The sequence below is a fragment of the Hymenobacter cyanobacteriorum genome, assembly GCF_022631375.1.
GTDB classification, from domain to species: domain Bacteria; phylum Bacteroidota; class Bacteroidia; order Cytophagales; family Hymenobacteraceae; genus Hymenobacter; species Hymenobacter cyanobacteriorum.
Window position 1 is genome coordinate 629,786 of the sequence record NZ_JALBGC010000003.1, and the last position, 115,343, is coordinate 745,128.

84 protein-coding genes (2 of these 84 running past the window's edge) are annotated in these 115,343 nt (G+C 62.5%); 28 read left to right on the top strand and 56 right to left on the bottom strand.

Going from position 1 to position 115,343, the window contains the following annotated elements:
* The 7 genes from MON38_RS12390 to MON38_RS12420 form a co-directional block, all read right to left on the bottom strand.
* A protein-coding gene (locus MON38_RS12390) for an alpha-ketoglutarate-dependent dioxygenase AlkB family protein (RefSeq protein ID WP_241936485.1) crosses the window boundary here: on the bottom strand, window positions 1-62 show its 5' end (the start). The gene continues 541 nt to the left of window position 1, outside the view; the window shows 62 of its 603 coding nt (coding positions 1-62); it begins with the start codon at window positions 60-62; the stop codon falls past the left edge of the window.
* A 69-nt stretch (window positions 63-131) separates the two neighbouring features.
* Complete coding sequence (locus tag MON38_RS12395) at window positions 132-833, bottom strand: hypothetical protein (RefSeq protein ID WP_241936486.1); 702 nt, start codon at window positions 831-833, stop codon at window positions 132-134.
* A 117-nt stretch (window positions 834-950) separates the two neighbouring features.
* Window positions 951-2,210, bottom strand: a complete 1,260-nt coding sequence (gene kynU, locus MON38_RS12400; RefSeq protein ID WP_241936487.1) for a kynureninase — start codon at window positions 2,208-2,210, stop codon at window positions 951-953.
* A 113-nt stretch (window positions 2,211-2,323) separates the two neighbouring features.
* Window positions 2,324-3,616: a hypothetical protein gene (locus MON38_RS12405; RefSeq protein ID WP_241936488.1), complete on the bottom strand. Its 1,293-nt coding sequence runs from the start codon at window positions 3,614-3,616 to the stop codon at window positions 2,324-2,326.
* A gap of 32 nt (window positions 3,617-3,648) precedes the next feature.
* Window positions 3,649-4,197, bottom strand: coding sequence for a hypothetical protein (locus MON38_RS12410; RefSeq protein WP_241936489.1), 549 nt, complete (start codon window positions 4,195-4,197; stop codon window positions 3,649-3,651).
* 75 nt (window positions 4,198-4,272) lie between these two features.
* A complete protein-coding gene (locus MON38_RS12415) occupies window positions 4,273-5,325 on the bottom strand; it encodes an amidohydrolase family protein (protein ID WP_241936490.1) in 1,053 nt (350 codons plus the stop codon).
* 99 nt (window positions 5,326-5,424) lie between these two features.
* Window positions 5,425-5,952, bottom strand: a complete 528-nt coding sequence (locus MON38_RS12420) for a 3-hydroxyanthranilate 3,4-dioxygenase (protein WP_241936491.1) — start codon at window positions 5,950-5,952, stop codon at window positions 5,425-5,427.
* Window positions 5,953-6,107: 155 nt separating this feature from the next.
* On the opposite strand from MON38_RS12420, the gene MON38_RS12425 reads away from it, so the two are divergent.
* The 5 genes from MON38_RS12425 to MON38_RS12445 all read left to right on the top strand — a co-directional run bounded on the left by MON38_RS12425 (window position 6,108) and on the right by MON38_RS12445 (window position 12,723).
* The gene (locus MON38_RS12425; protein ID WP_241936492.1) at window positions 6,108-6,839 is read left to right on the top strand and encodes a glycosyltransferase; all 732 of its coding nucleotides are present in this window, start codon (window positions 6,108-6,110) and stop codon (window positions 6,837-6,839) included.
* A complete protein-coding gene (locus tag MON38_RS12430; protein WP_241936493.1) occupies window positions 6,836-9,211 on the top strand; it encodes a DUF6311 domain-containing protein in 2,376 nt (791 codons plus the stop codon). Before MON38_RS12425 ends, MON38_RS12430 begins: the two co-directional genes overlap by 4 nt.
* An 81-nt stretch (window positions 9,212-9,292) precedes the next feature.
* Window positions 9,293-11,044: a DUF6311 domain-containing protein gene (locus MON38_RS12435; RefSeq protein ID WP_241936494.1), complete on the top strand. Its 1,752-nt coding sequence runs from the start codon at window positions 9,293-9,295 to the stop codon at window positions 11,042-11,044.
* A 43-nt stretch (window positions 11,045-11,087) separates the two neighbouring features.
* On the top strand, window positions 11,088-11,879 hold the full coding sequence (locus MON38_RS12440; protein WP_422388743.1) for an SDR family oxidoreductase: 792 nt from the start codon (window positions 11,088-11,090) through the stop codon (window positions 11,877-11,879).
* 118 nt (window positions 11,880-11,997) lie between these two features.
* On the top strand, window positions 11,998-12,723 hold the full coding sequence (locus tag MON38_RS12445; protein ID WP_241936496.1) for a glycosyltransferase family 2 protein: 726 nt from the start codon (window positions 11,998-12,000) through the stop codon (window positions 12,721-12,723).
* Window positions 12,724-12,834: 111 nt separating this feature from the next.
* Here MON38_RS12445 and MON38_RS12450 read toward each other — a convergent pair whose 3' ends face one another.
* The 3 genes from MON38_RS12450 to MON38_RS12460 all read right to left on the bottom strand — a co-directional run bounded on the left by MON38_RS12450 (window position 12,835) and on the right by MON38_RS12460 (window position 16,831).
* On the bottom strand, window positions 12,835-14,688 hold the full coding sequence (locus MON38_RS12450; protein ID WP_241936497.1) for a hypothetical protein: 1,854 nt from the start codon (window positions 14,686-14,688) through the stop codon (window positions 12,835-12,837).
* 81 nt (window positions 14,689-14,769) lie between these two features.
* Window positions 14,770-16,134 carry a glycoside hydrolase family 16 protein gene (locus MON38_RS12455; protein WP_241936498.1) on the bottom strand — a complete coding sequence of 455 codons (1,365 nt, stop codon included), beginning with the start codon at window positions 16,132-16,134 and terminating at the stop codon, window positions 14,770-14,772.
* 151 nt (window positions 16,135-16,285) lie between these two features.
* Window positions 16,286-16,831 (bottom strand): hypothetical protein, encoded by a 546-nt coding sequence (locus MON38_RS12460; RefSeq protein WP_241936499.1) that lies wholly within the window; start codon window positions 16,829-16,831, stop codon window positions 16,286-16,288.
* Between the two features lie 203 nt (window positions 16,832-17,034).
* Here MON38_RS12460 and MON38_RS12465 point away from each other — a divergent pair, with 203 nt between their 5' ends.
* On the top strand, window positions 17,035-19,491 hold the full coding sequence (locus MON38_RS12465; RefSeq protein WP_241936500.1) for a DUF6311 domain-containing protein: 2,457 nt from the start codon (window positions 17,035-17,037) through the stop codon (window positions 19,489-19,491).
* Here MON38_RS12465 and MON38_RS12470 read toward each other — a convergent pair.
* Window positions 19,379-20,980 (bottom strand): hypothetical protein, encoded by a 1,602-nt coding sequence (locus MON38_RS12470; RefSeq protein WP_241936501.1) that lies wholly within the window; start codon window positions 20,978-20,980, stop codon window positions 19,379-19,381. The two genes, MON38_RS12465 and MON38_RS12470, sit on opposite strands and share 113 nt — an antisense overlap.
* 28 nt (window positions 20,981-21,008) lie before the next feature.
* The gene (locus MON38_RS12475) at window positions 21,009-21,812 is read right to left on the bottom strand and encodes a dolichyl-phosphate beta-glucosyltransferase (RefSeq protein ID WP_241936502.1); all 804 of its coding nucleotides are present in this window, start codon (window positions 21,810-21,812) and stop codon (window positions 21,009-21,011) included.
* A gap of 180 nt (window positions 21,813-21,992) precedes the next feature.
* Here MON38_RS12475 and MON38_RS12480 point away from each other — a divergent pair, with 180 nt between their 5' ends.
* Both MON38_RS12480 and MON38_RS12485 read left to right on the top strand, forming a co-directional pair.
* Entirely contained in the window at window positions 21,993-23,435 is a 1,443-nt protein-coding gene (locus MON38_RS12480; RefSeq protein WP_241936503.1) for an aldehyde dehydrogenase, read from the top strand.
* A 12-nt stretch (window positions 23,436-23,447) separates the two neighbouring features.
* A complete protein-coding gene (locus MON38_RS12485; protein WP_241936504.1) occupies window positions 23,448-23,819 on the top strand; it encodes a hypothetical protein in 372 nt (123 codons plus the stop codon).
* Window positions 23,820-23,828: 9 nt separating this feature from the next.
* Here MON38_RS12485 and MON38_RS12490 read toward each other — a convergent pair whose 3' ends face one another.
* On the bottom strand, window positions 23,829-24,413 hold the full coding sequence (locus MON38_RS12490) for a Uma2 family endonuclease (protein WP_241936505.1): 585 nt from the start codon (window positions 24,411-24,413) through the stop codon (window positions 23,829-23,831).
* Window positions 24,414-24,504: 91 nt separating this feature from the next.
* Here MON38_RS12490 and MON38_RS12495 point away from each other — a divergent pair, with 91 nt between their 5' ends.
* From MON38_RS12495 to MON38_RS12515, 5 genes are all read left to right on the top strand, one after another.
* The gene (locus MON38_RS12495; protein ID WP_241936506.1) at window positions 24,505-25,137 is read left to right on the top strand and encodes an acyltransferase; all 633 of its coding nucleotides are present in this window, start codon (window positions 24,505-24,507) and stop codon (window positions 25,135-25,137) included.
* A gap of 35 nt (window positions 25,138-25,172) precedes the next feature.
* Window positions 25,173-26,468 (top strand): nucleotide sugar dehydrogenase, encoded by a 1,296-nt coding sequence (locus MON38_RS12500; protein WP_241936507.1) that lies wholly within the window; start codon window positions 25,173-25,175, stop codon window positions 26,466-26,468.
* A gap of 120 nt (window positions 26,469-26,588) precedes the next feature.
* The gene (galE, locus tag MON38_RS12505; RefSeq protein ID WP_241936508.1) at window positions 26,589-27,617 is read left to right on the top strand and encodes a UDP-glucose 4-epimerase GalE; all 1,029 of its coding nucleotides are present in this window, start codon (window positions 26,589-26,591) and stop codon (window positions 27,615-27,617) included.
* Window positions 27,618-27,695: 78 nt separating this feature from the next.
* The gene (gene rfbB / locus MON38_RS12510; protein WP_241936509.1) at window positions 27,696-28,751 is read left to right on the top strand and encodes a dTDP-glucose 4,6-dehydratase; all 1,056 of its coding nucleotides are present in this window, start codon (window positions 27,696-27,698) and stop codon (window positions 28,749-28,751) included.
* A 108-nt stretch (window positions 28,752-28,859) separates the two neighbouring features.
* Window positions 28,860-29,867: an SDR family oxidoreductase gene (locus MON38_RS12515; protein ID WP_241936510.1), complete on the top strand. Its 1,008-nt coding sequence runs from the start codon at window positions 28,860-28,862 to the stop codon at window positions 29,865-29,867.
* Between the two features lie 59 nt (window positions 29,868-29,926).
* On the opposite strand, the gene MON38_RS12520 is transcribed toward MON38_RS12515, so the two are convergent.
* The 4 genes from MON38_RS12520 to MON38_RS12535 form a co-directional block, all read right to left on the bottom strand.
* Window positions 29,927-31,252, bottom strand: coding sequence for an alpha/beta fold hydrolase (locus MON38_RS12520; protein WP_241936511.1), 1,326 nt, complete (start codon window positions 31,250-31,252; stop codon window positions 29,927-29,929).
* A gap of 98 nt (window positions 31,253-31,350) precedes the next feature.
* Window positions 31,351-32,391 carry a M28 family peptidase gene (locus MON38_RS12525; protein WP_241936512.1) on the bottom strand — a complete coding sequence of 347 codons (1,041 nt, stop codon included), beginning with the start codon at window positions 32,389-32,391 and terminating at the stop codon, window positions 31,351-31,353.
* A gap of 130 nt (window positions 32,392-32,521) precedes the next feature.
* On the bottom strand, window positions 32,522-34,057 hold the full coding sequence (gene cysS / locus MON38_RS12530) for a cysteine--tRNA ligase (RefSeq protein WP_241936513.1): 1,536 nt from the start codon (window positions 34,055-34,057) through the stop codon (window positions 32,522-32,524).
* Window positions 34,058-34,196: 139 nt separating this feature from the next.
* Window positions 34,197-35,351 (bottom strand): endonuclease/exonuclease/phosphatase family protein, encoded by a 1,155-nt coding sequence (locus MON38_RS12535; RefSeq protein ID WP_241936514.1) that lies wholly within the window; start codon window positions 35,349-35,351, stop codon window positions 34,197-34,199.
* Window positions 35,352-35,507: 156 nt separating this feature from the next.
* Between MON38_RS12535 and MON38_RS12540 the strand changes: the two genes are divergently transcribed.
* From MON38_RS12540 to MON38_RS12550, 3 genes are all read left to right on the top strand, one after another.
* A complete protein-coding gene (locus MON38_RS12540; RefSeq protein WP_241936515.1) occupies window positions 35,508-39,014 on the top strand; it encodes a DUF7948 domain-containing protein in 3,507 nt (1,168 codons plus the stop codon).
* Window positions 39,015-39,160: 146 nt separating this feature from the next.
* Window positions 39,161-42,751, top strand: a complete 3,591-nt coding sequence (locus tag MON38_RS12545) for a DUF7948 domain-containing protein (RefSeq protein ID WP_241936516.1) — start codon at window positions 39,161-39,163, stop codon at window positions 42,749-42,751.
* Between the two features lie 181 nt (window positions 42,752-42,932).
* A complete protein-coding gene (locus MON38_RS12550; protein ID WP_241936517.1) occupies window positions 42,933-44,882 on the top strand; it encodes a T9SS type B sorting domain-containing protein in 1,950 nt (649 codons plus the stop codon).
* Between the two features lie 24 nt (window positions 44,883-44,906).
* On the opposite strand, the gene MON38_RS12555 is transcribed toward MON38_RS12550, so the two are convergent.
* From MON38_RS12555 to MON38_RS12565, 3 genes are all read right to left on the bottom strand, one after another.
* The gene (locus MON38_RS12555) at window positions 44,907-46,172 is read right to left on the bottom strand and encodes a lipopolysaccharide biosynthesis protein (RefSeq protein ID WP_241936518.1); all 1,266 of its coding nucleotides are present in this window, start codon (window positions 46,170-46,172) and stop codon (window positions 44,907-44,909) included.
* 142 nt (window positions 46,173-46,314) lie between these two features.
* The gene (locus tag MON38_RS12560; protein ID WP_241936519.1) at window positions 46,315-47,520 is read right to left on the bottom strand and encodes a glycosyltransferase; all 1,206 of its coding nucleotides are present in this window, start codon (window positions 47,518-47,520) and stop codon (window positions 46,315-46,317) included.
* Between the two features lie 164 nt (window positions 47,521-47,684).
* Window positions 47,685-51,068 (bottom strand): TonB-dependent receptor, encoded by a 3,384-nt coding sequence (locus MON38_RS12565; RefSeq protein WP_241936520.1) that lies wholly within the window; start codon window positions 51,066-51,068, stop codon window positions 47,685-47,687.
* 333 nt (window positions 51,069-51,401) lie between these two features.
* Between MON38_RS12565 and MON38_RS12570 the strand changes: the two genes are divergently transcribed.
* Window positions 51,402-51,995, top strand: a complete 594-nt coding sequence (locus MON38_RS12570) for a GNAT family N-acetyltransferase (protein ID WP_241936521.1) — start codon at window positions 51,402-51,404, stop codon at window positions 51,993-51,995.
* Here MON38_RS12570 and MON38_RS12575 read toward each other — a convergent pair.
* The 3 genes from MON38_RS12575 to MON38_RS12585 all read right to left on the bottom strand — a co-directional run bounded on the left by MON38_RS12575 (window position 51,944) and on the right by MON38_RS12585 (window position 57,506).
* Window positions 51,944-52,402 carry an energy transducer TonB gene (locus MON38_RS12575; protein WP_241936522.1) on the bottom strand — a complete coding sequence of 153 codons (459 nt, stop codon included), beginning with the start codon at window positions 52,400-52,402 and terminating at the stop codon, window positions 51,944-51,946. The two genes, MON38_RS12570 and MON38_RS12575, sit on opposite strands and share 52 nt — an antisense overlap.
* A gap of 267 nt (window positions 52,403-52,669) precedes the next feature.
* Window positions 52,670-54,418 (bottom strand): T9SS type A sorting domain-containing protein, encoded by a 1,749-nt coding sequence (locus tag MON38_RS12580; protein ID WP_241936523.1) that lies wholly within the window; start codon window positions 54,416-54,418, stop codon window positions 52,670-52,672.
* A 238-nt stretch (window positions 54,419-54,656) separates the two neighbouring features.
* The gene (locus MON38_RS12585; RefSeq protein ID WP_241936524.1) at window positions 54,657-57,506 is read right to left on the bottom strand and encodes a TonB-dependent receptor; all 2,850 of its coding nucleotides are present in this window, start codon (window positions 57,504-57,506) and stop codon (window positions 54,657-54,659) included.
* 216 nt (window positions 57,507-57,722) lie between these two features.
* Between MON38_RS12585 and MON38_RS12590 the strand changes: the two genes are divergently transcribed.
* Both MON38_RS12590 and MON38_RS12595 read left to right on the top strand, forming a co-directional pair.
* The gene (locus MON38_RS12590) at window positions 57,723-58,622 is read left to right on the top strand and encodes a YicC/YloC family endoribonuclease (RefSeq protein WP_241936525.1); all 900 of its coding nucleotides are present in this window, start codon (window positions 57,723-57,725) and stop codon (window positions 58,620-58,622) included.
* A gap of 338 nt (window positions 58,623-58,960) precedes the next feature.
* Window positions 58,961-59,497, top strand: coding sequence for a hypothetical protein (locus tag MON38_RS12595; RefSeq protein ID WP_241936526.1), 537 nt, complete (start codon window positions 58,961-58,963; stop codon window positions 59,495-59,497).
* Window positions 59,498-59,736: 239 nt separating this feature from the next.
* Here the strand turns inward: MON38_RS12595 and MON38_RS12600 are convergent, their stop codons facing one another.
* The 6 genes from MON38_RS12600 to MON38_RS12625 all read right to left on the bottom strand — a co-directional run bounded on the left by MON38_RS12600 (window position 59,737) and on the right by MON38_RS12625 (window position 75,341).
* The gene (locus MON38_RS12600; protein WP_241936527.1) at window positions 59,737-61,521 is read right to left on the bottom strand and encodes a VanZ family protein; all 1,785 of its coding nucleotides are present in this window, start codon (window positions 61,519-61,521) and stop codon (window positions 59,737-59,739) included.
* A gap of 37 nt (window positions 61,522-61,558) precedes the next feature.
* On the bottom strand, window positions 61,559-61,939 hold the full coding sequence (gcvH, locus tag MON38_RS12605) for a glycine cleavage system protein GcvH (protein WP_241936528.1): 381 nt from the start codon (window positions 61,937-61,939) through the stop codon (window positions 61,559-61,561).
* Window positions 61,940-62,094: 155 nt separating this feature from the next.
* Window positions 62,095-69,681 carry a T9SS outer membrane translocon Sov/SprA gene (gene sov / locus MON38_RS12610; protein ID WP_241936529.1) on the bottom strand — a complete coding sequence of 2,529 codons (7,587 nt, stop codon included), beginning with the start codon at window positions 69,679-69,681 and terminating at the stop codon, window positions 62,095-62,097.
* A gap of 125 nt (window positions 69,682-69,806) precedes the next feature.
* Window positions 69,807-70,412 (bottom strand): Holliday junction branch migration protein RuvA, encoded by a 606-nt coding sequence (gene ruvA / locus MON38_RS12615; protein ID WP_241936530.1) that lies wholly within the window; start codon window positions 70,410-70,412, stop codon window positions 69,807-69,809.
* A gap of 266 nt (window positions 70,413-70,678) precedes the next feature.
* A complete protein-coding gene (locus tag MON38_RS12620; protein ID WP_241936834.1) occupies window positions 70,679-72,949 on the bottom strand; it encodes an NADP-dependent malic enzyme in 2,271 nt (756 codons plus the stop codon).
* A 121-nt stretch (window positions 72,950-73,070) separates the two neighbouring features.
* The gene (locus tag MON38_RS12625) at window positions 73,071-75,341 is read right to left on the bottom strand and encodes a LysM peptidoglycan-binding domain-containing protein (RefSeq protein WP_241936531.1); all 2,271 of its coding nucleotides are present in this window, start codon (window positions 75,339-75,341) and stop codon (window positions 73,071-73,073) included.
* Window positions 75,342-75,357: 16 nt separating this feature from the next.
* Between MON38_RS12625 and MON38_RS12630 the strand changes: the two genes are divergently transcribed.
* Window positions 75,358-75,720, top strand: coding sequence for a hypothetical protein (locus MON38_RS12630; RefSeq protein WP_241936532.1), 363 nt, complete (start codon window positions 75,358-75,360; stop codon window positions 75,718-75,720).
* A gap of 42 nt (window positions 75,721-75,762) precedes the next feature.
* On the opposite strand, the gene MON38_RS12635 is transcribed toward MON38_RS12630, so the two are convergent.
* The gene (locus MON38_RS12635) at window positions 75,763-76,953 is read right to left on the bottom strand and encodes a PQQ-dependent sugar dehydrogenase (protein WP_241936533.1); all 1,191 of its coding nucleotides are present in this window, start codon (window positions 76,951-76,953) and stop codon (window positions 75,763-75,765) included.
* A gap of 156 nt (window positions 76,954-77,109) precedes the next feature.
* Window positions 77,110-79,233, bottom strand: coding sequence for a sigma-54-dependent Fis family transcriptional regulator (locus tag MON38_RS12640; RefSeq protein WP_241936534.1), 2,124 nt, complete (start codon window positions 79,231-79,233; stop codon window positions 77,110-77,112).
* Window positions 79,234-79,455: 222 nt separating this feature from the next.
* Here MON38_RS12640 and MON38_RS12645 point away from each other — a divergent pair, with 222 nt between their 5' ends.
* From MON38_RS12645 to MON38_RS12665, 5 genes are all read left to right on the top strand, one after another.
* Window positions 79,456-80,820: a TolC family protein gene (locus MON38_RS12645; RefSeq protein ID WP_241936535.1), complete on the top strand. Its 1,365-nt coding sequence runs from the start codon at window positions 79,456-79,458 to the stop codon at window positions 80,818-80,820.
* Between the two features lie 113 nt (window positions 80,821-80,933).
* The gene (locus MON38_RS12650; RefSeq protein ID WP_241936536.1) at window positions 80,934-81,383 is read left to right on the top strand and encodes a universal stress protein; all 450 of its coding nucleotides are present in this window, start codon (window positions 80,934-80,936) and stop codon (window positions 81,381-81,383) included.
* Between the two features lie 54 nt (window positions 81,384-81,437).
* Window positions 81,438-82,547 (top strand): HlyD family secretion protein, encoded by a 1,110-nt coding sequence (locus tag MON38_RS12655; protein ID WP_241936537.1) that lies wholly within the window; start codon window positions 81,438-81,440, stop codon window positions 82,545-82,547.
* 142 nt (window positions 82,548-82,689) lie between these two features.
* On the top strand, window positions 82,690-84,261 hold the full coding sequence (locus tag MON38_RS12660) for a DHA2 family efflux MFS transporter permease subunit (RefSeq protein WP_241936538.1): 1,572 nt from the start codon (window positions 82,690-82,692) through the stop codon (window positions 84,259-84,261).
* A gap of 91 nt (window positions 84,262-84,352) precedes the next feature.
* A complete protein-coding gene (locus MON38_RS12665) occupies window positions 84,353-84,727 on the top strand; it encodes a DoxX family protein (RefSeq protein WP_241936539.1) in 375 nt (124 codons plus the stop codon).
* A gap of 64 nt (window positions 84,728-84,791) precedes the next feature.
* On the opposite strand, the gene recJ is transcribed toward MON38_RS12665, so the two are convergent.
* The 12 genes from recJ to pdhA all read right to left on the bottom strand — a co-directional run bounded on the left by recJ (window position 84,792) and on the right by pdhA (window position 99,553).
* Entirely contained in the window at window positions 84,792-86,531 is a 1,740-nt protein-coding gene (gene recJ, locus MON38_RS12670) for a single-stranded-DNA-specific exonuclease RecJ (RefSeq protein WP_241936540.1), read from the bottom strand.
* Between the two features lie 204 nt (window positions 86,532-86,735).
* The gene (locus tag MON38_RS12675; protein WP_241936541.1) at window positions 86,736-88,568 is read right to left on the bottom strand and encodes a tetratricopeptide repeat protein; all 1,833 of its coding nucleotides are present in this window, start codon (window positions 88,566-88,568) and stop codon (window positions 86,736-86,738) included.
* 214 nt (window positions 88,569-88,782) lie between these two features.
* Window positions 88,783-90,906: a peptidylprolyl isomerase gene (locus MON38_RS12680; RefSeq protein ID WP_241936542.1), complete on the bottom strand. Its 2,124-nt coding sequence runs from the start codon at window positions 90,904-90,906 to the stop codon at window positions 88,783-88,785.
* Window positions 90,907-91,146: 240 nt separating this feature from the next.
* Window positions 91,147-91,410: a hypothetical protein gene (locus MON38_RS12685; RefSeq protein ID WP_241936543.1), complete on the bottom strand. Its 264-nt coding sequence runs from the start codon at window positions 91,408-91,410 to the stop codon at window positions 91,147-91,149.
* A 24-nt stretch (window positions 91,411-91,434) separates the two neighbouring features.
* Window positions 91,435-91,998: an LPS export ABC transporter periplasmic protein LptC gene (lptC, locus tag MON38_RS12690; RefSeq protein WP_241936544.1), complete on the bottom strand. Its 564-nt coding sequence runs from the start codon at window positions 91,996-91,998 to the stop codon at window positions 91,435-91,437.
* 25 nt (window positions 91,999-92,023) lie between these two features.
* Window positions 92,024-93,352 (bottom strand): BamG family beta-barrel-assembly machinery protein, encoded by a 1,329-nt coding sequence (gene bamG / locus MON38_RS12695; protein ID WP_241936545.1) that lies wholly within the window; start codon window positions 93,350-93,352, stop codon window positions 92,024-92,026.
* A complete protein-coding gene (locus MON38_RS12700) occupies window positions 93,339-94,079 on the bottom strand; it encodes a type III pantothenate kinase (RefSeq protein ID WP_241936546.1) in 741 nt (246 codons plus the stop codon). Before MON38_RS12700 ends, bamG begins: the two co-directional genes overlap by 14 nt.
* Window positions 94,080-94,225: 146 nt before the next feature.
* The gene (locus MON38_RS12705; RefSeq protein WP_241936547.1) at window positions 94,226-96,241 is read right to left on the bottom strand and encodes a pseudouridine synthase; all 2,016 of its coding nucleotides are present in this window, start codon (window positions 96,239-96,241) and stop codon (window positions 94,226-94,228) included.
* Between the two features lie 155 nt (window positions 96,242-96,396).
* Window positions 96,397-96,780 (bottom strand): TraR/DksA family transcriptional regulator, encoded by a 384-nt coding sequence (locus MON38_RS12710; protein ID WP_208173963.1) that lies wholly within the window; start codon window positions 96,778-96,780, stop codon window positions 96,397-96,399.
* Window positions 96,781-96,955: 175 nt separating this feature from the next.
* On the bottom strand, window positions 96,956-97,432 hold the full coding sequence (ribH, locus tag MON38_RS12715; RefSeq protein WP_241936548.1) for a 6,7-dimethyl-8-ribityllumazine synthase: 477 nt from the start codon (window positions 97,430-97,432) through the stop codon (window positions 96,956-96,958).
* 183 nt (window positions 97,433-97,615) lie between these two features.
* Entirely contained in the window at window positions 97,616-98,389 is a 774-nt protein-coding gene (locus MON38_RS12720; protein ID WP_241936549.1) for a tetratricopeptide repeat protein, read from the bottom strand.
* Window positions 98,390-98,503: 114 nt separating this feature from the next.
* On the bottom strand, window positions 98,504-99,553 hold the full coding sequence (gene pdhA, locus MON38_RS12725) for a pyruvate dehydrogenase (acetyl-transferring) E1 component subunit alpha (RefSeq protein ID WP_422388744.1): 1,050 nt from the start codon (window positions 99,551-99,553) through the stop codon (window positions 98,504-98,506).
* Window positions 99,554-99,759: 206 nt separating this feature from the next.
* Between pdhA and recF the strand changes: the two genes are divergently transcribed.
* On the top strand, window positions 99,760-100,869 hold the full coding sequence (gene recF / locus MON38_RS12730; RefSeq protein ID WP_241936551.1) for a DNA replication/repair protein RecF: 1,110 nt from the start codon (window positions 99,760-99,762) through the stop codon (window positions 100,867-100,869).
* 93 nt (window positions 100,870-100,962) lie between these two features.
* Window positions 100,963-101,274 carry a DciA family protein gene (locus tag MON38_RS12735; RefSeq protein WP_241936552.1) on the top strand — a complete coding sequence of 104 codons (312 nt, stop codon included), beginning with the start codon at window positions 100,963-100,965 and terminating at the stop codon, window positions 101,272-101,274.
* A 439-nt stretch (window positions 101,275-101,713) separates the two neighbouring features.
* Here the strand turns inward: MON38_RS12735 and MON38_RS12740 are convergent, their stop codons facing one another.
* Window positions 101,714-102,100, bottom strand: coding sequence for a helix-turn-helix domain-containing protein (locus MON38_RS12740; RefSeq protein ID WP_241936553.1), 387 nt, complete (start codon window positions 102,098-102,100; stop codon window positions 101,714-101,716).
* 243 nt (window positions 102,101-102,343) lie between these two features.
* Window positions 102,344-103,201, bottom strand: coding sequence for a glycerophosphodiester phosphodiesterase family protein (locus MON38_RS12745; protein ID WP_241936554.1), 858 nt, complete (start codon window positions 103,199-103,201; stop codon window positions 102,344-102,346).
* A 236-nt stretch (window positions 103,202-103,437) separates the two neighbouring features.
* Here MON38_RS12745 and MON38_RS12750 point away from each other — a divergent pair, with 236 nt between their 5' ends.
* Window positions 103,438-104,058: a hypothetical protein gene (locus tag MON38_RS12750; protein ID WP_241936555.1), complete on the top strand. Its 621-nt coding sequence runs from the start codon at window positions 103,438-103,440 to the stop codon at window positions 104,056-104,058.
* A gap of 89 nt (window positions 104,059-104,147) precedes the next feature.
* Here MON38_RS12750 and MON38_RS12755 read toward each other — a convergent pair whose 3' ends face one another.
* From MON38_RS12755 to ileS, 11 genes are all read right to left on the bottom strand, one after another.
* Entirely contained in the window at window positions 104,148-104,426 is a 279-nt protein-coding gene (locus MON38_RS12755) for a PLD nuclease N-terminal domain-containing protein (protein ID WP_241936556.1), read from the bottom strand.
* 95 nt (window positions 104,427-104,521) lie between these two features.
* On the bottom strand, window positions 104,522-105,169 hold the full coding sequence (locus MON38_RS12760) for a rhomboid family intramembrane serine protease (protein ID WP_338423772.1): 648 nt from the start codon (window positions 105,167-105,169) through the stop codon (window positions 104,522-104,524).
* 7 nt (window positions 105,170-105,176) lie between these two features.
* Window positions 105,177-106,148, bottom strand: a complete 972-nt coding sequence (locus MON38_RS12765; protein ID WP_241936557.1) for a polyprenyl synthetase family protein — start codon at window positions 106,146-106,148, stop codon at window positions 105,177-105,179.
* Window positions 106,149-106,306: 158 nt separating this feature from the next.
* The gene (locus MON38_RS12770; protein ID WP_241936558.1) at window positions 106,307-106,708 is read right to left on the bottom strand and encodes a hypothetical protein; all 402 of its coding nucleotides are present in this window, start codon (window positions 106,706-106,708) and stop codon (window positions 106,307-106,309) included.
* Between the two features lie 55 nt (window positions 106,709-106,763).
* A complete protein-coding gene (gene rnr / locus MON38_RS12775; protein WP_241936559.1) occupies window positions 106,764-109,247 on the bottom strand; it encodes a ribonuclease R in 2,484 nt (827 codons plus the stop codon).
* Between the two features lie 351 nt (window positions 109,248-109,598).
* The gene (locus MON38_RS12780) at window positions 109,599-111,503 is read right to left on the bottom strand and encodes an ABC transporter ATP-binding protein (protein ID WP_241936560.1); all 1,905 of its coding nucleotides are present in this window, start codon (window positions 111,501-111,503) and stop codon (window positions 109,599-109,601) included.
* A 109-nt stretch (window positions 111,504-111,612) separates the two neighbouring features.
* Window positions 111,613-111,903 (bottom strand): GIY-YIG nuclease family protein, encoded by a 291-nt coding sequence (locus tag MON38_RS12785; protein ID WP_241936561.1) that lies wholly within the window; start codon window positions 111,901-111,903, stop codon window positions 111,613-111,615.
* Between the two features lie 16 nt (window positions 111,904-111,919).
* A complete protein-coding gene (locus MON38_RS12790) occupies window positions 111,920-112,246 on the bottom strand; it encodes a hypothetical protein (RefSeq protein WP_241936562.1) in 327 nt (108 codons plus the stop codon).
* 123 nt (window positions 112,247-112,369) lie between these two features.
* The gene (locus MON38_RS12795; RefSeq protein WP_241936563.1) at window positions 112,370-113,038 is read right to left on the bottom strand and encodes a lipoprotein signal peptidase; all 669 of its coding nucleotides are present in this window, start codon (window positions 113,036-113,038) and stop codon (window positions 112,370-112,372) included.
* 208 nt (window positions 113,039-113,246) lie between these two features.
* Window positions 113,247-113,918, bottom strand: coding sequence for a lipoprotein signal peptidase (locus tag MON38_RS12800; protein WP_241936564.1), 672 nt, complete (start codon window positions 113,916-113,918; stop codon window positions 113,247-113,249).
* A gap of 167 nt (window positions 113,919-114,085) precedes the next feature.
* Window positions 114,086-115,343: the end of an isoleucine--tRNA ligase gene (gene ileS / locus MON38_RS12805; RefSeq protein ID WP_241936565.1), read on the bottom strand. Its footprint extends 2,324 nt past the window's final position; only the last 1,258 of its 3,582 coding nucleotides appear in the window; its start codon lies beyond the right edge, outside the window — the gene reads right to left on this strand; its stop codon occupies window positions 114,086-114,088.

Consider the following 115,343-nt stretch of genomic DNA (forward strand, 5'->3'; position numbering starts at 1 on the left):
GGCAGGAAGGCAGGGTCGAACAGGAGGTCGGCCCCGGGCAGCGGCAGGTTCTGGAGCGGCATGGCGGCGAATAAAAAGGCCCGGCGACTCGTCTGCTTAACGAGCCACCGGGCTACTTCGGTGTAGCTAAATTACTTCGGCATCATGCGCTCGAACTGCTCCTGCACCGCTTTCGGCTGCTTTTTCATCAGGTAGGCATTGAATTTCTGCATGCCGTAGAGGAAGGCGAAACACACCAGCAGCGGCGGCAGCCAGCTGCGGCTGCGGTAGCTCACGCCGCCCATGTTGCGCGGCCAGAACCAAAGCACGTAGGCCAGAATGGGCGGCAGGTTGATGAGGGGGCCGTACCAGGAACTCAGCCCGTAGATGGGCAACGCCCACTGCAAAGCCACTGCCACCACGATGATATAAGCCACCAGAAACAACACCAGCCCCAGCAGCGCCCGCTTGCGGTCGAGCCGCCACAGGTTCAGGCCCAGCAGCGCGCCGCCGGCGATAAAGGTGAACGGTATCGAAAACAGCACGATGGTGACGGGCGAATACAGCGCCGGGTCCTTCTCGTCGGCGGCGGCTTCCTCGGCCGGCACGGCAGCGGCCGAGGGCCGGATGGCCTCCTGGCGGGCGGCTTCGGCTTCGTCGCGGGTGCGCTGGGCGGCGGCACCGGCTTCGAGGGCGGGGCGCAGGGCGGCTTCTTCGGGGGCAGGCTGGCCGCGGCGGCGCAGCTCGTCGAGGGCAGCCAGCACGGCGGCCTCGCGGTATTGCACATGGCCGGTCACGTACTCGCGCAGGGCCGCGTCGGTCTTCAGCAGCATCTTGGCGGCGTAATCTTCCATTTTTTTAGTTAAGAGTTATGAGTTAAAAGTTAAGAGTTGGCAATTGAAGTTGGCGGATAAAAACAGGGCTTGGCAGTCACCAGCGGCAAGACGATTTTAACTCCTAACTCTGAACTCCTAACTGAAGAAGCGCGTCAGCGCTTCGCCCACGCGGTCGACGTCGGCAAACGAATTATAGAGCGGTACGGGCGCGAGGCGGATGACGTTGGGCTCGCGCCAGTCGGCGATGACGCCCTGGTCGGCCAGGAAATCGAACAGCTCGCGGCCGCGCTCGTGCACCAGCACCGAGAGCTGGCAGCCGCGCTGGGCGGGGTCCGTCGGCGTGATGATTTCGAGCTTGGCCGCTGGCAGATTGAGGGCGCGGATGTGGCTTTCGAGGCGGGCGGTGAGCTGTTCGCTTTTGCGACGCAGGGCGGGCATGCCGCCGGCGCGCTCCACGATGTCGAGGCTGGCGGCGTGAATGGCCATCGGGAAAATCTGGGCGTTGGAGAGCTGCCAGCCGGCCGCGCCGGGCATGGGCCGGAAGCCTTTTTTCATTTTGAACCGCTCCGAGGCATCGTGGCCCCACCAGCCGGCGAGGCGCACGAGGTCGGGCCGTTCGGCAAACCGCTCGTGCACGAATACGCCCGAGGTGCCGCCAGGGCCCGAGTTGAGGTACTTGTAGGTGCACCAGCAGGCAAAGTCCACGTCCCAGTCGTGCAGGTGCAGCTCCAAGTTGCCGGCTGCGTGGGCCAAATCGAAACCGACAAATGCACCCACGGCGTGGCCGGCCTTGGTAATGGCAGCCATGTCGAAGGCCTGTCCGGTGTAGTAGTTCACGCCCCCGATGATGACGGTGGCCAGCGAGTCGCCGAGCTCGGCAATTTTGGTTTCGATGTCGGCGGTGCGCAGGGTGTGCTCGCCGGGGCGGGGCACCAGCTCCACAATCACGTCGTCGGGGTTGAGGCCGTGCAGGCGGGCCTGGCTTTCGAGGGCGTACTGGTCGGACGGAAACGCGCCGCCTTCCATCAATACCTTATAGCGGGTGGCGGTGGGGCGGTAGAACGAGACGAGCAGCAGGTGCAGGTTCACGGTCAGGTTGTTCATTACCACCACTTCTAAGGGCCGCGCGCCCACCAGGCGGGCGGTGGCTTCGGCCAGCGTGCTGTGGTAGTGCATCCAGGGCGAGGCGCCGAGGAAGTGGCCTTCTACGCCGCGCTCTTCCCAGGAGGCAAACTCGCGCTCGACGGCGGCGCGGGCGGCGCGGGGCAGCAGGCCCAGCGAGTTGCCGCAGAAGTAGGCGCAGGGCTGCCCGTCGGGGCCGGGCGGCAGGTGAAATTCCTGGCGGAAGGAAGCCAGCGGGTCGGTGGCGTCGAGGGTGGCGGCGGTGTCGTTCATATCGGGCCGCAAAGGTCGGGGCAAAGCGGGCGCGGTGCTAACAAAAGGTTTTGGCCTTGCGCGGGTAGTCGGGTGGCCGACCGATTCAACCGGCTGCCAGATTCCCGGCCGAGCTACTGAATCACGTAGCCTTGCAGCAACGCATCCATAAGGTGCAGCTGCATAACCAGGTTGAAAACGTAGAGCAGCATGATGATTTCGCGCCGCCAGGGCAGCTGCCGCAGCATCAGATACGCAAACAAGTAGACGCTGAGCAGGCCGAAATACCACGCCGACTGGCCCCAGGTGAAATTATCGAACTCCTGGCTGAAGGCCCCGAACAGCTGCCACACCGCCAGCGCCGGCAGCAGCAGCCAGGCATAGGTGCGGCCGGGCCACGCCGGCAGGGTATACAGGTACCACACCAGCACCACGAAAAACGGGCTGGCCAGCATGTAGCGGCTCAGGTTCCAGACGCTGCCGCCCTGGTGCGAGGCGATGTACACGACCAGCAGCGCGTAATAGCCCACCGCAAACAGCACCATGGGCGGCACCACCGGCAGCGGGCGGCGGCGCTGCTGCAGCCAGCGCACGGCCAGCCAGCCGCACACGCCCACGGCCCCGCAGCCCAGGCACAGCGCCAGCGCATCGAGCCAGAGCATGTCGATGCCGGCGGGCGTGACGAAGGGGTAGTCGGGCCAGCGCAGGTGGTTGTTCCAGAACTTCTGCACCTTGGTAAAGGCCAGCGGGTCGCCCACCTGCTGCCACTGCATGTAGGCCACAATGCCCACCGCCGCCCCGATGGCCAGCAGCCCCACGCCGCCCCAACGCAGCGCCCGCCGGGCCTGCCCCGGCTGGGCGGCCCACAGCAGCACCGTGAATACCAGCACCGGCACAAACATGAGGCTGGCCGTGCGCGTGAGCCCGCAGCCAAACAGCCCAATGGCCCACCAGCCCAACTGGCCGCGGTGCAGGCCCAGCAGCAGGCAGGTGCCAAACAGAAAAAACAGCGCCTCGGTGTACGGAATGGCCATAAACACCAGCACCGGCGTCGAGAGCAGCAGCAGGCTCAGCCGGGCTGGTAGCCGCAATTGGTGCGCCAGCCAGGCGAAGGCTGCCAGAAACATACTGAAATTCAGCACGCTCATGCCCGCCATGGTCAGGCCGGTGGCGCGCCACAGGTAGGGCAGCAGCGGAAAAAAGGCCACGCTGCTCGTGGTGGTGGTCGAATACGAGTAGCCCTCCTGCCTAATCTTGTCGTACCAATACACGTCCAGGTGCATCAGGTTGTCATTCCCGGGCAGGTAGCGGATGATGCCGAAGGCATACAGGGCCGAAGTGATGGCAGCCAGCAGCAGCAGGTGGCCGGCCACCACAGTAAGCGTTGGATAACGCTTGGCGAATACGAGCAGAGGAGCAAAAGGCACGGCGAGGAGGAGCAGAAATGAAAGGGCCGCTACTACCGCCAGGCCACCAGTTTGAGGTCGTCGAAATACTTGACGGCCCCGCGCTCGGGGCACCAGACGTAGAGTTTTATTTCGTCGCTGGGCAGCAGGTCGTCGGGCATGCGGTAGGTTTTGGTGAAGTGTTCCCACTTATCGTAGCGTTTCACCACCTGGTCGATGTTGATGCCCTTCCACACGTCGGGCCGGCGGCCGTGGCAGTGCACTTCCAGCACCAGAATGGTCGAGCCGATGGGCACGTTGGGCAGGTAGGTCCAGCCGTCCAGGCGCATCATCGTGGGCGGCTCGGGGCAGTCCGACAGCGAGGTATGGTAGTTGCCGGCAAAGTCGTCGCCCTGCTTCACGCAGTAGGAATAGCGCCCCGAGTGGGCCTTTTCGGTCGATAGCATAGCCGGAGCAGGCTGCGACCACCGCTCAAATTCCTCAAAGTCAGCGTTCAGCAGCACGGTTTCCTTTTCGACTGCCGAGCGGCAGCCCGCCAGCAGGCTCAGCAGCAAAACCGCCCGCAGGCCGCGCGAAACCCCGCGCAAAAAACCAATAGCCATGTAAGCAGAAAGCAAAAGCCCGGGATGTGGCCCCCGGACAGCGGCACAAGATATGCCGGGCAGCCGAAATGGTGCTCACAGCCGAAACCGCGCAGCTTCCAGCCCCAGCCAGTCCAGCGCGTTCTGGCCCAGCATCTGCGCCTTGATGTCGGCCGAAAACGGCATGGAGTTGATGAGCTGGCCCGGCTCCAGCTCGCCCAGCGGGAAGGGGTAGTCGGTGCCGAGCGTGATTTTATCCGGTCCCAGGGTTTTCACCAGATAGTCGAGCATCAGTGGGTCGTGCACCAGCGAGTCGACCCAGAACTTGCCGAGGTATTTGCGCGGGTTGTGCGGGTTGTCGATGGCGCAGAGGTCGGGCCGCACCTGCCAGCCGTGCTCGATGCGCCCAATGGTGCTGGCAAACGAGCCCCCGCCGTGGGCCACGGCCACGCGCAGGTTGGGCAAGCGCTCCAGCACGCCACCGAAGATGAGCGAGCACAGCGCCAGGGTGCTTTCGGCGGGCATGCCCACCAGCCAGGGCAGCCAGTATTTGGGCATTTTCCCTTGGGCCATCATGTCCCAGGGGTGCACAAATACGCAGGCGCCCAACTGCTCGGCGGCGGCGAAGACTTCGAACAGCTCCGGCGCGTCGAGGTTCCAGTCGTTCACGTGCGAGCCAATCTGCACACCGGCCAGGCCGATTTTCATGCAGCGCTCCAACTCGCGGATGGCCAGGTCGGGGGCCTGCATCGGCAGGGTGCCCAGGCCTACGTAGCGCGTGGGGTAGCGGCGCACCACGTCGGCAATGTGGTCGTTTAGCAGCTGGCTTAAATCCAGACAATCAAGCGGTTGCGCCCAGTAGCTGAACATGACGGGCACGGTGCTGAGCACCTGCACCTGCACCCCAAACTGGTCGTACTCGCGCAGGCGTACGGCGGGGTCCCAGCAATTGTCCTGCACTTCGCGGAAGAACTTGTCGTCCTGCATCATGCGGGCGCAGCAGGGCTTGTGGTGGTCGAGCCGGATGAACCCCCCGTAGCCGTAGCGGGCCGCCAAATCGGGCCACCGCTCGGGCAGAATGTGGGTGTGGATGTCGATGGAAAGCAAACGCGGGGTGGGTGGGATGTGGATAGAAGAATCGGCTGTCATCCTGAGCGGAGCGAAGGACCTTATCAAGGTTGGGCAATATGCAGCTGACGTGATAAGGTCCTTCGCTCCGCTCAGGATGACAGTTGATAAGCTAAAACGCTACGCCACCGGCGCGGGCGCTTCCATGTAAGTACCGCACACGGTGCAGGTGCGCTTGGCATCATCCTGCCAGAAGGCATTCATGATGGGCGGCAGCTGGGTTACGATGTCGGTAATCTCGGCAAACTCCTCGTAGAGCTTGTGGCCGCAATTCTCACAATACCATTGAAAACCATCAACTTCGCCGGCCGTGCGGTAGCGCTCGATGACGAGGCCGATGGTGCCGGCCGGGCGGCGCGGCGAGTGCGGCACGTTGGGTGGCAGCAGGAACATTTCGCCGGGGCCAATGACGATGTCGACGGGCTGGCCGTCTTCGATGATTTTGACGGTCATCGTGCCCTCCACCTGCCAGAACAGCTCCTCGCCGGCGTCGACGTGGTAGTCTTTGCGGGCGTTGGGGCCGCCCACCACCATCACAATAAAATCTTTGTTATCCTTGAAAACCTGCTGGTTACCCACCGGGGGCTTGAGCAGGTGGCGGTGGTCATCAATCCACTGCTGAACGTTGAAGGCGCGGGCGACGGGCATGGCGGGCGGGGCTGGAAGTGAGTAAAACGAAGCTTGCCGGGGGCCGGGTAAAGGTAATGCGGTTTTCGGACGTGCTACGCGGCGGCAGGGCGGCTGGCGGCCCCAAATGTTTATTCGGATATTTGCCCGGCATTCACCTTCTTTCGCCCGTTCCGTTGCCCGATTCTTCGCCCGCCGCTTTTGCCCTGGTGTTGCCCTGCTACAACCCGCCCGCCGGCTGGGCGGCCAACATTGTGGCCAGCCTGGGGCGCTTGCGGGCGCTGTTGCCGCCCGCCACGGCTGTGCACCTCTACCTCGTGAACGACGGCACGGCTAGCGTGAACGAAGCCGATTTGACGCTGCTGCGGGCTGAAATTCCGCAGTTCACTTACCTGGCCTACCCCGAAAACCACGGCAAGGGTTACGCCCTGCGCACCGGCGTGGAGCAAGTGCGGGAGGAAATCTGCCTGTTCACCGACATCGACTTTCCGTATGAGGAAGCCAGCGTGGCGGCCGTGTACGAAGGCCTGCGCACGGCGACCGGCGACGTGGTGGTGGGCGTGCGCGACGAAACCTACTACGCCCACGTGCCACAGGGCCGGGTGTTCATTTCCAAGGCCTTGCGGCGCATCAACCGGCTGCTACTGGGGTTGGCCGTGTCGGACACGCAGTGCGGGCTGAAGGGGTTTAATCAGCGGGGGCGCGAGGTGTTTCTGCACGGGCAGATTGACCGCTACCTCTTCGATTTGGAGTTTATTTTTCTGGCCTCGCGCCCCGGCGCCGGCCTGCGGGTGGTGCCCGTACCGGTGCGGCTCAAGCCGGGCATCGTGTTTTCGCAGATGAGCCCGCGCATTCTGCTGGCCGAGAGCGGCAGCTTTCTCAAAATCCTTTTCGGCCGGCTGGTGTGAGCACACGTTCTTCTTCTTCCCGAATTCCCGCCGGGCTGCTGGCCCTGGGCGTGATGGCGGCCGTGGCCGCGGTGCTGGCCCTGTTGTTCGGGCCGGTATTCTGGCACCCGGGCCACTATCTGTTCAGCACCGTCGAGGACGGGATTAAGAACTACTACACCGCACTCTGGTACACACAGCACGACACCGGCTGGCGCTTCACGGGCATGAACTACCCGTTTGGCGAGCACGTGGTGTTTACCGACGACCAACCGCTGCTGTCCTTCGCCCTGGCCTGGTTGCACCGGCACGGCCTGGCATTCGATGGGGTGGCCGTGCTCAACAGCGCCATGCTGCTGGCCCAGGTGCTGAGTGTGCCGCCGCTGCTGGCGCTGCTGCGGCGCTGCCGCCTGCCGGCCTGGTACGCCAGCATTATCACGGTGCTCATGGTGCTGCTGGCCCCGCAGCTCGACCGCCTGCTGGGCCACTACGCCCTCTCCTACGCCTGCGTGATTCCAACGCTGTGGTACCTGGCCGTGCGCGCCGCCGAAAGCCGCCGGCCACTGGCCTGGTACGCGGCCTACGCGGCAGCTACGCTGGTTTTTGGCGGCCTCCACCCCTACTACCTGCCCATGAGCGCGCTGCTGCTGCTGGCGCTGGGCGCGGTGAGCTGGTGGCAGCAGCCGGGCCGGGCCAGTTGGCCCGCCCGCCTGCGCTACTGGCTGCCGCTGGTGTTGGCAGTGGCCGTGCCCATCGGCATTTTCCAGGGCGCGCTGGCGCTTACCGACCCTTATGCGGCCGACCGGCCGGCCACGCCCTATGGCTTTTTCGCCTACAGCTCGTCGGTGTGGAGCGTGTTTTTTCCGGTCGAGCTGCCCGTGCGCGGGTGGTGGCAGGCTATTTTTCACACCCCCGACCCCGAGTGGGAAGGCCAGGCCTACGTGGGCCTGGCCGGCACGCTGGTGGCGCTGGCTACGCTGTGGCGGCTGGCCGGCTACCTGCGGGCGCGGCGCTGGGCACGGCTGCGGTGGCCGGCGCTGCCGCCGGTGCTGCGCACCAGCCTGTGGGCGGGCCTGCTGATACTGCTTTTTGCCATGGGCTGGCCTTTCCGCTGGGGGCTGGAAGGGCTAATTCCGTACCTGGGACCCATCAAGCAATTCCGCTCCATTGGCCGCTTCGCCTGGATTTTCTACTACTTCTACTCCGTGTACGCGGCTTACGCGCTGTACCAGGGTTTCCGGTGGCTGCGGCAGCGGGGGCGGCCGCAGCTGGCCGCCGGGGCACTAGCAGTCCTACTGCTGCTGTGGGCGGCCGAAGGCGTTTTCAATACCGCCCACAAGGCTTACCTGATTCAACATCCGCGCGCGGCGGGCCGCAGCCTGACGGCGGCGGACGCGCCGGCAGCCCGCTACGCGGCGCGGCTGGCCACGGCTGGCGTTTCGGCCGCGGCGTTTCAGGCCGTTGTGCCCATTCCATACTATTCGCTCGGCAGCGAGGTGTTCGATGTGTTCGGCAGCGATTTGAGCTCTTATGAATCGATGCGGGCGTCGCTCGAAACCGGCCTGCCCATTGCCACGGCCATGCTTTCGCGTACGGCGCTGTATCAGGCGCAGGCGCTTAATCAGCTACGCAGCCACCCGGCCATCGACAAAACGTTGCTGAACTACCTGCCCGACCAGCGGCCGTTTTTGGTGGTGGTAGCCGCCCGGGCCCCGCGCGACTCGGCCGATGCGGCCCTGCTAGCCCGGGCGCGCATCATCTACCGCGACTCGACGGTGTGGCTGGCCGAGCTACCGCTAAATAAGCTGGAAGGCCGGCCGGCGCTGGAAGCCGAATTCCGGGCACAGGCGGGCGCGCTGCACGCCTACCCGGGCTATTGGTCAAACAACGAAAACCCGCAGGTAGCCTACCGCAGCTTCGACGTGCCCGACCCAGCCGTGACGGCCTACGATGCGGGCAAAACCCCGCTGCTGGGCGCGGGCGCGCAGGCCGTGCGGAAAGGCGGCCTGTTTTTGCTGGATACCAAGCTGGCCCGAGCCGGTTGGTACGAGGCCTCGGTATGGGCCAACGTGCGCACGCCCGAGCTGCCCAACTTGCACTGGAGCCTCACCGATGCCCGCGGCGTGGTGCAGGACAGCGCCATCATCGAAACCAAAGCCTCTTCCGACCTGCTCGGCGACTGGGCCCGCCTCACGGCCCGCATCCAGGCCCCGCAGCCGGGCCTGAAGCTGCGCCTGTGGATGCGGGGCCGCCGCTACGTGGCCGACGAATTTGAGCTGCGCCCGGCCGGGGCCACCATCTGGCGGCGCACGGCGGGCGGCGGGCTGGTGCGCAACAACTACCCGCTACTGCCCGCGCCGCCCGTGGCCACGCCGTTGGCCCGCCGCCGCTAGGGCCGCGGCGCGGCGGGCTACTTTTGCCGGACGCGCGGCGGAAATGTCCGCGCCGGTTTGCTGTTGTTTTTGCTTCTGCCTATGCGCCCCTGGCTTCGTACTACCCTGCTGCTGCTGTTCTATGGGCTGTGGTTTTTCATTTTCAGCTGGCCGCTGGGCGCGCATTTCGCGGCGGCCATGCTGGCCGAGCCGGGCAGCGACGCCGGCCTGTTCGCCTGGAACGTGTGGCATTTCGACCAGGCCGTAGCAACGGGCCACAACCCGTTTTTCACCACCTGGATGTTCTTTCCGCAGGGTACCAGCCTGGTGCTGCATACCTACACGCCCATCCTGGGGCTGCTGGGCCTGGCGACGGGCAACCCCATTCTAGCCGTAAACCTGGGCCTGCTGCTGAGCGCGGCGCTGTCGGGCACGGGTGCTTACCTGCTGGCCCGGCGCTGGGTGCACAGCCCGGTGCTGGCGCTGCTGGCGGGCTTTGTGTTCGCGTACTCGCCCTACAAGCTGCAGCGGCTCTCGCAGCACGTCAACCTGGAGCTCACGGCCACGGTGCCGTTCTACGTGCTGGCTTTTCTGCGGGCTTTTGAATTTACCGAAGGGCGCTGGCTGCCGCGGGTGCGCAGCTGGGGCGCGGTGGCGGCCTGCGCCGGGCTGGGCATCCTCACGCTGTTGAGCGACTATTACGTGCTGTTTGGGCTGCTGTACTTTTCGGCGGCCTACGCGGCGTGGTTCGGGCTGCGGCTGGGCCGCATCCGGTGGCGGAACTGGCGCACCTGGGCCTGGCTGGTGGGCATTCTGGTGGTCAGCCACATCGTAATCAGGCTGCTGCGCATGTCGGGCCTGCCCGAGAAAAGCATCTGGTGGGGCGGCGATTTGGTGGCGTTCCTGCTGCCACCGGCCAGCAGCCTCTGGGTGTACTGGGACTGGGCGGCCCGGCTGCTGCACAACCCCAAAGTATTCAACTCGCCGGGCTCGATTGAAAATACCGTCTTCATCGGCTACGCGCTGCCGCTGCTGGCCCTGGCGCTGGGAATATTGCGCTGGTGGCACCGCCGGCCGGCCTCGGCCCGCTTCGCCGATGCGGGCGGGCGGCCGCTGGCCTGGGTGCTGGTGGTTTTCCTGCTGTTCACCATCCCCTCGGTGCGGGTGCTGGGCCACGAGCGGCTGAACCTGCCTACGGCCGTGCTGCACTTCGTGCCGCTGCTTAGCAACCTGCGTTGCCCCACCCGCTGGATAATGATGGCCGGACTGCTGCTGCCCATCGTCTCCTTCAGCGCCCTCGAAGCGGCCTGGGCCGGCCGCCTGAAACCGGCCGGCCAACTGGCTTTCAGCCTGCTGCTATTTGCCGTGGTGCTGGTCGAATTCTGGCCGCGCCCGTTCCCGCTGCTGAGCCCCGGCGATGTGCCGCGCGCTTACCAGCAAGTGGCGCAACTACCCGGTAGCTCGCTCATTACCATTCCGCTCGGCATTGTCGATGGCTCGCGGCAGGTGGGCGAGTTCAAAGCCGCGCAGCTCTTCTACCAAACCCAGCACCACAAGAAGCTGCCCACCGGCTACATCTCGCGGGTGAGCCCCGAGCAATTTGCCTCACTCGATGCCGAGCCCGTGCTCCACGCCCTGCTGCTGGCCCAAACGCGGCCCGACTCGATAGGCGCCGGCCCCACGCCCGGGCAGATGCAGGACTTTCTGCGCCGCTACCAGCCGGCCGCGTTCGTCGTCGAGCCCCGCTTCCGCGACCAGCCCGCCCACCAGCGCCTGCGCCAGCTGCTGTTGCCCCTCGGCTACCGCGAGCAGCCCGTCGACAGCCTGGTGCTTTTCTCGCCGCCTAAACCCTAAATTTTCGGCCCGTTTCGTCATTTTCTTTTCTCATTCCCGAATAATTATGAGTGACCTTCTCCCCTACCGCGCCCTCGTGGGCGGCAGCACCCAGGGCATTGGCCGGGCCGTGGCCCAGCTCCTGGCCGAGCGTGGCTGCGGCCTCACGCTGCTGGCCCGCAACGAAGACCGCCTGCGCGAAACCGTGGCCGCCCTGCCCACGCCCACCGGCCACACGCACGACTACCTGGTGGCCGATTTCGACGACCCCAGCCACCTCGCCGAAGTGGTGCAGGGCTACCTGGCCGAGCACCCTGGCGGCTTTCATATTCTGGTGAACAACACCGGCGGGCCGGCCGGCGGGCCGCTGCTCGACGCACCGGTTGATGCCCTACGTTTGGCGTTCAATCAGCACGTTATCTGCAACCACTTGCTGGCGCAGGCGCTGGTGCCGGCCATGCGGGCGGCTGGCTTCGGGCGCATCATCAACATCATCAGCACCTCGGTGAAGGTGCCACTGCCGGGGCTGGGCGTGAGCAACACCATCCGGGGAGCGGTGGCCAGCTGGGCCAAAACCCTGGCCAACGAGCTGGGGCCGCACGGCATCACCGTCAACAACGTGCTGCCCGGGGCCACGCTCACGCAGCGCCACCACTCGCTCATCGAAAAGAAAGTGGCCCAGACCGGGCAGTCGGCCGAATCCATTGAAGCCGCCATGCTCCAGACCATTCCGGCGCGGCGCTTCGGGCTGGCCGAGGAAGTGGCCGCGGCTGTGGCCTTCCTGGCTTCGCCGGCCGCCGGCTACATCAACGGCACCAGCGTGCCCGTGGATGGCGGCCGCACGGGGGCACTTTAGGCAGTTATTCAGTGAGCAGTTATCCATGAACAGTCGGTTATTTACTGATAACTGCTCGCTGATAACTGTTCACTGACTGCTAGCTTTACAGCTTCTATGCCCTGCTCAAGCCTTTCCAGTGGTTAAATTCGATACGCTTTCCATCGTCATCCCGGTTTACAACGAGGCCCGCACCATCCACCAGATTCTGGATTTGCTGCGCGGGCTGGAGCTGGTGAACGGCATTGGCAAGGAGATTATCCTCGTCAACGACTGCTCGACCGATGCTTCGGCCGAAACCATTCGGGCCTACGCGGCACGTTACCCCGAAATGCAGCTGCGCCTGCTCGAGCACGCCGTGAACCAGGGCAAGGGCGCGGCCCTGCACACGGGCATCCGCGAGGCCACCGGCGACTACGTCATCATTCAGGACGCCGACCTGGAGTACGACCCCGAGGAGTATAACTGCCTCATGAAGCCCATTCTCAAGGGCTTTGCCGACGTGGTGTTCGGCTCGCGCTTCATTGGCGGCAACCCGCACCGCATTCTGTTCTTCTGGCACAGCATCGGCAACCAGATGCTCACGTTCCTGAGCAACATGATGACCGACCTGAACCTGACCGACATGGAAACCTGCTACAAGCTGTTCCGGCGCGATATCATTCAGGGCCTGCAATTGCAGGAGAAGCGCTTCGGTTTTGAGCCCGAGGTGACGGCCAAAGTAGCCCGCGTGAAGGACGTGCGCATCTACGAAGTAGGCATCAGCTACTACGGCCGCACCTACGCCGAAGGCAAGAAAATTGGCTGGCGTGATGGCTTCCGCGCCATCTATTGCATCATCAAGTACGGCCTGCTGGGGCAGTAGCGCCTTCGGCTTAACGAGGAATGAGGAATGAGGAATGAGGAATGAGGAATAAGGAAATTCTGACCTATTCAGCTATTTTCCAGTCTCCCATTCTTCATTAAGAGCAGCGTCCTACCAGTCGGTAGCGGGCTTCATGAGCTCGGCCTGCACGTCGTCGATGTAGCAGCTCGAGGCGTTTTCGCTCAGCACGTACACTTTCAGCACGTCGTCGGGGCGGGCATCGGCCGGCAGGGGCACATCGAAGTACACGCGGTTCCAGGCGCGGTTTACGCTGAGGTTATTCTGCAGTCGAATGGCTTCCCAGACCACGGGTTTACCGGCGCGGTCCACGCTTAGCACCAGCCTGTTGCCCCAGGCTCCGTAATCGGAGAACACGCGGCAAGAGGCCCGCACGAACTGGCCGGGGCGCAGGCCGGCGCTTTCCAGCGGCACGGCCACGGCGGGCCCGTAGGCGTGGGCCGCATCGGCATGAAACGACTGGCGGCTGTAGTAACCCACATCGACCGAAATGCCGCTGGCCGGGTCGGGGGCCTGGTTCTCAAAATCGAGCTTGCCCAGCGACTGTGGCCGGTAGTAGCGCTCGGGCTTGGGCAGGTGAGCCTTCACATCGAGCAGGTTGTAGTCGGCCTGCGTGGGCATGGTGTTGTTGAACACGGCGAAGAAATAGCGCCGGTTCATCTCCTCGGGGCTGATGATGGAGCGCATGTACTGCCAGTGCGAAAACAGGTTCAAATCGACCAGCAGCACGGCCAGCACGGCGGCGGCCACACGCACCAGCGGCCGGCGGCCGGGCTCCAGCAGCCAGGCCACAGCCGCCGCCCAAGGCAGGGCCAGCACGGCGTAGCTCTGCACCAGGGCGCGCTGCCCCAGGCTGCCGCCGTACCACCAGATGTCCCAGGCCGACACCACCCACAGGTTCAGCAGGAAAAACGCCAGCACCGGCACGGCCACCGCCCGGTGCCGCCGCCACAGCACCAGCAGCCCCGCCAGCGGCAGCAGCAGCAGCGGCGAGTAGATGAGCCAGCCCTTGCGGAAGCTGAAGAGCACATCCCAGGTGTGCGGGTGCAGAAAGCTGAAGTGCTGGTCGCCGTAGGAGTAGAACAGGAAGTGGCCGGTAGCCCATTTCCAGTACAAAGCCTGGGGCAGCACGCCCAGCAGGCCTCCCAGCCCCAGCAGCAGCACATCGGGCCAGCGGGTGATGAGCAAGGCCAGCTTCTGGCGGGCCGCCGCCACCGAGCCCACGCCCCACAGCACCGGCAGCACCGCCGCCACCGCCTCGGAAGGCCGAATAAGCACCATCAAACCCAACGTGAGCCCGATGGCCAGCGCCCCCAGCCGCGTGGGCCGCTCGTGCCAGCGCACCGTGAGCCAGAGTAGCAACGCATAGAGCGTGAACAAGGCGCTGTGGGCCATGGCCGCATCGAACACGGCGTACTGGAAGTAGTTGGAGCCCAGCACCAGCGTCACCAGCACCAGCGTCGTCACCACATCGGAGTAGTAGCGCAGCAGCACCCGGCGCAGCAGCCCCAGCCCCAGCAGGCCATAAAGCAACCCGCCGAAGGCAATGGCAATCTGGTAGGGCGCCGCAAAGCCGTCTTGCGGGTAGTGCAGCCAGCCGGCGGCCCAGTGGCCCAGCCAGAAAAACGGCGTCCAGAGGATGGCCAGGCCGCAGGTGTACTTCATCACCAGGTGGCCTTCGGGGCCGCCGGGCACCTGCGCGGCTTGGTAGAACGAGCCGCTGGGCCCGTACTCGCGCATGATGTCGGCCGCGAAGTGCATCTGGCTCAGGTCGTGGTAGATGAACTGGGCCGGCAGGTAGAGGTAGTAGCCCATGGCATCCCAAGTGAGGATGGCCTGCACGTTGCGGGTGTCCCAATATGGGGCCCACAGGCGCGCCTGCACCATCAGCACAAACAGCAGCAGAATGGCAATGAGGGAGTACGGATGCGGAAAGCGTAATTTCATACGAGTGGAAACGAGCGCGCAAAGTAACGCCGGCCACCGCATGCGGCGGGTGCCAGCGGCCCGAAAACGCGTGCGGTGCGGCTAAGGGGCCGCCACCGAATCGGCCACGGGTGACGGGGCGGGTTCCAACCAGGCCGCCAGCGGTTGGTCATCGCGCAGCCCGCGGCCCAGCACGACAACGGTTTGGGTGGCCACCGCCGGCCCCTGGCGCAGGTGCAGGGCGTAGTGGCCGGGCGCCAGGCGGGGCCAGCGCGGCCGCCACTCGGCGCCGCCGGGGGCCGTGCCGGCCACCACGGGCCGGCCCCAACGGTCGGATAGCTGCCAGGCCACCGAATCGGGGCTGGTGAAGTGCATCTGCACATCAGGCAGGCCATCGAATACCATCCAGGGCGGGTCCCAGCGGTTGTTCACGGGCAGGGGCAGCATCACGTCGCAGGCCGCGTTCAGGTTGTCGGTGAGTTGCAGGGCCAGGCGGCCGTTGGGCTGCGGGCGGGCTTCCCAGCGCTGCACGCGGCCCTCCACGCCGCGGCCGGGCTTGTGTTCCAAGGGCGTCCATTCGTACTCCGAGCCGGGCTGCTGGCCGCCCCAGCGCACCACGGCCACGGGGTCGGGCAGGTGGCGGGGGCGGTACACGCGGATGTAATCTATGTGCAGCGTGTCGGCCGGCACGTCGGCCCAGTTCCACATGGCCAGGTTTACGATGATGTACATGGCGCAGCCGGTGGCCAGCAGCCGCGTTTCGCGCCGGATGGGGTAGCCGTCGAAATAGAACACCGCCTCGTTGGGCCGCCACTCGAGGCCGTAGGTATGGAACTGGTCGTGCAGGTCGCCCGCGGGGTCGGCGCTGAAGAATACACAGGAACAGGCATCGGTACGGGTCCGGGTTGGGTACCAGTAGCCCGGCGTATCGGTGTGGATGGTGCTGGCGAACTGGTCGCGGCCGCCTTCGAATACGTCGAACTCATCGGGGCCGCCCCCCCACAGCCAGAAGGCCGGAAACACGTTCAGATGCGCGGGCTGCCGGCAGCGCACCTCAAACAGGCCGTAGCTGAAGCCGTCGGCCGGGTCGGGGCAGCTTTTGGGGCGCAGCGAATCGAGCGGGTGGTGGCTCATCAGCATGCCCGACGAGTAGCGCAGCTGCTTGCCGAGGTAGGGAATGGGCTTGTCGAGCCTGCGGGCCACCAGGTGCAGCACCCCGCCCGAGTCGGCGCGCACGCCCGCGCCGGTGTAGAACTCGGTTTCGAGGTTATTTATCAGGTTGCGGCCCCACGGGAAAGCGAAGTTCCAGTGGTTGGCCAGCGCCACCGTGTCGGAGGCTTGGTTGAACTCGTCACTCCATTCAAGCCGCCAGTCGGCGTAATTGATGCGGCGCTGGGCCTGCGCAACTCTGCTACTTAGCCCAAGTAGCAACAGGATTCCCAACAAGCGAACAAAAGACTGGCCCATGGGTAGCGCAAAGGAGCAACCAACAAGAAAATTAAGACCCGCACTTTCACCCCACTCTACGACAATTGCTACAAGCTGGCAGTATTCAGTTTCTTAAACTGAATACTAGCATTGGTTCAAGTGCCTGCCAGGATAGCCGCCAATGGAAGGGCTACTTCTCAATCTTAATTGAAACGTCGTCGAGGTACACCGGGCGAGGGCTGCTGCCGCGCCACATGTATACTTTGCACAGGTTGCCGGAAGCAATGGAGTCCGGCAAATCGAAGGTTTTGTTTACCTCCTGCCAATCACCAAACTTCTTCACATTGCGCCCCATTTCCAAGAGCCCGTAGAATACCTGACTGCCGTTGGCGGGCGAGTGCTTGATGTCAACTACCAGCGCGGCGTTGGCATCCTTGTCTGGCACCCAGGCCCACCCCGATACGGTTATTTTCTTGGGTTTGCCGCCCGTCATTTGCCCCAGGGTATTCACGTAAGTATAGCCAAAGTCCAGCTCTGGCTTGGTTATTACCGAGTACTTGCCGGAGTGCGCACGTTCGGTCGTGACGCTGGGCTCGTTGGCGCCTCCCCAGCCCTGCACATTCTCGAAATTGTTGTACGTCACGGTGCCTTCGGGCAAGTTGGCCGAAGAGTCTTTCGAACACGAGCCCAGCGTGGTAACGAATGCAACGGCAGCAAAAAGGGAAAGGGGTTTCATAAAAGCAAATGATGTAGCGATTTGGACTCGGAGGAGCGCCGCAAAACTAAGGGGCATTTGGCTAAAGCGATGCATCAATGGAGCGAATAGTTTATCAGCTGGACAGTGCCTGGCGAGCAGGCGGCCCGGCTATTTCAATGGGCGGCACGGGGGACGGGGCCGGGATGCTACTTTTACGGTTTCATTAGCTTTGCTTGGTTTTTATGAAGCGTGCTGACAAGGCCCACTGGCTGGGCATGGGCGGGGTGCTGGCCGCAGCAGCCGGCTGGGTTTATGTGCTGTTTGCCAACATGTTGCGCCAGCCATCGGCCTATTTTTTCAGCGGCGCCGGCGACGGCCTGAAGAACTACTTCGTGGCGGCTTACTTCATGAAGTACGACCACGGCCAGCGCTTTACGGGCATGAACTACCCGTTTGGGGAGCACTACAATTACCCCGACCTGCAGCCCCTGGTGAGCGGCCTGGCCACGCTGGCCCGGCCGTTGGGCGTTGTCACCACCGGCAACGCCATCGCAATAATCAACTTGCTGGCATTGGGCTCAATGGTGATAGCGCCAGTGGTGCTTTATGCTATTTTACGTCGCACCCATCTGCCGGTTCTGTTTGCCGCGGTGGCGGCGTTGCTCATTGGCTTTCTGGCCCCCCAAAACAGCCGCATCGAAAGCCACATGACCCTGAGCTACGGCTGCGCCATTCCGCTGCTGTGGTATTGCCTGGTGCGCATTCAGGCCGCGCCCCGCCGCACCCGCTGGTACGTGGCCTACGCTACCGCCAGCTTTCTGCTGGGGTTGGTATCGGCCTATTACCTGGCAATGTCCTCGTTTTTTCTGCTGGCCCACGTGCTGGTGCTGGCCGTGCAGGAAGGCCGGCGGAAAGTGCAGCGGCCACTCCCGCTCTGGCGCTGGCTGGGCAGCCTGGTTATCACGGCGCTGGCACCACTGGTGTTGTTCCAGGGGTGGCTGGTGCTGGCCGACTCCGTTACCGACCGCGCCCGCAACCCCTTCGGCTTCGGTTTGTACGTAGCCAGCTTCAGCAGCGTGTTTGTGCCGGTCGAAGAACCCTTCAAGTCCTTCTGGAAGGAGTGGCTGCATACCGGCGAAGCCCACCCCGAAGGCTTTTCCTACATTGGCGCGGTAGCCGACCTGGCACTGGTGCTCTCGTTGGTGCTGCTGGTGCGCTACGCCCTGCGGCGGCGCTGGCAGCGGATGTACCGGCCGGTAGCGCCCGCGCACCTGCGGGTTGGGCTGGGTGCCGCCGGGCTGTTGCTGGTGCTAAGCATGGCCTACCCGTTTGCCATACCCGGCCTGGGCTGGCTGGCCGATGTAGTGCCCGCCGTGAAACAGTTCCGGTCGCTGGGGCGCTTTGCCTGGCCGTTTTATTACGTGGCCGGGGTGTACGCGGCTTACTATTTCTACCGGCTGGTCCGCTACCTGCGCCAGCACTGGCGGTACGGCACGGCCTGGAGCGGCGCGCTGCTGCTACCGCTGCTGCTGATATGGACCGCCGAAGCCTATGTGCACAGTCATATTAAGGCCGACATTATCAGTTGGCAGCCCGATGCCCTCGATATTGCGCAGGACACTAATAACTACCCTGATTTCCTGAGCTGGGCTAACCGCAAGCCTGCTGATTTTCAGGCCATTTTGCCACTGCCTTTCTTCGCAATCGGAACCGATAAAATTGACATCGAGGGCGACCCGAATGCCCGCTATCAATCTTACAAGGCATCGCTCAGCACGGGGCTACCCCTGCTGGCTGTGCATATGGCCCGCTCCTCGGTGAGCCAAACGCTGGCAATTACGCAACTACTAAGCAGCCCACTGATAACCAGGCAGCTAGTATCCCAACTGCCTAACGCCAAGCCTATCCTTTTGGTGGTAGTGCCGGCATCCCTTAATGCCGCTGAACGGCGGTTGGTAGGAATGGCGCATCGCCTTGCCAGTCGGCCTGAGTCCGACCTCTACGAACTACCAGTATCGGCCCTGGCAGTCAACGACCTGGCAACTGAGCGCGCCCATGCTCAGGCATTGCTGCCCACGTTGCGTCGGCAGGCCAATGGCCTGTTTGTCACGAGCCCCAAGGCAGTACTGCTACAATCGTACGACAAGGGTAATGACCGGCGCGGCCACCTAGCTCCGGGCGCTTTTCATGAGCCCGGCGACCAGTTCTCAACCTTATACGAAGGCCCCCTGCCGACCCCGGGCGATACTGGCCGCTACGAGGTAAGCGTATGGGTGAATGCCCAGACGGCCTATGGATTGGGCAACATGCAGGTAAAGCAGCTGGCTAATGGTGCGATGGTCGACCACCAGGGAATAGGGTCCAACTCGACTACCGAAGTCGACGGCGATTGGGTGCGGGTGGTCCTGCCAATTCGTATCAAGCCCGGCGTCGACCACTTGATTGTGTTGTATGAAAGCCACGACCTGCTGGTCGATGACCTGCTCATTCGGCCCGTTGACACTGATGTGTATTACTACGTGGGCACCGAAGCCCGGCCCCGGCTGGTGAAAAACACCTACGCCCTCGACCCCGCCAGTGGTGGCCCTACCAGCGCAGTTGGAAAATGGAGTGTACGCGCCGGCCATCGGCCCGCAACTGGTACACCTCAGCCCCGGGCAGATAGGGATAGGGCTGCGGATGCCAACGGTAATTGGTGATAACGTAGTCGGCCCCTTCTTCCTGGTCGACAATCTGCATGCGTTTGCGCTGCTCGTCGGGCAACATTTGAAGAGACATGACCGCGGGTGTGGGAGGCGGTGAATATACCTTGATGCCCGTGCGGCTGTCGTGCTCAGCAATGTAGGCCAGGTCTTCCTGGTAGCCCAGGCCCCAGTAGTCCATTTCGAACCGCTCGGCCACGTTGCTGCCCGCCAACACGTTGAAATACACCATCTGGAGCGGATGCATGGCAATCATCTGCACGCCTATCACCGCTGCGCTAATGGCCGTAACTCCGTACACTAGCCGACGCCACTGCGGCCAGCCGGGCTGCCAGTTGAGGGCCGCGACCCATCCGCGCACCGCCAGCAGCAGAAATGCTGGGTACACGAAATAGAGCTGCCGCCAGCCATCATACAGCACCGAGTGCAGGGCAATCACGACTAGGAGCGGCCCCAGGCCCAGGCCCAGAAACAACAGGTCCTGCAGCTGGTCGTCGTTGGCCCACAGCCGCCAGCGCTGCCGCAGCAGCTCGCGCAGCACCAGCCCAATGCCCAGCAGCCCCGACCCTACGTAGAGCACCGGCGTGGTGATGCCCAGCCACACGGGCGCGTAGTGCCACGGCAGGTCGGTGGCGCGCACCATCTCGCCCTGGTACAGCACCACACCGCCCCAGCGAAAAGCGGCCATGTTGCGGAACGCCTCAAAAAAATTGACGACTGGCGAAGCCCACAGGTAGGGCCAGAACGCTACCACCAGCACGGCCGTGAGTGCCCCGTAGCTGGCCAGCAGGGTTAGCACGCGGGGCCAGCTTATTTCGTGCCGCACGGCCCGCCACCCCAGCAGGGCCACCGTGGCGGCAGGCACGAGAATGCCCATAATCCGCACATCGATGGTGATGGCGCAGGCCAGCGCGTGCCACCACACCCGCCCCGCCGTGGGCCGCCGCAGCAGGCGCACGGCCGTGTTGGTAGCAATGGCAAACAGCGCCATGAACACCAGGTCTTTATCGTTGTAAAACGACTCGGCAAACAGGCGTGGTGAAAGCAGCAGCCAGCTGGCTGCCAGCAGGCCAATGCGCCAGTCCTGAAACCGCCGGGCCGCCAGCTGGTACACGGCTATCAGCCCCCCGAACGAAACCAGAAACGTGAACAGGTGCCGCAGCCAGAACTTGTGGCGCACCTCCTCAATCTGCAGCAGGCGCTCCACGTACGAAACCGAGGTTTCGAAGGCCACGCCGTAGTCGCGGTCGGTATATTCGGCCAGCGGCACGCTGTAGCGCTCGAAGTTTGGGTCTTTTTTTACCCATTCGGGACTTATTTTCTGGGCCACGTGCTTCAGGCTCACCATGCCCGTGTCGCGCTGCTGGTTCTCATCGATGGAAAAGCCAAAATCCCGGAATATCGACAGGCCCAGCACCAGCACCATCGCAAAAAAAGCCGGCACCACCCACCGTTGAATGGGCGAGGAGGAGGAAAAGTCTGGCATATGCGCGCCGCGAAAGAAAGGTGATACGTTAGGGAGCTGTCGAAGAATTGCCGGGCAAATCGACGGGCCGGGCCTGCGCTAGGCGGGTACGGTTCAAGGCCGCATCGTAGTGCCCGCGGCGGGCGCGGCGGCGCAGCTGGCGCAGTTCCCGAAAACCATCGAGCCCGCTGAAGAAGCCTACTTTGCTGCCAGCGGCATCGTTCCAGCGCACGGGCTGCTCCAGCAGGCGCAGGCCGGCCCGGTGGGCCAGGTACAGCAATTCCACGTCGAAGCCGAAGCGGTCGAGCACCGCGCCTTCTACAATGGGCCGGCAGGCCGCCATGCGGAAAGCTTTGAAGCCGCACTGCGTGTCGGCGTAGGGCAGGCCGGTGGCCCACTGCATAATCTGGTTGAACACCCGGCCGCTGTACTCGCGCACCCAGGGCTGGTGCACGCCAATCAGGCTGCGGTCGAGGGCGCGCGAACCGAACACTACGTCGTATTGGCCGGCCAGAATGGGGTCAACCACTTTGTGTAGTTCCTCGATGGGCGTCGACAGGTCGGCATCCGAAAACAGGGCCACGGTGCCGGTGGCGGCCAGCAGGCCCTGGCGCACGGCGTAGCCCTTGCCCCGGTTGGCGGGGTAGCTGATGAGCCGGGTGGCAATGGTGTCGGGGTGGGCGGCGAAGTAGCCTTCGACTACCTGGCCGGTGTTGTCGGTCGAGCCATCGCTCACCACGATAAGCTCGCTGCTGAACGGCTGCGCGTGCAGGTAAGTCAGCACCTGCTCGATGGTGCGCCCCACCCGCGTGGCTTCGTTATAGGCCGGAATGATGACGGAGAGAACAGGCAAGCGAAAAGGAATAAGCGGCACCAAAAGGCGCGGGAAGGGACAATGCGGTGCTACAAAGCTAGCTAATGCATCCGCCTTTTCCCGCCTGCGTTTTTTTGTGGGGCGCGGGAGACGCTGCAGCCGCCCAAGCTTGGTTGCCGGGCCGTTACTTTGGGATTCATTCCTGCCCCGTTCCTGCCCATGCTTTGCCTTCAGAACTACATCAACGGCCAGCTCGTGCCGCCCCGCGCCGGCCGCTACCTCGACAACGTGGAGCCCGCCACGGGCCAGGTCTACGGCCAGATTCCCGACTCAACGGCCGAGGACGTGGCCGCCGCCGTGGCCGCCGCCGAAGCCGCCCTGCCCGCCTGGCGCGCCCTGCCGGCCGAAGACCGGGGCCGCCTGCTGGTTAAAATCGCCGACCTCATCGACGCCAACCTGGAGCGCCTGGCCCGCGCCGAAAGCCAGGACAATGGCAAGCCCCTGAGTTTGGCCCGCGTGATGGACATTCCCCGCGCGGCTTCCAATTTCCACTTTTTCGGCACCGCCGCCGGGCACTTCGCTACCGAAGCCCACGTGCAGGAAGGCGTGGCCGTGAACTATACCGTGCGCCACCCCGTGGGCGTGGTGGGCTGCATCTCGCCCTGGAACCTGCCGCTCTACCTCTTCACCTGGAAAATTGTGCCTGCACTGGCCGTGGGCTGCTGCGTGGTAGCCAAGCCGTCGGAAATCACGCCCGCCACGGCTTTTTTGTTGAGTGAATTATGCATCGAAGCTGGCCTGCCAGCAGGCGTGCTCAACATCGTGCATGGCAATGGGCCGAACTGCGGGCAGGCCATTGTGGAGCATCCGGGCATCAAGGCCATCAGTTTCACCGGGGGCACGGCCACCGGGCGGCACCTGGCCGCCACCGCCGCACCGATGTTCAAAAAGCTGAGCCTGGAGCTGGGCGGCAAAAACCCCAACCTCGTGTTTGCCGACTGCGACCTGGCCGCCGCCGTGGCCACCAGCATCCGCAGCAGCTTCGCCAACCAGGGTCAGATTTGCCTCTGTGGCTCGCGCATCTTTATCGAGCGCCCGATTTACGAGGCCTTCAAAACCGAGTTTCTCCGGCAGCTGCAGACCCAGAAAATCGGCGACCCATTCGAAGCCGACACCAAACAGGGCGCACTGGTGAGCGAAGCGCATCTGCAGAAAGTACTGGCCTACATCGAGCTGGCCCACGCCGAGGGCGGCACCCTGCTGGCCGGCGGCCACCGCGCCACCGTGCCCGGCCGCTGCGCCGGCGGCTATTTCCTGGAGCCTACCGTGTTCGAGAACCTGCCCTTCGACTGCCGCGTGAACCAGGAGGAAATTTTCGGCCCGGTCGTCACCCTTACTCCTTTTGATACCGACGAGGAGGCGCTGATGATGGCCAACAGTACCGACTACGGCCTGTCGGCCACCATCTGGACGCGCGACTTGCAGCGGGCCCACCGCGTGGCCCACCAGTTGCACAGCGGCATTGTGTGGGTGAACACCTGGCTGCACCGCGACCTGCGCACGCCCTTCGGCGGCATGAAAAACTCCGGCGTGGGCCGCGAAGGCGGGCTGGAAGCCCTGCGGTTTTTCACCGAGGCGCAGAACGTGTGCGTGAAGCTGTAACGAGCCGCTGCCATGCCCTATCAGCAAGTCGGAAATCTGTGGTCGGCTTGGCCTCGCTTCTTCCTGATGCTGTTGGTCATGCTGTTGCTCAACAGCTTGTGGGCGTATGCGTCGCTTTATATTGATTTTGTGAAAGCGCCTGGCAGTAGCGTAGCATTGTCTCAGGCAGCTATAGAAACCAATATGCTAATTTGTTGGGGGCTGGGAATGGTGTTCAATACCGGCCTGCTGGTGTGGTCATTACGCCAACGGCACGTGGGCGAATCAATAGCAGTCTTCATCGGGATGCTTTGGTTAACCTACGTAAGTTTTTGCTTTTACCTCATGATTTCATTCGGCTACGGCATTGCCTCACTGCTGGAATCAATTCAAGGCAAGCACTAAGGACTAATCCTACTCAACGCCCACATACACCTCGCCCAGCGGCACCTGGCAGCCGATGCTGCTGAGGTCCAGCACGGCGCTCAGGTCGCGGGTTTCGGTGAGCACCCAGCGGCCCAATTCATCACGCGAATGCAGCTCGGCGTAGGCCGCCTGGGAATCCAGCACCAAGTACTGGCGCAGGCTGGGCACCTGGCGGTAAAGCATGAACTTATCGCTGCGGTCGTACTGGCTGGTGCTGGGCGAAAGCACTTCGACAAGCAGCGTGGGATTTAGTAGTGTATCGGGCTTTTTGTCCTCATTGAACTCCGGCTTGCCACAGACCACCGTCAGGTCAGGGTACACAAAAGCGCTGCTGTTGAGAATTTGCAGGCGCTGGTCGCTGCCCACTACGGAGCAGCTTTTGCCCCGCAACTGCGCGCCAATTTCTACCGTCAAGTTGGAACAAATGCGATTATGCGCATAGCTGGCGCCAGCCATGGCCACGATTTTGCCGGCTATATATTCGTGTTTGTGCTCGGCCTCGCGTTCCAGGCGCAGGTATTCATCGGGCGAAACGAATTCTTCGGAATCTAGTTTGAAAGCAGGCAGGCCCATAACAGAGTCGGTTTCGGTGGATTACCCAAAAGTACGACCCCAACCCCGCTCGCTGCCTTACCTTTGCGGTCCGAAACCACCCGCTGCCCGCATGTCGCACTCCACCCCCGATTACTACGCCCACCCCACGGCCATCCTCGACGAAGGCTGCCAGGTGGGCCGGGGCAGCCGCATCTGGCACTTCTGCCACATCTCGGCGGGGGCCGACCTGGGCGAAAACTGCAACCTGGGCCAGAACGTGTTTGTGGCCGACGGCGTGACGCTGGGCCGCAACGTGAAGGTGCAGAACAATGTGAGCCTCTACGGCGGCGTTATCTGCGAGGACGACGTTTTTCTGGGCCCCTCCGTGGTATTCACCAACGTGAAGAACCCGCGTAGCGCCATTCCGCGTAAGGGCCCCGGGCAATACCTTACTACTTACTTGGAGCAGGGCGTGACCATCGGGGCCAATGCCACTATCGTGTGCGGCGTGCGGCTGGGCCGCTACGCCTTCGTGGGGGCCGGCAGCGTGGTTACGCACGACGTTCCGGCCTATGCCCTCGTATACGGCACCCCCGCCCGCCCGCAGGGCTGGATGAGCGCCGCCGGCCACCGCCTCGAATTCGACGCGCAGGGCCGGGCCGCTTGCCCCGAAACCAACGAAAAATACGAGCTCAGCCCCGACGGCACCACGGTGCAGCCGGTGGCCTCTAAAACCTCTAAGCTGCCGAAAGCCAGCAGCTAGCAACCGAATACATCAGCAACCGACAACTACTTCTCGTGTACGACCAACTATTGCGCAAAGAGGCCACGCTGGCCGTCATCGGCCTCGGCTACGTAGGCCTGCCCATCGCCCTCGAATTCGCCAAGCAGCTGAAGGTGATTGGCTTCGATATCAACGCCGGCCGGGTGGCCCAGATGAAGCAAAGCATCGACCCCAGCGGCGAGCTGGAGGCGAAAGATTTCGAAGGTTGCGATATCACCTTCACCGACTCGCTGGAAGTATTGCGCCAGGCGCAGTTTTACATCGTGGCCGTGCCCACGCCCATCGACGAGCACGCCATGCCCGACCTCAAGCCCCTGCTCGGCGCATCGGGCTCGGTGGGCAAGGTGCTGAAAAAGGGCGACTACGTGGTGTTTGAGAGCACTGTGTACCCCGGCTGCACCGAGGAAGACTGCATTCCGGTGATGGAGCGCCTGTCGGGCCTGAAATTCCCGACTGACTTTAAAGTGGGCTATTCGCCCGAGCGCATCAACCCCGGCGACAAGGAGCACACCCTGCGCCGCATCGTGAAGGTGGTGAGCGGCAACGACCAGGAAGCCCTCGACACCATTGCCAAAGTGTACGAGCTGGTGGTAGATGCCGGCGTGCACCGCGCCAGCAGCATCCGCGTGGCCGAAGCCGCCAAAATCATCGAAAACACCCAGCGCGACGTCAACATTGCGCTGATGAACGAGCTGTCGATGATTTTTGACCGCATGAACATCAACACCTACGAGGTGCTCGAAGCCGCCGGCACTAAGTGGAACTTCCTCAAGTTCAGCCCCGGCCTGGTGGGCGGCCACTGCATCGGCGTCGACCCGTACTACCTGACTTACAAGGCCAAAGAGCTGGGCTACGATGCCAAAGTCATTTTAAGCGGCCGCACCACCAACGACAACATGGGCGCCTACATCGCCCGCAAAACGGTGCAGATGATGATTAAGAAGGGCAAGGACGTGGCCAAGAGCCGCGTGCTGGTGATGGGCGCCACGTTCAAAGAAAATGTGGAAGATATCCGCAATTCGAAGGTGGCCGACGTGATTCAGGAGCTGAAAAACTTCTCGGTGAACGTGGACATCATCGACCCGCACGCCGACTCGAACGAGCTGCACCACGAGTACGGCTTCCGCCTGACGCACAACGACGACGTACGCACCGACTACGACGCCGTGATTGTGGCCGTGAGCCACAAAGCTTACGCCGAGAAGGACGAAGCCTACTTCCAGTCCATTACTGCCGAAAACCCCGTGCTGGTCGACATCAAAGGCCTGTACCGCGGCCAGATGAAAGACATCCAATACTGGAGCCTGTAATTATTAGGGACTTAGGGTCTTGGGGACTTAGGGTCTTGGTTTTTTCTGCAATCGCAGACGAGCCAAATGCCTAAGGCGCCGGGAATCCAAGTTCCCAAGACCCTAAGTCCCCAAGACCCTATGAATAAGATTCTCGTTACCGGCGGGGCCGGCTACATCGGCTCCCACACGGTGGTGGAGCTGGCGCAGGCTGGCTACCAGCCCGTTATTATCGACGACTTTAGCAACTCGCGGGAGTCGGCACTGGCGGGCATTGAGGCTATCCTGGGCCGGGCCGTGCCGATTTACCGCATCGACTGCGGCGACGTGGCGGCGCTGCGGCAGGTTTTTGAGACCGAAAAGGACATCAAGGGCGTGATTCACTTCGCGGCGTTCAAGGCCGTGGGCGAGTCGGTGGCGAAGCCGCTGGCCTACTTCCAGAACAACGTGGGTTCGCTGCTGACGCTGCTGCAGGTGATGAAGGAGTTCGGCGTGGAGAACCTCGTGTTTTCGTCGTCGTGCACCGTGTACGGCATCCCCGATGCGCTGCCCGTAACGGAAGCCACGCCCACCAAGCCGGCCTCGTCGCCCTACGGCCGCACCAAGCAGATGTGTGAAGACGTAGTGCACGACGTGGCGGGTGCGCCCGATAACACGTTGCATACCATTCTATTGCGCTACTTCAATCCGATTGGCGCGCACGAATCGGCGAAGATTGGCGAGCTGCCGCTGGGCGTGCCCAATAACCTCGTGCCGTTCATAACCCAGACGGCAGCGGGCATTCGCGAGAAGCTGACCATCAACGGGAGCGACTACGACACGCCCGACGGCACCAACGTGCGCGACTACATCCACGTCGTAGATTTGGCCAAGGCCCACATCGTGGCCGTGCAGCGCCTGCTTGACCGCAAGGCCACCGAAACTGTGGAGACCTTCAACGTGGGCACCGGCCACGGCAACTCGGTACTGGAAGTGGTGCAGACTTTCGAACAGGTGAGCGGCCAGAAGCTGAATTACAGCATCGGCCCACGCCGCCCCGGCGATGTGCCCGCCATCTACGCCGATGCCACCAAGGCCGAGCAGGTACTGGGCTTCAAAACCGAAACCTCGCTGGCCGATTCGCTCGCCAGCTCGTGGAAGTGGCAAGTTGCTTTAGCTGATAGCCAATAGGTATTATTTGATAGCTCTGTTCAGAGTTTTTTAACACGAAAAAGCTAAACGCTAGCAGCTAAAAGCTAGCAGCTAATTATGAAAATCCTCATCACCGGCGGGGCCGGCTTTATTGGCTCCCACGTTGTTCGGCTGTTCGTTACCAAGTACCCGAACTACCAGATTCTCAACCTCGACGCGCTGACTTACGCCGGCAATCTGGAGAACCTGCGCGATATTGAGAAAGCTGAAAACTACCGCTTTATCAAAGGCGACATTGCCGACCAGAACTTCATCGACCAGCTTTTTGCCAACGAGGAGCCCGACGCGGTAATTCATCTCGCGGCCGAAAGCCACGTTGACCGCAGCATCACCGACCCGATGGCGTTTGTAAAAACCAACGTTATTGGCACCGTGAACCTGCTGAACGCGGCGCGCCACCTGTGGCAGCCCGGCGGCTACGACGGCCACGTGTTCTACCACGTGAGCACCGACGAGGTGTACGGCTCGCTGGACTTCGGCCCCGAGATGTTCACGGAGGAAACCAGCTACGACCCGCGCTCGCCTTACTCGGCGTCGAAGGCCAGTTCCGACCACTTTGTGCGCGCCTGGCACCACACCTACGGCCTGCCCATCAAGCTGAGCAACTGCTCGAACAACTACGGCCCCAACCATTTCCCCGAGAAGCTGATTCCGTTGGCCATTCACCGTCTGCGCACCGGCCAGCCGGTGCCGGTGTACGGCAAGGGCGAAAACGTGCGCGACTGGTTGTTCGTGAAAGACCACGCCACGGCCATCGACGCGGTGTTTCACAAGGGCAAAAACGGCGACACCTACAACATCGGCGGCGTGAACGAGTGGCAGAACCTCAAGCTCATCGAGCTGCTCTGCGACGTGGTGGACCAGAAAACCGGCCAGGAAGTGGGCACCTCGCGCAAGCTCATCAAGTTCGTGACCGACCGCGCCGGCCACGACATGCGCTATGCCATCGACTCGAGCAAAATCATGAACGAGTTGGGCTGGAAGCCGTCCGTGACCTTCGAGCAGGGCTTGGCCCAAACTGTGGACTGGTACCTCGAAAACGAGGAGTGGCTGAACAGCGTGACCAGCGGCGCGTACCAGGAATACAACGCAAAACAATACGCGGGGCGCTAGCGCTTCAGTTGAGAGTTAATAGTCAGTAGTTAAGAGTTGATGCTTAAGCCACTCAAGCTACTAGGTTTCAACTCTTAACTCCTAACTTTTAACTCTTAACTAAACGAAGTGTACGACAACCCCTTCCACGAGCGGCCGCTCGACAATCTGACTTTTCTCGTGACCGGCGGCGCGGGCTTCATCGGCTCCAACATCGTGGAGTATCTGCTGAAATACGGCGTGAAAAAAGTGCGGACGCTGGACAACTACTCCAACGGTTTCCGCAAAAACCTGGCGCTGTTTGCCGGCGACTCACGTCTGGAAATCATTGAGGGCGACATCCGCGACGCGGCCACCTGCGCGGCGGCTTGCGCAGGCGTGGACGTGGTGCTGCACGAGGCGGCGCTGGGCTCGGTGCCGCGCTCCATCAAGGACCCGGTGCTGACAAACGACGTGAACGTGGGCGGCTTCGTGCAGATGCTGACCGCCGCCAAGGACGCGGGCGTGAAGCGCTTCGTGTACGCCGCCTCTTCTTCGACCTACGGCGACCACCCCGGCCTGCCGAAGGTGGAAGACCGCATCGGTAAGCCGCTCTCGCCTTATGCCGTGACGAAGTACGCCAACGAGCTGTACGCCGACGTGTTTGCCAAAACCTACGGCATGGAAATCGTGGGTTTGCGCTACTTCAACATCTTCGGCCCGCGCCAGGACCCGGGCGGGGCTTACGCGGCAGTGATTCCGCTGTTCATCGACGCTATTCTGCGCAACGAGCCGCCCACGCTGAACGGCGATGGCGGCCAGACCCGCGACTTCACCTTCGTGGAGAACTGCGTGGAAGCCAACATCCGCGCCGCGCTGGTAACCAACCCCGAGGCGCTGGGCCAAGTGTACAACATCGCCGTGGGCGACCGCACCTCGCTGGTGCAGATGTACGACATCCTGCGCGAAGAAGCGGGCTCGGACCTGGCCCCCAAGTTCGGCCCCGACCGCGCCGGCGACATCCGCGACTCGCTGGCCGACATCTCGAAGGCCAACCGCCTGCTGGGCTACCAGCCGCAGGTGCGCATCCGCGAGGGCCTGAAGCAGACGCTGGCGTGGTTCAAAGCCAACCAGGAGTTTATTCAGGAGCGTAACTAGCGGCTTCTGATTTACAAAAGCGAAAGCGCCCGTGGAGCTACTCCACGGGCGCTTTCGCATTATGGTTTAGCCTGTAGGAAACCCAGCACGGCGGCGTTGAACGCGGCCGGGTCTTCGCGCGGGACGTAGTGCGTGAGGCCAGGGAAGATGCGCAGCTGGCTGTGCGGCAGGCTGCTGGCAATGAGGCGGGTGTGGGCATCCTGAATCAGGTCGTGCTCGCCGGCCAGCACCAACGTGGGGGCGGCGATGCTGGCCAGGTCGGGGGCTTTCATGCGCGGGTAGTCGCGCAGTAGGACAAGCAGCGGGCGCATCTGGCGCACGTGCTTGTTGACAGGTCCCAGCAGGGTGGCCATGCGAATGTCCTTGTTCACCTCTTTTAGCGTGGCGGCCGTTACGGCTAAAGTATCGAACCAGAGATTGGCGCCCATCGTCACCAGCTTTTTCACCTGCTGCGGGTGGCGCAGGGCCAGGCTGAGGCCGGTGTTGCCGCCGTCGCTCCAGCCCACGACGTGGGCGGCGGGAATGTTGAGGGCCTTGAGCAGGGCGCTCATATCATCGGCAAACAGGTCGTAGGTGAGGGTTTGCTTGCCGTTGGTCGACTTGCCCTGGGCGCGGGTATCCACGGCAATTACCTGGTAGTGCTTGGCCAGCTCCGGAATCTGGGCACTAAAGGCGTTGATGGACTGCCCGTTGCCGTGCAGCAGCAGCAGCGGCTCGCCCTGGCCGTAGGTTTCGTAGTAGAGCTTGATGCCGTTGAGGGCCACGGTGTGGCCGGCCTGGGCGTTGTGGCCGTAGTGTACCACGCCGGTGCCCACCACTTCGAGGTAGCGGTTGCCGGAGGGCTCCAGCACGGTGCGGTAGGTGTTGGCGGGCACGAGGTAGCTGGGCCGCCAGCCGTTCGGAAATTGGCTGGTGCTATCGGTGCGGGCCACGCTGAAGTCGCCGTTGGCCACGGGCACGGGCTGCCAGTGGCCCTTGCTGGTTTCGACTTCCAGCGTGAAATCATCGAAGCCGAACGTGCCATTCAGGTAGGTGTTGGCATTGATGACGAGCAGGACAGCCCGGGCCGGCAGCTTGCCCGTGAGGGCGAAGGACCGCCACGCGCCGTCGCGACGTTTGGCCCGCATCAGGCCGGGCGTGGTGCTGCCGAGGTACTGCTTATTCAGGTCGAAATACGCAGCAAAGACGTTGGCATCGGCGCTGTCGGTGGCCGGCGCGGTCAGTTTCATGCGGGCAGCCAGGCGGTAGGGCTTGCCAGCGTAGGGCTGCACGTTGAGGTGCTGCCGAAACAAAAACATCGGGCTGACGACGGTGGGTAATTGTTTTTGGGCCAGCGCGGGCAGCACGAGGACCAGCAGCAGCAGGGAGGCAAGAAGAGATTTCAACAGCAAAAAGGGAAAGGTGAGCCCGGATAATGCCAAAAGCGGCCGCCGGGTTGCCCCAACGGCCGCTTTTCAGCTTTTTCAACGGGCCACGTTAGCATTTAGTCCACAAACAGCACCTGCGTCATCGTCTGGCCCACGGCTTTCAGCGTTTTGCGGTCGATGATGCTCATGTTATCGGCAGTGGCGTGGTGGTAGGGCGGGAAGTAATCGGTACCGTAGCGCGGGTGGTCGTAGATGTCGACTGTCGGAATACCCGCGTTGTTGGTGTACACGTGGTCGTCGGTGATGCCGCCGGTGTCTTCGTAGCGGAAGAAATCGGAATAGCCGAGTTGGGTGCCCACGTTCCAGATTTTATCGAGGGCGAAGAGGGCTTTGGTGCGCGAGGTTTCTTCGCGGGTGAAGCTGCCGCCCTTGGCGCCCACCATGTCGAGCAGCACGCCGTATTCGGCTTTGTAGTTGGCGGGCAGCAGGTGCGTACCCCAATACTGCGAGCCCAGGCACCACGAGTCGGTGCTGCCGCCTTCGAGCTGGTTTTTGAGGTCCTTCTGGGTGGTCTCGTCGTGGCCCCAGTCTTCGGCGTCGAAGAAGATAAAGTCAACGCCCACGCCGGGCGCCTGCGCCTCGGGCAGTTGGCTTAGGATGCGGGCCATTTCGAGGGCCACGGCCACGGCGCTGGCCCCGTCGGAAGCGCCATCCATCGGCTTGTTTTTCTTTTTGGGGTCGGGGTCGGCATCGGCGAAGGGGCGCGTGTCCCAATGCCCGAAAATGGCCACCCGGCGCACCGCCTGCGGCTGGTACTGCGCAATGATGTTGCGGGCGTGGATGTTGGTGCCGTCAAACGTCATGGCCTCGAAGGGCTGCTCCATCACCTTCAGCTTGTAGCTTTTGAGTTTGGCCACAAGCCAGTTGCCACAGGCAATGTGCGCCTTCGAGTTGGGCACGCGCGGCCCGAAAGCCACCTGCTTAGCCGTGAAGGCGTAGGCCGAGTCGGCATTGAACACCGGCGCCTTGGGCAATGCGGGCGCAGCGGCCGGTGCGCTGGTTTCGGCCGTTTCGGTCGATTTTTTATCGGGGCAGCCGGTGAGCAGCACGAGGCCGGCTAGCGCGGCAAGGGGAAGGCGGAAGGAGCGGAAACGCATGGGGGTGGAACTGTCATCCTGAGCTTGCGAAGGACCTTATCGCGCCAGGATTCTTTATTGATACTTTAACTAAACACAGCCGTGATAAGGTCCTTCGCGGTGCTCAGGATGACAGACGATTTCCGCTGATTTATTCTTCGCTGTAGGCCCACTCTACGCCGGCCTTGGTGTCCTTTATCACGATGCCCTGGGTTTTGAGGGCGCCGCGAATCTGGTCGACTTTGTCGTAGGCTTTGTCGGCTTTGGCCTCGGAGTAGAAGCCGAGGGTGAGTTCGAGCAGCTGCTCCACGTTGGCGCGGGGCTCGTCGCGCAGGCCCAGCACGTCCTGCACCAGCACGCGGTAGGTGGCGGCGGCTTGCGCGAGGGCGGCGGGGCCTACTTCGGCCAGCGCGGCCGGGTTGGCGGCCAGCGTGTTGAAGCGCTTCAGCAAATCAAACAGGGCGGCCAGGGCGCGGGGCGTGTTCAGGTCGTCGTCGAGGAACTCGGCGGGCTTGGCGGCCAGGGCCAGCAGCTGCGCTGCTTCGGTTGTTAGTTGTTGGTTGTCAGTTGTTAGAATTTTTGCATCGCCCTCACTAACAACTGGCAACGAATCACTAACAACTAACTTATCGAGCAAACGCAGGCCGTTCATGAGCTTGCGGTAGCCTTTGCGGGCAGCTTGCAGGGCGTCGTCGCTTACGTCAACCGGCGAGCGGTAGTGGGCCTGCAGCAGGAAGAAGCGCACCACCATGGGCGAGTAGCCTGAGGCCAGCGGCCCGGTGGGCCCCAGGAACAGGTCGCCGAGCAGCACGAAGTTGCCCAGGCTCTTGCTCATCTTGGTGCCGTTCACGGTAATCATGTTGTTGTGCATCCAGATGCGGGCCTCGTCGGAGTGCGAGTGGCTACCCTGGCTCTGCGCAATCTCGCATTCGTGGTGCGGAAACATGAGGTCGAGGCCGCCGCCGTGGATGTCGCTCAGCTCGCCGAGGTACTTGCGGCTCATGGCCGAGCATTCGAGGTGCCAGCCGGGGAAGCCTTCGCCCCAGGGCGAGGGCCAGCGCATGATGTGCTCGGGCGAGGCCTTTTTCCAGAGGGCAAAATCCAGCGGGCTGCGCTTTTCGCTCTGGCCTTCGAGGTTGGCGCGGGTGCCCGCCAGCTGGTCTTCGATGCTGCGGTTCGAGAGCTTGCCGTAGCGCTTGCCTTCCTCGTTGTATTTGGGCACGTCGAAGTAGACGGAGCCGTTGACTTCGTAGCCCAGGCCGTTGTTGATAATTTCCTCAATCACCTGAATCTGCTCGATGATGTGGCCGCTGGCCTGGGGCTCGATGTCGGGCGGCAGGCAACCCAGGCCCAGCATGTGCTGGCGGTAACGGTTGGTGAAGTGCTGGGCCACCTGCATGGGCTCGATGCGGGCGGCGCGGGCGGCCTTCTCCATCTTGTCCTCGCCGGTGTCGGCGTCGCTTTCGAGGTGGCCCACGTCGGTGATGTTGCGCACGTAGCGCACCTGGTAGCCGAGGTGGCGCAGGTAGCGCGTCAGCACATCGAACACCACCGGGCCGCGGGCGTTGCCCAGGTGGGCCTCGCTATACACCGTGGGGCCGCACAGGTACACGCCCACCTGGGGCGCGTGCACGGGCTGGAATTCTTCTTTCTTGCGGGTAAGCGTGTTATAGAGCGAGAGCGACATGGTGCAAAGGTAGCGGGCCGCGCGACGTGCGGCGGCCGGGAGGCCGTAACAAAAAGCAAGAACATTCTGCTCAAAATAGCCTACGGTTTTGAAGGGCCTTGGGCACGACGTTCTCAATCTACAAGAAGAACCCTCACTTCTACTTCAGCCGATACAACCCCTCAATCGGGTAATGGTCGCTCCACTTGATTTCCTGGTGCACGCGGCAGCCCAGCACCTGCCACTGCTTGCTGGCAAACTGCTGGTCGATGCGCAGGAAGGGCAGCTGGCCGTGGTAGGTGGCCCCGATGCCCAGCCCGGCGGTGGCCCAGGCATTCTGCAGGTGGTCGGCGAGTTGGTCGTAGGTGTAGGAATAAGGCAGGTCGTTGAAGTCGCCGGCCAGCAGCACGGGGTAGGGCGAGCGCCGCACCCGGGCCAGCACGGTATCGACCTGGTTGCCCCGGGCCACGGCCCCGTTGCGGAAGCGGCGCAGCAGGTTGGGGGCTTTCTGGCGCAGGCCGGCGCGGCTTTCGGTGGCCGTGGCAATGTCGCTCTCGGCCATGCTCATGCTCTGGAAGTGCACGTTGAAGACGCGAATGGTATCGTGGGCGCGGGCCAGGTCGGCCCACATGGCGTGGTTCTGGGTGAGCTTGCCGAAGGGAATGGTGCCGCGCCGCACAATGGGGTAACGCGAGAAAATGGCCAGCCCAAACTCGGCCCCAACGCGGTTGGTGAGGCTGGGCGACACAAACGCGTGCCGGCCGCTGCCCCGGCCCAGGGCGGCTTCGCTGCGAAACACCTGGCCGTTTTCGGCCGAGCCACCGGGCTCGTTGTAATACTCCTGCAGGCACAGCACGTCGGCCGGGCTGCTAGCCAGCCAGCGAATGAAGTTTTTCGATGACGCGTCGCCGGGCTCACGCAGCTCCGAGTACACGTTGAAAATGCGCACGTTGGCCGAGAGCAGCGAAACGGCGCCCGCAGTGCCTGCGCCAGGCAAGAAAGTCGGATGTGCGCCCTGGTTGGTACGAACCGCTTGCTCATAATCAGCCACCAGTTGTGACGGATGCAGCGACAACCCGCGCTGCACGTGCGGCCACGTGAGGCCCAGCGCCAGCAGCGGCAGCAGCGCCACCCGCCAGTTGCGCCGCAGCCAGTATAGGGCCAGCAGCGCCGTGAGCAGCAGCGCCAGCGGCGTGGTGAGCGCCCCGAACAGCGCCGGCCAGAAGGCGCGGGCCGGAATTTGCTGGCAGGCGATGGCCAGCAGCAGCCAGGCCAGGGTGAGAAGGGTAAGCTTGAAGGCGAAAGAACGACGCACGGCACAAACAAGGGGGTACGGCAAAGGTAGGGCGGGCCCGGCGGCTATACCTTCGCACTACCCCTCGCACGAATTTTGCGCGGCCCGCGTTTCGCCTGCGCCCCGGGCCTTACGCCGGGGCATTCCTTTCCATTTTGCGTTCACTTTCCGCTTTTTATGACGCTACCTTTTCGCTTTGTTGGCCGGGCCTTGTGCCTGGCTGTAGGGTTGATGCTACCACTGGCCGCGCAGGCCGTTTCGGCCGGGCCCGAGGGCGGCAGCCTGGAGTTCATCCGCAACCAGGGGCAATGGGATGAGCACGTGCGCTACGCGGCGGCCCTGCCCAGCGGCCGCCTGTTTGTGCAGCCTACCGGTCTGACGTACGCCTTCTACGACCCCGCGTTTCTCGACCAGCACCACCGTTCGGGCGCCGGCGCGCCGGCCCCGGCCGGCCCGGCCAACGGGGCCATTGCGGCGCACGCCTACTCGGTTTCCTTCGAGAAAGCCAGCCCCAAGGCCCGCCTTACGGCGAGCGAGGTGACGCCCGGCGAGCGCAATTATTTTGTGGGCAACGACGAGCAGCACTGGGCCAGCCACGTGCGGGCCTACCGCCAACTGCGCTACGCCGACCTCTGGCCCGGCATCGACCTGACCCTGTACGAAAACCAGACCCAGCGCCTGGAGTACGACGTGCTGCTGGCCCCGCGCGCCAACCCGGCCCGCGTGGCCCTGCGCTACGACGGGGCCTCGGCCCTGAGCCTGGACGCGGCCGGCAACCTCGTCATCAAAACCACGGTGAGCACCACCACCGAGCTGGCCCCGCAGGCCTGGCAGTTCGATGCCAATGGGCGGCGCCAGAACGTGGCCTGCCGCTACGTGCTGGCCGACCACACGGTGCGCTTTGTCCTGGGCAAGTACGACGCCAGCCGCGCCCTGACCATCGACCCGACGGTGCAGTTTTCGACCCTGACCGGCTCGCGGGCCGACAACTGGGGCTTCACGGCAACGTACGACAACGCGGGCAACATGTACTCGGGCGGCATTGCGTTCGATATCGGCTTCCCCACTACAACGGGCGCGTTCCAAACCTTTTTTGCCGCGCTGGCCGATATTGCCCTCATCAAGTACAACACCACCGTGAGCGGCCCGGCGGCGCGGGTGTGGGCCACCTACCTGGGCGGCACCAACACCGAGTTTCCGCACAGCCTGGTGGTGAACGGGCAGAACGAGCTGGTGCTGCTGGGCAGCACGTCGAGCCGCGACTACCCCACTACTACCGGGGTGGTGCAGCCGGCTTTTCGGGGCGGGCCGGCAGTGGCGCCCTTCGGCACTTCGGCGTCGTTCTACTACATGCCCAACGGCGCCGACCTGGTGCTGACGCGCCTGCGGGCCGACGGCGGGGCGCTGCTGGCCAGCACCTACCTGGGCGGCACCGGCAACGATGGCGTAATAACCTCCGGCTCGCCCGTAACCATTAACTACGGCGATGCTTTTCGCAGCGACGTGCTGCTCGATGGGGCCGGCAACGTGTACGTGGCTGCTTCGACCAGCAGTGCGGCCGGCTTTCCGGGCCTGGCCAGCGGTTTCGGGGCCACCTACCAGGGCGGGCCGTCGGATGGCGTGGTGTGCAAGCTGACGCCGGACCTGCGCAGCGTGCTGTGGGCCGGGCTGCTGGGCGGCAGCGGCCAGGATGCCGCGTTTTCCGTGCAGCGCGATGCGCAGGGGCGGGTGTTTGTGTGCGGCGGCACCAGCTCGGCCAACTTTCCGGCCACGGCCGGCAGCTACCACCCCACTGCGCCGGGCGGCTCGGCCGATGGCTTCGTGGCCCGCATCAGCGCCGACGGCCGCACCCTGGAGCGCGCTACTTACCTGGGCACCAGCAGCACCGATCTGGCCCAGCTGCTGCAGCTCGATGCGGCAGGCAACCCCTACGTGTTTGGCCAAAGCATTGGCAGCTACCCCAATACCCTGGGCCTGGCCGGCACGGTGGGCGGCCCGCAGTTTATTCAGAAGCTCGATGCCGACCTGGCCGTCAGCCAGTTCAGCATCACTTTCGGCAACCGCAGCGGCGGGGGGCCCAACCTGGTGCCCACGGCTTTTTTGGTCGACGACTGCGAGCGGGTGTACATCAGCGGCTGGGGCGGGGCCGACAACGCGGGCTACTTCGGGGGCAATACCAACGGCCTGCCCGTGACGCCGGGCGCCGTGCAACCCACCACCGACGGCTCGGATTTTTACCTGGCCGAGTTTGCGCCGGGTTTGACCAAGCTGGAGTACGCCACGTTTTTTGGTGAAATTGGCGGCGTGGGCGAGCACGTGGACGGCGGCACCTCGCGCTTCGACAAGCGCGGGGTGGTGTATCAGGCGGTATGCGCCAGCTGCCGGGGCACCCAGGGCTTTCCGCAGCCGCCGGGCGCGGGCACCTACACCATTCACAACGGCAGCTCGAACTGCAATAACGGCGCTTTCAAAATGAACTTCGAGGTGCTGCAGGCCGACCCCGGCCCGCGCCGCTTTGTGTGCCTGGATGGCGGCCCGGTAGCCCTGGGCGGGGCCCCGGCCGGCGGCACCTGGACCGGCCCCGGCGTGCAGGCCGCGCCGGGCGGCGGCTTCCGCTTCGTGCCCACGGCGGTGGGGCCGGGGCAGTACGTCATCGGCTACACGGTGGCCACCACCGGCATTTGCGTGAGCACCCGCTACGTGCGCTACGTGGTGGCCCCGCCGATGGCGCCCACGCTGGCCGCCCTGCCCGACCTGTGCACCACGCAGGCAGCGGTAGCGCTGGTGGCCACACCGGCCGGCGGCACCTTCAGCGGGCCGGGTGTGAGCAACGGGCGTTTCGACCCGGCGGTGGCGGGCGCGGGCCTGCACACGCTCACGTACGCGGTGGTCGACTCGCTGGGCTGCGGCAGCATTGCCCGGCAGGTGCTGGTGGTGAGCCCATCGTCGGTAGATGCCGGCCCCCCCATTACCCTGTGTGCCGACCAGCAGCAGCCGTTCCAGCTGCAGGGATATAGCCCGGCCGGCGGCACCTGGAGCGGAACCGGCGTGACGGCCGGCGGCTTCTTCACGCCCCCGAATACCAATAACCGCGGCGGTGTGTTTTCCCTGACTTACACGGTGCGCGCCGGGCCCTGCCAGGCCACCGCCACCCGCACGGTGGTGCTGGCCCCGGTGTCGGCCCAGAACGTGGGCCTGAACCTGCCCGTGTGCAACAACCACCCGCAATATGCCGGCCTCGCCCCGTTCAACTGCCCGCTCACGCCGGTGCTGCTGGCCCCCAATGCCACCTACGAATGGGACTTTGGCGATGGCACCCCGCTCAGCACGGAGGCCACGCCAACGCACCTGTACCAACAGCCGGGCCAGTACCGCATTCGCCTCACGGCGCGCTACGGCAACTGCCAGGTGCTCACGGGCTTTTCGCCGATTGAGGTGGGCGAGATGAAGATTCCCAACATCATCACCCCCAACCGCGACTCGCTCAACGAAACGTTCCGGCCGCGCTTCAGCTGCCAGCCCACGTCGCTGGAAGTGTATTCGCGTTGGGGCCAGCGGGTGTACCAGTCCGATGACTACCACAACGACTGGGATGCCCGCAACCTGCCCGACGGCATTTATTATTTCCTGCTGCGCGATGCCAATGGCCGCCGCCAGAAAAGCTGGCTTGAGGTACGCCACTAAGAACGGTTAAAGGGTGAGCGTCAAAAGTTAAAATTCTGACTAAACGAACTTTAACTTTTAACGCTCACCTTTTACCTTTTCTATAAGCGGGTCAACTGCTGCCAATACTTTGGCCGCCCACTTCTTCCCCCTTCCCACGCCTGCCCATGAAGCTACTGCTACTCGCCGCTGCCACCCTGCTCACCGGCCCGGCCCGGGCACAAGCGCCCGAGCCGCCGCTGGTACCGCCCGGGGCTACGCTGGAATTTGTGGCCAACCAGGGCCAGTGGCCCGCCCCCGTGCGCTACGCGGCCGAGTTGCCCAGCGGCCGCCTGTTTGCCGAAGCCAATGGCGTGACGCTGGCCCTGCTGGCCGACGGTGGCCCGGGCCAGCACAACCACCGGGGCGCGGCCCACGGCGTAGCGGGCACGGAAGCGCAGCCCCTGCGCGGCCACGCCCTGGCCCTGCGCTTTGCCGGGGCCGCGCCGGCCACCATCATTGCCGAAGCCCGCACTGCCGAGCACCGCAGCTATTTCCTGGGCCACGACCCCGCCCACTGGGCCGCCGACGTGCCCGCCTACCGCGCCCTGCGCTACGACGGCCTGTGGCCCGGCATCAGCGCCCGCCTCTACGAAAGCCCGACGCAGCAGCTGGAATACGATTTCGTGCTGGCCCCCGGGGCCGATGCCACCGCCATTGGCCTGCGCCACGAAGGAGCCGATGGCGTGAAGCTGGACGACGGCGGCAACCTGGTGGTGCAAACCAGCGTGGGCACCGTGGTAGAGCACGCCCCGCAGGCCTGGCAAACCGATGCCGCCGGCCACCGCCGCGCCGTACCCTGCCACTACGCGCTGGCAAACGGTACTGTGCAGTTTGCCCTGGGCCAGTACGACCACAGCCGCGCCCTCGTCATCGACCCTGTGGTGGTGTTTGCCAGCTACACTGGCTCGGCGGCCAACAACTGGGGTTTCACGGCGACTTACGACCCGGCCGGCAACCTGTACTCGGGCGGCATTGCCTTCGAAGTGGGCTACCCAACTACGGCGGGAGCTTTTCAGACCTCCTTCAAGGAGCTGGTTGACATTGCCATCATTAAGTTCGACACGCACGTAAGCGGGCCGCCGGCGCGGGTGTGGGCCACCTACCTGGGCGGCAGCAGCGCCGATTTTCCGGCCAGCCTGGTGGTGAACAGCCGGGGCGAATTGCTGGTGCTGGGCACTTCGGGCTCGAACGACTACCCGGTAACCACCAACGCGGCGCAGCAGCGGTTTGCCGGCGGCGTGGCCACCGACCCCTTCGGCTACGGCCCGCCCTACGACTCGCCCAACGGCTCCGACCTGGTCATTACCCGCCTCAACGCCACGGGCACCGGCCTGGTGGGCTCGACCTACCTGGGCGGCACCGGCAACGAGGGGCTGCTGCCGCTGCTGCCGTCGACATCGGCCAGTGGTGCAACTTTCCAACTGGCCCACAACTACGGCGACCCCTTCCGGGGCGATATTTTCGTGGATGCGGCCGATAACGTGTACGTGGCGTCGCACACCACTTCGGCCAACTTTCCGGTTGCGGCCGGGCTGGGCGGCGCCTACCGCGGCGGCACTTCCGATGGCGTGGTGGCCAAGCTTGCGCCCGGCCTCGATGCTGTGCGCTGGGCCAGCTACCTCGGCGGCAGCGGAGCCGATGCGGCCTACTCGCTGCAGGTGGAACCCGGCAGTGGCGACGTATATGTAGCAGGCGGCACGCTCAGCCCCAATTTCCCGACCACTGCCGGTGCTTACAAAACCACCCGCCCCGGCAACGTCGACGGCTTTGTGGTGCGCATTGCGGCCAGCGGCACCAGCCTGTTGCGGGCTACTTACGTGGGCACGGCGGCCTACGACCAGGCCTACTTCCTGCAGCTGGGCACCGATGGCGGCGTGTACCTGCTGGGCCAGACGCGGGGCGCGTTCCCGGTATCGCCGGGCCTCTACACCACGGCCGGCGGCACGCAGTTCATTCAGAAGCTTGATGCCAGCCTGACCCAGAGCCAGCTGGCCACCGTGTTTGGCAGCACGGCCCCCGGCAGCGCCGGCCAGGTTAACCTCGACCCCACGGCGTTTCTGGTCGACCGCTGCGACCGGGTGTACGTGTGCGGCTGGGGCGGCATGGTGAATGGCCGGACAATTCCCAACTCAACGGCCATGTGGCCTTACCTCGATGGCAACGGCACCACCGATGGCCTGCCCGTAACCAGCAACGCCGCCCAGCCCGCCACCGATGGTTCGGACTTTTACCTGGCCCAGTTTTCGGCCGGCCTCACCCGCCTCGACTATGCCACTTTCTACGGCGACACTACGCCCGGCACCGAGGGCGAGCACGTGGACGGTGGCACGTCGCGCTTCGACCCGCGCGGCATTGTGTACGAGGCCGTTTGCTCGTGCTTTTCGACCACCGGCTTTCCCATTCCGCCCGGGGCCAACACCTACTCCACGGTGAATGGCAGCAGCTTTCCGGGGTTTGGGGCCAATTGCAACAACGCGGCTTTCGTGCTCGATTTCCGCCCCGAAATAGCCGACGCCGGTGCCGACCAAAGCGTGTGCGCCAACGCCGGCCCGCAGCCGCTGGCCGGCAACCCCACCGGCGGCATCTGGACCGGGCCGGGCGTGAGCGGCAGCCAAAGCCTGGGCTACGTGTTCACGCCTTCGGCAGCGCTGGTGGGCGTGCAAACCCTCACCTACACGGTGCCCAGCACGGGGCTGTGCACCACCACGGGCACGCGCCGCATCACGGTGGTGGCCCCGCCCGCGGTGGTATTCACGCCGCTGCTGCAGCGCACCTATTGCGTGGCAGTTCCCAATGCGCCCGTGCAGCTGACGGCAACTCCGGCGGGCGGTACTTTCAGCGGGCCGGGCGTGAGCGGCAGCGCGGCCACAGGCTACGTTTTCACGCCAAATCTGCCAGTAGGCACCTACCAGTTGGCCTACGCAGTTACCGTGGGCATCTGCACCGTGCAAACCAACCAGGAGGTGGTGGTGGCGCCGCAGCCCACTTCGGCCCTGGCCGCCGATACCACCATTTGCTTCAACAGCTCGCCGGTGGCCCTGCGCGGCAGCCCGGCGGGCGGCGTATTCAGTGGGCCGGGCGTAAGCGGCAGCGTGGCCACGGGCTTCACCTTCGCTCCGCCGGCTGGGCAAGCAGGGCCGTTCACGGTGGGCTACCGCTACACGAGTGCGGCGGGCTGCACCAGCCAGACCGCAACCCGACGCATTGCCCTCACAGCGCCGCCGGTGCTGGCCCCCGGCTGGAATGCAGTGCCCTGCCCCGAAACGCAGCTCGCGCCCCTCACGGTGCAGTTTTCGCCGGGTAGCGGAACCGCCGACCTGGGGCTGAGTTGGGATTTTGGTGATGGCACGCAGTCAGCCGACCCCAGCCCGGTACACACCTACGCCACGCCCGGCACCTACCAGCCCCGGCTGCGGGCGCGTTACTTCCAGGGCCGCTGCGAAACGACCGTCGAGCTGGCGCCCGTAACGGTGCTGGAACGCAAAGTCCCCAACATCATCACCCCCAACGGCGATGCTCAGAACCAGGCATTCAAGCTGGGTCCCGACTGCGCGCCGCACCTGCAGGTGTATTCGCGCTGGGGCCAGCTCGTGTTCGACAGTCCCGTTTACCACGACGACTGGAGCGCCCCCGGCCAACCCGACGGCGTGTACTACTACCTCCTCACCTACCCCGACGGCCACCGCGTGAAGGGCTGGGTGGAGGTGCGGCGGTAGGCGCCCAACCGGCGGTGTGCAACCACGGGGGCGGGCGGGCGGTCAGGCCCGGCGTACCGCCCGCAGACGTTGCCCGGGCGGCTTTTCTTTTTGCTGGCTTCCCATCTTCCTCGGCATGGCGTTTTTCTACCGCGGCATTTTTCAACTATTCTCATTGGGCCATCAATACCTGCGCCCGGTTTTGGCTGCCATTTTACTGCTGCTCTTGGCCATGCCCGGCGCGCATGCCCAGCGCGAGTACTACAACTGGTACTTTGGCCAGCAGGCGGGGCTCACGTTTCTAACTGCGCCAACGGCGCTTACCAACGGCACCCTGCGGCTGAACGCCGACATGGCCTGCCTCTCGGACGCCGCCGGCACTTACCAGTTCACCACCGACGGCCAGCTGGTCTGGAACCAGTTGGGACAGGTAATGGCCGGTAGCTCGACCCTGAATGCGTACCCCCAGCAGGTAATGGCCGTGCCCCAGCCGGGCCGGCCGGGGCGCTACTACATCTTCACCAACCAAAACCTGATTACGCGCGGCTACCGGCCCGGCTTCACCTACTCGGTGGTGGATATGAGTGCGAACGGCGGCCTGGGCACCGTGCTGCCCGACAGCGTGGTGGAACTGCCTGTGGTGCCGCGCAGCAACGGGGGCATCCTGATAACCAACTTCGTGGCCGTGCGCCACGCCAATGGCCGCGACCTGTGGCTGGTGGCCCAAAACCTGGCCCGGCAGTACGTGAGCCTGCTGCTCACGGCGCAGGGCCTGCAGCGGCCGGCCATCATCAGCCCCGGGCCCCGGCCGGCGGTGGTGATTGACCTGCCCTCCCTGGGCCAGCTCAAAGCCTCAGCCGATGGCAAAACCCTGGCCATGAGCACGCACCAGTTTCCGCAGGGCCCGTTCAACAGCACGTCGGTTACGTCCGTGTTTTACCACGAGATTGCGCATTTCCAGCCCCAGTCCGGCACCGTTACCGATTCCTACGTGATTCCGGACACCTACCCGCCGGGCCACTACCGGGTGGTGAACAACCAGTTTTCGCACTTCGATGGCGTGGGTGGGCTGGAGCTGTCGCCCGACGGCTCGAAGCTGTACGTCGACACGCTGTTCAGCCGCGAGGTGTGGCAGTACGACCTGCTGGCCGGGCCACCGGCGGCCGTGGCGGCTTCGCGCACGGTGGTGGCCCAACTGCAACGGCCCATAATCGAGTCTTATGGCTCGAACCTGCAAATGGGCGTCGATGGCCGGATTTACTTGGCCGACAACAGCAGCTACCTCGGGCGGTTTGAGCTGCCCAACGCCGCGGGCGCGGCCAGCGGCTACCACCGCGAGGCCGTGTCGCTGACGCCCAGCCGCTTCGCGCTGAAGTCCCTGCCCCGGGCCACCAACGACCTGAACCTAAGCCCAGTAGTCATTTCCGGGGCCGGCACCGTGGCGGCAGCTACCGGCTGCGCGGGCAGCCTTGTTCAGTTCGCCTCGTCGCTGAGCCCGTTTGTGACGGCCACGGCCTACGAGTGGAATTTTGGCGACCCTGCCTCCGGCGCCGCCAACTCGGCCGCGGGGCAGGCCCCGGCCCACCGCTACGCTCAGCCGGGGCGCTACACCGTTACGCTGCGGGTCACCGCCACGTCGGGCCAGGTGTTCACCACCACGCAAACGGTGGTGGTGTCGCCCCTGCCGGTAGCCACGTTCGCCCTCTCCGATTCGACGCTGTGCTACGGAGCCACGCGCCTGCTGAGCCCGGGCCCGCAGCCGGCCGGCACCACCTTTCGCTGGCAGGATGGCAGCACTGGCCCCGAGTTGCGGGCTACCCAGGCCGGGAAGTACCAGGTGGAAATCACCAACGCCCAGGGCTGCCGTGCCCAGGCCCGCACCACCCTGGTGGCTGTCGATTGCCCGGCCCCGCTGCCCAACATCATCACCCCCAACGGCGACCGCCAGAACGACTCCTTCGTGCTGCCCGGCCAGGACCCCAGCCACTGGAACCTGACCATTTACACCCGCTGGGGCCAGCGCGTGTATCAGCGCGAAGGCTACGACAACAATTGGGATGGCGCTGGCCAGGCGGCTGGCAACTACTATTACCTGCTCATCAACCCCACCAGCGGCCAGCAACTGAAAGGGTGGCTCGAAGTGGTGAAGTAACCCGCCAGCCTACTGGTTTTTGAACTAGCGGCGACTGCGCAGCATCGCCAGCAACCATTGCACGTCCTCCCAACTCGGTACCACATCGGCCCAAGTGGCGCCAATGGCCCGGCGGTAGTGAGCGAACAGGTAAAACGTGGCGGCCGCGTAAGCCAAGGTCATGCTCAGGGCCGCACCTGCTATGCCCAGGCGCGGCACCAGCAGCAGGCAGCCGGGCACCGTGAGGGCCAGCCCCAGCAGCGTGGCGCGGTTGTTCACGCCGTAGCGGCCCACGCCGGCGAAGTAGGTGCTGGCCTGCATAGCCGCGCCATTCAGCAGGATGCCCGGGGCCAGGGCCAGGATGACGCCGTGCGCCGCCCCAAACTCCGGCCCGAAAAACGCGGCCAGCCACCCGGCCGGCACGGCGGCCAGCGCCAGTACCGCCCCGGCCGTGGCCAGCAACGTGAGGCGGCTGCCGCGCAATGCGGCGTGGGTTTGCCCGCGCTTGTCGGCGGCATTCACCAGCGCCACGTACTGAATGAGGGCCGTGCTGCGCGGAATCAGCCAGATGGCCTCGGCCAGGGCCACGCCCACCGAGAGCACGCCCAGCGCCGCCGGCCCCGCCAGCGCCGCCACCGCGTAGTAGCTGAAGCGGTAATTGGCAAAAGCCAGCAGGTTGCTCAGGTGCGCGCCCCGGCTGTGGCGGGCCAGTTCGCGGGCGCCGGCGCGGGCCCGGCGCGGGCGGGCCGCCCAGGCATCGGGCAGGCGCAGCAGCAGCGCCGTGCTAACCAGCCAGGGCAGCCCATAGGCCAGGTAGTTGGCGTAGTAATAGGCTTCGATGCGCAGCCAGTGCGCGCCGGCGTAGGCCACGGCCAGGGCCAAGGCCAGCAACGCGGCCTGGGTGGTGGTGAGCAGGTTATACGTTTGCTCGCGCTGCCGCCCCAGCAGCAGCATGACGTTGATGGACAGCAGCACCTGCACCAGCGTTACGGCGGCCAGATGCAGCCCGTAGGCCGCGCCCACCGGCCGTAGCAACGTTATCAGGGCCGCGCCACCCACGCTCACCAGCGCGCCCCAGGCGTAGGCCGGCCGCAGCAGCAGCCACAGGTTGCGGCGCGGCACCAGGTATATCAGCGACGAGCCACCCACCAGCCCGGCCAGCAGCGCCAGCCCCGACACGTCGGTAAAAAACAGGCTGACCTGCCCGCGCCCCGCCGCTCCCAAATAGCGCGCCGTCAGCCACACCACTGCAAAGCTCAGCCCCGCCGTGAGGACCCGCGCCGTAAAGTGTCGGAGAATACGCTGGAGCATGAATGGGAAAATTGGGAGCGCAAGAACGGCACCATAGGGCCGTCATGCCGAGCGCAGCCGAGGCATCTCGCTCGCATCGTTGCATCTGTTTGATTACTACCCCACGCGAGATGCCTCGGCTGCGCTCGGCATGACCGTTCTGTTAGTGCGAACTGCTTTCTAGCACCTGCCGGTACAACGCTCCAAACGCCGCCCCCACCGCCGCCGGAGCACACCGCGCCGCCGCATCGGCCCGCAGCCGGGCGGGGTCGAAACGAACCATGCCGGCCAGCACCCGCGTCAGGGCAGCCTCCAGCGCGGCTTCGTCGTCGGGCTTTACCAGCAGACCGAAGGCGTTTTCGGGCTGGAAAAGCTCGGGCACGCCGCCGGTGCGGGTGGCCACCACCGGGCAGCCGCAGGCCCGCGCCTCCAGCAGCACGCAGCCAAACGTTTCGGCCCGGCTGAAGGACACCAGTGCCGTAGCCGCCGCCATTTCGGCCGCCACCGCCGCGTGCGGCAGCTTGCCAAGGAAGGCCACGGTACCATCGGCCAGCAGGTCCAGCTCGGCGGCGTAGGCGCGCAGGGCGGCCTCGTCGGGCCCATAGCCGGCAATGCGCAGGCGCAGGCCGGGCCAGTCGGCCCGCAGCCGGGCCACTACCCGCAGCACGCCGGAAATATTCTTCACCCCGTCGTGAAACGCCGAAACATGCAGCAGAGTCAATGGGCGAATGGCGGAATGGCGGAATGGGTGAATGGGCCGGAACAGCTCGGTATCGACTACGTTGGCGATGACCACCGAGCGCGCATTGATGAAGCCCAGCGCCGCCATCGCCCGCCGCAGGCCCTCCGACACGGTATGCAGGGCCGCTGCCCGCCGCACTACCGCCCGCGTGAGCACTCGCCGCAGCCAGCCGATACCGTTGGCGCGCTCCGGCAGGTATAGCGTCCAGTGCTCGGTGATGATGAACGGAATGCCGCGCAGCGCCCGCAACGCCCACGCAAACAGCCCCGTGCGCAGCAGCACGTGCACGTGCACGAGGTCGGGCCGCTGGCCGCCCCAGTGCTGCCGCAGCCGCCGGTAGCCGCGCCCCAGGCACCAGAAATACAGCAGCAGCTTCAGCGGCTTATCGAGCAGCGGCAGGCCGGTGGGCGCGGCGCGGTAGTAGTAGCGCAGCGTGGGCACGGGGCCGTTGAAATCCTCTTCCACATCAATCATACCCGGCAGCGGGCCGCGCGCCACGGTGGCAAACAACACCGCGCCCGCCGCGCCGCCGTGGGCCGCAATGGCCGCCACGTGTCGGGCCACAAAGTCGCCGTCCTGGTCGTCGTAGCGGTGCGGGTACCACTTGGGAAGATGCAGAATCTTCAATGAGGAATGAGAAATGAAGAATGAGGACTTGACTTCATGGCAAAGAACGGGCTTGCCCTGCACAAAAAGACGCAGCCGCCCCGAGATGGAGCGGCCGCGTCGGATGTAGGGGTAGCTGGAGTCAGGAGAGCATCAATTGCTCATTCCTCATCAAGCCGAAGGCGCTAGAACGAGTAGCGCAGACCCAGTTGCCCCTGCCAGCGCGAGGCCAGCTGGTCGACCGAGTAGGTGGCCGGGGTGCCGTAGGTGTAGGTGGGGCGGTTGAACACCGACGTGTAGCTGGCGTTCAGGTTGCCGGCGCCGTCGGCGTAAGCGGCGGCCTGCGTGAGGCCGGTGCCCAGCGTCGAGTTGAAGGTGTTGGGCACGAAGTACTGGCGGCCCCAGTTGCGGTTCAGCAGGTTGCCCACGTTGATGAGGTCGAGCGAAATCTGGAGGGTGTGGCCGCCGCCCGTCGTTACGCCGGCGGCGTTGGGTTCCAGGTTGCCGAGCTTGGCTTCCACCATGAAGCGCACGTCGGCCTGATTGTTCCAGGGGGTGCGGCCGCCGTTGCGCTCGGCGTACTGGCCGCGGCGGGTTTTCAGGTACGAGTCGCCCTCCACGAAGCTGTTGAAGGCGTTGTACTGCGCGCCGGTGGCGTCCACGGCGAAGCCGCTGGGGTTGGCGGTGGTTTTGGGCACGGCCGTCACAAAGGTGATATCCGAAGGGCCGCTGGGGATGTAGGCCAGCTGCACGTTCTGCTGGCCGTTGCCGAGCAGGTTGTTGTTGTACACCCAGGTGTAGGGCGAGCCGCTGGCGTAGGTGAGCACCGAGGTGAAGTAGCCGGTGAAGCGCTGGGCGAAGGTTTTGTGCAGGTTCAGCGAAGCTACCACGCGGTGGCGCAGGTCGAAGTTGGAGAGGGCCAGGGCCGGGTCGTTCACGTTCAGGGCCGGGTTCAGCTCCCAGTTGCTCTGGGGCGAGTTGCGGATGCCGTTGCTGATGTCGTAGCTCTTGCCGTAGGTGTAGGCCACCGAGGCATCCACCAGGTTGTTAATCGTCTGGCCTACCGAGCCAGTGAGCTGGTAGCGGTAGCCTTTCTGGGTGTTGGTGAGGAAGAAGGCGTTCGAGAAACCGTTGTTCACCTTGGCGCTGCCGCCGGCCGGTGCCGTGTAGCGCGGGCTGCCGGTGGGGCCCTGACCGAAGTAAGTCACGTTGTCGGTCAGGTTAATGTTCTCAAACTTCACGTCCTGCAAAGTCTTGGTGTACAAGCCTTCCACCGAGAAGCGGGTGCCGGTTTTCAGCTTGTAGTCGAGGGCCAGCGACGAGCGCCACACCTGCGGCATCTTGAAGTCGTTGTCAATCAGGTTCACTTCCGTGGTGCCGGCCTTCAGGTTGGCGGGGTTGTAGGCCGAGCTGGGCAGCTGGCTGTAAATCTTGTTCGGGTCCGAGTTCAGCGTATACACCGTGCCCGCGCCGCCGTTGGTCGCGCGGATGTTATTCACGTCCACCGAGTTGAAATTCACGCCGTTGTTGTAGTAGGCGTAGCCGAACCAGGCAAACGGCACCCGGCCCGTGAATACGCCCGTACCGCCGCGCAGCACCACCGAGCCGTCGCCCTTCACGTCGTAGTTGAAGCCCAGGCGCGGCGAAATCTGCACCTGGCCCAGGTAGTTGTTGTCGAGGTCTTTCCAGGGCGTGTGCGAGTAGGTCTGGTTCAGGGTGTTGGCGTCGTTCTGCGGGTTGTTCACCAGACCGGTGTTCAGGGCGGGCTTGGTGGGCAGCGAGGCGATGTCGAACCGGATGCCGGGCGTGATTTTCAGCTTGTCATTCACGTTCCACTCGTCCTGCAGGTAGGCGCTGAAGAAGTTGATGTTGAACGCCGCCGAGGGGTTGTTGAAGTTGTAGTTGTAGGAGTTGTCGGTGTTGTTGTAGGTGCCGCGAATGCGGTTGGGCTTATCGGCCAGGAAGTCGGCCACGTTGTTATACTCGATGCGGCCGTTCCAGGAGTTGATGAAGCCGTAGTCGATGTGGTACAGCTCGTTGTGCGTGCCCAGCGTGAGGGCGTGCGCGCCCTTGTAGAAGGTGAAGTTGTCGGTGATTTCGAACGTCTTCTGGCGGGTGTTGAAGATGCTGGCCTCCCGGTCCGAACCCAGCAGAATCTGGTTCGAGCCCACATACGCCTTGTTCGGGTCGGTGCCCACGTTGTTAATCTGCACGGCCGGAAACAGCGTGCTCTGGCCACCCAGCAGGTCGCGGTAGTCGTGGATGTTGGTGTAGCCCAGAATTAGGTTGTTGGCAAACTGCGAGCTGAAGTTGCTCTTCACCTCCAGCACCGTCGAGTTCTGAATGTTGTTCTGGTTGAAGTCCTGCGAGCCAAACTTGAACAGGCTACCCGAACGCTCCAGGTTGGTGGCCGTCGAGTTGATGTAGTTGTGGCGCAGCGCAATGCTGGTTTTGTCGTTCAGGTTCCAGTCCAAGCGGGCAAACACCTTGTTCGAGTTTGCGTGGATGTTGTAGTCGCCGTACTCGCCCACGTTGTAGCCGTAGGAATTCTGGAGCTTGCTGGAAATCTGCTGGGCCAAATCCGTCGTCACTGGCGAGCCGGCCGTGCCCGCGCCGTAGAACTGCGGCTCCTGGCGGCGGGCAATTTCGGCGTTGGTGAAAAAGAACAGCTTGTTCTTGATAATTGGCCCGCCCACCCGGAAACCGGTCTGGTAGTCGTGGTACTCCGAGCCAATCTTGCTGCGGTTCTCATCGATGCTGCGGCCGGTCACGTTCTGGTTGCGGCCGTAGCCATACACCGAGCCGTGGAAATCGTTGGTGCCCGAGCGCGTCACGGCGTTAATCGAACCGCCCGTAAAGTTGCCCAGCTTCACATCGTAAGGCGCTACCGAAGCTTGAATCTCCTGAATGGCGTCGAGCGAAATCGGGTTGGCGCGGGCCGAGCCGCCGGGCAGGCCGCTGGTGCCGCTCTGGCCGCCCAGCGAGGGCGAAAAACCAATGGCGTCGTTGTTCACGGCGCCATCGAGGGTAATGTTGTTGTAGCGGAAGCTGGAGCCGGCAAACGAGTTGCCCGAGTTGCGCGGGTCGAGACGCGTAAAGTCTTGAATGCTGCGCGAAATGGTGGGCAGCTGCTGCAGGGCTTCGCGGCCCACGGTGGTGCCGGCCCCGGTTTTGGTGGCTTGGGTGTTGCCTACTACCACCACTTCGTTCAGCTGCTGGGCCTCGGTGGCCATCACGAAGTTGAGCTTGGTGGTGTTGCCCAGCGTCAGGTACACGCCATCCACGGTCTGCTCCTTGAAGCCCACGTAGGTTACCGTTACCTGATAAGGCCCGCCGGGGGCCAGGTTCGGAATGGTGAAGCGGCCATCGGGCTCGGTGCCGGTGCCGCGCTTGGTGCCGGTGGGCAGGTTGGTGGCCACCACGGTCACGCCAATCAGTTCTTCACCTTTGTCGGACACGACTTTGCCGGTCAGGGCCGAAGTTGTTACCTGCGCCCGGCTGGCGGGCACGCCGGCCAGCAGCAGCACCAGCAGGAGCAAAACACGAGTAAACGAAGTATGCACAAGCATAAAAGTGAGGGGGTTGATTGTGGCTGCAAAGTTCTGGGCCCTCAACGGCGGCCGGTCCTGTCGGGCCGTTGCCGAATTGTTGTATTTCGTGCCGACCTATAACATTCCCGTAACACGCGCCCTTGTTCCGTTCCGGCCGGCAGCTCACATTATCATTGCATGAAGGGTAGATGAAGCAGGCATTTGGCCCCTTACTTTTGGCTGAACGGAGTAGGGGCGGGGCTTGCCCCCGCCCGGGCGCTCGCTTCGTCGCAACACTGCGGTTCAACGACGGGCGGGGGCAAGCCCCGCCCCTACTCCGTTCAGCTACTCCCCCACTTCCGGCCGGTTACCATGACCATACACCCGATGGAGGCCCGCCACTGGCCCCAGGTTCGCGCGATTTACGAGGCCGGCATGGCCACCGGCAACGCCACCTTCGCCACCCAGGTAGCCCGGGGCCAAGGCTGGAACAAGGCCCACCTGTCGCACAGCCGCCTGGTGGCGCTGCACCCCAGCGGCCGCGTGCTGGGCTGGGCCGCTCTGTCTCCGGTTTCGGAGCAAAGCCACCTGCCCGGCGTGGCCCAAATCCAAGTGTATGTAGCCACCACTGCCCAAACCCAGGGCGTGGGCCGGGCGCTGCTGGCGGCGCTGGTAGCCGCCTCCGAAGCCCACGGAATCTGGACGCTGCACGCCGTGGTATTCCCCGAAAACCAGGCCATTCAGTGTTTGTGCCAGAGCGTAGGCTTCCGGGTGGTGGGCCAGCACCAGCGCATCGGGCAACTGCACGGCATCTGGCGCGACGTGTTGGTGCTGGAGCGTCGCAGCGCCGTGGTGGGCACTGCCGACAGCAGCCAGCTACCGCAGTCGCGGGCGCGGCCGGCCAGCGGCGCGCCTCACAGCGCCCGAAACCCGATGGGCAGCGTCACGCTCACCCACACCGGCTGACCGTTGATGCGGCCGGGCGTCCACCACGGCATGATGCGCACCAGCCGCAGGGCTTCCTCATCGAGGCCGTGGCCGAGGCCGCGCACCACGTGCGGGTCGCGCAGGTGGCCGTTGGCATCCACCACAAAGGCCACGTGCACTTTGCCCGAAACCTGGTGGTCGAGCGCATCGGCCGGATAGTTGGTTTTACGGCTCAGAAACGTGAGCATCGCGGCCGGGCCGCCGGGGAAGGCCGGCATTTCCTCGGCTGCGAAATAGATTGTTGGGGCAATGGGGGCGGCCGCTAACGCAGCGGCCGGCGCATGGCCGCCGTCCGTTTGGGCGATGGGCGCAACCGAGGCCGTTTGGGCAGCAGCCGCGCCGGCCAGCAGCAGCAACCCGCACCCGATAGTAGCACCACGAAGCATTGCTGAAACAGGATAAATCGTTATGATACAAAGCTAAAGCAAGCAACTGCGCGCCTACTACCGTCCGAATTACGCTTGCGTTAGGCTTGTATGAATCTTCGCCGCTTCACTTTGGCAAGGCCTGGCACCGACGGACTGGCGCGCGTCTGCCACCCGAACCAGCCTGCCCAGCCCCAAACGCAAAAGAGCCAGCCCCCACCGGGCTGGCTCTTTTACCAATAGTCAATAAATCAATTGAATAAATAACCTATGGAATGCAGCGGGCCGCTATTGGGCCACTACGAAGCGCACCGCCTGCACGGCCTCGGGTGTGGCTACCGTGGCCACGTACACGCCGGGGGCCAGGTTGGCCGGCAGGGCCAGGCGCTGCGGACCGGCGCCGAGCTTGCCGGCGGTGAGCACCACGGCCACCTCGCGGCCCATCACATCGAGCACGCGCACGGTGGCGGTGGTGGCGGTTTTCACGTCGAAGCCGAGCGTGGCCGCCCCCTCGGTCGGGTTCGGCGATACCGTTAGGGCCTGCAGCGGGGCGTTGGCAACTTCGCGGTTGGCGAGGGTCTGGCCGGCCACGTTATAGCAGGTAATCTGCGGGTTGAAGTTGGTCCAGCCGGTGGCCCAGTTGGTGGCCCCGAAGGCCCCGCGGTACGTTACCACGTCGAAGGTGCTGTTGGCACCGCCGTTGCCGGCCCCGGTCAGCTTGGCGCTGGTGAAGGCCGCGCCGGTATTCAGCAGCGAAGCGGCGGGCAGGTTGAAGGCGGGGGCGCACGACTTGTTACCGGCGGCGCACACGCCCTCGAAAGCGAAGTTGTCGGCGTTCAGGCCCAGGGCGGCCACCGTGCGGGTGGTGTCGCTGTTAGCCGCTACAAATGCATTGATGTTGAAGCCCGCCGTGGCTCCGCTGTTGCTCGTGACGCGGGCGGCGCGGCTGGGGAGCGGGCCGTAACCAGCCAGTACGTTATTGGCAAAGGCGAGCGAGCCGCTGGCGGCGCCGGCCGTGGTCAGGTTGCCCGAGTTGCTGTTCAACTCCAGGCCGTATCGGCGGCCGGCCAGCACGGTGTTGAAGATGCTGATGGCCGAGTTGCGGCGCACCAGCGCGGCGGCCGACGACGTGAACGGCGAGGCCGGCGTGGGCGAGGTAGGCAGCAGAATGGTCATGTTCGAGAACACGGCCGAGGTCTGCGGGGTGTTGGCGGTGCCGGTGGCATCGTTGTCGCTCTCGAAGCCGTTCGACACGCCGCCCGAGGCGAAGTCGCCGCGGCTGGGGTCGCGCAGGGCCAGGCCAAACTGCACGCGGCCCGAATAACCGTTGTCGGTGTCGAAATCGTCATCCGTGCCAGCCAGGCCGATGAGGTACTTGGCGTTCACCGTGCCGCCAAACCACTCGAAGGAGTCATCATTCGAGGCCGTTACCTGAATGTGGTCGATGGTGGTGCCGTAACCCACGCCGCCCAGCGTCAGGCCGTTGATTTCGTTGTTCACGTCGAAGTTCACGCCCGGAAACTCGATGCGCACATACTGCAGCGTGCCCGAGTTGTCGGCCGGGTCGGTGCCGCCGAAGTTGGCCACCACGCCGCCCTCAATGCTGGGGTTGCCGGGCAGGTTCACCGGCGCGCGGCCGCACAGAATCACGCCGCCCCAGTCGCCCGGTGCACGCGAGCCCGCCGGCTGATTCGAGGTGAATACGATGGGCTGCGTGGGCGTGCCAATGGCGTTCAGCTTGCCGCCCTGCCGGATAACCAGCGTGCCCTGGTTGGTTTTGTCGCCTTTGATGATGGTACCCGACTCGATGGTGAGCGTCACGCCGCTGTTCACGTAAACCGTGCCGTTCAGCAGGTAGATGTTGTTGCGCGTCCAGGTGGTGTTGGTGGTGATGTCGAGGCCCGACTTGGCGGGCGTGCCGGTACCCACCGAAACCACGTTCGATGAGGTGGCCGGGCAGGGGGTTTGGGCGTGGGCCGCACCGGGCGCATTGGCAATGGCGAGAGCCAGCAAAGCCGGGAGTAAAATCTTTTTCATAGTACCGAGAAAGGTGTTGGAAGTGGTGCTAAAACCAGTGCGACAAAGGTCCGGTCGTGGGGCACGGGCTGGCGCGCACGATGCATTACTATTTGATAGATATTGTGTTACCCGAACGTTACAATCCATTGGACAACCCGACTGGCGTAGGGGCGGTGCTTGCCCCCGCCCGGGCATTCGCACTGTTGCAACGACGCCGTTTAACGTCCGGGCGGGGGCAGGCCCCGCCCCTACACCTTTAGAAGCGGAACGTGGCCCCCAGGGTCGAGTAAGTGCCGCGCTTGTAGCGGGCGAACGCGGCCCCGTTCTCGATGCCGTTAATGCGGCCGTTGCGGTCGAAATCGTAGTATTGCCGCACCTCTTGGTTCAGCATGTTCTGGATGCCGGCCCGCACTTCGAAATGAGCACCGAAGCCCTTGGTTACGCCCAGGTCCACCACGTGGCGGGGCATTTCGATTACCGAGTAGTTCTGGTTAAGGTCGCCCACAAAGGCAATGCGCGGGCCGATAACGTTGTACTGGGCCGACACCTGCCAGCGGGCGGCATCGTCCTGGTAAAACACGCCCAGGTTCACCACGTAGGGCGACTGGCCCTGCAACGGTCGGCCGCTGAGGGCAAAGTTGCGGTTGTCGGCCGCCGTGGTGTCTAGGTCGACGCGGCTGGCTACCAACGAGGCATTGAGCACGAAGGAAACGCGCTGCAGAAAGGCATTTTCGGTGAGGCCCACCAGCGACTTACGCGCCTCCAACTCCACGCCCAGGTCGTAGGCCCGGGTGGCGTTTTGGTAGGTCAGCACCAAGTCCGAGCCGGTGGTCGAAGTGGTGGTTTGCTCGATGGCATCATAAAACCGCTTGCCAAACACGCCCACTGACAGCATTTCGGCGCGGGTCGGATAGAACTCGTAGCGCAGGTCGGCATTGTAGATGCGGGCCGTTTTCAGGTTGCTGTTGCCCCGGATGGAAAAGTTATTGGCCACATCATAATACTGATATTCGGCCACTTCCCGAAACTCGGGCCGGTTCACCGACTCGCTCACGCCGGCCCGCAGCAGGTGCCGGTCGTTGAAATTATACGTCGCGTTCAGCGAGGGCAGCACGAACGTGCGGATTTCCTCATACGGCTTGCCCTGCGCCTCGCCCGACTCCAGAAACTTGCGGTTGTATTCCACGCGCACCCCGCCGCTCAGGTTGAGGCGCTCCGTGAGGGGAGCCACGCCGCTTAGGTAGGCGGCTACCAGGCGGTTTTGGCCGGTGTAACGGTCCTGCGCTTTCGTTGATTCCACGATGCCCAGGCCGTTGGTCGGGTTGATGTTTTCGGGGTTGAAAATCGTTTCGAGCGGCTGGCTCAGAATGCTTTGGCTGGTACGCGACGTGCGCACGTAGTTGAAAAACCGGCTGTCGTAATCCCGATTTTTCTCCTCGGCATAGAAGCCCAGGCGCACCTTGTACTGGCTGGCACTCAGCGTATCGCGGCCGCTGAAACGGCGCTCCAGCTGCCCGCTGCCCATGTAGGTGTTCTCCTTCAGAGTGGCGTAGAAGCGCGAGCTGGTGTTAATCACGCTGTTAATCTGCACGCGGTACGGGGCGGGATTCAGGTCGCCGGGCTGGCCGGGCACGTACTCGCGCGCCTGCTGGTTGATGCGGTAGTCGGGCTCGTCGCGGTTCACGTAGTTGTAGCCGGCGGCCCACGTCAGCGAGGTGCGGCTGCTGGAGCCTACCTCGTGGCTGCCGCCCAGCTGCCCCGAGTAGATGCTGCGGCTCTGGTAGTGTAGCGCGTAGTCCTTGCGCTCCTCGGGGTCGGAGTTTTCGAGGTAGAGGCCCTGGCGGCACACCACGTCGTCGGTGCCGTACTGGTTGAAGAAGTTGCGGAATTCCACCCGGTTGCGGTCGTTGAGGCGCACCTGATAGTTGTGGATAATGCCCAGCCGCACCGCCGACAGGCTACGCGTGTCCAGGTAATCGAAGAACTTGCCCGGCAGCTGCTCGGGCGTTTTCGGGTTGTAAGCGGTGAAGCGCTGACGCACCGACTGGTTCTGCTCCTGCGTGTTGGCGTAGGAAATCGACGTGACGTTGCTCACGTACACGCCGCCAATCTCAAACTTACGGTTCAGGCCCAGCGAGATGCGCAAATCGGGCCGCGAGGTGATGCTGCGCGGCACAAACTCATTGCGCAGGTTGCTGCGCAGGCCCTGCAACTGCTCGGGCGTGGCGCTGGCCTGGGGTTTCAGGTCGGTGAGGCCGCCCGGCATTTCGCGCTGCCCGTTGTCAAAACCCAGGAAATCGGTCGAGCTGTGGTTCGACTGCAAATAGCCGCCCTGGAAGGTATTGGTGGAACGCGACCAGCCCGACACCGTGAGCGAAGTCGAATTTTCCAGCACGGCGTTGCGGGTGTACACCTTCACCACGCCGCCGCCAAACTCGCCCGGTAGTTCCGGCGCGCCCGATTTGAAAATCAGCACCCGGTCAATCACCGAGCTCGGCAGAATGTCGAAGGCAAACGAGCGGGTGTCGGTTTCGGCGCTGGGCGTGAGGGCGTCGTTCAGCAACACAGTGTTGTAGCGCTCGGCCAGCCCGCGAATCACGATGAAGTTGTTGTTCTGCACCGTCACGCCCGGAATGCGCTTCACCACTTCGGCCGCGTCGCGGTCCAGGGTCTTCACAATCTGGTCGTTGCTCAGGCCGCTCACCACCACTTCGCTCCGCTTCAGGTCCTGAATCAGCGCTACTTCGGTGCCGGTCTGCTTCACGCCGGTCACGGTTACCTCGTTCAGGCTGGTGGCGCTTTCCTCCATCGTACCGTTCAGCGTGGTCGTTTCGCCGCTTTTGATAACGATGCCCGCGAAGGTGAGCGGCTTGTAGCCCACGTAGGTCATCGTGATGCTGTAGGTGCCCGGCTCCAGCGGCAGGGTGTAGCTGCCATCCACGTTCACCGGCGCGGCCAGGATGCTGCCCGTCACCAGCACCGTGGCCCCAATCACGCCCTCACTGGTCTTTTTATCGGTCACTTTGCCCGCCAGCGTGCCCGGCTGGGCGGCGGCCAATGCACTCATCCACAACAGTAAAAACCCCAGCAAGTAGCAACGTTTCATATAGGTATCGGTTTGATAAAACAAAGCTACCGGCAGCCCATTACGGCAAGTTGCTCAGCGAATTACCCTATTGTTACTCGCCAATCCTTCACATGACGATGCTCTGATTCATCGGGATTTTCGTCCCTGGTCCCAGCCACTCTCGCCCCCAACGGGCCTATTGCCCAACGGCTGCCGTTCTTTGTGCCCCGCACGCAGAATTCCCTCTCCCCCGCTATGCTTATTTCCATGACCGGCTTCGGCCAGGCCCACCGCGAAACCGACACCTACGCCGCTACCGTTGAGCTCCGCTCCGTCAATTCCAAAACCATGGACCTGACCCTGCGCCTGCCGCGCTTCCTGATGCCGCACGAGCTCGAAATCCGCAACACCGTCACCAAAGCCCTGCTGCGCGGCAAAGTCAACCTCAACCTCGATTTCGTGCGCCCCGCCGCCGCCCGCGCCGCCACCACGCTCAACAAAGAAGCCCTCACCGCTGCCTTCAACGAGCTAAAAGCCATTGGCGAAACTTTCGGCATCCGGGCCGGCGAGGAAACCCTGCTGGCAGCCCTGCGCCTGCCGGGCGTCATCCCCAGCGCCACCGAGCTGCGCGAGGCCGAGCCCGCCGCCGAAGAAATTGCCTGGGCCGAGCTCCAGCCGCTGCTCACCGAGGCCCTGGCCGCCATCCAGCAGTTCCGCCACGACGAAGGCCACACCCTAACCACCGAAATCCTGGGCTACGTGGCCACCATCCGCCAGCAGCTCGCTGCCGTGGAGGAACACGACCCCGCCCGCATCGAGCACGTGCGCCAGCGCCTGGCCGGCCACCTCGCCGAGCTCACCAGCCACGAGCAGTTCAACGCCACCCGCTTCGAGCAAGAGGTATTATACTATATAGAGAAGCTCGACATTGCCGAGGAGAAAGTGCGCCTCGCCGCCCACCTGGCCTATTTCGAGCAAGCCGTGAACCAGCCCGACGAGGCGGTAGGCAAGAAGTTAGGCTTCCTGGCCCAGGAAATCGGCCGCGAAATCAACACCATTGGCTCCAAGGCCAACGATGCCACCGTGCAACACCTTGTAGTGGGCATGAAGGAAGAGCTGGAAAAGATTAAAGAGCAGCTCAACAATATTTTATAAGTCCATTCTGCTGGTTCGGGTGCTGCTTTTCCATTCGCCGTGAATTTCCGGCCGTTCATCGAAAACCTATAGCCAAAAATATAATTAAACCAATAATACCAATTACAAAACAGACTTGATATAGCAATTTCCATGTGCGAAACCATATTCTGGCACGTTTTTGCCATTGTGCCCAACGCACCGATTATTAAGCCATTATTGGCTGATAATCGTATGGTAACTTGGCCAGGAAAAAATAATTTGCAATATTTGTAACCGGAAAGTTGGATTATTGAATATTGTATCTAACTTGGCTATCCGAAAACAGCATATTACCCCACCCCCTTATCCTTAATTGTATGAAATCTACACTACTACTTTGCATTCTGGGCATAATCCTTACGGCTGCCAAGCCGCTGTCCGAGATTGAACTGGTGAAGAAGCGCGTACTCAGCGAGCGGGTTGAAATCCTGATTCCCAAGGGTTTCGAAGTAATGACCGAGCAGCAGATGGACTTTACTTACGCCAAAGCGCAGAGCCGCCCCAGCGTAATTTTCACCAACAACAACCTCATCAGCCTTGCCTTCAACTACAGCGACAACGACGCCGACCAGGACATGGTGGACGTGTACGCCGCCTCGTTTGGCAAGACCTATCACAAGCAGTACAAAGAGGCCACTTGGTTCGGCGACGGTGTGAAAAACATCAACAACCGCAAGGTGGGCTACCTCGAGTTCATGAAGCCCGAAATGGGCCACGAAGTGTACACGCTGGTGTTCTTCACCGACGTGGAGGGAAAGCTGATGATTTGCACCTTCAACTGCGCCGACCGTCAGAAGCCCGAGTGGGAGCCCATCGCCAAGCAAATCATGCTCTCGCTGAAAGCTAAAGGCTAGGCGGCAATTAGCAGCTTATATCAGAAAGCGGTAGTTGAACTTCGGTTCGACTACCGCTTTTTTTGTGCGCGTTTGTCCGAACGGTCCTGCTTATCTGGCGTCCACGCAGTCGAAGCATCTCGCGTGCAGCAGTAATCCACTCGTTAGCTGCGCTGGCCTGCAGTTGAACGATGCGGTAGAGATGCTTCGACTCCGCGGACGTCAGATAAGCAGGACCGTGTAAGCAGTCTACGCCTCCCCTACCGTTGCGCCGGGGCTGCGCCTAGCTCGTTCAGGAAGTCACGTACCAACCCGTAAGCGCCATTAAAGCCGACCAGCGACAGGGCTTTGGGCTTGTCGTTCACGTCGTGGTAGGCGGCGCTACCGCCGCGGGTGTAGAGGAAAAAGGCGGGCACGCCGGCTTCGGAGAAGGGGAAATGGTCGGAGTTGGCGGCGCGGCCGCGGGCGGCCAGGTTGGGCAGGTAGTGGTGCGCGTCGTTGAGGACGGTGAGTCGATGGTAGGCGCCTTCGAATACGCGGCCATTCACGACGGTAGCGCCTTTTTCGCCGGTGCCAAGCAGGTCGAGGTTCATCAGGAACTTGATGCGCTTGAGGGGCACGAGCGGGTGCTTCACGAAGTATTCGGAGCCGACCAGCCCCGCTTCTTCGGCTCCGAAGAGCAGGAATACTACCGAGTAAGCGGGGCGGTTTTCGGGCTTGGCGTAGTGCGCGGCCAGCTCCAGCAGTAGGGCTACGCCGCTGGCGTTGTCGTTGGCCCCGGGGAAGTACACGTGCGGGCCCATCATGCCCAGGTGGTCGTAGTGGGCCGATACGACCAGGAACGAGTCGGTCCGCGCGGTGCCGCGCACCACGGCGGCCAAGTTCTGGGTTTGGTAGTTGCGCTGGAGCTGGGCCCCCACGCGCACGGTGGCCCACACGGTGCGGCCCTTGGGGGCGTTGGTGGCGGTATCGCCAAAAATGGCTTTGTCGAGCCAGAGCGGCACCTTGCTGGCCAGCACTTCCACGCGCGGCTGGGGGGCCTGCTCGTCGGCCAGCGAGGCGGTGAGCTTGGGCACCACGGTAATCCAGGCGGCGGCGGTGTTGAGACGCTCGCGCAGCACCGGAAACTTGGCCAGGCGGGCGGCATCGGCGGCGCGCAGCAGCAGCACGCGCTGGGGCCAGGGCGTGCGCAGGTAGCGCGCCCGCACGGCGGCCTGGCTGAACACCAGCGTATCGAGCAGCAGCAGGCGGGCCTTAACGTTGCCGGCGGCTGAGTTGGGAGCCGCAATGCAGGCCGTGCCGGTGGGCCAGCCCCAGCCTTTCCCTCCACCCTCGGCCCGAATGGAGGCCGCTACGCCGCGCGGAAAAGTGTTTACATCCAGCGTGAAGGGCTGCGTATAATCGGGAGCCAGCGGCTCTAGTTTCAACTGCTGCAAGCGCTGGCGGAGGTAGGCGGCCGCCAGGTGCTCGCCCTGTAGCACGTAGCCGCGGCCGTGCATTTTGGGCGAGGCCAGCGCCTTAATGGTGCGTTTGGCGCGCATTTTATTCTGCGCGTGCGCCGGGGCCGGCAGGAGTGCTGCAAAGGCCAACAGCAGGCCCGTGATGGCCGCAACTGGCGAGCGGCGAACGTTGCGGGCAGCCCATGCCGCAGCCAGCCCCACGGCCAGGGCCGCGCCCAGGCCGTCGCTCAGCAAGTCCGACCACTCGCCGTGGCGGCCGAGGTTCATCGTCATTTGCAGCACTTCGATGAGGGCCCCGAACAGCAGGCTACCCGCCAGGGCTACCGCGCCGGCGTGGGCGGCCAGCCGGGGCCAGCGGCGCTGCCGGTGCAGCGAGAACCAACTCAGACCGGCCAGCACGAAAAACACGCCCGCGTGGGCGGCTGTGTCGAACGACAACAGCTCCCACACGGGCGTGCGCGGCATTTCATCAGATGGGGTAAGCGTGAGCACCAGCACCACGGCGGCCCACAGCAGCGGCAAAGCGGCGTAAGGGCGGGGTGCGGGGCCGGGCAACGGCAACTTGGGCGGGGTAAGCGAAAGCATCAACATCGCGGCGCACAAGCGAAAGCCGTGCTACAATTTACGCACCTACCAGCTCGCCGTAGGTTTCGGCCGAGAGCAGGTCGGCGAGCTCCTCGGGGTTGGCGATGGAGATTTTCACCATCCAGCCGTCGCCGTAGGGGTCGGAGTTTACGGTTTCGGGGGCGTCGGCCAGCTTCTCGTTCACTTCGAGCACGGTGCCGGTGATGGGGCTGAACAGGTCGGAAACGGTTTTCACGGCCTCCACGGTGCCGAATACGTCGTGACGGGCTACCTCTTTGTCGAGGGTGTCGATGTCGACGTACACGATGTCGCCCAGCTCTTTCTGCGCGTGGTCGGTGATGCCCACGTAGGCAACGTCGCCTTCAACGCGAATCCATTCGTGGTCTTTGGTGTAGTGCAGGGTGGCGGGCAGGTTCATAGGAATGGTGGATTGGTGAGTTGGCGAAATAGGGGTTGGCGGCAAAATTAGGCAATGCGACAGTGGGGAAGGCGACGAGGGCCGAAATGTTTTACCCGGGCAAACCAGATTTCACGACCTCTTCAATCCGTTACTCCCCCAATCCGATATTCCACCTACTGCGTGAGGCTGTAGCGCAGTTGCAGGCCGCCCTCCGAAGCCGTGTTGCGGAAGGCGTTGCTGATGCGCGGCGTGGTCACGGTCTGGCTGTAGTAGAGCTGCAGGTTGAGGCGGGAGTTGAGCAGGTAGTCGACGGTGGGGCGCAGCTGGAAGGTTTTGTTGCCGTTGGTAATCTGGCCCTGGGCCGTGCCTTCCGATGGCGTCAGGCCCTGCGTGTTGCCGGCCTCCACCACGTTGATGATGCTGCGCTGAATGGTGATGTTGTCGCGAATGCTCAGGTCGAGGCGGGCGGTAAGGTTGTTTTTGAGCACACGCTGCTCGCCGCCGACGCGGAAGGGCAGTTTCAGGCTGTTGGTGGCGTAGCCAAACCCTACCACGATTTCGTTGGTGTACAGCTCCGTTACCTGGGCGTTAGTCACGTTCAGCACCACGGTGCGGTCGGTGCGGTATTCGAGGCGGCCGGTGGCGCGGCTCACCGTCTGGAAATTGACGCCGATGAGCGGGGCCAGCCGCTCGGCAATGCTCACCTGGCCCACCACGTAGTACGGGATGAACTGGCCGTTGTCGTTCCGCTGGAAAGGGGCGTTCGGGTCGCGGAAGTCCGGCTCAACCTGGTAGTTGGTGGCCGTGTTGTAGCTGCCGATGCTGTAGGTGGACGAATAGGCGTGGTTGAGGGTGAACGACGAGAAGTAGCGCTTGATGACTGGCAGGTCGGCAAAGCCGTTGTAGTCGACGCGCCAGTTGGGCAGCGGCAACATACTGAACGGGTTGAATTTCTTGGCCGTGTAGCCGTCGGAAGAGCGGCCGTGGTAGGCATCCACGAAGCTCTGCACCAGCACATCCTGCGAGTTGTAGGTGTAGGTGCCGGCCTGGTTGTTCGGGTTGCGGTTGGCTTCCAGCAGTTTAGCGCGCACAATGGGCCGGTTTTTCACGAATTGCTCAAATGCCTTCGAAGTTTCGCCGTTGGCCCCCAGGTCGCCAAACAACGTCTGGATGGTGATGGTCGAGGTCTGGAACGAGCCGCTGCCCAGCAGCGGGTGTTCGGCCAGCAGGTAGCGGCCTTTGGCGTCGCGCTCCGTGGTGGGCACCAGGGTGCTGTCGTTCACCAGCCGGCGGTAGTACACCTGCTGGTTGCGGGCCAGCTGCCGGCGGGCATCTACCTGAATATTGAACCCGCGAATAGGTTCTAGAGCAGTACGCAGGGCCAGGTTTTCGGTAAGCAGGTTGCTCAGGGCGGTGTTCAGATATTGGCTTTCCTGGGTGTACCAGCCCCGGTCGGCGGCCATCTCATAGAGGTCGCCGAGTTCGTACTGCTTGCCCACGATGAACGGCAGGCCCGGAGCCGTGAAGCCCCGGTCGAAGCCAAAGAGGGCGGTTTTGGGCAGGTAGCCGGGCAGCAGCGTGCCGTTGGCCCGCACGTAGGTGAAGTTGATGGAGCGGGCCGTCATCAGCCCGCGCAGCACGGCTTTCACGAAGCGGTACTTTTCGCGGGTGGTATCGGCGGCGGGCTTGCCGTTGCGGCCGTCGGCGGCATCGGGGCGGCCCGCGTTGAGCAGGTCGGTGGCCACGCTGCGCGAGCGGGCGCTGGCGGGCTGGGCGTTGTTGATGATGTTGAGAAACTTCACCTTGTTGTACAGCTTCACCAGGTCAATTTTGCCGTTGGCGCTGAACTCGGCGTTGTTCTGCACAGTGTTGCCCAGGTTCAGGTTCACGGTCATGGTGTCCAGCTCCTGGTTGCCGGTGGGCACCGGGTAAAGCGGGGCGCGCAGCGAGGCCGACGACGACTGCCAGTTGTAGGTAGCCGCGTAGCGGGCATCGGCGCTCAGCCAGTCGGTGAGCGGGAATTTATCGAGCGGCAAGCGGTAGGTCAGCGAGGCCACCTGGTTGAAATTGACGGTACGGCCGCCACGCAGCAGGTTGTTCTGCAGGTCGTTGCGGTTGTCGATGGCCTGCTGGCTCACCCCAATGGTGCGGCCCCGGCCTTCGTCGACCACGCCGCGGTTGTTGGCGGTGTAATCGAAAATCAGGCTCTTGGTCAGGTCCCACTTCAGGTCGTAGATGCGGCTGATATAGAACGACTTCTGAATAATCGGGGCGATGCCGGCCGTGCTGGGCAGCTCGCCGGGGTTCAGCACACGCTGCAGGAACCGCTCGTTGTAGCGCCGGTCGATGTCGGTGCGGAACGAGAAGCGCGAAGGCAGCGGCGTGAAGTTAATCTGCTGGAAAATCTTCAGGTACGGGTTGTCGAGGGCCTTGATTTTGGCCAGCGGCTCGTAGTTCTTGGGCGTGGTCTGGTAGACGTAGGCCACGGCGGCGGTGTAGGCCTTGGTGTAGTCGCGGTCGGTGCGAATGTCGGAGTGCAGGCGGTCGGTAAGGGAGAAGCTCAGGGCCAGGTTTTCCACGTCCCACGGCCTGGGCAGGCTGGGCGCGGCCCCGGGCTTGGGCTGGCTGCGCTCCTTGCGCACGTTCAGCACCGACACGCTGCGGCTGGTGGTTTGGTCGATGACCTTTTTGCGGTACTCGGCCTGGGCGGCCGTGTTGATGGTGTTGTCCGCGTTGCGGAATTTCTGTAGGCTTTGCTCCAGCTTGGTGTCGGGGTCGAGCGGGTCGTAGAGGGGCGAACGGCTCTCGCGGCCCACCTGCAGCAGCACCGGTACGCGCAGGCCCAGCTGCGGCGGCAAAAATTTATCGACGGCCACCGTGGTGTTCAAATCGCCCCGGAATACGTCGTCAATCGAGCGCTGCTGCACTTTGTCCTGCAAGCCGCCAAAGCCCACGCTGGTGAAGCTGCCGGTGGCCGTCACGTTGGCCACGTCGGCCAGCTTCACGTTCAGGCGGGCAGTGGCAGCGTAGCCGGCCTGCTGCTCAAAATCGAACACCCGGAACTCATCGGCCCATAGGTTCACCGTTTTGGCTGCGGTGGTGGGGTCGACGCCGCCGATGGGGTTGAGAATGCCCAGCATGACGCCCTGAACGGCCGAAAAATCGGGGTTGCCCACCACCGTGATACGAGCCCCGTTGGGCAGGTCTACGCTGAAAGGCGTGAGCAAGGAAGGGTTCGGAAACTGCTGGTTGCGCTTGGCCTTGGCATCGATGAAATCCTGGAAGGACACGTCGATGCGGTTTTCCACGGGCCACACCTCGTCGGCGGTGGTGCCGGTGGTGGTCAGCTTCAGGGGCAGCGAGTATTCGTAGTAGTTCTGGGTGTAGTCGGTGCCAATGCGCAGAAAGGCGCGGGTTTCGCCGTCCTTGGTGGTGGGGTCGTCCGAGTCGCCGTGCAGGAACAGGCGCAGGCGCTTGTAGCGCAGCAGGTTGATGGTGATGTTCTTGTACGCCGCCTTGGCAAAGCCGTCGCGCAGTTCCTGCACGCTCAGGCGCAGGCTCTGCTCGTTTTGCAGGCGCGAGGTGCTGCTGCTGCCGTACTCCTGGTCGCGCCTGATGCCGGGCGGCGACACGTACGGGATGCCTCCACCGGCAGCCACGCCGTTCTCCTCCACGCTCACCGTCGAAATGTTGAAGGAACGGGCATCGGCTTGCAAGCCTACGGGCGGCTGGGGCCCCTGGCGCGCATCTACCAGCGGGTAGATGAAGCGGCGCCACTGGTTGGCCACAAACTGCGGCTGCACCAGGCGCACCACCACGGGCTCCTGCCAGCCGGTCATGTACATGCGCAGGAAGCGGATGGACTTGAAGCCGAAGGCCTGGTTGTTGTTGCCTTGAATGCTGGTGTACTGCTCGCGAATGGGAATGCGGAACTGGTACCAGGTCACGCGGTCGCCCGAGCCTTCGATGGGGGCAGTCGTCACCTTATCGATGATGTAGTTCGAACCGATGTCGAGGGTGCCGGGGCGCAGGCGCATCTTGTACTCGTAGTAGCGCTCCACGTCCTGCACCACGTTGTCGCGGTTCAGGTCTTCCTTGTCGGGGTAGGCCGTCGAGCTCAGCTGGCTGTTCTCGGGCGAGTTGCCGTCGTAGCCGTTGTAGTTCTTGTAGCGGCCCAGCAGCTTGGTATTGGCCGCGTCGTAGCTGGGGTCGAGGTGGTGGCGGAAGTCGTCGGCCGAGGGGTCGGGCAGGGTGGCAAACTGCGCGCCGTAGCCCTGCGGCACCGTGGCTTGCACGCGCTCGTTGTCGTCGCTCACGCCGTCGAGGCCCACGTCCTGGGCGGCCCGGGCGCCGGGGGCGGCGTTGAAGGCATCGGTAAGAAACTGCTGCTTCGTGACGCGGCCGAAAGGCGTCGGGTTGGTGGTATTGGCCACGTCCGTCGGGTCATTGGTCACGGGCAGGCCGTTCTCGAACTCGTGCTGGTTCTGGTCCTTCAGCACATCTTCGCTCACGTTGCCCAGGTTGATAACGAAGTCGCCGCCCGTAGTATTGGGCTTCGGGCTGGGGTTATCGGGGTCGAGCACCACGCCGTTGGGCGTGTTGATGAACGGGTCCATCATCCAGAACTCCAGGTACTCAATGTTGGCGTTGTCGAAATCAGTATCGAAGGTGATGGCCCGGCTGATGCCGCCAAACTTGTTCAGCAGGCCGCTGGTGGTGGCCTCGGTGCCGGTGAAGAACTTGCCGGCGTTGTCGATGGCCGGGTTGTAGTTGTAGGCTCCCCGCTCCTTGGGGTAAAAGGCCATGTCGAAGGTGTACTCGTAGCCGTTGCCGGTCGAGCCCAGGTCCTTGTTGGGGAACACCTCGTCGCGCTTCACGCCGCGCACGTAGTGGTTGGTCAGGTCGGCCGCCCCGATGTTGGCTGGCACGTTGGGGCCGCCGGTGTAGTAGCTCTGGTCGATGGTGTACCAGGCCAGGCGGGCACGCTGGTAGGCATAGGCCAGGCCCACGGCGTTGCTGCCGCCAATGGGCAGCGGCGTGCTGGCCAGCCGCCAGGCCGGAATGCTGGCCAGGCCGCCCAGCGTGTAGGGCGTGCGCGCGTTCTCGAAGTCGTCGACGTAACTCACGCCGTTTTCGCCGTTGCCCAACTGCGAGCGGCCCGGCAGCAGCTTGGCAAACTCCCCGCTGAAGGCAATGGTCGAAATTTCCTTGGTCGACACAAACGGGAGCATGTCGAGGTACTTGGTCAGCACCCGGCTGTCTTTCCGGATGCTGCCATCCAGGCCCACGATGGTGTTGTTGCCCGGCTCGTCACCCACATTCACGCGGTTGATGCCCGGGGCCTGGTTTTCGAGCAGGTGCAGGGCCGTGGCGCCCAAAGTCACGTCGCGGTTCAGGCGGTAGTCGAGGCGGGTGCCCAGCAGCTTGCGGGGCTGCACCTGCACCAGGGCGTTTTTCTCAAATTCTACCCGCAGCTCGTTGGCCGAGTTCAGGTAAGCCGGGTTCAGGATTTTCACCTTGGCCTGGTCGTAAAACACCTGGTAGTCGGTGCCTTCCGTGAGCAGCGTCGAGCCCGAGCGCACCCGCACCGAACCCTGCGCAATGCCAATGCCGGGCAGGTTAATCTCATCAGACCCCGCCCCGCCCTGGAAACGCCCGCGCAGGAAAAACTTGTCCTTTTCCTGGCGCTGCTGGGCGTCGCTCTGGGTCTGGTTATACAGCTCCGAGTACACGTATTTCTGCGCCAACAGCCGCTCGGCAGCCCCGTTCACCCCGGTGGTGTCGAACTGCGTGCGCAGGTAGGAGCCGAAGGGCTGAATGTTGGGGAAGATGATTTTGCCCAGCTCGGGGTCAATCGTCACGCCCGGAAAGAAGTCGAAGTTGCCGTCCGGGTTACGGTCGTTGTTGGGGTTCACGTGGTCGAGGTTAAGCACCTCAATCAGCGGGCGGTTTTGCAGCCGCACCCCCTCCTTCAACGACACCAAGTCGACCCCAGTGGCGTCGTCCTTGTAAATAATCTGCAGCTGGAAGTTGTCGCGGCTCAGCTGCGAAGCATTCAGGGGATAGATGTTTTTCATCATCAAATCCCAGGTGGGCGTGTTGCGGGTGCTCACGTCCGGGTTCAGCGGGTCGGGGCGGCCGGGCTGGGGCAGTACGTTCACGCCCGGGTTGCTGGCCCGCAGCATTTTCAGAAACACCACTTGGTCGGCAGGCAGCGAGCCGTAGTCGTCCGACGTTTCCCCCACCTTGTAGGTTTTGCCGTTGTAGAGGTAAGTGTAGCTCACGCCCAGCACCTGGTCGGGCAGCAGCGGCGTGTTCAGGCTCAGGTAGCCGAGTTGGGAGTTGAAGGTGAACTCCCGGTTGTCGAGCTTGCGGGCGCGCACCCGCTCATAGTCCACGTTTTTGGCAAAGCCCGGCTGCAGGCTTTGCAAAAAGCCGTCGACCTGCAGGTTGTCGCGGGCGGCCAGGCCCCCGGCCAGCAACGCCGCGTATTCGCGGTTGGCCGCGTTATCGGCGGGCGTCCGGGTATTGGCGGGCCGCACCGGCAACAGCCCGCTCTGGTACACGCGCAGCGGCTCGGCCAGGTCCATCAGCGTCACCACGTTGCGCAGGGTTTCGGTGGTGCGGTTGTCGTTGGTCACGTACACCTCCAGGCGCGTAATCGTCACCCCATCGCTCTGGATGGTGGGCAGGTTGCGCAGGGCCTGGTCGTACTTTTCGCGAAAGAATTGCGACAGGAAAAAGTGCCGGTCGCGCTCGTACTGGCTGGCTTTCAACTCGTACTGCCGGCTCTGGGCACCGTTCTGAATGCGCACTTCGTCGGCGGTGCCGCGCACGGTGGCGGCCACGGCCGTCACGCCCAGCTTGCCAAACTGCAACTGGGTTTTCACCCCGAACAGGTTCTGGCCGCCCTGCACCAGCGAGTTGCCCAGCGGCAGGCTCACGTTACCGAGGTCCACCTTGCGCACGATATCGTTGTCGTCGCCGGCGAAGTCGAACTTCATCTGGTTGTCGAAGTCGAACGAGGCCTTGGTGTCGTAGTTGAACACCAGCTTGAGCCGGGTGCCAATCTGCCCGGTCAGGTTCACGTTGATGTTCTGCTCGAACAAAAAGTCGCCCACGCTCTGCTGGCGCAGCGTCAGGGCCGGGTTCTCGTTGCGATTAAAGCGCCCGCCAAATTTGAGCGTGACCGCACCCGCCGGCCGAATGTCGACGTAGCTGCCCCCAAAAATGCGGTTGGCAATGGGCCCGAGGTAAATCTTCGGAATCAGGCGCTGGGCCTGGGGCGTGCCTGCCGCGGCCGGCGCGCCCGCAATGCCACCCTTGGCTTTCTGCCGGTAGTAGTCGCTGATGGCCTGGCGGCGCTGAAACTCCTCGTACTGCTTGTACGTAAGCACGCTGGGGTCGCGGTAGTCGACCTCCTTGCCTACCTTTTCCTGCACGTCGAACTGTTTCAGGCTGTCGTCGACGGCCACATTCAGCTTCACGGTTTTGGGCAAGGGCAGAATCAGGGGCGACTCGCGCTTGCGCTGGCCGAAGGGGCTGCCGGGCCGGTCCTGGGCCCGCACGCGGGGGCGCCGGCTGGGGCGGTAGGGCCCCAGGGTGTCGGTACGCGGCGTGTCGAGGGCCAGCGTGCGCTGGGCGCGCAGCCACGCCCGGCTCAGGCGCGCGCTAGCCAACGGCGAGGCCGGGGCCCACCACGCCAGCAACGACGCCACTACAACTACCGATGCGGGAAGAAACTTCTGACCAGATTTCAAGCAGATAAGTGTAAGAACACGCGCTACTTAGGCAGCGCGCATCAGGCACAGCATTTTCAATTTCAGCAGCAAGCTGCCCCGAAGCGAACCCCAACCGACGCGAACAAAAATTTTCGCGGCACGGCTCAGTGCGACTTCAAAGCAAACTTAATCAATTCCTCCACGCTCAGCTCCCCACCGTGCTTGTGCTGAATCTGGTCCAGCTGCTTCTCGGCGGCGGCCCGCGCAAAGCCGAGGGTCACCAGGGCCTGCAACGCTTCGGCGCGGCGCGTATTGTGCTGGCGGGCCAGCGGCACGGTATCCACGCCGGCTTTGGCCAGCAGCTCGTCTTTCCGCATCTTGTCTTTCAGCTCCAGAATCACGCGCTGGGCCGTTTTCGGCCCCACGCCCTTTATGGCCTGAATGGCGCGCACGTTCTCGTTCACAATGGCGTCGCGGATTTCACCCACGCTCATGCTGCTCACCATCACAATGCCCGTGCCCGGCCCGATGCCCGACACCGAAATCAGCTGCATAAACAGGGCCTTCTCGGCAGGGTCCAGAAAACCGTAGAGCGTCTGCCCGTCTTCCTTAATGTGCTGGTAGGTATAGATTTTAGTGGCCGCGCCCTCGGCCGGCAGCTTCGAGTAGGTGGCCAGCGAAATGCGGACTTCGTAGCCAATGCCGAGCATGTCGATAATGGCGAGGGTAGCGTCTTTGTAAGCGAGTTTACCGTCGAGGTAGGCAATCATAGAGCAGGGAAAAGAGAGAAGCGAAAAGCTGCGAGGGTAACACCGTTTCGCAGGGTTTCATCTCCCAAATCTACTGGCTTTTCAGGCAAATTTTTTGGGCGAAATCGGGAAGGTTGTCATGGGCGGAATTAATAGGCATCTGTCATGCTGAACGCAGTGAAGCACCTTATCACGCCAGAACAAATCGTTTGGATGTGATAAGGTGCTTCACTGCGTTCAGCATGACAGATGAAACCTGACGGCCGGTTCGCAACCGGACCGGCCCGCTACAGCGCCTTGCCGCCCATCTGCGCATCGACCACCGCGATGGCGGCCATGTTCACAATGTCGCGCACGCTCGCGCCAAGCTGCAGGATGTGCACCGGCTTGCGCATGCCCATCAGCACCGGCCCGATTACCTCGGTGCCGCTGATTTCCTGCAACACCTTATAGGCGATGTTGCCCGACTCTACATTGGGGAAAATCAGGGTGTTAGCACCTTTTTCGGCCAGCGGTGAGAAGCCGTAGTGCTCTTGCAGCAGCTGCGGGCTCAGGGCCACATTGGCCTGCATCTCGCCGTCGATGAGCAGGTCGGGGAAGCGCGCCTTGGCCAGCTCGGTGGCGCGGCGGGTTTTCTCGGGCAGCGGCCCGGCGTTCGAGCCAAAGTTGGAGTAGCTGATAACCGCCACGCGCGGCACGGCATCGAAGAAGCGCACGGCCCGCGCCGTGAGGCCGATAATTTCAACCATTTCTTCGGCCGTGGGGTTGATGTTCACGGTAGTATCGGCGAAGAAGTACGGGCCCTTCTTGTGCTGGATGATGTACATCGACGACACGCGCTTCACGCCATCCTCGGTGCCGATAACCTGCAGCGACGGGATGATGCTCTTGCCGTAGTCCTTGGTGAGGCCGGTGATGCAGGCGTCGGCCTCGCCGGTTTCCACCATCATGGCGGCGTAGTAGTTGCGCTCGCGCATCAGGCGGCGGCCTTCGTAGAGCGTCATGCCGCGGCGCTGGCGCTTCTCGTACAGCAGCTTGGCATAGTCGTCGCGCTTGGCGTCCTGCTTCAGGATGTTGATGATTTCGCAGCCTTCGAGGTCGAGGCTGTTTTCGCGGGCAATGGTTTCGATTTTTTCCTGCGGCCCCAGCAAAATAGGCGTGCAGATGCCCTCGTCCTGCAGAATCTGGGCGGCTTTGAGAATCTTGTAGTTGTCGGCCTCGGCAAACACCACGCGCTTGGGGTTGGCGCGAGCTGCCGAAGTGAGGCGGTTCATCAGCTTCTGGTTCACGCCGAGGCGGGCGCGGAGCTGGTCTTCATAAGCCGTCCAGTCTTCGATGGGCAGGCGGGCCACGCCGCTTTCCATCGCGGCCTTGGCCACGGCCGGGCTGATGCTGGTAATCAGGCGCGGGTCGAGCGGTTTCGGAATCAGATAATTACGACCAAAGGCCAGTGTGTTGTCGCCGTAGGCTTTGTTCACCATCTCGGGCACCGGCTCCTTGCTGAGCTCGGCCAGCGCGTGCACGGCGGCCAGCTTCATGGCCTCGTTGATTTCGGTGGCGCGCACATCCAGCGCGCCCCGGAAAATGTAGGGGAAGCCCAGCACGTTGTTCACCTGGTTGGGGTGGTCGGAGCGGCCGGTGGCCATCACGAGGTCGTCGCGGGTGGCCATGGCCAGCTGGTAGCTCACCTCGGGGTCGGGGTTGGCCAGGGCGAATACGATGGGGTTGTCGGCCATCAGCAGCAGCAGACCGGCCGGCAGCACATTGGCCGCCGACAGCCCCAGGAATACGTCGGCCCCGGTCATGGCTTCTTCCAGCGTGGTTACGGTGCGGCTGGTGGCAAACTGCATCTGGATGGGGGCCAAATCGGTGCGGCCAGCGTTGATAACGCCGTCCTTATCGAACACCACCACGTTGTCGCGGTTCAGGCCCAGGGCCAGGTACAGGCGCAGGCACGACACGGCCGCGGCCCCCGCCCCGCTCACCACGAGCTTCACCTCGTCAATCTTCTTGCCCACGATTTCGAGCGCGTTCAGTAGCGCGGCCGAGGTGATGATGGCCGTGCCGTGCTGGTCGTCGTGCATCAGCGGGATGTTCATCTTCTCGCGCAGCTCCGTTTCGATGCGGAAGCATTCGGGCGCCTTGATGTCTTCCAGGTTGATGCCGCCAAACGTGGGCTCCAGCGACTTCACGATGCGGATAAACTCGTCGGGGTCGGTGGCATCAATCTCAATATCGAAGCAGTCGATGCCCGCAAACTTCTTGAACAGCACGCCCTTGCCTTCCATCACCGGCTTGCTGGCGGCGGGGCCGATGTTGCCCAGGCCCAGCACCGCCGTGCCGTTCGAAATCACGGCCACCAGGTTGCCCTTGGCGGTGTACTTATACACGTCGTCGGGGTTTTCGGCAATGGCCTTGCAGGGCTCGGCCACGCCCGGCGAGTAAGCCAGCGCGAGGTCGAGCTGGGTGCTCATGGGCTTGGTGGGCACCACTTCGAGCTTGCCGGCGGGCTCCTGCGAGTGGTAATTGAGGGCGTCTTGCTTGTTTACTTTCAGCATCGGGAATTCTTCGGAAATGGCAACGGCCGCGCAAGGCAGCGCGGCCGTGGTGGGCGAAATTAGCGCCAAATGCGCGGCAATGCCGCGTTTATTTCTGGCAAGCGGCTCTGAATGGAAGCGATTAGCCCTGCGGGACCAGCAGCTTCTGGCCCAGCTTCACCTCGTCCGATTTCAGGTGATTGAGCTCGCGCAGCACCTGCACGCTCACATTAAAGCGCTGCGAAATGTTGAACAACGTGTCGCCCTGTTGCACGCGGTGCACCTGCGGCGCGGCAGTCAATTGGGCATGGCGGCCAGTGTTAGCAGCCACCGTTGCTTTCGGTTCAGCGGCCCGCGCTACGGCCGTTTCGCGGCGCTGCTTTTTAGCCGAAGCAGGCGATACATCAGCATCTTCAGCCGCCGGTGCCTGGAAAACCAGTCGCTGCCCGGGCACCACGGTTTCCGATTCCAACTTGTTCCAGGTCACTAGCTGGGCCACGCTCAGGCCACGCTCGCGGGCCAGCTTGGTGAGGTAATCGCCCCGCCGCACGGTGTACACACCTTCGGTCGATTTCAGGGCGGGCGTTTCATCAGCCACCGCGGCAACTTGCGTGGCGGCAGCTTCGCGGGTTTCGTTCAGCTTGGGCTCAGCAATCCGCGTTTTGGCGGCGCTGTTTTCAGAAGCAGCCAGCGCGGCGGCCTGGGCGCGCACCTCGGCTTTAGCAGCATCACGCGCTTCGGCCTTGGCCGTTTCGCGGGCCAGCTGGCGGGCAGCGGCACGGGCCTGGGCCTCAGCCGCCGCCTGCTGAATGGCTTGGCGCTGGCGAATGGCCACGAGGCGCAGTTCCTGCTGCTTTTCCTGACGCATCAGCTCCTGCAGGCGGGCGGCTTCGCGGGCGTTGGCGTTGGCCTGCTCGCGGCGGGCCAGGGCTTCCTCGTCCACCACCGGCGCGGCCGTGGCGGCCACCAATACCACCGTTTCAGGTACCGGCACGGCTTCGCGCACCGGGTTGCGCGGGGCGGCGGTGGCGGGCAGCGGCACAAATACCAGCAGCTCGCGGCCGGGTTTCAAAGGGCGGTTTTTGGGCAGTTCGTTCCAGCGGCGCAGCTGGCTGGGGCTCACATCGAACCGCTCGGCCAAGCTGGCCACGGTTTCGCCCCGGCGCACCTTATACGACACTCGGCGGAAGCGCGGAGCGTTGGTTTCGGTGGTGGCGCGGGGGCCGGCAGTGGCAGCCAGCAGCGAGCGGCTGGGCCAGGGCTCCACGCCTTCGAGGCGGGGCGGCAGGAAGCCGAGCGGGCGCGGCAGCTCGGCGGCGGGCTCGCAGTAGGCCAGCAGGGTGGCGCGGTCCACGTCGCCAAGGTGCTCGGCCGCCGCGGCCGGGAAGCGCACCACGTAGGGCCGGTAGCCGGCCGGCAGCGCGGCGCGGCGCAGTTCGGGGTTGAAGCGGGTGAGGTAAAGCGAATCGGTATAGCCGCAGGCCCGGCTCAGGCGGCGCAGGTCGAAGGCGTGGCCGCGCAGGTTCATCGTGTCCATGGCCTCGGCGTACTGGTAGCGCAGCGTGGGCGTGCGCAGGCCGTGGGCCTCGGCGTACTTCATGCTGTACATGATGGCCGTGAAGGTGGGCACGTAGTTGCGCGTTTCGGCCGGCATGTGCGGGTACAGGTCCCAGAAGGTTTTTTTGCCGGTGCGGCGCATCACGCGCTGCACGCTGCCCGCGCCCCAGTTGTAGGCCGCCAGCACCAGTTCCCAGTCGTGAAACACGCCGTACAAATAGCGCAGGTGCTTGCAGGCGGCTTCGGTGGCCTTTTCGGGGGCCATGCGCTCGTCAATCCATTCGTCACGCTTCAGGCGCAGGTCGCCGGCGGTGGGGCCCATGAACTGCCACAGGCCGGTGGCCCCCACCGGCGACTTGGCCGTCGGAATCAGGGCCGACTCTACCACGGCCAGGTACTTGAGGTCGGTAGGCAGGTTGTACTGCGCCAGGTATTTCTCGAACAGCGGAAAGTAGAGGTTCTCACGCTCCAGCACGCGCTGCAAATAGCTGCGGTTGCGGGCCGTGAACAAGGTCACGTAGGCCATCACCGAGTTGTTGAACTGATGCGGGGCCTCGGTTTCGAAGCAGCCCACGCGGTCGCACACCAGGTCGCGCATCGTGGGCGGGGTGCGCAGCCACTCCAGCCGGGCCGAGTCGATGCTGGGCACCGGCACGGCTACCAGCGAGTCGGGCTGCAGTTCGAGGCGCACCCGCACGGTATCGCCCAGCAGGGCGGGCAGGGCCTGGGTGGTGGTGTCGGGGCGCGGGGCTTGCTGAGCCTGGGCGCGAGCCACGGGTAGCAGGCCCGGCAGGGCCAGGGCCAGCCACAGCGCCCGGCCACGCAATGCTTTTACTTGCTTAATCCCTTGCTTCATAGCACTAAGGTAGGCGATGGATAAAGAACTTGTAGAGATGCGAGTACGCATTTTTTCCGAAAACGTGACGCTCAGTGTTTTTCTTTTATCGGGCCAGGCCCCGCGCACCGCCCCTGCCGCCGGCCGGCCCCGGCCCGTCAGCACGCCATCCAACCCTTTTCTGCTCAACGCAAAAAGCCCGCAACACGAGGTGCTGCAGGCTTTTTGGAAGCTTCGGGCGAAGCTATTTTTTCTGCGTCTTCACGGTCTTGCCCGAGGGCTTGTCCTTGATTTCGGTTTCGTTTTTTTTCTCATCGCGCTTGGTGGCGGGGTCGGTGTGTTTCGGGGTGCTTACGGGCGTGTTAGCCATGATGAAGAGGAGCAACTGGTGAAAGAATAACCGGCATACGGCTACCCGCCACCAATGGCCACCGCCCGGCCGTTATTTCTTGTAGGCCACGCGGTAAATAACACCGTTGTCGTCGTCGCTCATCAGCAGCGCGCCATCAACGGCCTGAATGAGCCCGCAGGGCCGGCCAAACTCCGACTTGTCGTTTTCCACCAGAAAGCCGGTGATGAAATCCTCGAACTTCTCCGGCTTGCCCTGCGCATCAAAATGCACGCGCACCAGCTTGTAGCCCGAGGGCTGGGCCCGGTTCCAGGAGCCGTGCATGGTCACGAAGGCATCGTTTTTATACGCGGCCGGAAACTGGCTGCCTTTGTTGAAAACCAGCCCCAGCGGGGCCGAATGAGCCTTGTAGACCAGCAGTGGCCGCTGGTTTTTGGCATCGAATTGCTCGTAGGTTTCGCCGGTTTTGGGCTTGTTGGCGGGGTAGTGCTTGCCATCGGCAATGATGGATGGCCAGCCGTAGCCGGCGCCCTGCTTTATCTGGTTCAGCTCCTCCATCTGGTCCTCATCGCCGAGCCAGTCGATGCCGTGGTCCATGCCAAAGAGTTGGCCCGTGGCCGGGTGCCAGTCGAAGCCGATGGTGTTGCGCAGGCCCCTGGCATAGATGCTGCGGCCTGAGCCGTCGGTTTTCAGCACCAGCAGGGTGGCGTTTTCGGGGTTGTCCTCGTCGCAGGCGTTGCAGGTGCTGCCCACCGAGAGGTAGAGCTGACCATCAGGGCCGAAGCGCAGGGTGCGGTTGGCGTGCTGGCCGGCGTCGGGCAGGTCTTTGTAGAGGATGCGGGGCTCGCTCAGGCCACCGTCGGGCAGCACGTCGGCCACGTACACTTCCCGAATGGCGCTGAGGTACATCTTGCCATCTTTCAGCGCTAGGCCGTGCAAATGTGGTTTCTGGGCCACCTGGCGCACTATTTCGGCTTTGCCGTCCTTGTTGGCATCACGCAGCAGGGTGATGGTGCCTTTCACGCGGTTGCTCACGTAGAGGTCGCCGTTGGGGGCCTGGGTTAGCATGCGGGGCATATCCAAGCCCTCGGCATACTTGGTGATGGTGAAGCCGGCGGGCACTTTCAGGGCGGCCACGCGGGCGTCGGTGGCGGGCAGCTTGTTGGGCAGGTAGATGTTGCCCGTCATCTTGAAAGGCGTAGCGGCCGGTGGCACGTTTTGGGCGGCGGCGGGCAGGGTAGCAAGTAGTGTGGCAGCGAGGGCAGCGTGTCGAATACAGGACATAGACGTTGATAAGGCGTTTGGCCTCTTCAACTTCCATTTTCGGCTTGGGGTTGCGTGGCACAAGTCCCGCGAAATAATATTTAGACTCCCACTCGAAAACTGTTTCAAGAGTACATCCGCGGCGCGAAATAATATTTCACGCCCACGACCGCGCCGCTACCCCACGCCCACCATGCGCCGGATGCCCAGCTTCTTCATGCGCGCTTCCAGCGTTTTCGGGTTGATGTCCAGCAGCAAAGCGGCGCCCTGCGCCCCGCTCACGCGGCCGCCCGTTTGCTGCAGGGCGGCCAGAATGTGGTCCCGTTCCTGCTCCTTCAGCGTCTTGATGGTCATCGCGACCTGGGCCGCAGGCGCGGCGGCCAGCAGCGGGGCCCCGGCAAAGCCCGCGAACTCCAAAAATGGCCCCTGGCTCACGATGATGGCCTGCTCCAGCACGTGCTCCAGCTCGCGGATATTGCCGGGCCAGCTGTAGGCCTGCAGCGCCGCCAAATCCGTTGGCCGCACCTGCCGGATGGGCTTGCCCAAGCGCTTGCTCAGGCGCTGGATAAAGTGGCGCAGCAACGGCTCAATGTCCTCGCGGCGCTCACGCAGTGGGGCCAGCTCGATGGGAAACACGTTGAGGCGGTAGTATAAATCGGCGCGGAAACGGCCGGCGGCTACTTCGTCGGCCAGCACGCGGTTGGTGGCGGCAATCACGCGGGCATCGGAGTGCAGCACTTTGGTGCCCCCCAGTCGCTCAAACTCCCGTTCCTGCAACACGCGCAGCAGCTTGGCCTGCAAATCGAGCGGAAGCTCCCCTATCTCATCGAGGAAAATACTGCCGCCGTTAGCCAGCTCAAACTTGCCGATGCGTCGCTCCACCGCGCCGGTAAAGGCACCTTTTTCGTGGCCAAACAATTCGCTTTCAATCAACTGCGCCGGCAAAGCGGCGCAGTTGAGCTTGATGAGGGCGCGGGCGCGGCGCGGCGAAGCATTGTGTAGCTCGCGGGCCACCAACTCCTTACCGGTACCGGTTTCGCCCGAAATCAGCACCGTGGTATCCGTCGGGGCCACCAGGCTGATGCGGCGCTCGACCAGCTGCAGGGCCGGGCTGCTGCCGATGAAGGTGCCCGAATCGGCCCCGAACCGGGCCGAAGTGTTGATTTCGCCCACCAGATAGGTGCGCTCCTCTTCTACCTGGGCCTTCAGCTCTTCAATCTGCTCGAAGGCGAAGAGATTTTCCAGCGCCAGCGCAATCTGAGGCGCGAGCGATACCACCGTGGCCAGGTCTTCGGGCCGGAAGGCTGTGGGGTTGGGCGAGGCCAGCATGAGCACGGCCGCGCCGTCGGGCCGCTGCCAGATGGGCACAATGAGCATAGCCCGCGTGCCGTATTCCTCATACACGTGCCGTAGCAGCGGGTAGCGCTGGGCCTGCGCCCGAAAATCATCGGCGGCAAAAAGCCCGGGATTCTGCAGCAACTCATTCAGCTGCTGATACATGGCCGAGGTATCGAGCTGGTTCAGGCCATGCTGGCGGTTGGGGTCGAGGGCCAGCAGCGGGGCATCCGGACTTTCGGCGGAGCGCGCAAATTCGGCAAATCCCTCAAACGGCTCCTGCCGGCCGGCCCGCTGCACCCGCAGCCCGAAGTAATCGAACCGCACGACCTGGCTCAGGGCCTCGGCCACGGCCCGGAACAGCGGTTCGCGCTGCTTGATGCTAAGCAGGGCATTGGTGATGTTGAGCTGCAGCGTGCGCTCCTGCTCGCGGCGGGCTACTTCCTCGAAGGCCAGCGTATTGGCTACCGCAATGGCTATCAGAGAGCCGATTTTTTCCAGCAGCTTTTCGTCGGCGGCCGTGAAGTGGGGCGTGCGGCGCGAGGCCAGCGTCATGAACCCGGTGAGGCGGCCGGCGATGTGCAGCGGCACGGCCGTGAGGTGGGTAATGCCGAGGTGCGTCATCTTTTTATACGCCGCATACTCCGGATAGTCAGCCAGATACTGCTGGGGCGTAAACTGCTGCACGCGCGGGTCGGCTACGAGCTTTTCGATGGGCGAGCCGGCGATGGGGGAGAAATAATCGGCCCCCGGCGGTAAGGGCGGCGCTTCGTCCACGCCATAATAGTCGCGCAGAAACAGGCGCTTCTGCTGCACCTCTTCATCGAAGACATTGATGCCGATAAGGTCGAACGGAAAAATCAGCCGCAGCTTGGTCGTCACCACCTTGAATAGCGAATCCTTGTCGCGGATGGTGGCGATGGCCTCGTTAAGGTGGAGCAGAAGGGTTTCGTCGTTGGTAGGCACCAGCTTATTCTGTTTTTCCTGAAATAGCAGGAGTAAAATTACGGTAATTCCTGCTATTTAAGGAATAAATCAGGCATTGCTATTTTATATATATAGTATTCGAACAGGAGAACTTTATTTTAATTATCTAGTATCCAATGAGAACCTATGATACACTTTTTCTTACCCGGTGCTGGCACGTCTTTCGGTAAAGGCGGGGCACACTCAATGCCACTTGGCCTTATGCTTTCTCATCAACACCTCAAGGGCCTGGCCGGTTTGTCGCTGTTTGGCGGCCTGCTGCTGACCCAGCCGGCGCTGGCGCAAAACCAGCCTGGCGTGCCCGCCGCTGCCCAGTCTATTGGCTTGGCCAGCGACTCCCTGACCTTGGGCGCGACCTTGCAAGCCGTGCTCGACGCCAACCCCAGCATCACCAACCTCACCGAGCTGTCGGCTGCCTCGGCCAGCCGCCTGAGCCAGACGCGGGCCGGCTTCCTGCCCCAGGTAACGGGCACGGCCACTTATACTCGCATCGACCCGGTGGTGAAGCTGCCGTTTGGTGGCGAAACGCTGCAGTTCGCGCCCAACAACAACTACGACTTCCACGTCACGGCGCAGTACCTGCTGTTCGATTTCGGCAAGAACGAGGCGACGGTGAAAGTGGCCGAATCGCAGGTGCAAACGGCGCAGGACAACATCACGGTGGCCCGCCGCGACCTGGCGTTCAACGCCGCGCAGGTGTACTACAACATCCTGTTCATGCGTGAGAGCATCAAGGTGCAGGACCAGCAGATTGCCTCGCTGCAGGCCCACCGCGACGAAATGAACAAGCGCGTGCAGGCCGGCGTGAGCACCCGCTTCGATGTGACGACCACCGACGTGCGCATCACGCAAGCTCAGAATACCAAGCTCGACCTGCAAAACCAGCTGCGCAACCAGCAGGTGCAGCTGGCCCGCCTGCTGCACAAGCCCGCCCAGGCCGACATTCCGGTGAAAGGCCGCCTGACCTACGACCCGCAGCCGGTGAACCTGGAGGAAGAAGTAATCAAAGCCAGCAACAACCGCCCCGAAGTGAAGCTGGCCCGCGACGCCGAAAACACGGCCGCGCTACAAGCCCGCCTCATCGAGAAGAGCAACATGCCCAGCCTCGGCGCGGGTGTGCAGGCTGGCGGCAAAAACGGCTACATTCTGCCCGACATCAACCGCATTCGCTTCAACACGGTCGGCGTGGTGCAGTTGTCGGTGCCGATTTATGACGGCAACAAGAACAAGAAGCAGCGCGTGGAGGCCGAGGCCAACGCCCGCGCCGCCGTGGCCCGCACCGCCGACACGCAGGAGCAAATCCGCGCCGACGTGCGCCAGGCCATCAATAATATGGATTTTAGTCAGGCCCGCCACGCTAATGCCCAGCAGCAGGTAGCGCAAGCCACCGAGGCCCTGAGCAAAGCCCGCGACCGGTACCGCTACGGCGTGGGCCAGAACCTCGACGTGCTGGATGCCGAGACCCAGCTCTCGCAGGCCCGCCTGGCCCTGGTGCAGGCCGAGTACAACTACACGCTGGGCCAGTACCAGCTGCGCCGCGCCACCGGCGAGCAGATTTGGCAATAGGCTTTTAGGGTAAGAGGGTGTGGGGGTAGGAGGGCAAGAGTTTTCTCTGTTGAGCCTCCCCTTATCACTATCCAACTCCTACCCTCCTACCCCCACACCCTCTTACCCTAGAAATGAACCTCTCCACCATCCTTTGTCCGCTCGATTTCTCGGCCGCGTCGGCTGGGCTGGTGGCTTATGCAGCGGCCTTGGCCGTGGCCACCGGCGCCGAGCTGCGGCTGCTGCATGTGTGCGAACCGCAAGAGGACCCCACCGGCCAGCAGCCCGACGCGAAAGTGTTCGGTTCCTACAAAGGCCGGATGCAGGCCCTGCAGGCCTCGGCCGAGCAAGCCGGCGTGGCCCGCGTGCACACCGGCATGGTGCGCGGCGAGGCGGCCCCGGAAATTGTGGCCGAAGCCGACCGCCAACAGGCTGATTTAATTGTTATTGGCGCGCATGGCCAAACGGGCCTCACCCGCTTTTTGATGGGAACCACGGCCGAAATCGTGCTCCGTACCGCCCGGTGCGCCACCTTATTGGTACGCGCCCCGCTCCAACCCCAAACCGCAGTGAACCAGGCCTAACGCCGCCGCTGCCCTCCTTTTTTCCGTAAAACACCGCCCCGAATACTTACTAAGATGGCCCAGACCGAAACCGCCCCCGTCGCCCAAAACACTCCTGCTCCCTACCCCAACGCGGCATCCGAAGCGGAGCCGATGGAAGAGCCTAAAAAGCGCAACCCGCTTGTCCTCATCATTATGGCTGTGATTCTGCTGGCTGGCGGTTTCTACGGCTTCACCCGCTACCAGTTTGCCAAAGCCCACGAAAGCACCGACGACGCCCAGGTAGAAGGCGACGTGTACCCGGTGCTGCCCCGCGTAGGCGGCCCGGTACTCGACGTGAAAGTAGACGACAACATGCCCGTGAAAAAGGGCCAGGTGCTCGTGACCCTCGACCAGGCCGACTACCAGCAGCGCGTGAACGCCGCTGAAGCCGCCCTCTTCGCCGCCCAGGCCCAGGTAACGGCCGCCCGCGCCGGCGTAGCCACGGCCCAGGCCAACGTGCGCACCGCCCAAACCGGCATCGGCGTGAGCCAAGCCAACCAGGAGCGCCTGCAGAAGGACCTGAAGCGCAGCGAAATGCTGCGGAAACAGGACATCATCCCGCAGAGCGAGTACGATGCCGTGCAGGCCAACCTGAAATCGACCGCCGCCCAGCGCGCCACCGCCACCGACCAGGTGAGCGTAGCCCGCCAGCAGGTAGCCGCCGCCTCGCAGCAAATTGCCGTGGCCCAGGCCGTGGTGAAGCAGCGCCAGGCCGACCTCGACAACGCCAAGCTGCAGCTGAGCTACACCACCATCACCGCGCCGCAGGATGGCATCGTCAGCAAGAAGAACGTGCAGCCCGGCCAGGTAGTAGGTCCCGGCCAGCAACTGTTCGGCATTGTGGGCAGCGCCCGCACCTGGATTATCGCCAACTTCAAGGAAACCCAGCTGGAAGACATGAAGGTGGGCCAGCCGGTGAAAATCGAAGTGGACGCTTACCCCAAAGAGGAGTTCCAGGGCCACATCGAGAGCCTTTCGGCTGCTACCGGCGCTCGCTTCGCCCTGCTTCCTCCCGACAACGCCAGCGGCAACTTCGTGAAAGTGACTCAGCGCATCCCCGTGCGCATCGCCTTGGATAAAGTGGACCCCGAGCACCCGCTCCGCGCCGGCATGAGCGTGAATGCGGTAGTGCAGGTGAAATAAAGGGTTGTTTTATTCTGTCATCCTGAGCGCAGCGAAGGACCTTATCACGGTTGCACTAATGCAGTTACTGCAAACTATTCAAGTGTGATAAGGTCCTTCGCTGCGCTCAGGATGACAGCAAAATCCATAAAACAGATATAAAATGGAAACCGGATTTACCAAGTGGATTATCGTTGTGACTGTGGTCCTCTGCTGCTTGCTGGAACTCATTGATACCAGCATCGTGAACGTGGCCCTGACCCAGATGATGGGTAACCTCTCGGCCACGCAGCAGGAAGTAACCTGGGTGGTGGCCGCCTACGGCATCGCCAACGTGATTGTGATTCCGATGACCGGCTTCCTGGCCGAGCAGTTCGGCCGCAAGAACTACTACTTCGTGTCGGTGCTCATCTTCACCATCGCCTCGATGCTGTGCGGCCAAAGCACCAACATTTGGGAGCTGGTGGCGTTTCGTTTCATCCAGGGAATCGGCGGCGGCGCCTTGATGGCCACGTCGCAGGCTATTCTGATTGACACCTTCCCGCCGAAGCAATTGCCGCTGGGCCAGGCCCTGTTCGGCATGGGCGTGATTATCGGCCCCACCATCGGCCCAACGCTGGGCGGCTTTATCGTCGACAACTACGACTGGCCCTGGATTTTCTACGTGAACGTGCCGGTAGGTATTCTGGCCGCCATCTTCACGCTCACCTTCATTCGCGACCCTGAGCGCATCAAAAATGCCATCCCCCGGCCCTTGCGCGAGATTGACTGGTGGGGCGTGGGCCTGCTGATTCTGGGCGTGGGCTCGCTGCAGCTGGTGCTGGAGCAGGGCGAAACCGAGGACTGGTTCGAAAGCGCCTACATCAATACGTTCGTGCTGCTGGCCGCCGTTGGCGTCATCGGCTTCATCTGGCGCGAACTCACGGCCAAAGCCCCCATCGTGGACTTGCGCGTGCTGGGCAAGAGCCGCAACCTGGCCGTGGGCGCGGTGCTGTCGTTTGTGCTGGGTTTCGGCATGTTCGCCTCGGTGTTCATCTTCCCGATTTTCACCCAGCGCATTCTGGGCTTCACGGCCGCCCAAACGGGCTACATGCTGCTGCCCGGCGCGCTGGCTTCCGGCTTTATGATGCCCGTTATCGGGCGGGCGTTGCAGGCCGGCGTGCCGCAGAAGTTTATGATTCCGGTGGGCTTTTTCATCTTCTTCATCTTCACCTTCTGGATGGCGAAAATCATTTCGCCCAACGCCGGCCCCGACGACTTCTTCTGGCCCCTGATGGTGCGCGGCCTGGGCATGGGCCTGATTTTCCTGCCCATTACGACAATGAGCCTGGCTGGCCTAAAGGGCAAGGATGCCGGCCAGGCCGCCGGCCTCACCGGCATGATTCGCCAGCTCGGCGGCTCGTTTGGCGTGGCCATCGTGGGCACCTATCTGGAGCGCAGCATCGCCCAGAACCGCGTGAGCCCGCTGGCCCACATCTCGCTCTACGACAGCAACACCGTGCAGCGCATCCAGGCTTTCACGCAGAACTTCCTCGCCCACGGCTTCCCGCTGGAGCAGGCCCGCCAGCAGGCTTACTACGCCCTCGAAGGCATTCTGATGAAGCAGGTGTCCATCATCACCTACTCGCAGGTGTTCACCATGATTGGCGCATTCTTCGTCGTCTGCCTGCCACTGGTGCTGCTCATCAAGCGCGCCAAAACGGCCGAGAAGATTGATTTGAACGCGGCCCACTAAAGCCCGTCTGTTATTGCATAACAGGCTCAATTGAAAAGCCGCGGCACTACGCAGTGCCGGGGCTTTTTTAATTCGGTAGCTTCGCCACCATATGTCCCTTCGCCTCCTAAGCCGCTACGCGCTGGCATTGCTATTCGTAGGCGCGGGCCTGCTGCACTTCCTGCGCCCGGCCACCTACTTGGCCATCATGCCACCGCAGCTGCCGCAGCCGCTGCTGCTGGTGTACCTCAGCGGCTTGGCTGAGCTGCTGGGCGGCCTGGGCCTGCTGCCGGTCCAAACGCGCCGTCTGGCCGGCTGGGGCCTGCTGGCGCTACTAGTGGCCGTGTTCCCCGCCAACGTGTATATGGCCCTCATTCATGAGCAGCTGCACATTCCGGGCTGGGTGGCCTGGGGTCGGCTGCCACTGCAGCCCGTCATCATGTGGTGGGTTTTTAGGGTAGGAGGGTGTGGGGGTAGGATGGTGTGAGTCATTTGACCAAACTCCTACCCTCCTACCCCCACACCCTCCTACCCCAAAAACCCTATAACCCCTACTCCCAGCGCACGTCCAGCAGGCGCAACTGTACGCTGCGCTGGCCGCGGTACTCGTTCATTTCCACGGTGTAGCAAGCGCTGAAGGGCTTGCCTTCCTCAATCTGGGGCAGGTAGTCGGCCAAGCCGAAACCGATGGCATCCAGCGCCGGGCCCTGCGCATCGGCCGCGGCGAGGCGCAGCTTGAGGTGGCCGGTGCCCACCACGCGGGCACTGTGGGGCACGGCAATCAGGCGTTGCGAGGCAAACACCGGGTTGGGGTTGCCGGGGCCGAAGGGCTCCATGCGGTGCAGTTCGGTGAAGAATTCTTCGGTGATGCGCGCTATGGGCAGCACCGCCGAAATCTCGACGGGCCGCACGAGGTGCTCGGTGGTGAGCGTATCGGCCACCACCTGCTCGAACTGGCGCTGGAAAGCGGGCACGTTCTCCACCTTCAGGGTGAGGCCAGCGGCGGCGCGGTGCCCGCCAAACTGGTCGAGCAGCGAAGAACAAGCTTCTAGGGCCGTGTGCACATCGAACCCCGCCACCGAGCGGGCCGAGCCGGTGGCCTTGCCATCGCGCTGCGTGAGGATGACGGTGGGGCGGTAATATTGGTCGAGGCAGCGCGAGGCCACGATGCCGAGCACGCCCTGGTGCCAGTCGGCTTTATAGAGCACGGTGGCGCGGGCGTTTTGCAGCACGGGGTCGCCGGCAATCATGTCCAGCGCTTCCTGGGTGGTGTGCTGGTCCGAGCCGCGGCGCTGCTGGTTCATCTGGTCCACCACCTCGGCGGTGTAGCGGGCTTCCTGCTGGTCGGGGGCCAGCAGCATGGCCACGGCGCGGCGGGCATCGCCCATGCGCCCGGCCGCGTTGATGCGCGGCGCAAATCCAAATATCAGGCTGCTGATGCCCAGCGCGCCTTCGCGCAGCGTGGCCAGTTCGCGCAGCGCCGCTAGGCCCGGCCGCAGCAAGTGGTCGTCTTCGTTGAAACGGCGCAGGCCGTAGGAAGCCAGCACCCGGTTTTCGCCGGTAATGGGCACGATGTCGGCGGCAATGCTCACCGTCACCAAATCGAGCAAATCGTGCAGCGGTTCCTTTGGTAGGCCGAGGTGCTCGCCCAGCGCCTGCATCAGCTTGAAGCCCACGCCGCAGCCCGAAAGCTCCTTGTATGGGTACGGGCAATCGGCGCGCTTGGGGTCGAGCACAGCCACGGCGGCCGGCAGCTCATCGCCGGGCAAATGGTGGTCGCAGATGATGAAATCGACGCCCCGGCTGGTCGCGTAGGCCACCTGCTCCACGGCTTTAATGCCGCAGTCGAGAGCGATGATGAGGGCAAACCCGTTATCGGCGGCCGTGTCGATGGCCTTGTGCGAGATGCCGTAGCCCTCGGTATAGCGGTCGGGGATGTAGTCACGCAGGCGCTCCACGCCGAACAGCGGCGTGAGGTAGCTCATCACGGTGGCCACCGAGGTGATGCCGTCCACGTCGTAGTCGCCCAGCACCAGCACCTTTTCGCCGGCTTCCAGGGCGCGGGCGAGCCGGGCCACGGCGCGGTCCATGTCGCGCATCAGCAGCGGGTTGGGCAGCTGGCGCAGGTCGGGGTGGAAGAAAGCCGCCGCCGCTTCGGGCGTGGCAATGCCGCGCTGCACCAGCAGGGCCGCAATCTCAGGGGCAATAAAAAGGGCCTCGGTGAGGGCGTGAACCTGGGCAGGGTCGGGTTGGGGGATATAATTCCAGCGCTTAGTCGCGGATAGATGCATCGGATACTTCGTCAAAATGGTGTCAAAAGTACGACCAAACCCCGCCCCGCGCCCGCCGCCGTACCTTTGAGGCCTCCCCCGACATTGATGCGCAAACTCCGCGAATTCTACGCCCAATACCGGCAATACATTGGCACCGACGTGCTGATGTACGGCGTGTTCATCCTGGCCCTGGCGTTGATGTTCGTGTTTTTCGGGTAGGTACTACTGCACGCCATCGCCGCGCAGCTTGCGGAAGCGCTTGCGGGCCTCCGCCACGTAAATGCTGCCCGGGAATTTGGTAATCACCTGGTTGTACAGCGCCTGGGCCTGCACCTTGTCCTTCACATCTTCCTCCTGAATACGGGCCAGCAGAAAAAGCGCGTCGTCGCTCAGCACGTCGGCCTTGGGGTTGTTGGTAATGCGGCCGAGCGTGGCAATGGCGCCGGCAAAGTCGCCGGTGCGGCGCTGCAGTTGCGCTTTGAGGTAGTAGGTATCATCGGCCAGCGAGTGGCCGGGGAAACGCTCCAGCAGTGCATCCAGGCCCTTGATGGCCTCCGGAATCTTGTTCTGAAATACCAGCTGCTCCACGGCGGCGTAGGCCTTCAGGCCCAGGCCGAGGGTGTCCTCTACGGTATTGTCCTGAATCAGCAACGAGAGCTGCATGGCATCGTTGGCAATTTCGCGGGTGGTGGCTTCTTTCAGGATGTCGAGGTGGCTTTGGGCCAGCTTGAAATCGCCGGCGTAGTAGCTCAGGCGGGCGTTGCGCAGTTTGGCCTCGTAGCCCAGCGGCGAGTCCTTGTGCGACTTCTCGACTTGCGAATATAGCAGCGTGGCTTCCCAAGGCTCCCCTTTCAGAATGTACAGGTCGCCCTGCGTTACCTTGGCCTCATCGACCACCTCGTCGCTGGCGCGGGGCATATCGATGACTTCCTGCAACAGCGTCATGGCTTTGGCCCGGTCGTTCAGCTGGAAAGCGTAGAGATTGGCCAGGCTGCGGATGATGGACGCGGTGTTGGCATTGCGGCCCATTTCGGCCAGTAGCTGGTCGTACTCCGTCACCAGGGCGCGCACCTTGGCGGGGTCTACGGGGTAGGTTTCGCGCACCTGGGCCTCGCGGGCCTGCAGCAGGCGCTGGCGGGCTGTCGCGTAGTACGGGCCAGTGCGGTACTCCCTGGCCACGTAGTCGAAACCCTCGATGGCCGTTTCGTAGTCCTTGTTTTGCTGGGCAATAGCGGCCAGCTCCAGCACGCGCATGCCGCCGCTGCGGGCGCGGCGGTCGAGGGCGCGGGCCTGCACCAGCGCGCCCGTAAAGTCGTGGCGCTGCATCTGCAGCCACAGCAGCAGCTCGCTGTAAGCGGCTTGGTCGGGCTTGTCCTGCACGGCCGTTAGCAGCTGTTTTTCCAGCGCATCGAAGTCCTTTTCCTCGCGCAGCGCATTCTGGAGCATGTTGCGCACGAAAGGCAACTGCCGGTCGTCTTGGGCCACCAGCCGCAGGGTTTCGGCCAGCACCTGGGCCTGGTTCTGTGTCTGGGTGTACAGCTGAATAAGCTGCGGGGCGTACTCGGTATCGTTCTTGGCCAGTACCCGGCCGCGCAAATAGGTTTTCTCCGTCCAGGCCAGCAGCTCACGGCGGCTGAACTCGGTGGCCACCGGCAGCACCTGGGCGGGCGTGAGCTGGGCTACCACTTTCTGCCACTGCTTCTCGGCGGCCGATGCATCGCCGGCGGCCTGGTACACCGCGCCCAGTGTTACCAGCAGCGTGGCATCGTCGGGGCGCAGCTTCACGGCTTTTTTGGCCAGTTTTTCGGCGTCCTTATGGCGTTTCAGCGCCTGCAGCGACTCCAGGTACACCGGGAATACGGTCAGGCTCACCTGCTCCTCAACCGGCAGCTTCTCGAATAAAAACACCACCTTCTCATGCTCGCCCCGGCGGGCGTAGTCCATGGCGAGGCTGGTGCCGCTGGCGGGCACCCAGGCCCCGCTCCGGCCGGGCTGGGCCAGCACTGGCGCTGAAAGCGTGAGGGCGGCGGCGAGTAAGAACGACGAAGGGCGCATAAGCTTCAACAATCAGGGAGCCCAGTACAGACCACGGGCGAGCGGGCAGGTTGCGGAGGGTAAACGTACGGATTAGCCCGCTTCGTTCAACGAGAACGGGCTGGGCTCCTGCCCTGCGCGAGTAATGTGCGGACTCGCAGCGTCCCCGCTACGGGCAACAAAAAAGGGCCGCCCCCGAAGGTACGGCCCTTTTCAAACACTGGCTTCGCGCGGCTTAGAAGAACTTGGCGCGGTTGTCCTGCACGTTGGCGTGGGCCTTGATGGCCTCGTAAATCTTGCCGTCCTGCTGCTGGGCGCGCTGCTGCACGAGTTGCGTGCGCACGGCTTTCAGGTCGCCGGCGGCGGCGGCGGGCGCAATGCTCACCGGCTCCACCACCAGCACGCCCTGCTCGCCCTGAATGGCGGCCGAGTGCTGGCCGGGCTTCAGCGCGAAGGCTTTGCCCACGGCCAAGGGCTCGAAGCCCACGTTGGCAAGGCTGCCCTGACCGAGAATCACATCGGGCGCGGTGCCTACCTGGGCGGTGGGGCCGTACTTGGTGGCCATTTCTTCCAGCGTGCCGGTTTTGGGCAGCTTGGCCATAATCTGCTTGGCTTTCTCCTCATTGCGCACCAGCGCCGACAGCTCGGGGCGCAGGTTGGCCACCGTGGCGGTGCCTTTGGCGCGCTCGTCGGTGAGGGCCGCAATTACAAACTGGTCGCCCACCGTGAACACGTCCGATACGTCGCCCACCTTAGCGGTGCTGCCGTTCGGGCCGTGGCCGAAGGCCCAGCGTACTACCTCGCGGGCGTTCTGCAGGCCGTTCACGGCGTTGGCGTTGGCATCGAGGTTTTTGGCTTCCTGCTTCTGCAGGGTTTTGTCTTTGGCTACCTCGGCGCGGAAGCTGGCGAGGTCCGTGATTTTGGCACGCAGCTCGTTGGCGCGGGTATTGGCCGCGTCGTAAGTGGCTTCGCTCGGGGTGATGGTCTTCTTCACCTCGGCCACCTGGTAGGTCTGCTTGGTGGGCGCGGCCGTTACCTTAATCACGTGGTAGCCGAACGAAGTCTCCACCACGTTAGGCAGCAGGCTGGGCGCGGTAGCCGCGAAAATGGCCTTCTCGAACTCGGGCACCATGCGGCCTTTGCTAAACCAGCCGAGGTCACCGCCCTGGTCTTTGGTGCCATCGGTACCGAACTGGCGAGCCAGCGCAGCAAAGTCAGCGCCGCCTTTGATTTTATTCAGGATGTCCTGGGCCTTGGCTTTCGCGGCGGCTTTGGCTTCGGGCGTGGTGCCGTCGGCTTTGATGAGGATGTGGCTGGCGCGGGCAGCGGGCTCTTTGCCGGTGCCTACGCCGGTTACTTTGTACAGCGTCGAAGTGCCGGCTTCAGCATACGGGCCGTAGATTTTGCCTGTGGCCAGCGGCAGCTGCTTGCGGAGCTGCTCGGGCAGGTCGGCCGGCGAGCGGAAGTTCTTATTGTAGGGCTGCTCCGAGTTGGCCGACACGAACAGCGAATCGACGGGGGCCGAGGCAAACTGCGTGGCCAGCTCAGCCATCGAAGCCTTCACGTTGGCGCTGTCTTCTTTCGAAGCCACCACCGGCACGGTCACGTACTCAATCGAGCGGCCGGCTTCCACTTTGTACTTGCTGGCGTTCTTGTCGAGGTAAGCCTGCAGCTGCGCGTCGGTCACTTTCACGGCCGAATCGGAGATGCTGCCGTAGGGCACGAACAGGTACTTCACCGTGGCCCGGGCGTTCTGGTTGTCGTTGAAGCGCTTGGCTTCGGCCGTGGTCACGTACACCGAGTTTTTCAGCAGGGCGTTGTACTTGTTGGCGATGCGCTCGGCGGGCAGGCCGGCCTCGAAGTTGTGCCAAGCAATCTGGTTTTCGGGGGGCAGCTTGTCGAGATTCTTCAGGTACTCCACCAGGCGGGCTTTATCGAACTGGCCGGTAGCCTTGTCGGTGAACGCCTGCCGGATGCCGGGGGCCGGGTTGTCGCCCTGCACCATGTCCACGAGTTCGTCGTCGCTCACCGTCAGGCCCAGCTTGTCCCACTCGGGCTGAAACGCCAGCTTGTAGAGGGTCTGGTTCCAGGCTTGGTCGCGCAGGTAACCCATGGCCTGGTCGTCGGGCTGGCGCTGCTGCTGAGCCACAAAAGCCTGCTTGGCCTGCTCGAGGGCGGCGTTATAATCGGCGAGCTCCACTTTCTGGCCAGCCACTTCGCCGACCACGGTATCGTTGCGGTTAAAAAGGCGGTTTTTGCCGCCCACCAGGTCGCCACCCACAATAAAGAGCAGCATCCCGACGGCCACGGTGCCTACCGCCCAGCCAGATTTTTCCCGAATCGTGTTAATTAAAGCCATTTACTTATGTAGAGAATCGAATCCGTGTTGGTCAAAAGAGGCGCAAAATAACCAGAATTTGGCCGGCAATCAAAGCATTACCCGTTTTAAGTGGGCTGTTGGTGGCATTCATTACCGCCAAAAACGTCGTGCAGAGCGTAGCGAAGCATCTTTACCGCAACAGTAAACAAATTTTACTATTGCGGTAAAGATGCTTCGCTACGCTCTGCACGACGTGCTTTCAGCATCGGGGAGCTGGGCCTAGCGGCGCTTTTTGTCCGATTTGGCCGGCGTGCGCGCTTGCTTCTGGCGGGCCAGTTTGGCTTCCTGCTCGGCAATTTTGGCCGCCACGCGCTCCTGCTGCCGCCAGTAGAGCAGCGGCATCCAGCAGGCCATCGATACCATGAAAATCCAGTAGTTGCGCATCAGGTCGTTGAACAGCAACGTCTGGTAGATGCCGATGACCATGGCCACCACGCCCACGGCAAACAGCACGGTGCGCAGCAGGTCTTTGTCGAATTTCATGAGGAAGAGAAAAAAGCAGCCGGGCTACAGCCCCGCCCCTGTTTTGGCCAGAATGCCGGTGGGCCGCTTAATGCTGTAGCGCGAAAAGTTCTGGTTGGCCGTCAGCCCGTAGCCGTCGATGTACTCGGTGGGCGTTTCCACCTTCACAAACATGGCCGTGTCGGTGTAAATCAGCTGTTTGTTTTTGTCGAAGAACATCTCTTCGGTGCTCATTTTCTGCTGGTTGGGCACGTTGGCCACCCGCACGTCGCCCCGCATAATGTAGAGGTTCTTGGCCTTATCCGACTTGCCGTATTTAGCCGTGAGCGTGTTGATGACCGTCTTCTTGCCGTCGGCCGAATAGAAGGTCACCTTCACCCCTTTGGGCCAGACAAAGTCGCCGTTATCAAACTGCTGCTGCAACGGGGCCGTGAGCTGAAACTTCAGCTTGGCCGAGTCGCTCACCAGCTCCACCACGTTGGTGGTTTCCATCAGCGGGCCGGTGTACACCTGCGGCGGGCCCACGGCCGTCTTTTTTTCGCAGGCTACCAGGGCCAGCCCCAGCAGCAGGGTTGCGCCAAAACTGAAACCGCGCGTGAACTCGAACAAAACGATAATGCAGTTAAACCCGTGATTACTGCAGGCGGCGCTTGATAAACCAACGGTTGTTGAGCGTCACGCCCAACTGCCCGCGGATGTAGCTTTCCTGCACGTTGCTGGCCCCACTAGTCAGCAAGTCGGTATTGCCGCGCTGGCCGTAGGTGAAGCCCAGGCTGAGCGTGGTAGACTCCAGAGCCGAAGCCGTGGGCATTGGAAACGCAAAGCCCCAGCTCACCGACCGGTCGTAGAGGGTTTTGCCGCCCGGCTGGTAGGGCAACTGCCCCATGCTCACGCCGGCGCGGTACGTTACGCGCTGGAAATAATGCTCCACCGAGCCAGGGTCGGGCGAAATCTCACCGCCCAGCCCCACGCGCATGGTGTTGCTCAGGGCCGGGCCGCTGTTATCGAAGCTCGAAAACTTCGACCATTCCTGCCGGGCAACATCCAGGTTCAAGGTCCAGTTTTTGTCGTTGTCGAGGCTCAGGCCCAGTTGGGCCAGGCCTGGCACGTAGGTGCTGCCCCGGCCATTGCTGATTAAAGCAGCCGCGCTGATGAGGCTGCCGTCTGTATTCTCCCGCTCCTGGGTATTGGTTTGCTGCCCGCGCAGGCTGTGGCCGAAACTATATACACCGCCCAGGTTCAGGCTCATGGATTTGCCAACCTTCTGCCGGTAATGCGCTCCGGCCCGGAAAGCGAAGTCGGAGTAGCGCGTATGCTGGCGGTCCACCGATTTCACCAGCGGGTCAACGTTGTTCACTACCTGCAAGGTAGTCCCCACCGTTTCATCCACGGTGCCGAACAGGTACGATGCTGTGAGCCCCACCGTAAGCCCTTTGGCAATGCGCACGCCCTGGCCAAAATAAGCCTCCGAAACGCCGCCCGTGCCCTTGTACTGTTTCAGCGACAGCGAACCGGGCTCGCCAGTGACGGCTTGCAGAATGTTCGATTCATAGTCTACCGCGCTCAGCGGCTTCAGTCCTACGGCGGCCGCCCAGCGCGAAGCCAGCGGCACCGACATAGCGAAATAGCCCAACGTGCCGCTGCCGCTGCGGCTCGAAGCCGTGGCATTTTTCACGGTTTTGTATTGCCCAACGTAGCCCGCTTCAAAAGTGGTACGGCCCGTGTAATAAAGCAGCGCGGGATTCAATTCGTTCACGTTGACCGAATTAGGAGCTGCCAGCCCCGTGCCGCCCATGCCCATCTGGCGCACGCCGCCGGTGTTGGCGTTGAATTCGCCGAGGCCAATGCGCGAGTAGGGCGAGTTGCCCAGGCCCTGGGCTTGCGCGTCGCTGGCGGCCAATGCAGCCACACCAGCCAGTATCATCGCCAGCACCCGGCCTTCCATCACTTTATTTGTCAACATGATACGCTAAAATCCGATTTAGCCCGAGCAGTACCAGCTCGGGGACGACAAAGATACACTTCGGGAGCCGGGCTGCCAGAAACGCGGCATCGCCCCCGGTCAGCACCACCCCCAGCCCGGGGTGCTGCTGCTGATACTGAGCGAGTAAGCCTTCGATTTCGGCAACCGTGCCATTCACTACGCCGCTCAGCAGGCTCCCGGTAGTGGAGTCGCCCACCAGCGGAATCGTTGCATCGGCCGGCGGCAGTTCCAGTAGCGGCAGCCGCCCCGTGAAGGCGTGCAGCGCCTGCAGCCGCATCCGCAGCCCCGGCGCGATGCTGCCGCCGTGGTAGGTTTCGTCGGCTGTCACGAGGTCAAATTTCAGCGCCGTGCCCGCGTCGATGACGAGCGTGTCGCGTCCCGGGCGCAGCTTGGCAGCGCCCACGGCCGCCGCCAGCCGGTCGGCGCCCAGGCTATGGGGCGTGGCGTAGGCATTGCGCAGCGGCACCAACGTAGTAGCCGGGCTGAAGGCCAGAATTTCGCCCGGCACGAGGTCGCGCAGGTCTTCTACCACTAGCACGGCGGCTTCGGCTACCGAGGCCACCACCACGTGCTGCGGCTGCCAGCGCTGCACCAACTCGCGCACTTGCTGCGCCGTGAGGCCGGCCGCCATCTCACGCAGCAACGGGCCATCGAAAGCGCCGGCCTTCACGGCCGTATTGCCGATGTCGAGGGCGAGGGTGTGCATTATTTTTCTGTCTGGTTAAAAACAGAACGTCATGCTGAGCGAAGTCGAAGCATCTCTACTGTGGGAGTAAATAATTACTTCTACGATAGAGATGCTTCGACTTCGCTCAGCATGACGTTCCAATACTCATTTCCGGCAAGCAGGTCTTACAGGAAGTACTTCATCCGAATCACCTCCTGCTCGCTCAGAAAGCGCCATTTGCCACGGGGCAGGTCCTTCTTGGTGAGGCCGGCGTACTGCACGCGGTCCAGCGCCACCACCTCGTAGCCGAGATGCTCGAAAATGCGGCGTACAATGCGGTTGCGGCCAATGTGGATTTCAATACCCACAAAGTGCGCGTTACCCGCCACTACGGCCACGTCGTCGACTACGGCCTTGCCGTCTTCCAGCTCCAGGCCTTCCGAAATCTTGCGCAGGTCGTCTTCGGCCAGCGGCTGGCTCAATTCAACCTGGTAGATTTTCTTATTTTTGTGCGAAGGATGCGACAGCTTCTGCGCCACTTCGCCATCGTTGGTGAAGAGCAGCAGGCCCGTGGTGTTGCGGTCGAGGCGGCCCACTGGGAAGATGCGCTCCTTCGAAGCGCCGGCCACGAGGTCCATCACCGTACGGCGGCCTTCGGGGTCTTCGGTGGTCGTGATGAAGTCCTTGGGCTTGTTCAGCAGCACGTACACTGCCTTTTCGCGGTTGAGGTTGGTTTTGCCGTATTGCACGGTGTCTTCGGGCTGCACTTTGTAGCCCATCTCCGTCACCACCTCGCCGTTTACTTTGATTTCGCCGGCGGCAATCAGCGCATCGGCCTCGCGGCGCGAGCAGATGCCGGCGTTGGCAATGTAGCGGTTCAGGCGCGTCTCGTCGGTGCCAAAGTCTTCGAGTTCCTCCCGGCGGCGCTTGTTGCCGCGGGTTTTGTCGGCTTCGTAGTGCTTCAGGTTCTTGTAGTCGGGCGCTTCGCCGGGCCGCTCGCCGTACTTGGGCTTGTCGGCGCGGTTGTCGAGCACCGGGCTGGCCGGGCGTGGCTTGTCGGGCGTGGCGCCATAGCCGGTTCCCGAGCGGCGCACGCTGCGTTCCTGGGCTTTCAGGGCCTCGCGGCGCTCGGCAAAGCTACCGGGCGCGGGGGCCCACCGCTCTTTCGAGCCGCGTTTTTCGAAAGTGCCGGGGCGCTCGCCGGTACTACGGCCAGCGGGCGCACCATCGCGGCGGCCAAATGCACCGGGCGTGAACTTGCGGCCAAACGCGGCCTGGTCGGCACGGTAGTCGGCGTTGCCGGCTTCGGCACGCTCGTTATTGAAGTTCCGACGCTCGTCGCGCTCCGGCCGCTCGCTGCGCTCCTCGCGGGGCTGCGGCGGGTTAGCTTCGAAAGGCCGGGCGGCGCGGATGGGCCGGTTCGGGCCGCGCTCCTCGCTGCGCTCAACTCCGCGTTCGAAGCCTTCACTTTCGCGGGGCGTGCTGCGGCCGAAGCTGCCGCCGTTCGGGCGCGGCGCACGGTCTTCAGCCTGCTCGTAGGGGTTGCTTTTTTGGAATTTACGATTGCGCTCGCCGGGCAGGCCGCGGGGCACCGCCTTTTCGCCATCGCGGCGGTAGGGCTGGCCGTTCCAGTTCTCCTTGGGCTGGTACTCGCGAATGGGGCGGGCATCGGCCGATTGGTTGCGCTGCTCGCCACGGTCGACGCCGTAGTTGCGCGGCTCGGCGGTGCGGCCGTAGCTGGTGCCAGTGCGCTGCTCCTTACCCAGGCGCGGCTTGCTGTCGTCGCGGCGCTCGAAGGGCCGGTCACCGCCGGGCCGGAAGCTGCTGCCGCCAGGGCGCGAGCCGCCGCTGCCACCGTCGCGCTGGCCGCCGCCGTAGCTGCTGCCATAGGGGCGCTTCTCGCCACCCTCGAATTTCTTGCCGCCAAAACCGCTGCCCGAAGCCGGGCGGCCAAACGCGCCATTCGAAGGGCGGCCAAAGGCACCGTTGCTGGCCGGGCGGCCGTTGCCGTAGGCTGGGCGGTCGCCGTTGCGGGGGCCGCGCTCGCTGCCGTAGCCGCCACGGTCATTGCCGCCACGGTCATTGCCGCCGCGCTCGTTGCTGTTGCTGCGGCCGGCGCTGTTGCCGAAGCCGCCGGGGCCACCCGCGTTGCGGCCGCCGCGACGGTCCGCTTGGTTGTCTGAAAAATGTTTCTTGCCCATGGGGAGAAAAGTTGCGTGCCGTATCGCTACGGTACTGGTTTAGTTAAAACGAATCGGTACCGGAAAGCCGGTGGTCAGAGGGCGACAACAAACGTGCTGTCAAAATCATTCTGACCACCGGCTTCCCGGTACCGAGGTATAGGAATGGCGCGCGCTTAGTCGCGGCGGGCCATTTTAGCTTCGATGGAGTGCTGGGTGTGGGGCACGGCCCGCAGACGCTCCTTCGGAATGAGCTTGCCCGTGCCGATGCACACGCCGTAGGTGCCGTTCTTGATGCGAATCTGAGCGTTTTCGAGCTGCTGAATAAACTTCATCTGGCGCGAAGCCAGTTGGTTCATGCTCTCCTTCTCGGCGGTATCAGCGCCGTCTTCCAGCACTTTGGCCGATGAAGCGGTGGTATCAGTGCCGGTGTCGTTGCTGCGGTTCAGGGTTTCTTTGATGAACGACAACTCCTTGCGGGCGGCCGTCAGCTTCTCCTGAATAATCTGGTCGAACTCGTTGAGGTCTTCCCGCGAATAGCGAATGTTGTCGTCGTTCATTGAATAAGAAAAAAGGAAATGGGTAAGGATTGGCAGATGGTAATGCCACCCCAACGCCAGCAGTTGCTAAATGGTTTGGTAGCGCTTAAAATCAACCAACCTGCTTCAGACTAGCTGTTACACGCTGGTTTTGCGGGCGCAAAGTTACGGCTTTCGGCGCGCTTTTCCTTGGCTGCTAAAACCCTAACATCTGGATGGCTGCCACGGCCGCTTCCACGCCCTTATTGCCGTGCTTGCCACCGGCCCGGTCCCAAGCCTGCTCCAGCGTGTTAGTCGTCACCAGCCCAAAAATAACGGGCTTATTGAACTTCAGCCCTACCTGCGTGATGCCCTGCGCCACGGCGTGGCAGATGTAGTCGTCGTGCTTGGTTTCGCCCTGAATGACGACGCCTAGGCAAATCACCGCGTCAATCTCGTCGTGCTGCGCCAGAAACTGCGCGCCCAGCGTGAGCTCAAAGCTGCCGGGCACGGTATTGCGGAAAATGTTATCGGCCACGGCGCCGTGCTTCAGCAGGGTTTCGTAAGCCCCGGCGCTGAGCACGTCGGTAATGTCGCGGTTCCAGTCGGCCACCACCAGGCCGAATTTCTTTTCGCTGATGTCGATGAAAGACGAGGCGTCGTAGTCGCTCAGGTTTTGTAGGGAAGTTGCCATGAGAAAAACAGGAATCTGATTGGATAGCGGCAGGAAAGCGCCACCGGTTAGCTTAGCACAAAACTACGCCCGGAGGCTGGCTGGCATTCGAGCAGCCAAAGCGGGAAAAGACAACTAAAAAAAATTGCGCCTCCCACAGGGAAGCGCAATTTTTGAATCGACGGTATTAATACCGTTCGATGCTTATTTCTCCAGCTTGGCCTTGTACTGGCGGGCTTCGGCTACTTCCTGCGAAGTGGGGTAGTCGTTGATGATGCGCTCGTAGGCTTTCAGCGCGCCTTCCTCGTCCTTGGCTACTTCGCGGGCGGTGGCTTCCTTCAGCAGGTAGCCGGGCGAAAAGTACTCGTTGGCGTTGTGGTCGGCGGCTTTGGCATACAGGTCGGCGGCTTCCTTTGGCTTGTTCAACTCCAATTGCGCGTCGCCCATCAGGGCATAGGCGCGGCTTTGCACCAAGTAGTCGTCCGAGCTGAAATCTTCGAGGTAATCGAGGGCCGCTTTGTAGTCGCCTTTTTTCAGCGAAGCCACGCCGGCATAGAAGTTGGCCAGGTTACCGGCCTTGGTGTTGCCGTACTCATTGGCCACCGTCACCAAACCCGGGGCCTTGCCGTCGCCCTTAATAGCTTTGGTTAGCGAATCAGCCTCCCAGTTATTCACCGCGCGGAACATCGTGGCCTGGGCCTTCGAATCCTGCTGGTTGCGCCAGGTGTAAAAGCCGAAAGCGCCTACCACGGCCAGCACCACCACGGCCAGAATACCCAGCAGCAGGTTGCGGTTGCCGCGCACGAAATCCTCGGTTTCGGCCAGGCGGGCGGCCAGCGCGTCCGGGTCTTCCAGCAGCGGGTTTTCGGGCGCGAGGTTTTCGGCCGGCGCCAGCGGGTCAACCGGCACGTTTTCGGTTACTTGCTGGCGGCCCTGCTGGGCCTGCTGGCTTTTGCCAGTGTAAGGAATCTTCGACATAGTAAAGAAGCTGCTAGCTATTAGCTGTCAGCTGCTAGCTTTTGATTAAAATCAGGGGTTGTCAGATTCTGCAAAGCTAACAGCTAAAAGCCAGCAGCTAACAGCGGTTCCGGTTTAGTCGTGGATGTAGGGGTAATCGGCCTGCACATACACGTCCTTATACAGCTCGTCGGGCGTGGGATAAGGCGAGTTCTCGGCGAAATCTACCGACTCCTGCACCACGGCCTTGATGCGCTCATCAATGGCTTCGAGGTCGGCTTCGGTGGCGAAGTTGTTGGTCAGAATCGTGTGGCGCACGCCTTCGATGGCATCGCGGTGGCGGTAGTCTTCCAGCTCCTCTTTGGTACGGTACTTGGCGGGGTCGCTCATCGAGTGGCCCTTGTAGCGGTAGGTTTTGAACTCGAGCAGCGTGGGGCCTTCGCCGGCGCGGGCGCGCTCGGCGGCGCGGGCCACGGCCTCGTGCACGTCTTCCACACGCATGCCGTTCACCGGCTCCGAAGGCATGTCGTAGCTCAGGCCAATCTTATAGAGGTCCGTCACGTTCGAGGTGCGCTGCACCGACGTGCCCATGGCGTAGCCGTTGTTCTCAATTACGAAAATGACCGGCAGCTTCCACAGCATGGCCATGTTGAAGGCCTCGTGCAATGCGCCTTGGCGCACCGCGCCGTCGCCCATCGAACAGATGCAGAGCTTGCCCGTCTTGTTATACTTCTCGGCGAAAGCAATGCCCGCGCCCATTGGCACCTGGCCGCCCACGATGCCGTGGCCGCCCATGAAACCAACTTCCTTATCGAACATGTGCATCGAGCCGCCCTTGCCTTTCGAGCAGCCAGTGGCTTTGGCAAACAGTTCGGCCATCACAGCATTGGGCGAGGTGCCCAGTGCCAGCGGGTGGGCGTGGTCGCGGTAAGCGGTGATGTACTTGTCACCCTTCTCCAGTGCCGACACCTGCCCGGCCACACAAGCCTCTTGGCCGATGTAGAGGTGGCAGAAGCCTTTGATTTTTTGCTGGCCGTAGAGCTGGCCTGCCTTATCCTCAAACTTGCGCATGAGCTGCATTTGCTCGTACCACTGCAAGTAAGTTTCCTTCGGGAATGAAGTCGCGGGCTGGGCCGGCGCGGCCTTGCCCGAAGCCTTGGCCGTGGGGCGGTCGGTGCCGGGCATCACGGGGTCGGGCTGGGCCACGGTTTCAACACCATTGGTCTTTCCTTTGGCGGCTGCTTTCGGGGCAGCACCATTGGTCGCCTTCGAGGCGGCTGGTTTTTTAGAAGCAGCTTTTACTTTCGTATCCGCCATAGCACTTTTAAGGAAAGAAATAATTCGCGTTGGGAGGGCGAAATTACGTAAAACTGCTGGCAAATCCGCACCTTATGACTCTCGACTCCCTCCAGCTGCTTTTTTTTAAAAATTACGACGACGCGGCACTTCGCCTTTCCCCGGGGCTCAACTGCTTTATCGGCGACAATGGCAGCGGCAAAACCAACCTGCTCGACGCCATCCACTACCTCTCCCTCACCAAAAGCGCTATTTCCGCGTCTGATGCGCTCTGCATCAAGCAAGGAGCTGATTTCTTTGTAGTTAAAGGCACATTTACCAATGATAATCCTGCAAATCAGGAAGTTATTCAGGTAAGCCTGCGGCAAGGGCAGAAAAAGACTATCACGCACGACAAGCAGCCCTACGAGCGCATGGCCGACCACATTGGCCGCTACCCCGCCGTGCTCATTTCGCCCTACGACACCGACCTCATCCGCCAGGGCAGCGAGGAGCGCCGCAAGTATTTCGACAGCCTGATGGCCCAGCTCGACCACGAGTTTCTCGAGCTGCTTATTTCCTACAATGCCCTGCTGCGTCAGCGCAACGCTGTCCTGAAACAGGGTGTCGGCTCTCACGGCTTCGACCGCGAATACCTGCTGGCGCTCGATGAGCAACTGGCGCCGCTGGGCCAGCAAATCACCGCGTTGCGGGCCGCCTTCCTCGCTGAGTACTTGCCCATCTTCCAGCAGCACTACCAGCAGCTGGCCGACGGCCGCGAGCAAGTCACCCTTACTTATAAGAGCCAGCTGGTGGATGCTGATTTTGCCCAGTTGCTCCGGCTCAACGAGCGGCGTGACTTCGTGTTGCAGCGCAGCACCACCGGCTCGCACCGCGACGACTTCGTATTCCTGATGGAAGAGATGCCCGTGAAATCGCACGCCTCGCAGGGCCAGCAGAAGTCGTTTGCTATCGCCCTCAAGCTGGCGCAGTTCGAATTGCTAGCGGCCAAGCAGCAGCACAAGCCCCTGCTCCTGCTGGATGACATCTTCGACCGCCTCGACGACAAGCGCATCGCTCGCCTGTTAGAGCTAGTAGCCGACGAAACCTTTGGCCAGGTTTTCCTGACCGATACCAACCTTGAGCGTACCGACCAAGCGCTTTCACGAGTTACCATCCCCATTCGCCGGTTCCGGGTCAGCAACGGTACGGTAGCGGCGGTTTAGCCGTTTGCCAAACCTCTTTTGGGGCACTGATGGCGTACCTTTGTGCCCGCGTTACCGACCAGTTTCATGGTCAGTGCTCCTCTTCCTGCTTCCGTGAAAAAGCCCTCCTCTCCTACTCGCTCCGGCGACATTATTCCGCTGAAAGAAGGGCTTGAAGCATTGGTGCGCGCGTACCGCCTGCAAGGCAAGCTGAATGAGGTAACGGTGGTATCGAGTTGGGAGCGGGTAATGGGAAAAGCCGTTGCGCTGAAAACGCAGGAGGTGTATGTGAATAAAGGCCGGCTGTTCGTGCGGCTTTCTTCTGCCCCACTCAAGCACGAATTGCTAATGGCAAAAACCCGCGTCGCCGAACTAATCAATGCAGAGGTCGGCGAAGTTGTGGTCAAGGAAGTCATCTTCCTTTGAGGCGCCTCGTTTATACTATTGAACTCTACGGCTGCTTTTCTTGGGAAGGGCAGCCGCTTTTTTGCTCGGCACTTGTACTCTGCTTTACTCCCATTGTGGCTCCGGTCTGATTGGATGAGCAGTTGATTTCAACCAGCCATCAGTCGGGATTCCCTTGATGACATTTAAATCATCTCATAAGTTTGGGTTGATGGCTGAGCCATTAAAAAGGCGGCGAGTCCCGTATTTCAGCTCCGCCAGTTAAAGGCGAACAAGAACCAGTTCGGCTCTGCTTTCCAGAGATTCCGAAAGGTGCAACATGAGGCTTGGACTGTTATCCGTCAACCACACATTTAAGCAACGTTCTTCTACTTCGTAGTCCGTTCTGCTACTTCTGTCCGTTTGCCTCGCGGCGCCCATCGTTCACGTGAACAAAAATGTTTCACGTGGAACAATTCTGTTACTTCGGGCCATACACTTTTAAAAGAAGCTCGTTATAGGCCTCCAGCAGCGCTATATACTTTGCTTGAAGCAATAAAAGCTGGCGTGAGGGGTCAGAATCAGCCGTTTGGACAACTGTAACACGAGATGCAACAACCGGTGAAACAGTGTTACGAACCTGATTTGTTACAAATGGCAAAGAGGATTGTTGTAACAATGTAAAGTCATTCGAAAAATCGTGATTGATAATCTCACCAACCTTCTTTACAAAGCTGTAATCAATTGTTTCTTCCTTGAATTTACGGTAGATAGTAGGACGTGTAATCCCCAACTCATCCACGATGCGCGTAATTGAAATTCCGCTGTTTTTGATGGCTTCTTGGAGGATTTCGCCTTGATGTGACATAGAATAAAGCTAAGCGTAACGCTGATGCAAATATGTACAAGAAGCGTCCGCAAAACAAATTTGTATTAATAAACATTATCTGTTACAATCATATTTTGTACGTCTTTACACAATCATACTGTAACGTCGCGATTGTAAATTGAATAATGTGTTACAATTATATCGTTACAAACAGAGTTATTTTACACACCCCCAAACAGGTTATACTACAGCCTTCAGCACGCATGTTCAGCTTTTATACCCTTAGGATTGCAGAAACGCTGCTAAGCGGTCAGGATAATCGGTGGTGATACCAGCAAGTCCCAATGGCATTAGTCGTTTGAAGTCAGATTCTTCGTTTACAGTCCAGGGTACGAGACGCAGGCCAGGATACAATGACCGAAGTTCTCTGACGGCTTCAGGGGTTACGGTGCGGTGGTCGGGGCCGAAGGTGGTTGGAACGAACCCTAATTCCTGCAGGCTCGGCAGCCACGTCTGCTCAGCTTCAACCAGAAGGCAGGTGCGAATGGCTGGCCGGATGTGATGCGCCCGACGCAGAATGCGCGGGTCGAAACAAAGCAGCGTGGTGCGAGCCGACACTTCGGCCTGGTCTATTTCAGCCAGCACCAAATCGAGAAACTCGGCGGGGGCCGGATGGAAGATGCCATCCCCATCGGGCAGGCTTTTTACTTCAATGGAATAAGCCGGTGGGCAGCGGTGGGGCTGCCTAGCAGCCCACGCTTCGGTAGCGGCCAGCACAGCCCGAAGAAGGGGCTTGATGGCCGGTTGCGCTCGTTGCTCGGGAAAGCTGGGATGGGGATGGCCACAGTCACACTCTGCAATCTGGGCGTAGGGCATTTGGTAGAGGTTATAGGCTGGGGCGCTATCGGGTGGCAGTAATTTGCCTGCCGGACCACGGCAGATAAGCGGATTGAGCCAGGGCTCGTGCGATACCACAACCTGCCGGTCGGCCGAGATAATCACATCCAGTTCCAGCGCGTCAACCCCTAATTCCAAAGCGTGCAGGAATGCGGGCAGCGTGTTTTCGGGGAGTAGGCCCCGGCAGCCCCGATGGCCGTGGATTTCGGGCCTGATGAACGGTAAAATGGACTTGCCTGACATAAAAGTGAGACGGCTGAAATGCTTGAGCAGGGCGAAAAATGCGTTGTACGCGCGCTAAATAGCCGCGCCCTACTCGTACAACCTTCAACAGGATTAGATGCCGGAAAACGAGCTAAAAACAGCGCTTTTGAGACTACACAACTGGTTTTAGGTTCGCCAGAATGCGTGGAGCATCAAGGTGGCTTAAAGCGTGTGATTTGGGGTAATTTTGCTCGCTCATTCATCCAACGACCTTTATGAAAAAACTGCTGCTTTTTGTGTTGCTGCTAGCCCTCGTGGGTGGGGGCTATTACTACTACCGCACGCTGAAGGGCGGCCCAAGCGGCTCGCTGGTGGCGGCTGCCGCGGCCGTGCAAACGCACGATATGACCAGCTTCGAGAAATACGTGGACGTGAACAGCGTAACCAGCCACCTGGTAGATGATGTGACGCAGCAGAGTTCGGCGCTGACTTCGCTGATGCCCGGCGGTAGCCTAGTGATGGGCGGAGCCCTGAAATTGCTGAAACCGACGCTGGCCAAAGCGGCTCACAACGAAGTGCAGCGCTACGTGGAAACCGGCTCGCTGGAAGCGGCCGCAGCTGCAGCCCCCAAACGCCTCGTGAATATCTCGCTGACTGGCTTGGCCAGCAAAGTGGTGAGCCCGGACAGCGAGTTCAAAGGTGTGAAGTATACCCGGGAGGAAGGCGACAATGCTTTCGTGGGCCTCGAGGTGACGCAGCCGCGCTACGATACCACGATGGTAGTGGAGGTGAAGATGCGCCGGCAGGGCGACCACTGGCAGCTCACCCAAATCACGAACAGCGCCGAGCTACTGCGCGGTGTGGCACGGTTGGAGAAGAAGCGGCTGCTGAATTAGCTTACCAGGCTAAACGCTGGCTTCAATTGTGGCTCAACAAAAAACCCCGGCTTTGATGGCCGGGGTTTTTTGTTGCTGTGAATGCTGGCTTAGCTGCGGCCGGAAAACAGGAAGTAGATAATGGAGCCGCCGAAGGGGAAGAACCAGATGATAAGCCCCCAGATGATTTTCTTACCGATGGACCAGTCCTGCTTGATGAGGCTGAGGAACGCGAAGACAGCGAACAGCAAATACATCACGCCGAAGATGGTGAGGGAACCATCGGCGCGGCGGCCGCTGCCGCAGGACGTAAGAAGAGCCGAAGTCAGCAGGCTAAGTACAAGAGCCAGCGAGGGGATTCGGTTGCGAAGGGTGGAGAGCAGTTGCATTTCAGGTTGGGGTAAGAGGTGAATAGGGGCCTGTACGCAAACCTGCTCAAATAGATATAGAAAAAAGCTATTGAATCAATTTAATTGATTGATTATCAGATTTTTGATTGAATATAAGCCCCTATTTGCATGAAAAACGCGGGGCCAGCGGCTGGAATGAATACCAGCATTAGTAGAAAGCCGAATAACGCGCCGTAAAAGTGGGCATCGTGGTTAATGTTGTCGCCCTGACGGCGGCCCATGTACCAGGAATAGGCCAGATACAGCCCGCCCCACAGGAAACCGGGAATGGTTAGGTCCGGCAGTAGCGGGAAGCCAATGCCGATAGTAGGCGCATAGAGCACGGCGGCAAAGATGATGGACGATACTCCGCCCGAGGCTCCGAGGCTGTTGTAGTAACGGTCGTTGCGATGCCGGAAATAGGTGGGCAGGTCGGAGAGCACAATACCGCCCAGGTAGAGCAGCAGGAAGGCCGCACTGCCCATTAACAAGCCAAACGTGGCCTGCAGGATGGTGAGCACAATGCCGCCAAAAGAGTAGAAGGCAATCATATTGAACGCGAGGTGCGCCCAGTCGGCGTGCAGAAAGCCGGAGGTAAGGAAGCGGTACGATTGGCTGGAGTCGCGGGCAATGGCGTAGGGCCGCATGGTCCAGGATTGCATGAGCTGGTCGTTAGACCAGGCGTACATGGAGATGCCGACGGTGAGGACCGTTAGCAGGAGAACGAGATTGATTTCGGGCACGAGGAAATTAGTTTTCGCGGTCCATGAGCTGGAGCGCGAGGCGGTGAAGGGGTTCTTTGCGGGCTGCGAGCGCCGCTACGCGTTCCAAATGCTGCAGCGCATCCTGGAAGTAGGAGTTGATGAGAGCTTCCGTCTGAGGGCGAATTCCGAGCTCGTCATAGATGGCTCGGACGGCCTGGACTTTGGCGTCGGCATCGGTCACGGGCTGGCCGATGTGGCGGGCTAGGGTAGCCTGCTGAGCGGGGCCGGCCTGGGCCTGAGCGGAAAGCAGCAGGAAGGTTTTCTTGTCGGAGATGATGTCGCCGCCCACGCGCTTGCCGAAGGTGGCGGCGTCGCCGTACACGTCGAGCAAGTCGTCGCGCAGCTGAAAGGCCAGGCCGATGTCGGTGCCGAACTGGCGGAGGTGCTCGGCATCCTCTTCCGAAGCGCCGGCCAGGCGGGCTCCCAACTCCAGGCAGAAGCCGAGGAGGACGGCCGTTTTTAGGCGAATCATGTCGAGGTACTGGGCGATGCTGACCTGGGGCTCGGTCTCAAAATTCATGTCCCACTGCTGGCCTTCGCAGACCTCGGCGGCTGTATGGCTGAAGCGGGCGAGGATGCGCGGGAGCAACTCCGGCTTCACCTCCAGGAATAGCTCGTAGGCCCGCACCAACATCACGTCGCCGGAGAGAATGGCGACGTTGGGGTTCCACTTTTCGTGCACGGTGGCTTGGCCGCGGCGCAGGGGCGCTTGGTCCATCAGGTCGTCGTGGAGGAGGGTGAAGTTGTGGAAGACTTCGGTGGCCAGGGCAGGCTTGATGATGCCGCTGAGGTCGTCGGTGAAGAGGTGGGCGCCGAGCAGCGTGAGCAGCGGCCGGATGCGTTTGCCGCCCAGGCCCATGATGTAGCGGATAGGGGCGTAGAGGGTATCGGGCTGCTCGCCGTAGCTGAGCTGCGCCAGGGCGGCGGTGATGTTAGCGGGGAAGTCGGCTGGGGTCATAGGTGGTGCAAAGAACGGGGGCATCTGTCATTGCGAGTGAAGCGCGGCGGAACGCGGCAATCCGTCCTGTCAAAACCAGACGCTTGATAAAGCAACAAGCCCCGATTCTGGTTAGAACCGGGGCTTGGTTGTGTTTGAAAAAGCTAACATATTTCACATCAATGCCGCTTTGGCTTCGGTGCGAATTGAGGATAAATGCCCGCAATTATGGCCGAGTTTTGCAAGGCCAGTTCAAAACTGGTGTGAGCAAAAGGGTCCTTCTCCGAATCAGGTCGGTTGGCTTCATTGCCCGTTGCAGCTCGCATAATTCCACCGAACACCCGGTCCCTTATCAGCGCTGCATCGTCAAAAGAGAAACCGAATACAGAAATCAACTCGCTCTCATTTTCATCATCGGGAGTGCCTTGAAGCGCCTGCTGAATCACAAAATCGGCTATGGCTCCCACTGTCTGATTTGGAGGAAGTGGAACCGTCATATCATCTGTCCACCCTTCTGGTATCTCGCTCATATTAGAAGTTGTTGCTTGTTCAAAAGAATCACATCTCAAAGTTGGTCGCATCGAGAGGAAGGATTGCCGCGGTCCGCTGCGCTCCCCTCGCAATGATAGGTGAGGGCTAGCGGCGCTTGTTGCCCTTGTGCCCGCCCTTGCTGTGGCCCTTACCAGTGCTGTGGTCGCGGTAGCCGCGGGGCTCGCTGCTGCGCTGTTTGCGCTCGTCGGCTTCGCGCTTTTTTATATGGTCGGGGCGGTCGTCGACTAGCTCGAAGTCGATGGTGCGGTCGAGCAGGTTGGCGGATTTTACGACCACCATCATTTCGTCGCCGAACTGGATGATGCGCTTGTTGCGGCGGCCCACGATGCGGTAATTGTCCTTGTCGAGCTCGTACTCGTCGCCGGGAATGTCGCTGATGCGGACCATGCCCTCGCACTTGTTCTCCTCGATTTCGATGTACATGCCGCGCTCCGTCAGGCCCGACACCACGCCCTTGAAGGTGTTGCCGATTTCATCGGCCATGAACTCGACCTGCTTGAATTTGATGCTGGCGCGCTCGGCGTTGGCCGCCAGTTTCTCGCGGGCCGAGGAGTGCTTGCACTCTTCTTCCACGGGCTCGACGGGCACGTTCTTGCCGCCGAGCAGGTAGTGCTCCAGCAGGCGGTGGGCCATCATGTCGGGGTAGCGGCGGATGGGCGAGGTGAAGTGCGAGTAGTGGTCGAAGGCCAGGCCGAAGTGGCCGAGCGGCTCGGTGGTGTAGATGGCCTTGCTCATGGTGCGAATGGCTAAGCCTTGGAGCACATTTTGCTCGGGCTTGCCCATCACCTCGGAGCTAAGGTTGTTGAGCTCGGTGCTGATTTTTTTCGGGTTTTCGAGCTTGAGCTTGTAGCCGAATTTCTGGGCGAAGAGGGCGAAGGTTTGCAGGCGTTCGGGCTCGGGCGCGTCGTGGGTGCGGTACACCATCGTGAAGCGCGGCTTGGTCTTTTTGAGGTTGAACACGAACTCGGCCACCTTGCGATTGGCCAGTAGCATGAACTCCTCAATCATCTTGTGGGCGTCCTTGCGCTCCTTCACATACACGCCGAGGGGCTTGCCGTTCTCGTCGAGCCGGAACTTCACCTCCTGGGTTTCGAAGGTGATGGCCCCCTGCTTGAAGCGCAGCGCGCACAGCTTATGCGCCATGTCGTTCATGATATTTATCTCCTCGGCGTACTCGCCCTCCTTGCTTTCGATGCGCTCCTGCGCCTCCTCGTAGCTGAAGCGGCGGTCGGAGTGAATGATGGTTTTACCGAACCACGACTCGTAGAGCTTGCCGTTTTCATCGAGCTCGAACACGGCCGAAAAGGTCAGCTTATCCTCGTGCGGACGCAGCGAGCAGAGGCCGTTGCTCAGGCGCTCGGGCAGCATCGGAATCACGCGGTCCACCAGGTAAACCGAGGTGGCGCGGTGCTTGCCCTCGCGCTCCAGCTCGGTGCCGGGACGCACGTAGTGGGTGACGTCGGCGATGTGCACGCCGATTTCCCAGTGGCCGTTTTCCAGCTTCTGAATGCTTAGGGCATCGTCGAAATCCTTGGCGTCGGCTGGGTCGATGGTGAAGGTGGTGATGTTGCGGAAGTCGCGGCGGCGGGCAATTTCATCCTCCGCAATTACCTCGCTGATGCCTTCCGATTCCTCCTCCACTTCCGAGGGGAATTCGAAGGGCAAGCCGAACTCGGCCATGATGGCGTTTATCTCGGCCTCGTTGCCGCCGGCCGCGCCGAAGTTGCGGATAACCTCGCCCACCGGCTGCCGGCTGCTGTCCTCCGGAAACTCGTTGATGCGGACCAGCACCTTGTCGCCGTTGCGCGACTCGTGCAGCAAATGCGGCGGCACAAACACGTCGAAATACACCTTGCGGTTGTCGGGCTTCACGAAGCCGAGCGTGCCCTGAATCTGGATGCGGCCCACGATTTCGGGGCGCACCCGCTTGAGCACTTCCACCACGTCGCCCATCGGTCGGCCGTCGCGCGAGCCGCTGCGCAGGCGCACCCGCACCACGTCGCCCTGCAAGGCAAACTTGAGCTGGTCGGTGAACACGCGGATGTCGTCGTGCTCGCCCGTACCCTCCGGCACCACGAAGGCGAAGTTGGGCGTGGCCAAATCGACGGTGCCGATGACGGTGTTCGACGGGGCGCGCTCGGGGCGGTCGTCGCCGTCCACGTAGTCGAAGCCGGCCGAGCGACGGCGGTGCACAATGGGGTCCTGGCCGAACTCGGCCTGCACCGAACGGTTGCGGGGCGGGGCGATGGGCGAAGGTTCTTTTTTACCCGATTTTCGAGCGCTGGACGGCATCAACGCCGCCGCCACGGCGTCGGCATCGGCGAGGCGGTATTCGTCGTTTTGGAGCAGCGTAATGAGGCCGTTTTTGCGCAGCACCTTGATGTGGGCAAAAATCTCCTCGCGCTGGCCCTTGGTCGTGACGCCGAGGCGGCGCGAGAGCTGGCGGTAGGCGAGGACTTTGGTGGGGTTGTCGGCGAAGACGCGCAGGACTTGGTCTTGGGTGATGGCCGCGGGTTCGGGCTTTTCGCGCTTGGCGCGGGGAGCCCGGGAGTTTTCGGGGGTATTCATTTGGGTAAAAAGTGGCCGCCGAAAAGTGGTTTGGTCGCAGGCGGCGAGAGCGGAAAAATGAGTGGCTGGCGAGGCCGCGCCGTTTAGTGAAACGCGGGCCGGGCCGGGAGGTTGTAGCGCGGGCTCTGCGAGTCCGCGCGGGGTTGGGATTGACGCAGTAGCAGCCAGCATCTGGAGCTTCGTCAGCGCTGCTTAAGTAGCGTCTGGCAGCGCAAGGTATAAGGGCCGGCTGATGTAGCGCGGACTTTTAGTCCGCGAGTCAGTAATACTGGAACACCAAATTCCAGAAACTAACTCCGAGCCTGGGAGCGCAAAGTGTGGTTTCGACGCGGACTAAAAGTCCGCGCTACATCACGCCCGGCTGGCTACGGCGGCTTCGATGTCGGCCAGGCTGTCCTTTGGGATGGCGGCTAGCAGGCCTTGGGTGTATTCGTGTTGGGGAGCGGCGTAGATGGCGGCCGCCGGGCCGCTTTCCACGATGCGACCCTGGTGCATGACCAGCAGCCGGTCGCTCATAAACCGGGCCACGGACAGGTCGTGCGTGATGAACAGATAGGTGATGCCGAACTCACGTTTGAGGTCGTTGAGCAGGTTCAGGACCTGCGCCTGCACCGAGACGTCGAGGGCCGAAACCGACTCGTCGCAGACAATCAATTTGGGCTGCAAGGCCAGCGCCCGGGCAATGCAGATGCGCTGCCGCTGCCCGCCGCTGAACTCGTGCGGGTAGCGCTGGAAATGCTCGTCGCGCAGCCCCACGGTGCGCAGCAGTTCCAGCACTTTCGCCTTTTGCTGCTGGCGGGTGCCGCCCACGTTGTGCACGCGCATCGGCTCCCAAATGGCCTCGCCCACGGTCAGCATCGGGTTGAGGGCGGCGTAGGGGTCCTGAAACACCAGCTGCAAATCGCGCCGACGGCGGCGCAAGTCCCCGCTCGACAGCTTCGCCAAATCGGTCCCTTCAAACAGGATGCTGCCCGCCGTTGGTTCCGTGAGGCGGAGCAGGGCCCGGCCCAGCGTGGTCTTGCCGCAGCCCGACTCGCCCACGAGGCCGATGGTTTCGCCGGGGTAGAGCGTGAAGCTGACATCGTCCACGGCCCGCACGTAATCGGTGGCGCGGCGGAAGAAGCCCTTGCGGAGCGGGAAGTAGACCTGGAGGTTTTGAACCTGGAGAAGCGGTTCCGAACCGTTGGGCGCGGTGGCCACGGTGGGGGCGGCAACGGGCGCCGAAGTAAGCTCGGCCGGGCGTGGAACATCCCCCAAAAAGCCATGTTCCACGGGGAACGTTTTGGCGGTTTCGATTTTATCGTGTAACTGCTGGGCCTCCACTTCGGGCGAAGATTCCGCAAGTGCCTCATCTGGCAGCGGAAGCACGGGCGCGGGCTGGGCCAACAGCTGCCCGCTGGCGTCTTCCCGCATGAAATCGGCCACCACGGGCAGGCGTTTTTTGCCCACCGAGAGGCGCGGACGGCACGCCAAAAGCCCTTTTGTGTACGGATGTTGCGGATTTGAAAAAATATCCAGCACCCTCCCCTGTTCCACGACCTTGCCCCGGTACATCACCAGAATGCGGTCGGCGATTTCGGCCACCACGCCGAGGTCGTGGGTGATGAAGAGGACGGCCGTGTTGTGCTGCCGGCGCAGGTCGTCAATCAGGCGCAGCATGCGGGCCTGCACGGTCACGTCGAGGGCCGTGGTGGGCTCGTCGGCGATGAGCAGGGCCGGGCGGCAGGCCATGGCCATGGCAATCATGACGCGCTGCTTCTGGCCGCCCGAGATTTCGTGCGGGTAGCTGCCGAAAATGGCTTCGGGGCGCGGCAGCTGCGCCTCGGTGAACAGCTCGATGGTGCGGGCCTTGGCGGCTTGCTCGCTGAGGTCGGTGTGGAGGCGCAGGGCTTCTACCACCTGGCTGCCGCAGGTGTACACGGGGTTCAGCGAAGTCATCGGCTCCTGGAAAATCATGCCGATGTCGTTGCCGCGCACCTGGCGCAGGTCGGTTTCGGAGAGTTTCAGTAGGTCGGTCTGGCCCAGCTTTTCGGACTGGAAGATGGCCTGGCCGCTGGCAATGCGGCCGGGCGGCATCGGAATCAGCCCCAGCAGCGCCAGCGACGTCACGGATTTACCCGAGCCGGATTCGCCCACAATGGCCAGCGTTTCGCCCCGGTGCAGCTCAAACGACACGTTGTCCACGGCCCGCACGTCGCCGCGGTGGCTGGAGAAGTCAATGGTGAGGTTGGAAACGGTGAGCAGCGGGTTGGGCACGGAGGGAATTATGGGTGGCGGGTTGGGGTGGTTTCGGTACGCAAGAACGTCAAGTACGCAGGAACGTCATGCTGAGCGTAGTCGAAGCATCTCTACCGCTTCGTTGGGTTCAGCCTTCCCAAGTATCTAAATCAATGGCCTGCCAAGTCGGATTAAATGCAGTAATCAGCGCGTCTTTTTTCCGGCGTGTCCAGCCTTTCAACTGCTTTTCCCGTGCTATGGCCTGCGTAGCATCGGGTGAAATTTCAAAGTAAACTAGCAAATCAGCCTGATACCGCCCAGTAAACTTACCCGCATCTCCCCGGCCGCTGCTGTGCTCATAAAGCCGTCGCGTGAGGTCATTGGTGACGCCGATGTACAGAACGGTTTGGGTTTGATTTGTCAGGATGTAGACGTACATGATGAATGCTAGCCATCTATCTGATAAACAGTTTCGAAACGCTCAATAGAAAAGCAATAGCGTGAACACCGATAGCAATGCCTAGTGAAACGGTCACCCACTTTTCCAAGTAGCTTTTGCCTTTGTAAGGAATTAGCGCCGGTAATAAGCCAACCAAAAAGCTGAGCAGTTGGATGCCAAAGAATAGCGTTGTGATAGTTGCACTTCGCATCTCAGGGCTCCGGGCCATTATAACATGTCCCTCAAGGGTGTGGCCGTTGCCGGTTGTTGAATTGCTGATTAGAAGGTTGAGTACAGCCAATATGATGACTGCTATGATTTGCTTTTTATTGGTGCTGTTCATGCCGGCAAAGCAAGGCTATTTTATATGCAATAATCCTACGATGCGGTAGAGATGCTTCGACTTCGCTCAGCATGACGTTCTACGATTCCACGATTGCCGTTTGACTGCCATACCCCTCCCCTACTACGCCAGCTTCTCAGCATCAGCAGCGACTAGGGGCTGGGGCTCGTTGGGAGCGGCGGCGGGCTGCGATTCGTTGAAAAAGCGGCTCTGGTTGAGCAGAATCAAGGCGACGCCGATGAAGATGGATGAATCGGCGATGTTGAAGATGGGGAAGCCGTTGCTGTACGAACCGCCGATGAGGGGCCAGGATTTGGGGAAATAACCCACGTACAGCGGCACGAAAATCATGTCGATGACCTGGCCGTAGAACCAGCGCGTGGGCGAGCCTACCGGGGCGTTATTGTAGATAATTCCGTAGAAAATCGAGTCAATCAGGTTGCCGACCGCGCCGCCGAGGATGAGGGCCATGCAGGCGATGTAGCCGGCCGCCACGCGCTGGCGACAGAGGCGAATAATGTAGTAAATCAGCCCGCCCACGGCCAGCATGCGGAAGCTGGTGAGCACCAGCTTGCCGTAGGGCGCGGGTAGTTCGGCCCCGAAGGCCATGCCGGGGTTCAGCGTGTAGGTGAGCTTGGCCCACTGGCCGAAAATCGGGATTTCGCCAGCCGAACCGAGCTGCATGTAGGTGTGCACCAAATACTTCGAGAGCTGGTCGAGGGCGATGATGAACAGGGCCAACAGGAAGAATTTAGCCGCAGAATGCTGGCGGGTGGTGAGCGTTGGGTGCATTTTGGAAGGGTGCCCGGGGGCAAAATTGGCGGGCAAAAGGCAATAAAAAACGTCATGCTGAGCGAAGCGCAGCGTAGTCGAAGCATCTCTACTGCTTCGTTGCGGGGAGTGAAATTACGACCCCGGTAGAGATGCTTCGGCTGCGCTATGCTTCGCTCAGCATGACGTTCTGGTGTTCAGGGCTGCATCAGCCCCGCAGAAAAGGGCGTTACGCCAGATTCTCCGAATCAGGAGCTACTAGCGGCTCGCTCTGTTTCTCAGTCACAGCCACGGGCTCTTCCTGCTTGAAAAAGCGGCTCTGGTTGAGCAGAATCAAGGCAACACCGATGAAAATGGACGAATCGGCGATGTTGAAGATGGGCCAGAGCGAGACGTACTTCCCTCCTAGCAGCGGCCAGTTTTGGGGCAGGAAACCTTCGTAGATGTCCACGTAGAGCATGTCGATGACCTGGCCGTAGAACCAGCGCGTGGGCGAGCCAAACGGCGCGTTGTCGTAGATGACGCCGTAAAAAACCGAGTCAATCAGGTTGCCCACGGCCCCGCCGAGGATGAGGGCCATACAGGCGATGTAGCCGCCGGCAGCGCGCTGCTTGCAAAGGCGGATAATGTAGTAGCTCAGGCCAAACACGGCCAGCAGCCGAAACCCACTGAGTACCAGCTTGCCATACGGCGCGGGCAGCTCGGCACCGAAGGCCATGCCAGGGTTCAGCGTGTAGTGCAGCTTGGCCCAGTGGCCGATAAGTGGGATTTCGCCCGCCATGCCGGGCTGCATGTAGGTGTGCACGGCCCACTTCGAGAGTTGGTCGATGGCAATGACGAACAGCGCCAGCAGGAAGAATTTAGCCGCGTTTTGCTGGCGAGTGGTGAGCGTTGGATGCATTCAGACGGGGCCAAAAGTGGCGGGAGCGACGGCCTATTTTATTACCGTCCTTTTGTACCTTTTACAACTGATTGTCTGAGGTTTTGTGCGACCAAAGACGAGCTTATTGACTGTTTGTGCGGCCGAGGACTCGCCGGGGATTTCACCTCCCGGCGAGTCGTTCAACATCAGGCAGTTGCGACCTCCAACCGAACCGGCACGGAGTAGTCATCAAATTCGAGCACCGAGCCACCGTTCACGTCGGCTGCGAAATCAATTGATAGTGTCTGTGTTTCTTCACGGACATAGCTGCCAAGAGATGCTACAGCTTCATGTAATTCAGCCGGAGCAGAATTAGCGAGTGTGATGTGAATAAGATTATTGATGTTAAGACCTCGCTCTTTGCGCAGGTTTTGTATTCTGCTCACTAACTCTCGGGCGATACCCTTTTGCCGCAGCTCTTTGGTAATCGTAATATCAAGAGCTACAGTCAATGGACCATCCTTAGTCACTCGCCATTCAGGTACACCAAAAGCCTTCATTGCTTTCTGTACCTTCTCATCAGCAGCAATATCAAAACCGACAATAGACTTCGGGAAGAATTCAACCTCGGTTGAAGGAATACTAAACGCTTGCTCGCTGTCAAGAATAAAGAGCCATGAACCACTCTCTTTGAACTGACGAATTATTTCAGAAGGAAGAGCTTCAATCATGCTAGCAACAGCTTTCATGTTCTTCCCAAGCCGCTTTCCAAGCTCCTTATAATTTGGCTTAATGCCATAAATTATATTTTCTCCTTGGTCAATTACAGCCCTTACTTCTTCAATATTCACCTCGTTGCAAATAATCTCGCTGACAAGTGAAAGTTGCCTTTCTTCCTGTCGATTGAAAACAGGAATTAATATTTTTGATAAGGGTTGTCTTACTTTAAGAAGATGTTTTTTACGCAGGCCATGCACCAGCGAGCTGATGCGCTGGGCCAGCTCCATGCGCTCCTCCAGCTTCGGGTCGATGCGGGCCAAATCGGCCTCTACCAGCAGCGTCAGGTGCACCGATTCGGGGGCCAGGGGCGTGTTTTTGGCCACGGCCTCGGCGCGCATGCCGTCGGTCATGTTCTTGTACAGCCACTCGCCGAAGAAGGGCGCGATGGGCGACATCAGTTGCGCCACCACCACCAGGCATTCCTGCAGGGTTTCGAAGGCAGCACGCTTATCCTGAGTTAGTTCGCCTTTCCAGAAACGGCGGCGCGAGAGGCGCACGTACCAATTCGAGAGCTGGTCGGTCACGAAATCCTGGATGGCGCGGGCGGCCTTCGTGGGGTCGTAGTTGTCCAGGTGCCCGCGCGCTTCCACAATCAGCGACTGCAATTTGCTCAGCACCCAACGGTCCAGCTCGCTCAATTCGGCGTGCGGCACGCGGTCGAATTCGCTGGTCTGAAACTCGTCC

What these genes read in the sequence shown, in the direction of transcription:
- MON38_RS12650 (WP_241936536.1), top strand. Translation starts at nt 80,934, where the DNA reads ATGAACCTCTCCACCATCCTTTGTCCGCTCGATTTCTCGGCCGCGTCG.
- MON38_RS12420 (WP_241936491.1), bottom strand. Translation starts at nt 5,952, where the DNA reads ATGCCCGTCGCCCGCGCCTTCAACGTTCAGCAGTGGATTGATGACCAC.
- MON38_RS12685 (WP_241936543.1), bottom strand. Translation starts at nt 91,410, where the DNA reads ATGAAATTCGACAAAGACCTGCTGCGCACCGTGCTGTTTGCCGTGGGC.
- recJ (WP_241936540.1), bottom strand. Translation starts at nt 86,531, where the DNA reads ATGCATCTATCCGCGACTAAGCGCTGGAATTATATCCCCCAACCCGAC.
- MON38_RS12750 (WP_241936555.1), top strand. Translation starts at nt 103,438, where the DNA reads ATGAAAAAACTGCTGCTTTTTGTGTTGCTGCTAGCCCTCGTGGGTGGG.
- MON38_RS12470 (WP_241936501.1), bottom strand. Translation starts at nt 20,980, where the DNA reads ATGCCAGACTTTTCCTCCTCCTCGCCCATTCAACGGTGGGTGGTGCCG.
- MON38_RS12705 (WP_241936547.1), bottom strand. Translation starts at nt 96,241, where the DNA reads ATGGGCAAGAAACATTTTTCAGACAACCAAGCGGACCGTCGCGGCGGC.
- kynU (WP_241936487.1), bottom strand. Translation starts at nt 2,210, where the DNA reads ATGAACGACACCGCCGCCACCCTCGACGCCACCGACCCGCTGGCTTCC.
- ruvA (WP_241936530.1), bottom strand. Translation starts at nt 70,412, where the DNA reads ATGATTGCCTACCTCGACGGTAAACTCGCTTACAAAGACGCTACCCTC.
- MON38_RS12680 (WP_241936542.1), bottom strand. Translation starts at nt 90,906, where the DNA reads ATGGCTTTAATTAACACGATTCGGGAAAAATCTGGCTGGGCGGTAGGC.
- gcvH (WP_241936528.1), bottom strand. Translation starts at nt 61,939, where the DNA reads ATGAACCTGCCCGCCACCCTGCACTACACCAAAGACCACGAATGGATT.
- MON38_RS12410 (WP_241936489.1), bottom strand. Translation starts at nt 4,197, where the DNA reads ATGGCTATTGGTTTTTTGCGCGGGGTTTCGCGCGGCCTGCGGGCGGTT.
- MON38_RS12660 (WP_241936538.1), top strand. Translation starts at nt 82,690, where the DNA reads ATGGAAACCGGATTTACCAAGTGGATTATCGTTGTGACTGTGGTCCTC.
- MON38_RS12485 (WP_241936504.1), top strand. Translation starts at nt 23,448, where the DNA reads ATGCCCTATCAGCAAGTCGGAAATCTGTGGTCGGCTTGGCCTCGCTTC.
- MON38_RS12435 (WP_241936494.1), top strand. Translation starts at nt 9,293, where the DNA reads ATGCGCCCCTGGCTTCGTACTACCCTGCTGCTGCTGTTCTATGGGCTG.
- MON38_RS12625 (WP_241936531.1), bottom strand. Translation starts at nt 75,341, where the DNA reads ATGAAGCAAGGGATTAAGCAAGTAAAAGCATTGCGTGGCCGGGCGCTG.
- MON38_RS12450 (WP_241936497.1), bottom strand. Translation starts at nt 14,688, where the DNA reads ATGAAATTACGCTTTCCGCATCCGTACTCCCTCATTGCCATTCTGCTG.
- MON38_RS12795 (WP_241936563.1), bottom strand. Translation starts at nt 113,038, where the DNA reads ATGCACCCAACGCTCACCACCCGCCAGCATTCTGCGGCTAAATTCTTC.
- MON38_RS12545 (WP_241936516.1), top strand. Translation starts at nt 39,161, where the DNA reads ATGAAGCTACTGCTACTCGCCGCTGCCACCCTGCTCACCGGCCCGGCC.
- bamG (WP_241936545.1), bottom strand. Translation starts at nt 93,352, where the DNA reads ATGTTGACAAATAAAGTGATGGAAGGCCGGGTGCTGGCGATGATACTG.
- MON38_RS12620 (WP_241936834.1), bottom strand. Translation starts at nt 72,949, where the DNA reads ATGCTGAAAGTAAACAAGCAAGACGCCCTCAATTACCACTCGCAGGAG.
- MON38_RS12590 (WP_241936525.1), top strand. Translation starts at nt 57,723, where the DNA reads ATGCTTATTTCCATGACCGGCTTCGGCCAGGCCCACCGCGAAACCGAC.
- MON38_RS12555 (WP_241936518.1), bottom strand. Translation starts at nt 46,172, where the DNA reads ATGCTCCAGCGTATTCTCCGACACTTTACGGCGCGGGTCCTCACGGCG.
- MON38_RS12720 (WP_241936549.1), bottom strand. Translation starts at nt 98,389, where the DNA reads ATGTCGAAGATTCCTTACACTGGCAAAAGCCAGCAGGCCCAGCAGGGC.
- MON38_RS12575 (WP_241936522.1), bottom strand. Translation starts at nt 52,402, where the DNA reads ATGCTTCGTGGTGCTACTATCGGGTGCGGGTTGCTGCTGCTGGCCGGC.
- MON38_RS12675 (WP_241936541.1), bottom strand. Translation starts at nt 88,568, where the DNA reads ATGCGCCCTTCGTCGTTCTTACTCGCCGCCGCCCTCACGCTTTCAGCG.
- MON38_RS12740 (WP_241936553.1), bottom strand. Translation starts at nt 102,100, where the DNA reads ATGTCACATCAAGGCGAAATCCTCCAAGAAGCCATCAAAAACAGCGGA.
- MON38_RS12570 (WP_241936521.1), top strand. Translation starts at nt 51,402, where the DNA reads ATGACCATACACCCGATGGAGGCCCGCCACTGGCCCCAGGTTCGCGCG.
- cysS (WP_241936513.1), bottom strand. Translation starts at nt 34,057, where the DNA reads ATGTCGCTCTCGCTCTATAACACGCTTACCCGCAAGAAAGAAGAATTC.
- MON38_RS12630 (WP_241936532.1), top strand. Translation starts at nt 75,358, where the DNA reads ATGGATAAAGAACTTGTAGAGATGCGAGTACGCATTTTTTCCGAAAAC.
- rfbB (WP_241936509.1), top strand. Translation starts at nt 27,696, where the DNA reads ATGAAAATCCTCATCACCGGCGGGGCCGGCTTTATTGGCTCCCACGTT.
- MON38_RS12635 (WP_241936533.1), bottom strand. Translation starts at nt 76,953, where the DNA reads ATGTCCTGTATTCGACACGCTGCCCTCGCTGCCACACTACTTGCTACC.
- MON38_RS12465 (WP_241936500.1), top strand. Translation starts at nt 17,035, where the DNA reads ATGAAGCGTGCTGACAAGGCCCACTGGCTGGGCATGGGCGGGGTGCTG.
- MON38_RS12540 (WP_241936515.1), top strand. Translation starts at nt 35,508, where the DNA reads ATGACGCTACCTTTTCGCTTTGTTGGCCGGGCCTTGTGCCTGGCTGTA.
- MON38_RS12700 (WP_241936546.1), bottom strand. Translation starts at nt 94,079, where the DNA reads ATGCACACCCTCGCCCTCGACATCGGCAATACGGCCGTGAAGGCCGGC.
- MON38_RS12710 (WP_208173963.1), bottom strand. Translation starts at nt 96,780, where the DNA reads ATGAACGACGACAACATTCGCTATTCGCGGGAAGACCTCAACGAGTTC.
- MON38_RS12565 (WP_241936520.1), bottom strand. Translation starts at nt 51,068, where the DNA reads ATGCTTGTGCATACTTCGTTTACTCGTGTTTTGCTCCTGCTGGTGCTG.
- MON38_RS12745 (WP_241936554.1), bottom strand. Translation starts at nt 103,201, where the DNA reads ATGTCAGGCAAGTCCATTTTACCGTTCATCAGGCCCGAAATCCACGGC.
- ribH (WP_241936548.1), bottom strand. Translation starts at nt 97,432, where the DNA reads ATGGCAACTTCCCTACAAAACCTGAGCGACTACGACGCCTCGTCTTTC.
- MON38_RS12395 (WP_241936486.1), bottom strand. Translation starts at nt 833, where the DNA reads ATGGAAGATTACGCCGCCAAGATGCTGCTGAAGACCGACGCGGCCCTG.
- MON38_RS12755 (WP_241936556.1), bottom strand. Translation starts at nt 104,426, where the DNA reads ATGCAACTGCTCTCCACCCTTCGCAACCGAATCCCCTCGCTGGCTCTT.
- recF (WP_241936551.1), top strand. Translation starts at nt 99,760, where the DNA reads ATGACTCTCGACTCCCTCCAGCTGCTTTTTTTTAAAAATTACGACGAC.
- MON38_RS12495 (WP_241936506.1), top strand. Translation starts at nt 24,505, where the DNA reads ATGTCGCACTCCACCCCCGATTACTACGCCCACCCCACGGCCATCCTC.
- MON38_RS12455 (WP_241936498.1), bottom strand. Translation starts at nt 16,134, where the DNA reads ATGGGCCAGTCTTTTGTTCGCTTGTTGGGAATCCTGTTGCTACTTGGG.
- MON38_RS12655 (WP_241936537.1), top strand. Translation starts at nt 81,438, where the DNA reads ATGGCCCAGACCGAAACCGCCCCCGTCGCCCAAAACACTCCTGCTCCC.
- MON38_RS12480 (WP_241936503.1), top strand. Translation starts at nt 21,993, where the DNA reads ATGCTTTGCCTTCAGAACTACATCAACGGCCAGCTCGTGCCGCCCCGC.
- MON38_RS12765 (WP_241936557.1), bottom strand. Translation starts at nt 106,148, where the DNA reads ATGACCCCAGCCGACTTCCCCGCTAACATCACCGCCGCCCTGGCGCAG.
- MON38_RS12525 (WP_241936512.1), bottom strand. Translation starts at nt 32,391, where the DNA reads ATGCGTTTCCGCTCCTTCCGCCTTCCCCTTGCCGCGCTAGCCGGCCTC.
- MON38_RS12490 (WP_241936505.1), bottom strand. Translation starts at nt 24,413, where the DNA reads ATGGGCCTGCCTGCTTTCAAACTAGATTCCGAAGAATTCGTTTCGCCC.
- pdhA (WP_422388744.1), bottom strand. Translation starts at nt 99,553, where the DNA reads ATGCCCGGCACCGACCGCCCCACGGCCAAGGCTTCGGGCAAGGCCGCG.
- MON38_RS12790 (WP_241936562.1), bottom strand. Translation starts at nt 112,246, where the DNA reads ATGAACAGCACCAATAAAAAGCAAATCATAGCAGTCATCATATTGGCT.
- MON38_RS12785 (WP_241936561.1), bottom strand. Translation starts at nt 111,903, where the DNA reads ATGTACGTCTACATCCTGACAAATCAAACCCAAACCGTTCTGTACATC.
- MON38_RS12600 (WP_241936527.1), bottom strand. Translation starts at nt 61,521, where the DNA reads ATGCTTTCGCTTACCCCGCCCAAGTTGCCGTTGCCCGGCCCCGCACCC.
- MON38_RS12415 (WP_241936490.1), bottom strand. Translation starts at nt 5,325, where the DNA reads ATGACAGCCGATTCTTCTATCCACATCCCACCCACCCCGCGTTTGCTT.
- rnr (WP_241936559.1), bottom strand. Translation starts at nt 109,247, where the DNA reads ATGAATACCCCCGAAAACTCCCGGGCTCCCCGCGCCAAGCGCGAAAAG.
- MON38_RS12460 (WP_241936499.1), bottom strand. Translation starts at nt 16,831, where the DNA reads ATGAAACCCCTTTCCCTTTTTGCTGCCGTTGCATTCGTTACCACGCTG.
- galE (WP_241936508.1), top strand. Translation starts at nt 26,589, where the DNA reads ATGAATAAGATTCTCGTTACCGGCGGGGCCGGCTACATCGGCTCCCAC.
- MON38_RS12645 (WP_241936535.1), top strand. Translation starts at nt 79,456, where the DNA reads ATGCTTTCTCATCAACACCTCAAGGGCCTGGCCGGTTTGTCGCTGTTT.
- MON38_RS12580 (WP_241936523.1), bottom strand. Translation starts at nt 54,418, where the DNA reads ATGAAAAAGATTTTACTCCCGGCTTTGCTGGCTCTCGCCATTGCCAAT.
- MON38_RS12665 (WP_241936539.1), top strand. Translation starts at nt 84,353, where the DNA reads ATGTCCCTTCGCCTCCTAAGCCGCTACGCGCTGGCATTGCTATTCGTA.
- MON38_RS12770 (WP_241936558.1), bottom strand. Translation starts at nt 106,708, where the DNA reads ATGCGACCAACTTTGAGATGTGATTCTTTTGAACAAGCAACAACTTCT.
- MON38_RS12800 (WP_241936564.1), bottom strand. Translation starts at nt 113,918, where the DNA reads ATGCATCCAACGCTCACCACTCGCCAGCAAAACGCGGCTAAATTCTTC.
- MON38_RS12585 (WP_241936524.1), bottom strand. Translation starts at nt 57,506, where the DNA reads ATGAAACGTTGCTACTTGCTGGGGTTTTTACTGTTGTGGATGAGTGCA.
- MON38_RS12595 (WP_241936526.1), top strand. Translation starts at nt 58,961, where the DNA reads ATGAAATCTACACTACTACTTTGCATTCTGGGCATAATCCTTACGGCT.